The organism is Phreatobacter stygius, from assembly GCF_005144885.1.
Taxonomy (GTDB): domain Bacteria; phylum Pseudomonadota; class Alphaproteobacteria; order Rhizobiales; family Phreatobacteraceae; genus Phreatobacter; species Phreatobacter stygius.
Genome location: NZ_CP039690.1, coordinates 1,014,821 through 1,127,425, shown reverse-complemented (window position 1 = coordinate 1,127,425; position 112,605 = coordinate 1,014,821). Strand labels below are relative to the sequence as shown.

Sequence of the window (112,605 nt, the reverse complement as noted above, 5' to 3'; positions counted from 1 at the left end):
CGGATTGATCCCGCCGAGCAGGCCGGTGCAGGTGAAATAGGTGCCGCGCACGCCGCAGGCTTCGAGCAGGCCGGCGCCGACCTCATGCGCGGAGGCCGGAAAGTCGTCGAAGGTGAACGATACGATCGGCCGTTCATTGCGCAGAGGGACGGATCTGACCGGCAGGCGTTTGGCGAGCGCATGGTCGAGCCGCGCACCGAAGCGATCGATGATCGCGTCGCCATTGCTGTTGGCGGCCGGACCGGCAGACGGCGAGCACTGGCAAGCCACCGGTCGGGCCATCGGCGTCGGCGAAGCATTACCGCTGTCGCTCATCAATGCCTCCTCGATCGCGTGCCATGATCTCAGCCTCGGTCCGATACGCGGTCGGCCGCGCCATGCTATGCGTCCCACGCCGGGATGGGTCGCCGGTGTTCGTGCCGTTCATCCAAATGTAAGCAAGCGCAAGGCCACGGCTTCAGTCTTGCTCTCGTCTTGTCCTGCCGGCCGTCGCGCCGCATTCTTGACCTAGAACGAGACCCCGACCATGGATTTGTCCCCGGGCGAGACGATGTCGAAGCCTCTAGTTGCATCGAGTCGGGAACTCGCGTCGAGCCGAGCTCTGGACCGACTAGCGATGCGTGCAGTGATTGTCGTCCCGACGTTCCGCAGGCCAGCCATGCTGGCGGCAACCCTTGCCTCGCTCCGCCTGCAGACGGCGTCGGTGCCTTTTGCCGTCGTGGTGGTCGAGAATGACGCGACCGGCCTCGCCGGCGCGGCAGTCGCGCGGGCCGCGCTCGAGACGGGCGATATTCACGGGCTCTGCGTCGTCGAACGCTCGCAGGGCAATGTCCACGCGATCAATGCCGGCTTTGCAACCGCGCTCGAGGCTTTCCCGCAGGCCGAATATGTCCTGATGATCGATGACGACGAGGTGGCGTCGCCCGGATGGCTCGACGCCATGGTGGCGACGGCCGAACGTGAGAATGCCGATGTCGTCGGCGGGCCGGTCGTGCCGCGCTTCGCAGCGGCTGCACCGGCCCTGATGGCGCGCCATCCGGTGTTCTGGCCGGCCTATGACACCAGCGGTCCGGTCGACATGATCTATGGCAGCGGCAATTGCCTGATGCGGCGTCGGGTGTTCGACCGGCTCGGCCGCCCGGCCTTCGATCCCCGCTTCAATTTCCTCGGCGGCGGCGACATGGATTTCTTCACGCGCTGCCGCAAAGCCGGCTTCAAATCCTATTGGGCGGCGGAGGCCGAGATCACCGAGACGGTTCCGGCCCAGCGCGCCAAGGTCGGCTGGATCCTCAAGAGAGGCCTCAGGATCGGAGCGATCAACCGGGCCGTCGACCGCAAGAACGCGCCGGGCGCCGGCGGCCTGCTGCGCATCCTGGCCAAGGATCTGGCCATTCTGCCTTTGGCCCTCGGGCGTGCCGTCGGCGCCTTCGTCAAGACCGGCAATCCGCTGATCGCGGTCCATCCGCTGGCCGTCGCCGCCGGCCGGATCGGCGGGATATTCGGCCAGGAGCCGGAGCCCTATCGCGCTGAAAGCATGCCGTCGCCATGATCGAGGCCTCCCGGCTGCGCCTGCTGGTGCTCACGTCCGACACCACGACGCTCTGCGGCGTCGAAGCCTTTGCCCGTCGCCTGGCGGCGACCGCTGGCGATCGCGCCACGACGCATGTGCTCGACCGTGGCATCGCCGGGCTGAGGCAGGCGCTCGAAGCGGCGGACGCGCTGGTGCTCAATCTGCCGGTGGTGGCCTGGAAGGCCAAACTGGCCGAGCCGGTGCTTGCCGCCACCGTGGCGCGTGCCATGCGGCGCGACGTGGTGGTGATCCTGCACGAATGGGCCGATCTCGATTGGAAACGGCGGGCGAGCTATGCGCCGCTTTTGCCACTGGCGACCACGGTGCTGTTCTCATCGCCTGAGGTCTCCAGGCAATTTGCCGCAAGCCCGCTGTCGCGGCTTACCACCGGACGGCGCGCCATCGTGCCGATCCCGCCCAATCTCGTGCGGCCGGCCGCGACGGCATCGACGCCTGCGTCGTCGCACCCGACGGCGTTGGCGCTCGTCGGAGAGCGGGCGCGGGGCCGGCTGATCCTCGGCCATTTCGGCTCGATCTACCCAAAGAAACAGTCGACCCTGGTGCTCGATGTCGCCGCGCGCTTGAAGGCCCGGGGCGAAGAGCCGTTTGTCGGCTTCATCGGCTCGTTCGTGAAGGGCGCCGACCGTGTCGAGGAAGACTTCTTCGCCCGGGTCCAGGCCCTCGGTCTCACCGACCGCGTTGTCGTCAGCGGCTATGTCGCCGATGACGCCGAGCTGTTCGCCCTGTTCGATCAGGTCGATGTCTTCCTTTATGTCTTCGCCGAAGGATTGACCTCGCGGCGCGCCAGCGTTCTGGCGGCGGCGGCCTCCGGCCGGCCCGTGGTGGTCAATGCGCCACGCGCGGCTGGGGCGTTCGATCACCATCCGACCTATCTGCGCCTGCTCGACGACGGGCGCCTTCGGCTGGTGCCGACCGACGCCTCGATCGACGTGGTGGCCGAGGCCGTGGTGGCGGCGCGCGATGCGCGCCTGTCCGCCGGAACGGTCGACGAGGAGGCCGCCTGGCGTGACGCGCTTGATGCGGTCGATGGCGGCTTGCGCCGCGGCAAGGCGAACTAACGCGGGTTCGGCTTGTGGGCCAGGGATGCGCGCGCCCATTTGGCAAAGTCGGATTGGTGCCAGGCCGCGCAGGTCCTGCGGAGACGCTTGGCCGCGAAATAGAGATGGCCCCGCCAGGTCACGCGGGCCGCATGGTCGAGCAGCGGCAGGCGGCGGGTCGCCCAGACGTCCTTGTAGGGCTGGTCGCTCTCGCCGAGATCGAATGTCGCATGCCTGAGCGCGAATGACCGGCGGATCAGCCCGATCAGCAGCCGCGCGCCGCTGGAGAAGCGGCCGTAGCTGTCGAGCTCATAGGCGGTCAGGGCGAAACGGTAATGGCCGGGCTCGATGAAGCCGAGAACGGCCGCGGTCACAGTATCGCCGCAGCGTTCGACGGCGATGTTGGTGAGCCGGCTCAGCCGGCCTTCGGCGATCGCGCCGCGATAGAAGGCAAAGTGGCCACCCGTCTCGAATCGGTCATGGCCATGGCTGCGCAGGATCTGCCGTCGCCGGAGGCCAACCAGCGCCTCCAACATGCCGGTGGCTTCGCCGGCCGTGCCGGCGATGGCGAAAGACACCGGGCCGAGGCGTGCCATCTGTCGGCGCCGGCTCTCGACCTTGCCGATCTCGCCGCGCCGCGCCTTGGTCGCCGCATAGTCGTCGAAGGATTGGCCGGCAATGTCGATCAGGTTGCCGGCTGCACCGTGGTCGGCGCAGCCGAGCTCGATGAGTGGATTGCGCCGGTCCTTCACATGGCCGGCGATCCTGGTGAAATCGACCGCGTCGACCGGCGGCAGCGCGGCGATAATCCGGGGCCACAGCACGGCCAGCGCGCCCGGCACGAGATCGATATCCTTCGCCAGGATCGGTGCATTCATGCCGGCCACGCCGCCATCCATGAAGCGCAGCACGTGCAAGCCAAGGCGTGTTTCGACGGCAAGCGGCAGATAGAGCACCGGCGCGCCGTCGGTGAGCGTGACGGCCACCCCGAAACCGCGGGCGCCGCGGCGGGCACCGATCGTCTCGCACCACAGCGTCACGAATTCGAGCGACTGGAAAACGGTGCCGATCGTCTCGTTCGACAGGTTGGACGGCCAGTTGAGGGATGAGAGATCGGCTGCCGGCACGACGCTGATGGCACAGGCCGCCGCCTCGACCGTGCGAGCGGCCGAGGCGAGGGGTCGGGCGGGCGCGTCCGGGCGCGTCGCGCTCGCCATGTCAGAAGGCGTTGTCATAAGCCTTCCGCGAGAACACGGTCCGCGCCATGATTTCGAGGTCGAGCAGCACCGACCAGTTGTCGATGTAGTAGAGATCGTGCTCGACCCTGGCCTGCATTTTCTCGACCGTGTCGGTCTCGCCGCGCAGCCCGTGGACCTGTGCCCAGCCGGTAATGCCCGGCTTGACGTTGTGGCGCCGGGCATAGAGCGCGATGCGGCCGTCATCATATTGGCGGTCGTGGGCGATGGCATGCGGACGCGGGCCGACCAGCGACATCTGGCCACCCAGCACATTGATGAGCTGCGGCAGTTCGTCGAGATTCCAGCGCCGCAGGAACCGGCCGATGCGGGTGATGCGCTGGTCGCCGCGGGTCGCCTGGCGCACGGCGTCGCCGTCGTCCTCGACCGTCATGGTGCGGAACTTGACGATGGAAAAGGCGCGCTGGTTGAAGCCGAGACGGCGCTGCCGGAACAGCGCCGGGCCGGGGCTGTCGATCTTGATCGCGAGCGCGATCAGCAGCAGCACGGGCGTGAACAGGAACAGGGCGAAAGAGGCCAGCCCGACATCCAGCATGCGCTTCATCATGATCTCGCCGGCGGACAGCGGCGGACGGCCGAGCTGCAGGCTGGCGATGCCGCCGGTCTTGGCGATCTTGATCTCGTCGAACCGGTCGAAGATGCGTTCCGGGCCGAGGTGGATGGTCACCGGCATGCGCATGAAGGCGTCGATGACGCTGTCGATCGTGGCGGTCTCGGACCAGGGCACGATGATCAGCACGTCGTCGAGATACATCTGGCGGGCCTGAGCGACGATGCGTGCGATATCGCCGCGGCCGGATCCGGCGCGTCCCTCATCGGCCAACAGACCGGTGCCGGCGATGTGCATGCCGGCGTTCCAGGGCTGATAGCGCATGGCGAAGGCGGTGACGTCATTCTCGCGGCCGACCAGCATGACGCGTCGCGCGGGAATCATGCCGATCTTCGAGCCGAGCGTCATCAGGCGGCCGGCCGCCCGCCGGGCCAGCAGCAGCAGCGGGAAGCCGGTGACGAAGGTGGCGATGACCGCGACGCGCGAGAAGCCGTCACTGGTCTTGGTGGCGAAGGCGAAGGCCATCAAGGTAACGAAGGTCGCGCCCCACAGCGTCAAGGCTGTGCCAATCCGGTGATTGGGCGCGATATAGTTGCTGAATTGGTATTGCCCGCGCACGACGTTCAGCATGACGAACAGGCTGGAGACCAGCAGGGCCAGGTCGACCTGAGCCTTGATCGTCCACCAATCGCCGCTGTTGAAACGGTTATAGACCAGCGACACCATGTAGGAGGTGCCGGCTATGACCATCCAGTCGATCGCCGCGGTCGCGATCATCAAGGTCAGGCGCGTCCAGGCATATCCGCCGCGAGCGCGTCGTGCCACGACGCCCATGGGCAGGTCCAGGTCCTTCAATGTCATGGTCGAGACTCTTCAGCTTGCGCATTCGTCAGCTGTCCCTGCCCGGTGGCGGCGCGCTGGGCGCCGTCCCGGATCGGGACGTCTATTGAGGCTGACGTAACGCTAAGCAGAAGCCGTGCCGTTGCTCCGCCGGCCGGACCTGGCCGGCGGGCGATGTCTTCCACGTCCCGGCCGCAGCAAGGGTGTGGACGAAAAGCGCGTCCCTGGCGGCCTCGGGGGTCAGATCGTGGTCGGTATTGGCAATGTAGTTCAGACGGACCCTGGGCATGCGGGTCAGCCATCGGCCACGCGAGCCGAAATGGCGCGCCAGTTCTTCCAGGCCGGCATCGTCTTCGCTGAAGACGATCTCGACCGGCACATCCTGCCGATGGAGCTTGTCCATCAGCGCCCTGGCGGCACGGGTTTCCGGCGAGGGAATGAAGCCCCGTGCCCGGGCGGCCAGCCGCTTGGTCAGCTCGAGCGCCAGCGGCAGCAAGGGCCTCTCGCCGGTCAGCACCTTGGTCCAGGCGCGCCGGTCCCACAGCTTGGACACATAGCTGGACGCAACCGCATAGCTGGAGGCGATCGCCTGCTCGACGGTTTCGCCCCGGCGCCAGACGAACCGCTGGATATTGACCAGGACCACGCCGCCAATGCGGGCGTCGGCCGCCGCGGCCTGCAGCGCCAGATGCGCGCCGCTGCAGGCACCCATCACGGCGATGGACCGGTAGCCGCCGGCGTCGAGCAGATCGACCGCCGCTTCGACCTCCGGCGTGAGCGCGGGATTGTAGAGCACGGCGTCGATGGTATCGGCTGTGCCGGGCCGCTCGGCGCCGTCGCCGACACCACCGAGATCCATGCGGAACGAGGCGATACCCTGGGCCGCCAGACGGCGGGCAATGGTGACGCCGGTCCGGGCCCAGCCAACATGGGAATTGCGACCGGCATTGAGGATGAGCAGGATCGGGCCGGTGGCCTCGCTCGCCGTGGGCTGGCAAATGACGCCGAACAGCCGCCTGTCGGGGCCGAACGTTGCCGCTTCCTCGACAAAGTCCGGTCCCGTAAGCATGGCGGGCGCCGGCGCGACGGCCGGGACCGTCCCACGCTTGGACAGGCCGTCGATCCAGGCGACCGCACGGTCGAATGCGGCGCGCGGCGTGACGGCCATGGTCGGACTGAGCGCGATGCCGTCGAGGCCGGAGGCCTCTTCCCGGATGACCGGGCTTGCCGGCCAGGCCGTGGCAAGGGGCGCCGCATCCTGCGCGCCCTTGCGGTGCAGGACGAGGACCGGCGCTGCCGGCTCGGGCAGCTTGGCGATGTCGAGCCCGCGCAGCGCCTCGAGCGTGGCCGTGCTGGTCAGAAGCCCGCCGATCAGCACGCCGGCCGGCGTCGAAGTCGCGTCCGGATCGAGCCGTGCACCTTCCGCGACCGCACGCGCGGTCACCGTCAGCTCCCGGGCATAGGTGCGGCCGCGGGTGATCGGGTCGAGCAAGACGAGGCCGGCAAGGTTGTCGATATCAGGCGCCGCGCGCGCCGCCAGCAGCGCACCCAGGCGCAAGCCGAGCACGACTGTTCCGGTGACGCCAGTATGGGTCGACAGGACCTGCGCCGCCGAAACGATGCTGCGGGTCCAGGCCTCGATGCGGTCGGCATCGGCGTCGGTACCGAGCGAATCGCCGGTGCCCGGCAGGTCGAGGCGCAAGCAGGCATGGCCCTTGGCGGCGAGAGCGTCGGCGAGCAGGCGCAGGCTCTTGGTCGCGGCGAGTGCCTCGACGCCGTGCGGCGGGACGATCACGACGCCAAGACCGGACGTGTGATCGCCTCGGGCCGGGTGAATCTTGGCCATGACGCCGTCGAAAGTCACGGGGATCATGAAACGTCCCCATAGGCGACGGAATGGCCGTTCAGGGCCTGAATGCGGCCTCGCGGCACAGGCTTTGCGGTCTTGGCGGTCAGCGGGATCAGCCGGCTTTCGCCGGGTGTCAGGCAGAACCCCTGGTCGCCGGCCTCAAAATGATCGTCGTCAATGGTGACGAAGCGGGCGAAGCGATCGGTCGACACCCTGAGCGCGGCGCCGCCGTCCCGCATTTCGACCTGGGCTTGCAAGCCGATGTCGCGGGGAGCCGCGGCGCGGCCGGGCAGCACATGGACGGCTTCGGCGACAACCGCGCCATCCGGGTCGACGAGGCGGGCGACCGTCGCATCATGGGCTGGCGGACCGAAACGATAGGCATGGGTGATGTCGAAGAAGCGGCCGATCAGCGCGTCGCTGGACAGGCTGGTCGCGCTGCGGGGCGCGAGCGTCAGCGCCGTCTCGGTTTTCACCAGCGGATGAGGTGTTTCGCCATAGCAGGCCAGAACCAGGGTCAGGTCGCGCGTATCCGTGGTTTCGTTGACCAGATGAATGCCGAAGCCGTTCAAGCCCTCATCGGTCAGGCCGACATGAACCGGTCGGAAGGCCCGCTTCAGCGCGAAATAGGTCGATTTCGGCTCGCCGGCCGCGTCGATGACGCCCCAGCCGGCGCCGGGCGCGAGATCGTTGAGGAACCAGACCAGTCCACCGGCGCATGACGAGCCCGGGCGCCGCCACTCGGCAAACACCGCCTCCATCACTTCGGCCGGCGCGGCGCGGCCGAGTGCGAGATAGCGTTCGGGATCGTCGATGCGCAGCGCCGCCGGGTCGAGGCCGGAGAGCAGGCCGACATAATGATCGCGGGTGTCCTCGAAATCCCAGCCGGCGCCGGCATCGCGTGGCACACCGGCCTTCCAGTCGATGTCGTTGGGATCGCGCACCGTCGATGCCCTGAGCCGCGCCGGGCTCGGCACATTGGCGAAGGCGAGGCATTCGGAAGCAAAACGCACCTGCGCGCGACGGACATCCTCGATCGGCCGGCAATAGGCGCCGACGCCGAAATAATGGGTCACCCCTTGATTGGCGGCGAAAGGCAGCGGGCCGCCCCATGGCGTGTGCGGCAGATAGATCGCCTGGCCGGCATGCTCGGCGGTGAGCCTTGGAAACAGGTCATCGAACAGCGGATTGGCTGTCTGCGCGGGAGTGAGGCCAAGCATGACCGCCTGCTGGGCGATCTCGCTGCCGCCGCAAACGATCGCCGCGGACGGCGAGGCCTGCAGGCGGTCGAGCAACTGGCACGCCTCGGCTTCGACCAGGCCGGCGAAGGCCGGATCGGCGGCGGGATAATCGAAATTGGCAAATGGCAAGTCCTGCCAGACCAGGATGCCGAGCGCGTCGCAGGCGTCGTGAAAGACCTGCGAGGCCGGCGCGGTGGTGCCGGAAATGCGCAGCATGTTCATGCCGGCATCGCGCGCCAGCGCCAGCAGCGGCAGGGGATCGCCGGAGCCGAGCGCCACCGGGTCCGGCGGCATCCATGAGGCGCCGCGACAGAACACCGGTTGGCCATTGACGATCAGCCCAAAGCCCGTTCCATCGCCGCCGCGGTCGAGTTCGAGCCTGCGGAAGCCGACGCGGCCAAGGTCGATGGTGGTTTCGCCGGCACGGATGGCGGCGGCGTGCAGGGCCGGCTCGCCATGGGTATGCGGCCACCATGGCGCGATGCCGTCGAGAACGAGGCGGCCGGCGAAGCGGTCCGGGGCGATCCGGTCGAGCGCGATGCCGGCGCCGGCACAGGCAAGCTCCACCGGCGTCGCGACGGCGCGATCGAAGCGGATGTCGGCATCGAGGATGCCGGTCTGGCCGTCGAGCCGGGGCAGCAGGCTGAGCGCCGCGACCCTCAACGGGGCGCGCCGCGTGGTGCAGGTGATGGCGCGCCATGGACCGACGGTGGCGACCGGCGGCGACCAGCCGGGCATATGGCCGAGCGGCGTGGTGCGGATCAGGCGCAGGCTTCCCGGCGTGATCATCATCGGCCGCCAGCGCGGGCGCGGGCCCTTGGCCGAGGCCAGAGCCGGGTTCAGGGCCTTGAACCGGATCGCCAGGGCGTGCCGGCCGGTGCCGGTGAAGTCGACCTCATGGCACAGGAACATCGAGTGCGACACCAGCACCGGCTCGCCGTCGAGAAACACCTCGGCAAGCGTTGCGAGGCCCTCGAGGCGCAGGGTCTGCGGGCCGGTCGCGGCAAAGCGAAGGCGATACCAGGCATCCTGGTCGTGCAAATCCCCGGGCTGACCGAGCGACCAGCGCCCGGCCGCACGCAGCGCCTGCGCGACGGTGCCCGGAACGGGCGCGGGCAGCCAGCCGGTCAAGGCTTCCGCCTCGGCTGGCGTCGTCGCCGCGTCGGGTGCGCAAAGGGCGAGCGTCCAGCCAGTCTCCAGCGCGGCGATCTCGTCGCCCGATATGCCGCGAACAAGAGCCATGTCGACCCTAGGATGCCGCTCGAACCTGAGGACGCGCCTCGGGCGACGCGCCGAAGCGGAATGCGGTGGACACGTCGTCGACCAGCTGGTCGTAGTCGCGGGCGACCGCTTCGAGCGCCGGGTCGAGCGCGTCGAAACGCTTGCGGGCGAGCGCGCGCGCCAGCAGGAACTGGAAGGTCTTGGCGGCGGTGGTCATGCGGTCGCAAAGGCCGACGGCCCCGGCAAGGCCGCCAATGCCCTGGCTGCCGAGCCAGGCCAGGTGAGCGCCGGCGAGCGCGATATTGGCACCGAACTGGCGGGCCGTGTTGAAGGCATAGGGGTGGAACGAACAGGGCGGCTCGGCCACCAGCCAATCGAGATGGGCCGGCAGCGCGGCCCGGTAGGCGTCGATCGGGTTGGTCCGGGGCCGCCGGGCCCAGTGGCCGGCGAGGCGCTCGATGGCGGCGTCGAGCAAGGCCTGGCCGGTCAGCCCCGGTCCGATCACCTTGACGAATTCGACATAGGGCGGCAGCACCGGCTGGGGCGCCGAGCCGAAACCGAACATCGCCTCGACATCGGCACCTTCGGCTTCGAAATAGCCGGCATTGTGGAAGTAGCCGAGGCGGGCCGGGGAGCGCTCGAACCGGTTCACCGCGATGGTCGTCTTGGAATGGCCGGTCTTGTAGGTGACGCCGCGGGTGTCGGCGAGATAATGCGCATCGACCTCGATCAGGGTCAGCCGGCCACGCGTCAGCTGCGCGTCGATATGGTCGGCCAGCGGCCGGTAGATCGACAGTTCCTGGACGTCGAGGCCGAACAGGGTTTCAAGATCGGCCGCCGCCATCTTGAAGAAAGTGAACTGGTCGCCCTCGAAATCCTGCGCCAGGGTCATGCCGAGGCCGGCCGCCGGCTCGCGCCCCAGCGTGTGCAGGATCTCGATGAACAGATCGGTATGGCAATTGGTTTCCGGCCAATGATTGGCCGGATCGTGCAGCGGATGCCGCACATAGGCTGCCGCGTCGAGCTCGACGAAGACCGGCGCCATGGTCAGCCCCAGAGCGCTTTGCGCACGGCGGCCGGCCAGGCCTTGACGTCGGTGCCGTGATGCTTGAGCAGCGCCAGGATGACCCGCTCGTGGCCGAAGCCGACGCAGGCGGTGTGGGCGGTTTCCGGACCGGCGGTTTCCAGGCCGAAGGTCTTGCCGAAATGGTCCTGGTGATAGTTGAAGCTGAGGCAGGCGGTCGGGCTGGCCTCGCTTTCGATCGGAATCAGCAGTTCGAATTTCAGCCGCTGGTCGCGCTGGTTGACCGCCAGCATCTTGCCGGTGCGGCCGAAGAACGGATCGTTGGCGACATCGACCGAGAAGGGCAGGCCGATCTCGGCAATCAGCTTCTGGCCGCGATCGAGCCAGTCGGCCCGGAACGCGGTCACCTGGTCGGGCGTGCCCATGCGGACGAATTCACGCATGCGGAACATTTGCTGGCGCGCCGGGTCGCGCGATGGCTCGTGCCGGAAACAATAGGACAAGAGGTCGTAAAGCCGGCCCTCGGCCGGAAGCGGGCCGCGTTTGGCCGCCGTCGGATAAAGCGGGTAGCAGGCGGCCGGCGTCAGCACGACCTCGCTCGCCGTCTGGCCCTTGGTCCAGTCGCCATTGGCCTCGATGGTCTGCATCAGGTCGAGATGGGCCGCGCCATCGCCATGGAAGCAATGAATGGTGCCGGCGAGCTGCGGGAAGCTCTTCATGTAGCCGGAGCGTTCGAACACCGCCCGGCTCATCGCCGGGGGAAAGCGAACCACCTCGGCATTGTCCGTGCCGGCATAACGGGTGACCAGGTTCTGAAACCCGTCGCCGATCTCCTCGAACAGGCCCGAGCGGCCATAGATGCCGTCGACGCCTGTCTCGATCAGCAGGCCCTTGTCGAACAGTTCATCCAGAAATCCGGTCGTGGCCAGCATCTTCAGCCCTCCAGGTCGGCATCGAGCCGTGACATCAGCAACATGGTCGAGGTGTTCGCCATGATCCGATCATTGGCGATCATCAGGGGCGCGGAGAGAATGTCGCGCAAATGGCGGCCGACCGCGAACGGCGTGTCGTTCTTGTAGCCCTGGATGCCAACGACGATCAGGGCCTGCTGGACGATGCCGACGGCCTTTTCGGAGGCCTGTACCTTGACCGCGTTCATGGCGATGGCGAAGGCCATCGAATTCAGTTCGTCGTCGTGGCGGCGCGCGCGTTCGAAACGGGCGATGCCGTCGCGCACCAGGGCTTTCAGGCTGGCGAGCTCGGCGGCGGCGGCGGCGAGCCTGGTGGCGCCGGGGGGCGCGACGGTCGGCGCCTTGCGGGCGGCGGCACGGACGAAGGCCTGGGCCTTCGACAGGGCACCGGCGGCGATGCCGAACCAGAGGCCGGACCAGAACAGATGCGAGCTTGCCAACATGCTTTGCGCGGCGATCTCGGCAAACGGCTTGGGAAAGACCTGGGCGGCGGGAACGCGCGCCGTCAGCTTGAAGCCATGCGAGGTGGTGCCGCGCATGCCAAGCGTATCCCAGGTCGAGGTCTGCACGAGGTCGGCCTGGGCACGCTCGATGACCAGCAGGACCTGATCGGAGGAGGCGGCTTCCGGCGCGCGCCGGGCGGTCGCCAGAATGGCGTCGGCATCAAGCGCGTAGGAAATGACGATGGCGTCCTTCTCCAGCGTGACGTGGTCGCCATCGGGCACGACCGAGCAGACCGAATTGCGCAGGTCGCCGCCAATGCCGGCTTCCGAGGTCGACGAGGCCAGCAGCAACTGGTCGCGCGCCAGGCGGGTCATGAAGTCGCGGTGCCAGACGCTGGCGCCGCCGTGGTGGACGAGGCTCGCGGTCTTGATCTGGTGCATGGCGAAGACCATGCCGGCAGCGGCGCAGGACGCGCCGAGAATGGCGCAGAGCTCGGCGATCTCGCCGAAACCGACGCCTTCGCCGCCATGTTCGCGCGGCACCATGATGCCGAGCAGGCGCTGCTGGCGCAGCGCATCCGCCGCCTCGCGGGGAAACCGCGCATCGCGATCGACCTGATCGGCGGCCTCGGCTGCGACAGCCGCGACGGCCTTCATGCGGGCAGCCAGCGTCGTGGCGCCCTGGGCGCCGTCGGAGCCGATCGCGTCGAGCATGGTCAACCCTCTGCCCGTTCGGCGACAAGCTCGTTCAGGGCGGCACTGATGGAGGTTACGGAGGAGAACAATTTGCGGTTCAGCATCCGCTCGGGAAACTCGACGTCGAAGGCTTCCTCGAGCGCCAGCATGAGCTGCACGGAACCGAATGATGTCATGCCGGCCTCATAGAGGTCGGACGTATCGGTCAGGCTGTCGACGCCCGCAGGCAGTTCGACGGTCCTGGCGATGATGCTGCGAATCTCTGTCGTCATGTCGGACGGTCCCCTTCGAGCCCATCCCCGTTCCTGAGGGGGATGAATAGGCGCAATTTTAGCAATCATGCAATTGCCGATTGCCAGTATGGTTATCTAGCTGACCCACAGGCAGCCTGCGAGTCCACTTGGATGCACCCGACAGCCTTGTGATCGCGCTCGCAGTAGCGACTTTACCCGCAAATATATACCTGTTTCTTTATGTGGGTTGCGCAGGGGAGGCGCAGATCAGGGGGACCGCCGATGACGCGAAAGCCCGGAGGTCGTCGATGCTGGTACCGATGCGCGCGCGCACCGCCAGCGTATCGAAAATGGCGCCGCCGAGCCGGGCGCGCGCCACGGGCGACGGCTCGGGGCTGAGTTCGCCTGCCTCGACCGCGTTGGCGAAGGCGCGCTCGAGCGCCTTTTCATTGCCGGCGATAAAGGCCGCAGCGGCCTTGGCGATGTCCGGATGGGTCGGCGCTTCCACCGAGGCCGTGCCGATGATCATGCAACCCTGCGGTCGCGGCGGCGCCGTGTAGAGGCTGATGGCGGTGCGATAGAGCTTGGTCAGCCGCTGTTCGATCGAGCCTTCGCCCGCCATGATCTGATCGATGCCGGCAACGCTTTGCGTGCCGTGACGGGCGATCACGGCGAGGTAGAGCTGTTCCTTATTGCCGAAGGCGGCGTAAAGGCTCGGCCGGTTCAGCCCGGCCGCCTTGGCGAGGTCGTCGACCGAGGCCGCCGAGAAACCCTTTTCCAGAAACACCCGCCTGACCCGCTCCAGCACCTCGGCTTCCGAGAACGAGCGTGGACGTCCGGGGGTGCGCCTCGGCTTTTTTGTACCGTCTTGCATAAAATCAGTTGACATGGTTGCAGCGGACCATTCTTAATTATGTACCGTATCGCATAAAACAATGGAGGACGCCATGCACCTTTACGCTTCGCCGATGGCCTGTTCGCTCGCCTCGCACATCACCATACTGGAAGCCGGACTGCCGGTGACGGTCCATTATATCGACAACCGGACCAAGGTGACCGACGAGGGCGAGGACTATTGGAGCATTTCGCCCAATGGCTATGTGCCGGCGCTGCGTCTTGCGTCCGGCGAGGTGCTGAACGAGGGCCCTTCCGTCCTGCAGTTCCTGGCCGACCAGAAGCCCGAGGCGAAACTGGCTCCCGCCTGGGGCACGACCGAACGCTATCAGCTCATCGACGCGCTGAACTATCTGTCGACGGAGGTGCACAAACGCATCTTCAGCACGCTGCTCACCGCCAAGGCGCCAGAGGATGCCAAGGCGCGGGCGAAGTCATTGCTGGCGCCGACGCTGGACGCGATCGCCCGCCGGCTGGGTGACCGCGACCATCTGGTCGGTGATCATTTCAGCGTTGCCGACGCCTATCTGGTGGTGCTGCTCAACTGGTGCCGCCATGTCGGCACGGACCTCAGGCAATGGCCCACGATTGCCGCCTATCACAAGCGGCAGCTGGCACGGCCAGCGGTCGCCGCGGCGGTCGCCCAGGAGACGGCAGAATATCAGCGCCGCGCGGCGTGAGCGGCTGCGCCCGGCCGGGTCACGGGAGCCGTCCTCGATTGGGGGCGGCTCTTGGGCTTTCGAGGGGGCGAACCCGGCACGCGCGGCCAGGTCGTCGCGACTGGAAGGGCTGCAAAAACAATACAACCTCATTGGTTGCGATGACGCGGCGGCGGCGATCGATTGCCTAGCATCCGGCATCGCCGACCTAGGAGGTTGTCATGCTGCCTGCCCTTGCCCGTGTCCCTGCCGATGCGCCACCGCTCGCTGTCGAACGAGACGGTGAGCCACAATCTGTCGCGCGATCAGTCCAGGACCGCCTTGATGTCTCCGAATGTGATACGCTGCGTCACAATCTGCGCGGGACAGCGGCTGTAGCGGGCCATCGCGACGCCCCCCTGCGGGTCACGCCCGAGCTCATCGCCTTCTACAAGAAGCGCGCGCACGAGTTGCGGGCGGAGACGATCCGGGGCGTGGGAAGCGCATTGTGGTCCCTGCTGACAAGGACGATCCAGCCGCGCTGACGGCAATCAGGCCGACGCCCCGCGTACATTCCAATAGCGATCGAAAGGATTTCTTCGGTGATCCCGACCCGCGCCAAATACCAGCCGCCGACGGTCGAGATCCGCGGCAGGCTGTCGGCGCTGCTCGGCCGGGCCATGCCACCGAATGGCCCCACCCCTGCAAACACCCGAAGTGTTGTTGCAGAGCTGGTAGCGGGAGGCAGAGTCGAACTGCCGACCTCAGGGTTATGAATCCTGCGCTCTCACCAACTGAGCTACCCCGCCCCAAAAGAGGCTCCCCGAACCGCCGAAGCAGCCTGGAGAGCGCGGATATAGTGCCCCATCCGAAGGGGTGTCAAGGCGGACCGGTGAAGCTCAGCGCGGCCTGCCGCCAATGCTGCGGTCGATCGCCACCAGCACGAGGCCAAGGCCGAGAAAGGCGGCGGTCAGGATGACCGCGTTGATCATCACCGCCTGATAGCCGAGCGCATCGGCATTCAGGAACGGATAGGCCCACCAGCCGGATGTGGCGCCACGGATCAGCGCGAAGATGAAATAGCCCAGCGGATACACCAGCCAGAGCAGTGGATCGCGCCAGGCGAGCCGGCCCTTCGGGGCAAAAGCGGCCCAGAAGGCGACGCCGAGCAGCGGGGTCAGGTCGTGCAGCGCCATGTCGGCGACCTTCTGCCAGCCCTGCGGGTTCCAGGTGGCGCGCAAGGCGAGCGAATAGACGATGCCGACAATCGCGATGAACAGGGTGACCGCCCCGATGAGGGAAGCGCCGACGCAGCGCCCGAACGCCAGGGCGGTCAGCACGGCGGCCATCAACAGGTTGGTCAGGATGGTGAAATAGCTGACGAAGACGAAGACGCCGCCCAGCGTCGTGCCGCCATTGCTCCTGACCAGAGTGACGGTCAGCCAGACCTGAAGGGCCAGCGCCAACCAGGCCATGAGCGCGATGACCGCCGCCGCCGTCCGGCCGGCACGGCCGATGTCACCCTGGCTCCCGGCGGCGATCTCGCTCATCCCTCGACCTCTGAAGAAAAGGCCTTAGCCGGTCGCCGTCGCCGCGACTGCCGCGTCCTGGCCTGCCTTTTTGAAGCGGACGAGCGTGAACAGGCCGCCAAAGCCGGCCGAGCGCTTTTCGACGACGGTCAGTTCGGCTTCGCCGGTGACCCGCGAGAACGGGAAGTCGGGATGCCAGCCGAGCTTGTCGCCGAAGGGCGCCGCGGCCTTCTCGATCAGGGCGCGGACGCCGCCTTCGGCGGCGAAATGATTGACCAGGATGACCTCGCCACCCGGCTTGCAGACGCGGTTGAGCTCGCGCATCACGCCTTCCGGATCCGGCACCACGGTGATCAGATACATCGCGACGACGCAATCGAAGGAGGCGTCGGCGAAGGCGAGGCGGCCGGCATCCATCTGCAGGATACCCTCGACATGGGGCAGGCCGTCATCGACCCGCTTGCGGGCGATCTTCAGCATGTCGAAGGACAGGTCGAAGCCAATGACACGGCAGTTGCGGCCGTAGTCGGGCAGGGCAATGCCGGTGCCGACGCCGACCTCCAGGATGCGGCCACCGACCTCAGTCGCCGCGGCAACCGCCGCCTTTCGCCCGGTGATGGTGATCGAACCGAACAGCGTGTCATAGATCGGTGCCCAGCGGGCATAAGCCTTCTGGATCGACTGGGTATCGAGCTCGGCTGCGGCCATGCGGGCTCCGTCAGAGCGCGGCGTGAAGGGGGGCGGAGGCGACGGCCCGGGAGGCCGTCTCGGGCCGCTTGATGAAGCCGCCGCCCAGCACGCGGGAGGCGCCGTCGGCGGCATCATAGAGCACGCAGGCCTGGCCGGGCGCTACCCCTTCCTCGCCGTCGAGCAGCTCGATTTCGATGCCGGTCGTGGTGGCGCGCAGGATCGCGGCCTTGGGTGGCCGGGTCGAACGGACCTTGGCAAAGCAGTCGACCGTCTCGCCCGGCTCGAGCGGCCGGTCGCCGAGCCAATTGACGTCGCGCAGGCCTATGGCGCGGGTGGCGAGCGCCTCCTTCGGCCCGACCAGGACGCGCCGGCCGGGGGCATCGAGGCCAACCACGTAAAGCGGCTCGCGGGCGGCGATGCCGAGGCCGCGGCGCTGGCCGACGGTGAAGCGCATGATGCCGTCATGGCGACCAACCACCCGGCCATCGATATGGACGATGTCGCCGGGCTCGGCGGCCTCCGGCTTCAGCCGCTCGACAATGGCGGTATATTTGCCCGAGGGGACAAAGCAGATGTCCTGGCTGTCGGCCTTGTCGGCGACCGACAGGCCGAAACGGCGGGCATGCTCGCGCGTCTCCGGCTTGGTCATCATGCCCAAGGGGAAGCGCAGCAGGTCGAGCTGAGCCGGCGTCGTGGCGAACAGGAAATAGCTCTGGTCGCGGTCGGCATCGACAGGCCGGTAGAGGCCGCGCCGGCCATCGGGCAGGCGGCGGCTCGAGACATAGTGGCCGGTCGCCAGCGCATCGGCGCCAAGGTCGCGGGCGGTGTCGAGCAGATCGGTGAACTTCACATGGCGGTTGCAGTCGACGCAGGGGATCGGCGTCTCGCCGGCGGCATAAGACTGGGCGAAGCGGTCGATCACTGCCGCCTTGAAGCGCTCCTCATAGTCGAGCACATAATGCGGAATGCCGAGGCGTTCGGCCACCCGGCGGGCGTCGTTGATGTCTTGGCCCGCGCAGCAGGCGCCCTTGCGGTGGATCGCGGCGCCATGATCGTAAAGCTGCAGCGTCACGCCGACCACGTCATAGCCCTGTTCGGCCATCAGCGCGGCGACGACGGAGGAATCCACGCCGCCGGACATGGCGACGACCACTCGGGTCGCATGCGCGGGCTTGGCGATGTCGAGGCTGTTGAACATGGGCGCCGGTTTCGGAACGATTGGACCGCTATATAGAGCCGAGCGGCCATCAGCGCAAAGTCCCCATCGGCTGATGAAACAGATGGCGGTGCCTCCGGCAACCAATGGAAACAGCGGCACGGCAGAAGCAGGCGGCATGACGGGGCAGGGAAGGTCGGCGGATGACTGCGACATGGATATCGGTTCTGGCGCTGGTCGCAGGCCTCGTCGGCCTTGCCTCGGACGCGCGAGCCCAGGGCTGCCCGGCGAGCCTGGCATTGGCCGAACGGCAGGCCTGCCTCGCCCGGGCCGTACCGGAGGCGGATGCGGCCCTGGTGGTCGCCCGCGCCGATGCCACCAAGGCGATCGCGGATTGGCACGGCAACCTCAGTCCGGAGGAGCGCGCGCAATGGCGGGCTCAATTCGACAAGAACCTGGATCTGTGGGCGCTGTTCCGCGACCGGGTTTGCGCCGCGCCGCTGATCGGCTTCGAGCAAAGGCTCAATGCCGAGCGCGCAGCGATCGCGAGCAGCGCCTGCCGGCTGGTCATCACCCAGGTGATGTCAGGCGACCTGACCAATCGTTTCGGCGAGGCCGTCTCGGACAAGGCACGTGGCCATCTCGCCGGCTCGCAGCGCGGCCCGAACCGGCGCGGGCTGATCGCGGCGGAAGGACGCCAGCCGCTGTGCCGCCACCCCGGCCGGGGCGGTGACTATGCGCCGCTGACCGCCTGCTACGAGCGCCAGGCGGCGCGGGTCGACGCCGAACTCAATGCGGTCTGGGCGAGGGTGCTGGCGACCATCCGGGCACGGCACGACGTTTCGGAGGCCGATCGAGCGGCCTGGAGCGAGGCGCTGCGCGCCGCGCAACGCAGCTGGGCCGAGCTGCGCGACCTGACCTGCCGTCTCGAAGCTTATGAGACGCCGAACCGCTCGGCCAATTCGGTCTATTCCGGGCTGGTCGGCCCTTGCCTGATCGTCGAGACCGAGGAGCGGATGCGCGCCCTGCAGATCACCTACGGCTTGCGCCGAACCGAACGATGAGCCGGCGACAGAGGTCTTGAGCCTGTCATTCCATCCGGCTAAGGGCTCAAGGCATGACCGTCCGCTATGCTCTCTATGCCGCTCCCGCGCCCGACGACCCGCTCTGGAACTTCGGCTCCGCCACGATCGGCTACGATGCCGCGGCGGCTCGTGACCTGCCGTTTCCATCGGGCACGCCATGGGATGACCCGGATTGGGCCGAACTCACCGAGGATCCGCGCCGCTACGGCTTTCACGGCACGCTGAAGGCGCCGTTCGAACTGGCCCAAGGAGCGAGCGAAGCCGATCTGCTCGAAGCCGTCATGGTCTTCGCCGATCGCCGGCCAGCGGTCGAGGTGCCCCGGCTCGCGGTTGCCACCCTCGGTTCTTTCGTGGCCCTGGTGCCGGCTGAGCGCTCCGACGAACTCCTGGCGCTGGCCGGCGACTGCGTCCGGGTGTTTGACGAATTCCGCGCGCCGATGAGCCAGGCCGACCGGGCGCGGCGGCTGAAAAGCCCGCTGACCGAACGGCAGATCGGCCATCTCGACAACTGGGGCTATCCTTACGTCTTCGAGGATTTCCGCTATCACATGACGCTGACCGGTTCGCTATCCGCCGACCGGTGCGAGCCGGTGCGCGCCGCCCTGGCGGAACGCTACCAGCCGATCGCCGAACCGTTCCGGCTCGACGCCCTGCTGGTGTTCCGGCAGGCCGCGCGCGACCAACGTTTCACCATTCTCGGCCGGTTCGCCTGCGGGGGCTGAGGGCGGCCGGGTTTGCCGGCCAGACCGGCAGGCCGACGTCGATCCGGCCATCGGCCGATCCGGCAGCCTTTTCGTCTTGTTTCCATCTCTCCTCGTCCCTTATCGACGAGCCCATGCTCGCCATGATCGAGGCGGTGGATGATGTCGGCGATCCATCCAAGAAATGCGCCGCCTGCCTTTCGGCGTCGCGGGTGCATTGAATTATCCTTGCGAGATGAGGCCGGACCTGCTGGCCAAGTTCAGACAGAGAGCAATTCACGCGACTGCGATGGAACAATCGCCCGCCGAGTTGCTGTTCGAGCCGTCGGATTGCGTTGCTGAGCGACGGCTGCGAAATGCCGCAGCGCTTGGCGGCACGGGTAAAATTTCTTTCGTCGCAAACAGCCAGGAAATATCGAACCTGCTGCAATTCCATTGACCCACCCCGTTCATCGAAGTGATCCGGCAATGCGCGGCCGAGCGAATCGACGGTCGCTGCGTCAGCTACGCTTGCGCGCAGCCTTGTCTCCCGATCGCCAATCCACCGCGAGCGATGGCTGAAGGAGGTGCGAACGCGGCGTCTCGAACAGCCGCGCGGCAAGACGGCACATCATGGTCACTGCAGGCGCGCGGATGCGACGGGCCCGAGATTGAGAAGAACGCTCTCGTAGAGCGCGAGCGCCTCGCCGACGCGGCCGTCGGAGCACGCCATGCGGGCGTCCAGCATCCTCAACCCGGCCTTGCCCAATTGATCCGCGGGCAGGTCGTCGGTGATCCCATGATCCTCGATTGCGGTAATGACCATGATTTCCTGCAGCGCACACTCCCGAGCGAGATATTTCGCCGGTCCTTGCGCCATCGCACCGATCGTCATCGCCAGGATTGCGACGAGGGCGAGCGCTGGCGACGCGCGGCGTTCAACAAACCTCAGGCAGGCAAAGGTCTCAACAGCCATCGATCTTTTCCTCGCCGTGGGTCCATGCGGCGACGCCCACTTGGCAAAATGAGGCCGCGTCTCCGGTCCAATTCGGACCGACGCGCGATGGTAGGCCGTCAACCGCAGACGCCGCGTCATCGGAACCAATGATGCGGCTGCCGCTGCCGCTGCTCTGCCTCGCGGTCGGGCCGATCGGGCTTGTCGGTCATGGCCACGCGACGGGCCCGGCCATGGCCAGGCGCCGACAATGAGGATGACGGCAAATGGGCGCGGGCAGTCGAAATCGGCCCCTGGCCGGATCGCAATCGGCCGGTCGCATCTGGAAAGGGGCGTCGCCAACCCAATGCGGATCGGCGTCAACGCGGCGTTCACTCCCGCGGCGCGCGTGGCGGAGATCCTTAGCGAAAGGCCGCTTCGCGAATTGCGGATGAGGCGCTGTGGGCCCGGATCGGAGGCGTCGAGTTGCGCAACAGAAGCAGGAGCTCGGTCTGCCGGAGCGTGCCGGTCTTGGAGAAGATGTGCTGCAAGTGGGTGCGCACGGTTGGCTCGCTGATGCCGAGCATGTCGGCGGCCTCCATGCCGCCCAACCCCTGGGCAAGCGCCAACAGCACGCGAAGTTCGCCGCCGGTCAGCCCATAAAGCCTGGCAAAAGCTTCACCCGGCATGAGCGGCGCCCGAACAGGATCCTGCATGAACACGGCGCAGGACGCTGCAAATGGCGCGACGGCGCTGCGGCGCTGGCCACTGTCGACCGGAAGGAAGGTTGCGACATAGCCGGTGCCCACGGCATCCGGGATCGCCAGGGAATGCGCGGTCATATCCATGTCCAAGCCGTCGCGCGTTGCCTGATCAATGGCCTTGGACAGGGCCGCACGCGCCGCCGAATCGGTGGGGTGAAGCCGGTTGTTCACGATGCGGATCGCGTCGCCGGTCCTGATCTGGCGTTCGGCGGCGGCGTTCATATAGACGACGCGGCCATCCCGTGCGGTCAGGTAGACACCGGCGACAAGCGCATCGAGCGTCCGTTCCAGCATCTCCGACCTCAGCGCCCGGATGTCGAGTGCATCGGAGATGGCGAGTGCGCGGCAGACATGCGGAGAGAGCAGCTTGAACAGGCTGATCTCACGCTTCTGGTAATGTGGCACCGTCTCGCCCCTGGAGGCATGCATGGAGGCCATACGGCCACCGGTCCTGAGCGCGGGAAACCAGATGATGTCCACCAGCCCGAACGGCTCGAGCACATCGCGAAAGAACCGGGTTTCCGACAATTCGGAGCTGTCCATGGAGAGCGCACTGACGTCGCCGATATTCGAGACGACATCCGCGACGGCCATTGGACTTGCCGCGTAGTTCTGTCCCAGCCTCTCCAGGAACTCCGGCTGATATCCGAAAACGAACAGCTGGTCGTTTTGCACGTGCCGCATATCGTGAACGCATATTCCACCCGCTGTGCTTTCACACAGAGCGGCAATCTTCCGGCAAGTGGCGGACCACAGCTGCGGATCGAGCGCGCAGTCATAGATCGCGCCGATCGTGTCGGATAACGCCTGGGCGGAGACACCATCCAAATCAATCACGTCTAGTCCTCCCCATCCGAGGGACGCCGCATGTCGACCGGAAAGTCATCGTTCGAGGACATCCCCATATCGACGCGACCACGTCGGCCACAATCAACCGGCATTCGCGATGAAAATTCCGGCTTTCCTGTTGTTCCGGACTGTTGATGGCGGCACCTGTGCCAAAGCTGCGGATGATTTTCGTGATCTGGCTAAGAAATGTGCAGCGTGCCTTTCGGCATCGCGGATGTATTGATTGATCTTTGCCATGTCGGGGACGTGTGGGATGGCGATTTCGACGGCTTTCGCCGCTTTCTCGCAAAATCTGTCCACACACTGCCGAATGTGTATACTCCGCGTGGGAGCGGTGGATTGCCGCCGCCGGTCCACGCCAGCGACGGTGACGCCAAGACGCGGACGGTGGAACGGAACATGGTGACATGCCGATGACCGCGCCTGCGATCGACCCCGCCCGCCTGGCAACGTTCAATGTCGTCCGGGCAAGCGATCCCGGCGGGGTGGATGGTACGTCGCGCGTGAGCGAGCGCGTGGCAAAATCGAGCCGTATCTACAGATACCAACTGCAGAATAGCGCCTTATGGCGCATGCAGTTCGACCGGCCGATCTTCACCCTCGCGACCCGCGGTGCCGGCTCGATCATAGCAAGTTATGCCGACAGCCGTTTCGCAACGGAGGTCTCCATCGACGGTGACGAAGGTGGTCTCTTCTGCTTCACGACGCTGCTGCACGGCCACACGACATTGATCCATAACGGTGATTCCACGACCGCCACGGAAGGTGGCGGTCTCGCCTTGCGACCCGGCCCCGGCACCCGGCTCCTGACCAGCGACGACAACGTGCGCACGAACGTTTTCTTCAAGGTCGCGGAGGTCGAGGATGCGTTGGAGCACATGCTCGATGAGCGGCTGCGCGGGCCACTCGAATTCAGGCCCAATCTCGATTGGAGCAGCGGGCTTGCAGCCAGCCTGAAGTGCCAGCTTGATCTCGTGATGCACGAGTTCGCGCGACCGGACGGAGTGGCCAGCAACCCCGCCGCACTCGCGTCGATGACCGATCTGCTGATCTCGCTGGTGCTGCGTGGCGCGCCGCACAACTATGCCGATCGGTTGGACAGGGGCCCTGCCGGCGCGGTTCCGGCCTACATTCGGCGCGCGGAGGATTTCATGCGGGCAAACTGCACGGAGCCGGTCCGCATGGCGCATGTCGCCGCGGCCGCTGGATGCAGCGTGCGCACCTTGGGTGCGGTGTTCAGGCAGTTCCGCGGCAAGACGCCGCTGGGCGCGCTGCACGCGATCCGGCTGGAGCAGGCGCACGCCGTGCTGAGCCTTGGCGCAGCCGATGCCTCGGTCGCCACGGTCGCGCGCCGCTACGGCTTCACCAACGCCGCGCGGTTCACCAGCGCCTTTCGCCGCCGTTTCGGCAAGACGCCGTCGGAAGCCGTGCAGCGCGCATCGCTGGCCTCGTCCTGACGAAGCGCCCCGGTCGCACTGATGTTCGGCCGATGGAGCGGAGCCGCCGCTCCCCGACCGCCTCGCCAGCGAAGGCTGAGCCGGCCGGGGGGTGCCGACCCCTCGAGCGAGGGGCCGGTTGCCGCGTTCAGATCGGCTGGCCGACGTCGATGCGGTTGCCGTCGGGATCGGCGAAGACGAAGGCCCTCAGGCCATAGTCCTGGTCGCGCAGGCCCTTGACGATCCTGACGCCGTGGCGCTGGCAGACCGCGTAGAGCCCGTCGACATCCTCGACCATCAGGTGGATGACGTTATAGGTCGGTGCCCGATAGCGCGGGTCGAGGGTCAGATGCAGCTCGGCCTTGTCGCGTTTCAGGATCATGAAACCGACCGGATCGCCGTTCTCGAAGGTTTTCGTGAAGCCCAGGATATCCGTATAAAAGGCCCGGGCCTTGCCGATGTCGCGCACCGGCAACATCGCGGCGATCCGTCCGAAACGGATGCCGTGGTCAGCATTCTCGGTCATGGCATGAACTCGATTGGGAAGCGCTGGTCGTGCCGGACGGTGCCGGTCTAACGCCAGTGCCCCTGGTTTCGGTCATGAGGCGGTGCCCACATGTCGCTCCATAACATTGTCGGGCGAGCCGGAAAACCGGCCGGGGCGCAAAGTTGGCCTCCGCCGACCCGCCATTCTTGGTTGAATGCCGGCGGCCCCTTATCGATCGGATCATCTCCGCTATAATCATCCGCAAGCCCGGCTCAGGCCGGCCCAAGGACGCGTCAGCAAAATTCTCCAGGGAGGAATACCAATGTCGATCATTCTCAACCGCCGTTCGGCGCTGCTGGCCGGAGCCGGCAGCGCACTGGTGCTCGGCGCACCCGCGCTCGCCCAGTCGCGCCGACGGCTGACGGTCGCCACCGGCGGTACCGGCGGCGTCTATTTCGTCTATGGCGGCGGCCTCGCGCGTGTGCTGTCCGAGAAAGTGCCGAACACGCAAGTGACGGCGCAGGTCACCGGCGGATCGGTCGACAATATCAACCTCGTCTCCGCCGGCGATGCCGATGTCGGCTTCTCGACGCTCGATTCGGTGGTCGATGCGCTCGCCGGCACCGCCGCTTATGCCCAGGGGGGCAAGCGTGAGGTCAGCGTGCTCGCCGTGCTTTACGACAACGTCCTGCATGTGGTCGCCAACCCGTCATTGAACTCGATCGCCGACATGAAGGGCAAACGCATTGGCGTCGGCTCCGCGGGGTCGTCGACCGAGGGCTGGGCGGATCGCACGCTGGAAGCCGCCGGTCTCAATCCGCGCACCGACATCACGCGCGACAATCTTGGCGTGGCGGAATCGGCCAATGCCCTGTCCGACGGTAAGATCGCCGGCTTCTTCTGGGGTGGCGGTGTGCCGACGGCCGCGGTTCGAGATCTCGCGCAGGGCGGCCGAACCCCGATGAAGCTCCTCGATTCATCGAAAGAACTTGTCGCAATCGACAAGAAATATCCCGGGCTCTACCGGCTCTACACGATGCAGCCGAATTCTTATGCCGGCCAGACGGCGGCGGTCCCGTGCATCGGCGTCGCCAACGTCATGGTGGTCAATTCCAAGGCTCCGAACGCCCTGGTGACCACCATATTGGAGGGTATTTTCAACAACCTGACCGATGTCGCGGGCATCCATCCGGAGGCGCGGCGTCTCACCTTGCAGAGCGCCGCCACCAAGACGGCGGTCGCGTTTCATCCGGCGGCCGAAGCCTTCTACAAGGCCAAGGGTGTGGCCATGTAAGCTGCAACCGGCAGGCGCAAAGCGCCGGTTCACTTCAAAAAACAGCCGGGATGGTCGTGCCATCCCGGCTTTTTTTGTCGCGCCAACCGGTTATGGTCGCGCCGACCAAGGGGACAGGGCCGCGCTGAACGGACCGCCCCCGGGGATGCGAGGGGACTTGAGGAATGGCGGCAAGCGTAGCGGGAGCTCCGGCGGGAGTTCAGTCCGAGGAGCGGCAGCTCACCGCCGAGGAGATCGAGAAGCTCTCGTCGGATTCGGAAGGCGGGCCGGCACGGCGGTTGTCGGGCTGGCTCGGCTGGCTGACCGGGGCGACCTGTTTCCTGATCGGGGCCTATGCGCTCTACTGGACCCAGTTTGCGATCAATACGACGATCTATCGCTCGTCCTTCCTGGTGCTCTGCCTGGCGCTGACCTTCATCCTTTATCCGCTGGCGAGGGCAGGCCGGGACGGCCGGCCGGAAACGCGCCGGCCGACCATTGAGGAGCTTGTCTTCGCGCTGACCGCGGTCGCGCTGATGCTCTACCTGCTGCACAATCCGAACCCTGTCTTCGCGGTGTTCGGGCGCTCGACCTTCGCTTATGGGCTCGGGCTCCTGGTCGCGCTGTGCTTCCTGAGCTACCCGTTGCTGGTCAGCAACAAGGCGCTGGCGCGCTACCAGCCGGTCGACTGGATCTTCGCGGCGATCGGCTTTTACGCGGCGGTCTACCTGGCGTTCAATATCGAGGAATACAAAGTCCGCGCCATGCGCCCGGCGCCCGAAGAAATGGTGCTGGGGCTGACCCTCATCCTGCTGGTCCTCGAGGCGACGCGGCGCACGGTCGGCTGGATCCTGCCGGCGATCGCCGTGGTCTTCCTGGTCTATTGTTATGTCGGTTCGGGCTGGCTGATCCCGGATGTATTCGAGCATCGCGGCTTTTCGCTGAACCGCATCATCGGCCAGAACTACCTGACGCTCGAAGGCATCTTCACCACGCCGCTCGACGTCGCAGCGACCTTCATCATCCTGTTCACCATCTATGGCGCGGTGCTCGATCGCGGCGGCGCCGGCAAGTTTTTCATCGAATGGGCCTTCGCCCTGTTCGGCAAGAAGGCCTCGCCCTCGGCGCCCGGTCGCGCGGTCGTCGCCTCGGGTTTCCTGCTCGGCACGGTGTCGGGCTCGGGTGTCGCCACCACGGTGACCGTGTCGTCGCTTGCCTGGCCGATGCTGAAGCGTTCCGGCTATTCGCCCGAGGTCGCCGGCGGCATGTTGTCGGCGGCCGGCATTGGCGCGACGCTGTCGCCGCCGACGCTGGGCGCGGCGGCCTTCATCATCGCCGAATTCCTCGATGTCGATTATCTGCAAATCCTGATCTACGCGACCATCCCGACCATTCTCTATTACGTCTCCTGCTGGCTGATGACCGAAGCCGACAGCCGGCGGATGAACGTCAGGGCGGTGCGCACCTCGGACGCCTCGCTCTGGGAGCTGACCCGGGCCGGCGGCTACCACTTCCTGTCGCTCGGCGCGATCGCGGTCTTCCTGGTGCTCGGTTATTCCAGTTTCATGGCGGTCTACTGGTCGATCGTGGTGGCCTTCGTGCTGTCGATGATCCGGCCGGAAAGCCAGCTCGTGACGCGCGCAGCCTTTGCCATCGGCTGCGTCGCGGCGGTTGCGGCCTTCCTGTTCGGCAGTTCCGACCTGCCGCGCGCGGTCGGGCTGCACGAGCTGTTTGACGCGCGCGTCTCGGTTGCCAGTTTCTGGGGCATCGCCGCCGCCGTCGTGGCATCGGGCGCACAGAGCCTGGTTGCCGCGCACGCGGGCCGGCCGGTCCCCGCCGGCGGTACCGGCATGATCGACGCGCTGATCGACGGCACGCGCTCGACGCTCGGCATCGTCGCGACCTGCGCCTGCGCCGGCATCATCGTTTCGGTGGTCAACCTCACCGGTCTCGGCCTGACCATTTCCGGCATCATCATTTCGGCGGGCGGCTCGAACGTCTTCCTGATCCTGCTGATGGCGGCGCTGGCCATGTGGGTCCTCGGCCTCTCCGTGCCGGTGACCGCAAGCTACATCATCGCGGCGGTCATGCTGGTGCCGGCGCTGATCAAGGTCGGCGTGGCGCCTGCCGCGGCCCATATGTTCATGTTCTACTATGCGGTGCTCGCCGACGTGTCGCCGCCGACCGCGCTCGCCCCCTTCGCGGCTTCCGCCATTACCGGCGGCGATCCGTTCCGCACCACCATGCAGGCGTGGAAATACACCCTGCCGGCCTTCATCGTGCCGTTCATGTTCTGCCTGACGCCCGAGGGCGCGCAGCTCCTGATGCTGGTGCCCGCAGGGGTGAATGCCGCCGGCGTCCCCATCTATGCTGCGCCGAGCGGTATCCTGGCCTGGCTCTCGGTCATCGGCGCGACAGTCACCGGCTGCCTGGCGCTGGTTGGCCTCTGCGTCATGTTTACCGGCTATGCGATCGGCCAGGCGACCTGGCCGGAGCGGCTCCTGTGCCTGGTCGGCGGCGCTCTTCTGCTCGCCACCAACACCTATGCGGACCTCGCCGGTCTCGTCTTCCTCGGCGCGGGCTTGGCCTGGCACTGGATGCGGGTGAAGAATGCCAAAGCCATTCCGACCTGACAGGACAGACCATGACGCATCGCCTCGACGCCGGCGCCGAGACCGCCCATTGGGGCTATTTCGAAGCGGCCCTCGCCCCCCGGCTGACCATCAATTCGGGCGAGCGGGTGACCATTTCGACAGTGTCCGGCGGCGCCGACGTGCTGCCGGATCCAAGCTGGGGCATTCCGCCCGGTCTGACCGCGATCCATCAGCGTTTCGGCGGCCCGGCCTTGCCCGGCCATATCTGCACCGGCCCGGTGGCGGTGAAGGGTGCGAGGCCCGGACAGGTCCTGCAGGTCGATATCGAGGCGATCGACCTGCATTACGACTGGGGTTACACCTTTGTGGCGCCGCTGGTCGGCGCGCTGCCGGATGACGTCAAGGCGCGCCGGCTGTTTCATTCGCGCATCGACCGGCAGGCCAAACTCGCCCGCATGCCCTGGGGCCATGAGATCCCGCTCGACCGGCCGTTCTTCGGCGTCATGGCGGTGGCGCCGCCGGCCGAATGGGGCCGGATCAATACGCTGCCGCCGCGCCGCAACGGCGGCAATCTCGACAATAAGGAACTGGTGGCCGGCACCACGCTCTACCTGCCTGTCCATGTCGAGGGCGCCAATTTCTCGGTCGGCGACGGGCATGGCGCGCAGGGCGACGGCGAGGTCTGCATCACCGCCATCGAGACCGGGCTGATCGGCACGTTCACGCTGACGCTGCGCGCCGACATGAGCCTTACCTGGCCAATGGCGGAGACACCGACCCATGCCATCACCATGGCCTTCGATCCCGACCTCGATGCCGCAGTTCAGATCGCCTTGCGCAGCATGATCGATCTGGTCAGCGCGCGCTCGGGGCTCGATCGCGACGAGGCCTTCGCGCTGCTGTCCCTGGTCGCCGATGTCAGGGTGACCCAGGTGGTCAACGGCAACAAGGGCATCCACGTGATGATCGACAAGAAGTGGCTGGCAAAGGTGAGGTGAGGGCAGGCGCGGCTGTCGGAAAATACTCGACGTCATCCCCGGCCGAGCGCAGCGAGGGGAAGGGGATCCAGGAGTCGACGGGCCGCGTTTTCAGCACATGAGTTCGTACGGCATCCATTGGAATGCGCTGATTTCTCAAGCGGCACGGCTTCTGCTCCGTAACCCCTGGATGCCCTTCCCTTCCTTGCGCTTCGCTCAGTCAGCCGGGGATGCCGTACTGGCCGCGCCGGCAATTGTCAGGCCCTCTCGCCGTGCTCACGCCCAGGGCGTGCCCTTGACGATGACATCGGCCAAGGCATCGACGGCGGCGGCCTGCAGCTTCTCGCCCTTGGCGCGGGACGACCTGCGGGCGTCGCCGATCACACCCGATGGCGCGAAGCTCTTGAACGAGCGCCAGCGCTGCACCGGTGGCGCCAGAACCGCGCGCGGGTCGGCGAATTGCGGGCCATGAGCATCGGCGAGCCTGTCCTCGCGCACCGCATCGGGGGCAGCCAGCATCATCATCGAGGTCTCGGCCTCGCAGGCATGCAGCACGCCATCCTGGTCGTCCAGCAGGGGTGCGAAGGCCGGCTGAGCCAGTTCGAAATAGGTGGTCGCCGCCACTTCGACACCGGTTTCGCGCGTGATGTCGGGCAGGAAGGCGTTGAGTGCCGAGGCATTGCCGCCATGGCCATTGACGATCAGCACGCGCCTGAAGCCGTGGCGCTGCAGCGAGGTGACGAGGCAGACCAGCACGGCCCGATAGGTCGGGATATCAAGGGTGAAGGTGCCGCCATGCGCCATGTGGTGCTCGGCCAGGCCAACCCACAGCGTCGGCGCCACCACGACCGGGCGCCGCTCCTGCGCCCGCTCGGCGGCCAGCCGGCACACCGTGCCGCACAGAATGGTGTCGACGCCGGTGCCGAGATGGGGGCCGTGCTGTTCGGTCGACGCAACCGGCAGGATAACCAGGGCATCGGCGGCGGCGAGCTGGTTCAGCTCGGGGGCGGTCAGCTTCACCCATTCGACCGGAGGCTGTGGCGGTTTCGACATGTCGCTCTCCCTTTGGGGGGCAGATTTCCATGCCGTGGGCCAGGGGTCGAGCGCTGTCGCACGGCAGACGCGCATCCCCCTCATTCACCAGAACGAGGTTGTTCTTGGCACGCCGATCGCTAGTGTCCCGGCCATGACAGTTTCCAGCACCATTCGCCTCGCCACCGACATCGGCGGCACCTTCACCGACATCGTCCTCGAAAAGGGCGACGAACGCTTCACCACCAAGGTGCTGACAACGCCCCACGCGCCCGAAGAGGCCGTGGTCGAGGGCACCCGGCTGGTGTTGAAACAGGCCGGCATCGGTTTCGCCGATCTGACCGTGTTCGTCCATGGCACGACGCTCGCCACCAATGCGGTGATCGAGCGCAAGGGGGCCAGGACCGCACTGATCGCCACCGACGGTTTTCGCGACGTCATCGAGATCGCCGACGAAGGCCGCTACGACCAATACGACATCTTCATCGACAAGCCCCGCCAGCTGGTCGAGCGCAAGCTGCGCTACACGGTGCCGGAGCGCATCGACGTGATGGGCAAGGTCTGGGTGCCGCTGGATGAAGCGGCGCTGCGCAAGGTGGCGAAAGAGCTGAAGAAGCAGAAGGTCGAGGCGGTCGCCGTCGCCTTCATCCACTCCTATGCCAATGGCGCCCACGAGACGCGCGCCGGCGAGATCCTGGCCGAGGAACTGCCCGGCATCGAGGTGACGCTGTCGTCCGAGGTCTGCCCGGAAATGCGCGAATATGAGCGCACCTCCACGGCGATCGCCAATGCCTATGTCCAGCCGCTGATGGCGGGTTATCTCGGCCGGCTCAAATCACGCTTCGCGGCCGAGGGCTATTCCAGGCCGATCCACCTGATGACCTCGGGCGGGTCGCTGGCAACGCTGGAGACGGCCGCGCGCTTTCCCATTCGCCTGGTTGAATCGGGCCCGGCCGGCGGCGCCATCCTCGCCGCCTACATCGCCGCCGAGCGTGCCGAGGACAAGGTCCTGTCCTTCGACATGGGCGGCACCACCGCCAAGATCTGCCTGATCCATGACGCCACCCCCTACAAGGCGCGCACCTTCGAGGTCGACCGCCAGTCGCGCTTCATGAAGGGTTCGGGCCTGCCGGTGCGCATCCCGGTGATCGAGATGGTCGAGATCGGCGCCGGCGGCGGTTCGATCGCCCGGGTCGACGGCCTGAAGCGCATCACGGTCGGGCCGGATTCGGCCGCTTCGGTGCCCGGTCCCGCCTGTTATGGGCGCGGCGGTGCCGACCCGACGGTTACCGACGCCGACGTGGCGCTCGGCCGGATCGACCCGAGCCGCTTTGCCGGCGGTGCGATCACGCTTTATCCCGACAAGTCGAATGCCGCGCTCGATGCCGCAGTCGGCAAGCCCCTGTCGCTCAAGACTTCGATGGCCGCCCATGGCGTTGCCGAGATCGTCGACGAGAACATGGCGAACGCCGCCCGTGTCCATTCGGTGGAGCGCGGCGTGGTGGTGGGCGACCATACCATGGTGGCCTTCGGCGGCGCGGCGCCGCTGCATGCGGCGCGGCTCGCCGAAAAGCTCGGCATTTCGCGGATCATCATTCCAGCCGATGCCGGTGTCGGCTCGGCCATCGGTTTCCTGCGCGCGCCGGCGGCCTATGAGCTGGTCCATTCCAAATTCATGCGGCTCGACCGGTTCGACGTGAAGGAAGCGACAGAGCTGCTTAGCCATATGAGCAAGGAGGCGACGGGCCTTGCCAAGGCGGCCGCCGGTGGCCGCAAGCTGCACGAAACCCGCACCGCCTTCATGCGCTATACCGGCCAGGGCCACGAAATCGCCGTGGCGCTGCCGAATCGCGCGCTGACGCAAAAGGATATCGCGCTGATGCGCGAGCATTTCGAGACCGGCTATCGCCGGCTGTTCGCCCGCCACATTCCGGGCGCGGCCATCGAGGTGTTGTCCTGGGCCCTGCTGGTAACCACCGATACGGCTAAACCCGAGGTGCTGAAGAAGCCGCGCCGCAAGGACGGGCCGAAGCCGATCGGGTCACGGCCGGTGTTCGACGCCAAGAGCGGCAAGACCATCAACGTGCCGATGATCGACCGCACCACGATGACACCCGGCGCGGTGATCTCGGGGCCCGCGATCATTGTCGAAGCCGGCACTTCGACCTTTGTCAGCGCGACGTTCGACGCTCAGCTCGATGCCGGCCATGGCCTGGTCCTGACCGCTAAAACCGTGGCGACCAAGGCGGCCGCGACCAAGCCCGCCGCGGCAAAAGGACATTGACCGTCATGACCAAGCTCTCCGACATCGATCTGCAGGTCATGTGGAACCGCCTGATCGCGGTGGTGGAAGAACAGGCCCAGGTGCTGCTGCGCACGGCCTTTTCGGCGATCGTGCGCGAGGCGGGCGATCTCTCCGCCGGCGTGTTCGACCGTGACGGCAACATGCTGGCCCAGGCGGTCACCGGCACGCCGGGCCACGTCAATTCCATGGCCGAGAGCGTCAAGCACTTCATCCGCACCTTCCCGGTGGAGACGATGCGCGAAGGCGACATCTACATCACCAACGACCCGTGGATGGGCACCGGCCATCTCAATGACTTCGTGCTGACCACGCCGGCCTTCCACAAGGGCAAGCTGGTCGCGCTGTTCTCCTGCACCAGCCACCTGATGGATATCGGGGGCATCGGCTTCGGGCCGGATGCCACCGACGTGTTCATGGAAGGCCTCTATATCCCGCTGTTGAAGCTCGCCGACAATGGCAAGCTGAACGAGACGCTGATGGCGATGATCCGGGCCAATACCCGGTTGCCGATCGATACCGAAGGCGACGTCTATTCGCTCGCCGCCTGCAACGATGTCGGCTGCGAACGGCTGTCCGCGATGATGACCGAGTTCGGCCTGGACGATCTCGACGTGCTGTCCAAGCACATCCTGAGCCGCTCGCGCGCCGCCGTGCTGGACGCCATCGCCGCCATGCCGCAGGGCTCCTGGTCGAACACCATGACGGTCGACGGCTATGACGAGCCAGTGGTCCTGGCCGCCACCGTCACGGTGTCGAAGACCGGCATCCATGTCGACTTTGCCGGCACGGGCCCGGCCTCGCGCCGCGGCATCAACGTGCCGCTGGCCTATACCACCGCCTATACGGTGTTCGGTCTTGCCTGCATCGTCGGCAAGGATATCCCGAACAATGCCGGTTCGCTGGCGCCGCTGACCGTGTCGGCGCCGGAGGATTCGATCGTCAACGCGCTGAAGCCGAAGCCGGTCGCCTCACGCCACGTGATCGGCCAGATGTTGCCGGATGTGGTGTTCGGCGCGTTGCGCCAGGCGATCCCCGAGCGCGTGCCGGCCGAGGGCACGTCCTGCCTGTGGAACCTCAATGTCCGCGGCCAGACCGAAGATGCCGGGCTCGGCAATTACGGGTTCACCATGGCGGTAACCTCCAATGGCGGCACCGGCGCCAGGCCGCTGAAGGACGGGCTGTCGGCGACCGCCTATCCCTCCGGCGTCAAGGGCACGCCGGTCGAGATCGCCGAATCGATCACCCCGCTGATCTTCTGGCGCAAGGAGTTCCGCACGGATTCCGGCGGTGCCGGCAAGACCCGCGGTGGCCTCGGCCAGGTGATCGAGGTCGGCAGCCGCATCGGCAAGCCGTTCGATCTGCTGGCGGCCTATGACCGTATCGATCATCCCCCGCGCGGCCGTGACGGCGGCAAGGATGGAGCCGCTGGTGCGGTCGCGCTGAAGTCGGGCGTGAAGCTCAAGGGCAAAGGCTTCCAGTTGATCCCGCCGGATGACCGCCTGGTGGTGATGACCCCTGGCGGCGGCGGCATCGGGGCTCCGACGGCCCGCGACAAGGCGGCGGTCGAGAAGGACCTGTCCGAGGGGCTGATCAGCAAGGCCGGCGCCAAGGTCTATGGCGGCTGAGCGCGAGCCCGGCCGCCCGACCGGTCACGCCGTGACGGCTGCCAGTTGATGGGTGTCGGCCAGGTGGCGGAATTTCGCCACTTGGCCATCGGCGCCGAAGGTCCAGAGATGGGCCTCGAGGTCCTTGAAGCCCTTGCCGGTGGCCTTGACGCGCAATTCGAGGCGGACCAGCGAGACGACCATGCCGTCGTCTTCCAGGAAGGCGAAGGGCTCGAATTTCAGGAAATCGAAGTCGTCGAGCGTCTGGAAGAAGCCGGCAACATTGTCGCGACCGCGGCGCGAGACATACCAGCGCAATTGCGCGCCACCCCAATCGTGTTCCCATTCCACGTCATCGGCGAGCTTGTCGAGAATGGCGGCAATGTCGCCACGGCCAAACGCCTCGTATGCTGCCTTGACGGTGTCCGTATTGCGGCTCATGGCATTGCTCCTGTCGCAGCATCCCAGCCCTGTCGAAGATACGAACACCGGATCACGCCAAGTGGATGCGCCTGCGACGCGCTTCGCCGGTTCACAGGCTCGCGGCTGACCGGGTTGCCTGATCATAGAGGCCGGAGAGCGCCCGCATCTCGGCGGCGATCCGGCTGAGTTCGACAGCGTCGGTGCCGAAAGCCTTGACCCCCTTGATCAGCAGGGCCTCGCGAATCTCGCGATAGCGCAGACAGAAATCGGCGCCCTTGGCGCTGGTTCCGATGGCCTTTTCCTTGCCGACCTTCTCGCCCTTCACCAGCCCTGCCGCTTCCAGCTTCTTGACGGCATAGGTGACGAGGTGAGTGTCCTCGACGTTCAGCACCAGCGCGATATCGGCCATGCGCTTCGGCCGCCCACGGTGATTGACGGTATGGACGATCAGCACTTCGAGCGGTGACAGGCCGGGCACGCCGGCGGCTGCGGCGCAGCGGGTCATCCAGCGGTCGAAAGCATGGCCGACCAGGATCAGTCCGAACTCGAACTCGGAGAGCGCCGGCATGGCTCCCGAGGCGAGGTGCGCCGAGGAGACGATCGGGCCGAGCGTTGCGGTTGGAGACGTCACTGCTGAAGGCGTCGGCGTTGAGGGCATCGGCGATTCTCTCGCAAGCGGAGGACGACATCGGAACCAGTCGATTTATGGTGGTCATCTTATCGAAATCAAATCAAGAAAACGACGATAAATTATCAACGATATGTTGACACGGACTTTTTGTTGCGCGATCGTCGGGTCTGAGAGTGGTTTCATGTCGCAAGCCGGGGGGCGACGCGCCGGAATTCGCGCGTTCCAGTGTGCACCGCAATGCATACAGACCCCTTGTCTTGTGGGTGAAACAGCGATCCAATCGATATTCAAGGGCAAGCAGCCTCGACCGCCTGTCAAAGGCGGGACCATCCAGAGATCAGGGACTTCAGGAGTTTCTCCCATGTTCGACCGCCGTCAGATTCTCGCCGGCATGGCCGGCGCGACCACGCTTGCCGCGCCTACCGTGCTGCGCGCCCAGACCGCCTGGGACATGCCGGTGCCCTATACCGACGGCACCTATCACACCCAGAATGTCCGCTGGTGGGTGGAGGAGATCGCCAAGGCGACCGGCGGGTCGATGAAGATCCAGGTCCACTCGAACAATTCGCTGATCCGCCTGCCGGAAATCCTGCGCGCGGTGTCGACCGGCCAGGTCGCCGCCGGCGAGATCCTGATCAGCCAGTTCGGCAACGAGGATCCGTTCTACGAACTCGACTCGATCCCCTTCCTGGCCCAGGGCCTCGATCAGGCCACCAAGCTCTATGAGGCCTCCAAGGCGGCGCTCCAGGCTTCGTTGCAGAAGCGCGGCATCCGCATGCTCTATTCCGTCGCCTGGCCGAGCCAGGCCTTCTATTCGAAGACGCCGATCAATTCGGCGGCGGACATGCGCGGCATGAAATTCCGCACGGTGAGCCCGATCACCTCGCGCATGGCCGAACTGCTCGGTGCCGTGCCGACCGCGGTTCAGGCCTCCGAAGTGCCGCAGGCCTTCGCCACCAACATCGTCACCGGCATGATCACGTCTGGGGCCACCGGCGTGCAGTCGCGCGCCTGGGAGTTCGCCAGTCAGTTCGTCAATCTGCGCGCCTCCATGCCGAAAAACGCCGTGCTGGTGAACGAACGCGCCTGGCTGCGTCTGCCGGAGCCGGTCAGGCAAGCCATGCTGGCCGCCTCGGCGCAGGCCGAACCGCGCGGCTGGAAGCTCGCAGCCGAAGTCGAGATCGCCTCGGTCGAGGAATTGCGCAAGAACGGCATGACCATCGTCGATCCGACCCCGCAGCTTCTCACCGAAGTCAAGGCGGTCGGCGCCAAGCTCACCGAGGAATGGATCGGCAAGACCGGCGACGCCGGCAAGGCCGTCATCGAGAACTTCAACTCACGCATTCGCGCCTGACCGGCGAAAACCCTGGCCTCCCCACCGCATCAAGGACCGGCGCTGCAAGCGCCGGTTCCATGCGGTGTCGTGCGTGCCGCCGGCCCGGGTCTTGCTTCTTGCGGGCTGATGATATTCCGATCCCCGTCCACTCCCGATATCTCGCTCGTCGACGCCGCAACCCGCAGGGATCGCGCCGGTAAACCACAGGTTGGTCATGCGAAAATTTCTCGATAGTCTTTATCTCGGGGCGGCCTGGCTCGGCGCCTTTGCCGTCTTCGCCATCTGCGCCATCATGATGGCGCAGGCCGCGCTGCGGCTGAACGGCACATTGCTGCGCGGTGCCGACGACGTCACCGCCTGGGTCTGCGCCGCGGCCGCCTTCCTGCCGCTGGCCGCGACCTTCAAGCGCGGCGAACTGGTGCGCATGGGCATCATCGTCGAGCGCTTTTCCGACCGGACCGCCCGCTGGATCGAGCTTGTCGCGCTGGCGCTCTGCACGGCCTTCGGCGCCTACCTCGCCTATTGGCTGTGCAACATGGTCTATGAGAGCTTCATCTTCGACGAACGCGGCCAGGGCTTGCTGCCGATCCCGATCTGGATCCCGCAGGTGCCGGTGGCGATCGGTGCCATCGTGCTCGCCATCGCAGTGGTCGACGAATTTTTCCGCGTCGCCTCGGGGCTCGTGCCGACCTATGTCCAGCAGGTGCGCGACCGCCATGCGGCCGGCGACTATTCGGGCGAGGTCTGAGCTATGGGCGCGCTCACCATCGGCACCATCCTGCTCGTCGTCATGTTCGCCACCCTGTCGGTCGGCGCATGGATCGGCTTTTCGCTGGCCATCACCGGCTGGGTCGGCATGGCCTTCTTCACCAATTCCTCGCCCGGGCTCAATCTCGCAACCGCGGTCTGGCAGTCGGTCGCCTCCTGGGAACTGGCCGCGCTGCCGCTGTTCGTCTGGATGGGCGAGATCCTGTTCCGCACCAATCTGGCGAACCAGATGTTCGCCGGGCTCGCGCCGTGGCTGCGGCGGATGCCCGGGCGGCTTCTGCACGTCAATGTGCTGGCCTGCGGCATTTTCGGCTCGGTGTCCGGTTCGTCGGCGGCGACCGCCGTCACCATCGGCAAGATGACCGTTCCGGAACTGAAGCGGCGCGGCTATCCCGATTCCATCTCGCTCGGCTCGCTTGCCGGTTCCGGCACGCTCGGCATCCTCATTCCGCCGTCGATCATCATGGTGGTCTATGCGGTGGCCGCCGAGGTTTCGATCATCCAGATCTTCCTCGCCGGCTTCCTGCCCGGCCTGCTCGTGATGGTGCTGTTCTCCGGCTATATCGTGGTCTGGGCCTTGCTGCACCCGGACCAGGTTCCGGCCGACGATCTCGGCGAGATGAGCTTCAAGCAGAAGCTCATTGCGTCGAAAGAACTCATCCCCTGCATGCTGCTGATCGTGATGGTCATCTGGGTGATCGTCGCGGGTTATGCGACGGCGACCGAGGCCGCCGCCTTCGGCGTGGTCGGTTCGCTGGCGCTGGCCTGGTGGGGCAATTCGCTGACCTGGGAGCATTTCCAGGAGAGCCTGCTCGCGGCGACCCGGCTGTCCGCCATGATCATGTTCATCCTGGCGGGTGCGGCCTATCTGACGATCGCCATGGGTTTCACCGGCATCCCGCGCGCGCTTGCCGAGTTCGTCGGCTGGCTGAACCCGTCCAAGTTCCAGCTGATCGCCGTGCTCACGATCATGTACATCATCCTCGGCACGGCGCTCGACGGCGTCTCGATGATCGTTTTGACCACGACCATCGTGCTGCCGATGATCCAAAAGGTCGGCATCGATCCGATCTGGTTCGGCATCTTCATCGTACTGCTGGTCGAGATCGCCGAGGTGACGCCGCCGGTCGGGTTCGTGCTGTTCGTGCTGCAATCGATGAGCGGCCGCGACTCGTGGTTCGTCGCCTATGCTTCGTTGCCGTTCTTCCTCATGCTGGTCGTCGCCATCGTCATCATCAGCGTCTTCCCCGACATCGTGACGGTGCTGCCCCGCATGTTCGTGGAGGCGACGCAGGCCGGCGGTCCACGCTAGGATCGCCTCAGCCGTTGATGATCCCAACTGTCCCCAGCTCATGAGGTCCGCGATGGGCGCGCCCATCCAGCCGCGCTTTCTTGCCTGCGGCGACACCGCCGTCACGGTGGAGTTCGGCACCGAGATCGACGACGAGGTCAATGCGCTGTGCCTCGCCTTCGATGAGGCGCTGGCGGCCGCAGCCATTCCAGGCGTCGTCGAAACCTTGCCGACCTATCGCTCGGTGCTCGTGCATCTCGATCCGCTGACCATCGACACGGCCGGGTTCGAGGCCCGCGTGCTCGGCGTGCTCGGCGGCCTGAAACGCTCGACCGCCCAGCCGAAGCGCTGGAAGGTGCCGGTGGTCTATGGCGGTGAATTCGGCATCGACCTGGAGGATGTGGCGGCGAGGCACGGGATCACAGCCAATGAGGTGATCCGGCGCCATTCGGACCGGATCTACCGGGTGGCCATGCTCGGCTTCCTGCCGGGCTTCTGCTACCTCTCCGGCGCCGACCAGAGCATTGCCTTGCCCCGGCGCACCGATCCGCGGGTCAAGACCCCGGCCGGCACGGTGTCGATCGGCGGCGTCCAGGCGCTGTTCGCCTCCGTCGAGGCGCCGTCCGGCTGGCACCTGCTCGGCCGCACGCCGGTGCGCAATTTCATGCCCGACCGCGACCCGGTCTTCCTGGTCGGGGCCGGCGAGGAGGTGGTGTTCGAGCCGGTCGATGCGTCGCGCTGGGACGAGCTCGACCGGGCGGCCGCGGCCGGCGAACCGGTGGCCGAGGAGATCGCGGCATGACGCGTCTCCTGGTGAGGGATTGCGGCGCCGGGACCAGCATCCAGGATGCCGGCCGGTTCGGCTATCAGCGTTATGGCGTCGGGCCGGCCGGCGCCATGGACCGGGTCGCGCTGGCCGTCGCCAACCGGCTGGTCGGCAATGAGCCGGGCACCGGCGCGATCGAATTCACCCTGTTCGGCGGTTCGTTCGAGGTCGAGGGTGGTGAGGTTCGTGTTGCCCTTGCCGGAGCCATGGCCGATCTGAAGCTCGACGGCGAGCCGGTTCCGGCCTTGTCGAGCGTCACGGCACGCGCCGGCCAGGTCATCAGCGTCGGCCCGGCCAGGCTCGGCGTCTTCATGATGCTCGCGGTATCCGGCGGTTTCGACCTGCAACCGGATCTCGGCAGTCAGTCATTCCATCTGCGCGCCGGTCTCGGCGGCGTCGGCCGCGAGCCGGTGAAGCCGGGCCAGCGGCTGCCGGTTGCCGGCGCGCCCGGCGGGCCGGAGCTGACCGTGACGGTGCCGCCACGGGTCAATGCCGGCGCTTACCGCGTCGTGCTCGGTCCGCAGGACGACTATTTCTCCGCAGCCGGCCTGCGCGCGCTGACGAGCGAGGCCTATGTCATCTCGGCCCAGGCCGACCGCATGGGCTATCGCCTGTCCGGGCCGAAGATCGAACATTCCAAGGGATTCAACATCGTCTCGGACGGCATCGCAACCGGCTCGATCCAGGTGCCCGGCTCCGGCGAGCCGATCGTGCTGCTCGCCGATGGAGGCACCACCGGCGGCTATCCGAAGATCGCCACCATCATCTCCGCCGACCTGCCGCGCTTCGTGCAGCAGCGCCCCGGCAGCGAGGTGCGCTTCACCGCCATCAGCCGCGACCAGGCGATCGCCGCCGCGCGCGACCAGGCGGCCATGCTCGCCGCGGTCGCCGCCGGCCTGCAGCCGGTCGGAGGCGGACTCGACGCCGAGCGGCTGCTGTCGCTCAATCTCGTCGACGGCTGGGTCGACGCACACGAAACGGCGTCCATGCAGCACGACATCCAAACGTGAAGGAGAACGATGATGGCTTCTGTCGATCTCAATTCGGATATGGGCGAGGGCTTCGGACCCTGGAAGATGGGCGATGACGCAGCCATGCTCGACATCGTCACGTCGGCCAATGTGGCCTGCGGCTGGCATGCCGGCGATCCGATCATCATGCACCGCACCGCGGAGATCGCCAAAGCCAAGGGCGTGTCGATCGGCGCCCATCCGGGCTTCGGCGACCTCTGGGGTTTCGGCCGGCGGGTGATCCGCGGCGACAGCATGGCCGATCTGGAAAAGCAGGTGGCCTATCAGATCGGTGCGATGCAGGCCTGCGCGGCGCTCGCCGGTCACAAGGTGACCCATGTGAAGGCGCATGGCGCGCTCGGCAACATGATCAATGACGACGAGGACATGGCGCTGGCGATCGGCCGCGCCATCAAGGCGATCGATCCGGGCCTCGTCTATATCGTGATGCCGGGACTGCCGACCGAGCGGGTCGCCGAGCGCCTCGGCCTGCCGATGGCGCGCGAAGTGTTCGCCGACCGCACCTATGACGACAGCGGCAACCTGACCAGCCGCAAGACGGACGGCGCGGTGATCCATGACGCGGCGCTTGCCGCCGAACGGGTGCTGCGCATGGTCGAGGACCAGCAGGTGATCACGGTCACCGGCAAGGTGCTGAAGGTCAAGATCGACACGATCTGCGTGCATGGCGACAACCCGGCGGCGGTTGCCATGGCACGCGGGGTGCGCGACCGGCTGGAGGCGGCCGGGATCGCGGTCAAGCCGTTCAAGGCAGCCTGATCAGCGCCGGCGGATAAGCTCGCGCAGCGCGCCGGCGAACGGTTCGAACGAGAAGCGCACCGTCGCCTTGCCGGCCGGTACCTCGACGGCGCGCACCAATCCGAAGGCGCGCCTGAGCGGCGCCTCCCGGCCGTCGATGCGGGCGACCCACCAGGGGTGCCAGGCGTCGGCCAGGACCAGGATGCCGCCATCGCGGGTTTCGGTTTCCACCACCACCTCGGTATTGGCATAGCCGAGCATGCGTGCGGTGCCGCCGCCAGTCCGGCGGGGCGGCACCGGCCCTTCGATCAGAACGGTGTCGCGCGGGTCGAGATCGGGTCGAAAGCCGGTTTCGGCCAGTCGTTCGGGCGTGGCCTCGGCCGCCGGCGCGACCCAGACCCGCGGCAGGGCGCGCGGGTTTTCATAGACATAGGCATCGCTGGTCCGCCCCACGAGCGTCAGACCGTCGGCCGGCAGAGCCTTGTCGACCTCGGCAATCGGCACGCCCGACACGATGAAGCGCAGGCCCAGAATGTCCGACAGCGTCGAGCGGTAGGATGGAAAGGCCGGCGGGAAGCGCCGCTGGTTCGGCAACGATGCGATATCTTCGGCGCCGACCAGGGCGGCATAGGCGGCCGAGCGAACCGGGTTGAAGCCGAGCGTGTCCTCGAAACCATGGACCATGGCGGCGTTCTGCCAGAAATAGCCGAGACCGATCAGTTCGACGCGGTCGCGACGCGTGGCGTCGCGCACCTGGCTCGTCTGCAAGAGCGCCACCGTCGCATTGCCGGTGTCGGGCCGCAGCACGTCATAGGTCGCGGGCGGCAGCGCCGTGGATTCGCTCGGCGCATTGGTGATGGCGAGGTCCTGGACCAGGACGACCGCGAGCGCCAGGGCCAGTAGGACCGGCCTGATCTTCGGCGCCGCGGTCAGGACGGCCAGCGAGAGCACCAGCGTGACGACGCCGATCAGCAGTTGCGGCCAGGCGCTGAGCGGCGCGGCCTTGGTGATGATCAGCAGGATGGCGATGATGGTGAACAGGAAGGCGAGGCCGGTCTGGGCCATCCAGTCGGTCTTGAGCCGGCCGGTCAGCAGGAGATGCGCGCCGTAGCCGGCGAGCACCGCATAGAGGCCGCCGAAGACGAAGACGGCATCGGCTGGCCGGCGGAACAGGTTGACACCCGGCACATGCCAGAACAGTTGAAAGGCCGGTGTGTACCAGCCGAGCGCGAAGACCAGCGTCACGATCAGCGCGATCGCGACATAGCGGATCTCGGCGGCAAATGCCGCGCCGGTGCCATAGACCGCAAAGACCAGAAAGAACGGCAGCGCGCCGGCATAAAGCACGCCCATGTTGCGCGCCAGAAACAGGCCGGTCTCGCCCCAGGTCGGGCTCGGCGGCCCCCAGTAGTCGACCAGCGGTCCCGCCGCGCCGTAGATGTTGCCGATCGCCAGGCTCAGCAGAAAGGCCGGGTGGAGCGAGCCGCGGCCGGCGCCTTCCAGGTCGATCGCGACACGGTTCGACTGTTCGCCCCAGAGTGCCGCCAGGACCACGGGAATCGCGACGATCAGGAGGCCCGCGACGGCACCGGCGGTGAGCGGCGCGAGGCTGGCCGCAAGGCGCCTGAGGCGGCCGTGGCCGACGAACCAGTGGGCCGCGACCTGGCCGACGAGCAGATAGGTCAGGATGAGCGCCACCTGATCGCGCCCGACGACCATCAGGCCGGCGGCGATGCCGGCAGCGATGCCATAGGCGATCGACGAGCGGTCCAGCGCGCGGGTGAGCAGCCACCAGGCGACCGGCCACCAGCACAGCGAGAAGACCTGGTTGACATGCTGGATGCGCCAGCTCGCCGCCGCCCCGAAGGCAAAGGCGATGGCGGCCACCAGGGCGCCGCCCCAATGCCAGCCGCGGTCGCGAAAGACCAGGATCACCGCGATGCCGCCGACCAGCAGCATGGCGAAGACGGTGCGGTCCATGGCGGCGAGCGAGGGCGCCGGATCGAGCGCCGCCAAGAGCATCAGCGGCGCCGAAAAGAGCACCGATTGCGGATCGGCGATTTCGGGCGAGCCGGTGAAGATATCGGGGGTCCAGAATGCCGCCCCGCCGCCATGAAGGGCGCGGGCGACGAAGCCGAGATGCGGATACCAATGGGCCTTGGCGTCCCAGGGAATGGTGACGGCGCCAACCAGCCAGGGGGACGCCAGGACGGCCCAGGCCAGGATGAACAGTCCTAATGTGGCGGGCAGGCTGAACGGCGCGCGGGCGGGCACTTGCATTGACGGGTCCGGGCTCAAGACCTGGTCTTGATAGCGCACCTGCGATTGCGGCGCGATCGATCACAAGGCTCGTATGCCGGCCGGCGCGTTAAGATCCAATTGAGCGCATTTTTTTCACGATCCGCCGGCGGGCCCTCGCCCCGCCGCAGGCGCTGGCCGCCCGACCTCACTCGCCGGCATTGAGCCTGGCGAACAGCGCGTCGGTATCGATGAAATGGCCGGCACGCTCGCGCTTGGAGGCGAGATAGCGGACATTCTCATCGGTCGGCCGGCCGATGACGCGGCGCTCGGAGACGACGTGCAGCCCGGCCTCGCGCAGCGCCGTCACCTTGACCGGATTGTTGGTCATGATGTCGACCTCGGCGACGCCGAGCTTTTTCAGCATTTCGGCGGCGAAGTCGAAATGACGCTGGTCCAGGTCGAAGCCGAGCACCTCGTCGGCATCATAGGTGTCGAAGCCGAGCGACTGCAGCTTGTAGGCGCGCATCTTGTTGGCGATGCCGTTGCCGCGGCCCTCCTGGTCGAGATAGAGCAGAACGCCGCCGCCATTCTTGGCCATCCACTCGACCGCGCCGCGCAACTGGTCGCCGCAATCGCATTTGAGCGAACCGAACAGGTCGCCGGTGAGGCAGGCGGAATGCAGCCGGACCGGCACCGGCTTGGTCAGGTCGGGCTTGCCGACAACGATGGCGACCTGGTCGCGCAAGCCTTCGCCACCGCGGAACACGACGAATTCGGTCTCCGGCGCACCTTCCAGCGGCACCGGGGCGCGGCCGACGATGCGCAGGCGCCGAACTTCGTTGCGGCGGAAATTCTTCACCGCTTCGACGCTGACCCGCTCGACATTGCTGTCGTCGAGCCGGGCCGGATCGACCGGTACGGCCACGACGACAGGCACGGTCAAAGCCAGCCGGGCCAGTTCGAGCGCGGTCTCGTCGAGGCCGTCGACCGGCGCCACCGGGGCATCGGTCTTGGCATCGATGACCAGCGCCAGCTGTTCGATCCGCTTCAGGTCGATGCTCGGCAGCGCGACGCGGCCGGGCAACGTCCGCTCAAGCCCGAGGCGCCGAAGCCGTGCCGCGGGCAGCACCAGCCGCGGCGTGCCGAGGGCGAGCTTGGCCAGGGCCTCGGCGAGCGGCTGCTCGAGACCTTCGACACCACACACGAGCACCGCTTCCGTCTCGCCTGTTATCAAAACCGGGCGCGCGGCGCGAAACTCGGCCAGCGCACGCTCGACACGGGTTTGATCCAAGTCGGCGCGAGAGCCTAGAATCCCATTCCCATCCGTCATAGAACTGCCTTCAGGCCCTTGCCGTGCATGCCGACGCGTATTGTGCGCCCGGATGTCTCCGACCGCATGTAGGAGTTTCGACATGCCAATCAAGCGCGATCGGCGCCGGAATCCCAGTCTGGGAGGCTCCCTTGTCGAATGACGCTATCGTCGCGGAGCCACCCGTGTTTCTACACGCTGACCATTCCGGATGCGAGCGGAGATCGAATCTCGAGCTGGAAGGGCCATTTGCCGGCTTCGACACGGCCTCGACGCTGCGCCCCTTCGTGGTGGCCCAGCTCGGTCAATCGCTTGATGGCCGCATCGCGACGCTGACCGGCCATTCCAAATATATCAACCGGTCGGCAGCGCTCGACCACCTGCATCGGCTGCGTGCCCATGTCGACGCGGTGGTGGTCGGGGTCGGCACGGTGATCGCCGACGACCCGTTGCTGACGGTCCGCCGGGTGCCGGGCCGAAGCCCGGCGCGCGTGGTGATCGATGCCGGCGGCCGGTTGCCGCCGGACGCCAAATGCCTCGTCGACGACGGCGTCAGGCGGATCGTGCTGCGGGCCGAGCCGCAGGCCGTGCCCGACGGCGTCGAACAATTGCTGGTCAAGCGGCTGAGCCCGACGGCGCTGTCGCCGCATTCGATCGTCGAGACGCTGTTCGATGCTGGCCTGAAGCGGATCCTGATCGAAGGGGGCGCCAGGACCGTGTCGATCTTTCTGGAACATCGCGCCGTCGATCGCTTGCATGTTCTGGTCGCCCCGATGATCATTGGCTCGGGAGTGCCTGGGATCGAATTGCCACCCATCTCGGTCGTGGATGATGCCTTGCGCCCGGTGACCCGGGTGCATCAGCTTCCCGACGGGGATGTCCTGTTCGACTGCGATCTCAGGCTTGCAGCGAGCGAGGACAATGCGGATGCAGCAGCCTGACGCCTTTTCGACCGTTCAGACCGTCTATTCGGCGCCGCAGCGCGCGGTTCACTGGATCATGGCCATCCTGGTCTTCTGCATGGTGCCGCTTGGCGTGGTCATGACCAACATTCCCTGGGAGCCGGCGCCGGGCGCCAATCCCGTCCTGAAAGGGCGGCTCTACGAGCTGCACAAATCCATCGGCCTGATCATTTTCATGCTGGCCGTGCTGCGCGTCCTGCTCAGGATCTTCAAGGGCGCGCCGCCGCCCGAGGCGTCGCTGACGCCGTTCGAGCGGGTCGCCTCGACCACGCTGCACCATCTGCTCTACGTGCTGATCTTCGTCGTGCCGCTCTCCGGCTGGATCGCCACCTCGATGTGCTGCGCACCGGTCAACCTGTTCTGGACCATTCCGATGACCTTGCCGATCTCCGGCACGATGGAAAGTTCGCAACCGGTCTATCTCGTGCATTTCACCGCGGTGGCCCTGCTCAGCGTCCTGGTGGTCGGCCATGTCGGCGCGGCCTTGATGCATCTGGTCATCAAGAAGGACGGTGTGTTCAGGCGCATGTGGCCGTCAAAGGCTTAGGTCTTCGTACCCTTCTTAAAAAACGAGACCGCCGGCGCCATGGGCGGCCGGCGGTCCGTTGATCGGCTCGACCGCGCCGTGCGCGGTCATGATCCGGTGGAATCTCCTTCAGTGAACACTCCGTACACCGGCTTTCAGCCGCGTGATTTCATCTTTCAAAAGCAATTTGCGTCGTTTGATATCGACGATTTTTTCGTCGGAAGACGACGGACTGGCGACAATATCTGCGAGTTCTCGATCAAGCGCCTGATGGCGCCGTTCCAATTCCGACAAGTGCGACTGCAGACTCATCCATGTCTCCTTTTGAGAATGGGGCGTGCCGACAGCATCTCGGACGGGGTCCGCTACGCGTCGGACGACCGATGTTTTACCCCTTCTCCGGCAAAGTAAAATCACGGAATGTTACGGGTGCCGGGTGCCGCTGCGTCGCCCCCCAGGGCCTTATCGCGTCCGGACCCCTGCCGGCTGCCTTGCCCTCGGCCGCGGTGAGCGCGATAGTCGCGGCCGGCGCTTCCCGAGCGAAGCGCCTCCGATTCCCTTGACCGGTGCGGCAATGCCATTGACCGAGGACGAAGAGCGCGACATTTCGCTCGAACTGGAGCGGTTGAGGCAGGAACATCGCGACCTCGACACGGCGATCGATGCGCTGGCCGCCCTGGTGGTGGCCGACCGGCTGCAATTGCAGCGGCTGAAGAAGCGCAAGCTCGCGCTGCGTGACCGGATTTCCTATCTCGAGGACATGCGGACGCCCGACATCATTGCCTGAAACGCACCGTAATCGTGGTTAAGGCAAGGTGAACGTCAGGCCGGGCCGCTTGTGGCCTTGCCGCTGGCCGTGGCTCTGCCTATGCTCTGGCGCTTCTTTCGCGAGGCCGTCCGGGCCGCTGGGGAGCAGTTTTATGTCGGGAAATGCCGCGAGCGGGGTGCCGCCCGTCGCCATCATCATGGGGTCCCAGTCCGATTGGGCGACCATGAGACATACCGCCGAGACGCTGGATGCGGTCGGTGTGGCGCATGAGCCGCTGATCGTCTCCGCCCATCGTACACCCGACCGGCTCTACGCGTTCGCCAAAGGCGCCAAGGCCAAGGGCTACAAGATCATCATCGCCGGTGCCGGAGGTGCGGCGCACCTGCCCGGCATGACCGCGGCCCTCACCATGCTGCCGGTGTTCGGCGTGCCGGTGGAGAGCAAGGCGCTGTCCGGCATCGACAGCCTGCATTCGATCGTTCAGATGCCCGGCGGCATCCCGGTCGGCACGCTGGCGATCGGCAAGCCGGGGGCGATCAATGCGGCGCTGCTCGCCGCCGCCTGCCTGGCGCTCCATGACGAGGCGCTGGCGGCGCGGCTCGAGGCCTATCGCGCCAAACAGACGGCAAGCATCGCGGAGCGGCCTCGTGACGACCACTGAACGGTCGGTCGGCCCCGATCAGATCATCGGTATTCTGGGTGGCGGCCAGCTCGGCCGCATGCTGGCGCTGGCCGGCGCCAAGCTCGGCCTGCGCTGCCAGGTGCTGGCGCCCGAGCCGGAGAGCCCGGCTTTCGACGTGGTCCGGCGCATCACCGAGGCCGACTATTCCGACGAGGTCGCGCTCGCCCGCTTCGCCGAGGATGTCGACATCGTCACCTACGAGTTCGAGAACGTGCCCGACAAGGCGGCGCGCTTCCTGTCGAGCCGGTTGACGGTCAGGCCCGGCCCGCGCGCGCTGACCGTGTCGCAGGACCGGGTGGTGGAAAAGACCTTCGCACGCGATTGCGGGCTGGGCGTGCCGGATTTCGAGCCGGTCGACGACGAGGCCGATCTGGATCGCGCGCTGGCCCGGCTCGGCCGGCCGGCGGTGCTGAAGACCCGCCGCTTCGGTTATGACGGCAAGGGTCAGGCGGTGATCCGCGACGGCGACGATGCCGCGGCGGCCTTTTCATCGATTGGCCGCCAGCCGGCGATCCTGGAAGCCTTCGTGCCGTTCATACGCGAGATTTCGGTGATCGTGGTGCGTGGCGCCGATGGCGAGATCCGGCATTATGATCCGGTCGAGAACGTCCATCGCGACGGCATCCTCAGAACCTCGACGGTGCCGGCGCGGATGACGCCGGAACAGGCCAACGAGGCGGCGCGGATGGGCGAGGTGCTGGCCGAGAAGCTCGACTATGTCGGCGTTCTCGCGGTCGAGCTGTTCGTCACGGCGGACGGTGGACTGGTGGTCAATGAAATGGCGCCGCGCGTGCACAATTCCGGCCACTGGACCGAGGCGGCCTGCCACTGTTCGCAGTTCGAGAACCACATGCGCGCGGTGGCCGGCCTGCCGCTCGGCTCGACCGCACGCCACTCGGACGCGGTGATGGAGAACCTCATCGGCGCCGATGTCGAAGCCTGGCGTGCGATCGCCGCGGAGAGCGGCGCGGTGCTGCATCTCTACGGCAAACGCGACCAGCGCGACGGCCGCAAGATGGGCCATGTGACACGGCTGACGCAGCTGACTTAGGGGCGAATGGTGAGTGGCGAGTGGCGAATAGGGCCTGCGGTGACTCGGATACCGGTCGAGTCTCACCAATTGCCCATCGGTTCATCCACTCCGTCACTCCCTTCCCTTGCTTCGCTCGCCCGAGGATGACGTAGAGATCGCCAGCGCTTCCGGCTGGTCTGGCTCGCCCGATATCCCGGTCACCGCGCGCCCGATTTCGCCACTCGCCATTCGCTACTCGCCCTTATCACCCCAGCGTCAGCAGCAGGCCGACGCCGATGACGATCAGCGCGATGCCCAGTCCGTCGCGCGGGCTGGTCGCCTGCTTGATGATGGCGCCGGAGACCAGGCCGGCAAAAATCACCTCGATGAGCGCCAGCGTGCGGACCTTGGCGACCGTCTCGAGGGCGAAGGCGAGAAACCAGAACTGTGAGGCGAACGAGCCGAGAAAGCCGGCGAAGACCGACGGGCGCCAGCTCTTGAAGATGGCGATCAGTCCGGGCCGATCGAAGATCGCGAGGTAGGTGGTCAAGAGAACGGTCTGGATGGCCAGGCCGCAGACCAGCGTCGTGGTTGCGGCCAGCACGAAACTGTCGGCTTCGAGCGAGCGGATGGCGCCGCGAAAGCCAATGGCGGAGACGCCGAACAGGGCCGCCGAGGCGACGCCGAGCAAGGCTGGCCGAAGGGCGTTCTCCGTACCCGGCCGCCAGGACATGGACAGGATCCCGGAGGTCGCGACGACGATCGCGACCCAGGCCCAGAGGCTGAGGTGATCGCCCAGGATGACGACGCCGAACAAGGCCACCAGGACCGGTTCCAGCTTGGTATAGGCGGTGGTCACCACGAAGGAGCGTTCCTGCATGGCGGCCAGCATCAGCGCGGTCGCGGCGATCTGCGCGACGGCGCCGACCACCACCCAGGCGAAGAAGGTGGCATGCAAGGGAAAGCCGGCGCTCGGGACGGCCAGCTTCACCAGGCCGAGGAAGATCAGCGAGAACGGAAAGCCATAGAGGAAGCGAACATGGGTGGCGCCAATGGTGCCGAGCGTGCTGGTCAGGCTGCGCTGCATGGCATTGCGGGCGGTCTGGGCGGCGGCGGCGACAACCGTGAAGACGGCCCAGAGCCAGGGCAAGGCAAGCATAGCGTGATCTCCTGATGGCCTGGACCATCACGAGCGGCCTCGACGCGGTCAATCCGGCGCCATCGCAGGGGTGATGTGCGACCCGCCGGTCAGCGCGCGCCGGTACCAATGATCGCTGTGCGGCAATCCGGCGTGAGGCGGGTCTGGTTGGCGCGCAGACAGGCTTCGATCTTGGCGCCGTCGGTGCCGGCGTCGGGGCAGTGCTGATTGAGATCCGCCCGGCAGGCCCGATAGATCGACAGCTTCTGGCTGAACGACAGGTTGCTTTCGGCGACGGCCTGGCCGGCCACCGGCATCGGGGCGAGGGCCAGCGTGGCAAGGATCGTGGCGCGTTTCATCGGGCGGCTCCGTTAGGGATCAGCAGGAAAGGCGTCGCCCCAGCCGGTCTTGCGCGTGCGCCGGGCGAGGTCGCGGTCGCGCCCGGCGACGGTCCTGTCCTGCAGGCCGTCGGCGGTGCAAAGGCGGAAGAGGGTGGCGGGTTTGGTGGCTTTCGGCGGCCGCAGGACACGGGCCGCCGCTGGCCGGATCACCATGCCGGGTTTGGCAATGGCGACATAAGAATAGCGTTCGTCTTCGAACGGGACGTCGGCGCCCTTGGCGGCCTTATGGGCCTTGAGGCGCGGCAGGCGCGCGGAGAAATGGCACCAGTCCGGCGTCTGGAGCGGGCAGGGGCCGGCATGTGGGCAGGGCGCGACGACCTGGCCACCGGCGGCGATCAAGGCGGCGCGCGCGCGGTCGATAACCGCGAAACCCTGCGGCGTGCCCGGCTCGACGATGACCACCAGTCCGGTCGCGGCGGCGTAGAACTGCCGGGCGATGCCCGCCACCTCGTCGGGCGGAATTTCGTTCAGCGCGTAGCCGGCAACCACCAGGTCGGTCTTGGCGGCTTCGGCCAGGTGCCGCGCCATCGGTGCTGTGATCCAGGTGGCGCCGGCAAGGGCGCGCGGGCCCGCCTCGGCGAGCTTGCGCCCGAGGCCGATCATGCCGGAATGGGCGTCGACCAGGGTTGCCGTGGCGATGCCGGGAAAGGCATCGGCGACAGCCCAGGCGGCGGTGCCGGGGCCGCAACCGATATCGGTGACGCTGACGGGTTGGATGTCGACGCGCGCCGCGACCTCGTCGAGCACGGCGCGAAAGGCGGCATAGGTCGCCGGCATGCGGGCCACCGCATAGGCAGCGAGATCGACGGCCGCGTCGAGCCTGGTGCCGTGGCCGCCGCGATAATGGCTGGTGAGCCGGCTGCTCGCCTCGCCGAGCGCCCGGCCAGGGTGGGCGGCGGCCAGCGCCTCCAGGCCGGCGCGCAGCGACGCAGGCAGCTCGCCGCTCAATCCTTCACCGGAACCGTATAGTTGAGCCCGATGCGGCCGCCATCGGCATAGATGGTCTGGCCCGTGATGTAGCTCGAACCGTCGGAGGCCAGGAACACCGCCACCTTGGCGATTTCGTCGGGCTCACCGATGCGGCGGAGCGGCGTGCGCGACAGCAGGCGATGGCGCGCGGCGGCGTCGTTGTTGACGTTCTTCAGCATGTCGGTGGCGATCGAGCCGGGACCGATGGCATTGACCCGGATGCCATATTCGGCAAGGCCCAGCGCCATCACGTTGGTAAGCTGGCGGACACCGCCCTTGGAGACGCAATAGGGGGTCTGGTTCAGGATGCCGAGCACGGCATTGACCGAGCTCATGTTGACGATGGCGCCCGGCGCCTTGCCGGCCTTGACCTGCGCGACCATGCATCTGGCGACCGCCTGGCCGACCAGGAAGGAGCCCTTCAGATTGACCCTCAGCACGCGATCGAAATCGGCCTCGGCCAGATCGAGGAAATCGTCATTGTGCGAGATGCCGGCATTGTTGACGAGGATGTCGATATCGCCGGTGAAGGCGGCGCGGGCCGCTTTCACCAGGGCGTCGACGGAGGCCTTGTCGCCGACGTCGCAGGCGACGAACACCGCCTTACCATTGCCGCCGAGCTCGACCGCGGTGGTTTCGCCGACATCCGCCATGATGTCGGCGATGACGACCTTGGCGCCCTCGGAGACGAAGCGCTCCGCGATGGCGCGGCCGATGCCGCGCGCCGCGCCGGTGATGACTGCAACCTTGCCGTCGAGAACGCCCATGCCCTGCTCCTGATGCGAGAATATCAAGCTTTCTAAACGGAAAACTCAAGGCACGGCAGAGCTCCGATCTCAGGTCAGACCGTCAATACGATCTTGCCGATATGAGCATTGGTCTCCATGCGGGCATGCGCCTTGGCCGCGTCGATCAGGGGGTAGGTCGAATCCATCACGACCTTCACCTTGCCTGATGCCAGCAGCGGCCAGACCTTGGCCTGGAGTGAATCGGCGAGTGCTGCCTTGAAGGCGATGTCGCGGACGCGCAGCGTCGAGCCGGTGAAGGTGATGCGCTTCAGCATGAGCCAGCGCAGGTCGAGCTTCACCTCGGAACCGTGCAGGAAGGCGATCTGGACGATCCGGCCATCGGCCGCGACGCAGTTCAGATTGCGCTCGACATAGTCGCCGCCGACCATGTCGAGGATCAGGTTGACGCCCTTCTTGGCGGTGATCTCGCTGACCGCCTGGACGAAATCCTGGCTGCGGTAGTTGATCGCGTGATCGGCTCCGAGCGCCTTGGCCGCGGCGCATTTGTCATCGGATCCGGCCGTCGTCAGCACGGTCGCGCCAAAGGCCTTGGCGAGCTGAATGGCGGTGACGCCGATGCCGGATGTGCCGCCGTGGACCAGGACGGTCTCGCCCGACTTGAGCCCGCCACGGTCGAAGACGTTCGACCAGACGGTGAAGAAGGTCTCGGGAATGCCGGCCGCTTCGACCAGCGAGAGGCCGGCGGGGACAGCCAGCGCGTTGGTCTCGTGCACCACGCAATATTCGGCATAACCACCACCGGCGACCAGCCCACAGACCTTGTCGCCGAGCTTGAAGCGGCTGGCGCCGACGCCAAGGGCTGCAACTTCGCCTGATATTTCCAGGCCCGGAATGTCGGAGGCGCCCTTCGGCGGCGGATAGCCGCCGGCCCGCTGCAGCACGTCCGGCCGGTTGACGCCGGCGGCGGCGACCTTGACCAGGATCTCCTGCGGGCCGGGCGTCGGCACCGGGCGGGTCTCCGGCACCAGGGCTTCCGGCCCGCCGGGGACCGGAATTGCGATGGCGGTCATGGTTGCGGGCAGCGCTGCGGTCGAGCCAGTCATGAGCCTTGTCCATTTCGACAGGGAAGGGTTGATGGTGATAACCTCTGGCCAAGCGCCACGCCAGCCGGCGTATCGGAGGTTCACCATGGAAGAAGAACAGAGGCCTCGCCCGAAACCACCAGCCCATGAGGTCGGCAGCGATCTGGCGACCCTGTCCATTCACGAACTGGCCGAACGGGTCGATCTTCTGAAAGCGGAGATCCGGCGGCTCGAGACCGCCATCGCGGCAAAGACGTCGAGCAAGAGTGCGGCCGACAGCGTCTTCAAATTCTGAGCAGTCGTAGCCTGCGTCCCGCATCCGGAACGAATCGCCGCCTGCAACGGCGGGGGTTAACCAGGGGTTAACCTTTCCAGTTTATAACCGAAATCGTTCAGTTCGCTGGACGCGAGTGGCTCCTGTCCACTCTGTTTGACGCCTCCCTGTTAATTACTTTCGGGCCGCCCTCGGGCGGCCTTTTTTTGCAGAGCATCCTGCTGCAGCATAGCATCCGATTCGTCCCAAGGCGGGACAAGGACCCTGGCATCGTGCTTGCTCGTTCAAGGCCAGAGCCCCGTTTACCTTCGCTTAAGCATGTTCTGGACAGCGGAGGGCAACGACGGCAAGGACGATGCCTGTGGGAGTTGATGCGTCATGTCGAATGAGTTCGCACCTGAGATCCGGCCAACTGTCGCCTTCGCCGCGCGGCTGGCGAGCTCGCCGGCATTCAAGGATCTGTTCCGCGATGGGATGGGCCTGGTCGAGGAAACCGCCACCTATCTCGATGGATCGGGCCGGCTCGAAAGCAAGGCCCTGGATCGCAGTGCGGCGCTTGCTTATGCGACCGAGAGCATGCGGCTGACCACCCGGCTGATGCAATTGGCCTCCTGGCTCCTGCTGCAGCGCGCCGTCAACGAGGGCGAGCTCACCCAGGAACAGGCCGCCCAGGAGAAGTCCAAGGTGCGGCTGTCCTCGGTCGGTGCGGCAACCCCCGATGCGACCCTTGTCGACCTGCCCGAGGCGCTGCGCGAACTGATCGGCAAGGCCATGCGCCTGCAGGAGCGGGTGATGCATATGGACAAGCTGCTCTATTCCGGGGCCGAGCCGGCCGCGCCGAACCCGCGCAACATGGTCGCCGGACAGATCGACCGGCTGGCCGCCGCCTTTGGCATGAAGCGCTGAGCCGGCGTCTGGATTTCGGCTGAACCCGCGCCTATAAGACCCGCCAAATCACCGCCGGCCTGACGCGGTGCGCCCATGCGCCCTGCTGGCCGGTGAACGTGCGCCACAGGGGCGGGGTCGAGAGGGTCACGATGGCCGGGCATTCCCAGTTCAAGAACATCATGCATCGCAAGGGCCGCCAGGATGCGGTCCGCTCGAAGCTTTTCGGCAAGCTCGCGCGCGAGATCACGGTCGCGGCCAAGATGGGCATGCCCGATCCCAACATGAACCCGCGCCTGCGTCTGGCGATCCTGGCGGCGCGCGCGGAAAACATGCCGAAGGACAATATCGAGCGCGCCATCAAGAAGGCGGCCGGGGGCGACACCGAGACCTATGACGAGATCCGCTACGAGGGGTATGGCCCGGGTGGCGTCGCGGTCATCGTCGAGGCGCTGACCGACAATCGCAACCGGACGGCTTCGGAAGTGCGCTCCTATTTCACCAAGAGCGGCGGCAATCTGGGTGAAACCGGGTCGGTGTCGTTCATGTTCGATCGGGTCGGCGTGGTCGAGTTCGAGGCCGCCAAGGCTTCGGCCGACGACATGCTGGAGGCGGCGATCGAGGCCGGCGCCGAGGATGTCGTCTCCTCCGAGACCGGCCACGAGATCACCACCACGATCGAGAGCCTGGTCGAGGTGACCAAGACGCTGGAAGCGAAATTTGGCGAACCGCGCAAATCGGCGATGACCTGGAAACCGCAGAACACCATCGCGGTGGATGACGAGACCGGCGAGAAGCTTCTGCGCCTGATGGATGTGCTGGACGAGAACGACGACGTCCAGAATGTCTATGCCAATTTCGAACTGTCGGACGCGCTGGTCGCCAAGATGGGCGGCTGATGCTGGACGGTCGATTGATGCGGGGCGGCTCGGGCCGCCCGGCCGGGACTATCTGAGCCAGGCGTCCAGCACCGGCAGGCTGGTCAGCGCGGCCGCCGCGATCACCGCGAAGGCCACCGGCCGGAACAGCCGCGCGTCGGCATGGCTGAACAGCAGCGAGCCGAGCCCGATGCCGACGCCATAGGGCAGGATCGCCCAGGCGGCGATGCGCAGGACTTCCAGGTTGAAGATGCCGGCAATGGCCAGCAGCGCGCCCGACAGCAGCGAGGCCGGCACGAAGAAGGCGACGGAGGAGCCCCTGACCGCCTCGTTGCGGCTCGGGCCAGCCAGCCAGAACAGCGACAGCACCATGCCGCCGAGACTGGCGATACCCGAAATGAGCCCCGATGCGGCGCCGGTCGCCACCGTTGCCGGCAGGCCCGGCGAGGTTTCGACACGCTTGGCGGTCAAGAGCATGGCGAGTGCGACGACGATGGAAATCGAGGTGACCCAGCGGATCGGCCCGGGATCGAAGGTCATCAGCACATAGACGCCGAGCGGCAGGCCGACGACATAGCCCATGAACAGGGGGCCGATCTCGCTCCAGCGCGCATGTTTCCAGGTCGAGCGCACCATGGCGAGCTGCAAGGTGCCGTCGATGATCCACATGATGCCGATGGCGGTCTTCGGGCCGAGATAGGCGCCGGCGACCGGCATGAAGATCATCGCCGAGCCGAACCCGGTATAGCCGCGCACGGTACCGGCCACGAGCGCCGCGACGAGGACGAGCAAGGGCGGCGAATCGCCGAGACGGGCAAGAAAATCCATGATGCCTGTCGATTAGAGCGGATCGATCTCCGGCGGAACGGCGGAAGTCGCCGGATCTGCCTTGCTCAATTGGCGTGCGGCTCGTTCGGCAACGCGCGTCAGGTGAACGACGAGGTCGACCTTGGTGATCTCGTAGCCGTCGGGCGGCAAGGGCAGGCGATCGAGCGCGACGGCCCCGGCCGGGATGTTCAGGATCCGGTCCTCGGCGTCGATATAGAAGTGATGGTGATCGCCGACGTCGGTGTCGAAATAGCTGCGCTCGCCATTGATCGAGATGCGGCGCAGCAAACCGGCATCGGCAAACTGGTTGAGCGTGTTGTAGACCGTCGCCAGCGACAGCGGGCTTCCGGCATCAAGCGCGTCGCCATGCAGGTCGGCCGCGGTGACATGGCGATGCCGGTTGCCGAACAGCAGGCGGCCGAGCGCGATACGCTGTCGCGTTGGCCGCAACCCGGCGGCTCGGAGGGCGGCTTGAACCTGGACCGCGGACAGCCAGGCGTCGTCGTGCGCGGCACGCAGCTGGTCTCGGAATTCATCGGGAACAAGGAGCATCGGGGTGCCGGTTCTCTTTCAGATGCAAATGAGTTGCAATTGCATTCTGTCAAAAACGCGGCCGCCGTCAATTCAGGCGATGCCTGTTCCGCGCAGACACGCATGGTTCGAAATCCGTGAATGCCTTGCCCGCTCGCTGCGAGGCTTTGCCGTGACGCGGTAAATTTAGCGATGAAGGCGCGTGTCGGCGGCCTTCTCGGATAAGTTGGCGGTCATGTCCGACATGATTCGCATTCTCGGCATCGACCCTGGGCTCCGCCGCACCGGCTGGGGTATTATCGACGTGACCGGCAACCGGCTGATCTTCGTTGCCTGCGGCACGGTGACATCGGACGCCGAAACGACTCTGGCCGAGCGCCTGGCGCAGCTCTATCGCGGTGTGGAAGATGTGGTGCGACGCTTCGAACCGAACGAAGCGGCGGTCGAAAACACCTTCGTCAACAAGGATGCGACCGCCACCTTGAAGCTCGGCCAGGCGCGTGGCATCGCCATGGTGGTGCCCTCGCTCGCCGGCCTGCCGGTGTCCGAATACGAGCCGAACAAGGTCAAGAAATCGATCGTCGGCGCGGGCCATGCCGACAAGAAGCAGGTCGAGATGATGATCGGCATCCTGTTGCCCAAGGCCGATCCGAAGACCATGGATGCGGTCGACGCACTCGCTATCGCCATCACCCATGCCCATCATCGCGGGCCGGCGCGCCTGCACGCCTGACCGGCGTTGACCTCAGCCGCATCGTCGCGGGATGCTCGGCGACATCAAGGCTTGCCCGGAGACCCCCAGGTGATCGCATTCGACAAGATCCAGGCGCGCGCCGAGACCCGCAAGGGCGGCCCGGCCGCGCTCAAGGCGCTGTTGCCGCCGGTGATGGCGAAGGCCGAGCTCGCGGCGCTGCCCGACGACCGGGTGCTGGCGGAAATGACCCGGCGCATCTTCTGCGCCGGTTTCGTCTGGCGGGTGATCGACAACAAGTGGCCGGGGTTTGAAGAAGCCTTTCTCGGTTTCCAGCCGAAGCCTTTGTTGTTCCAGCCGGACGAGTTCTGGCACGACCGGGCGCGCGACCCGCGCATCGTCAAGAATCCGCTGAAGATCAAGAGTGTGCGCGAGAACGCCGCTTTCGTCGCCGATGTCGCGGCCGAGCGCGGCTCCTTCGGCAAGTTCCTGGCGGCCTGGCCGGCCGACGATCAGATCGGGCTGTTGGATTTCATGGCCAAGCGCGGTTCGCGGCTTGGCGCCCGCACCGGCCAGTATTTCCTCCGCTTCATCGGTTTTGACGGCTTCGTCACCGCGCGCGACACGGTGGCGGCACTGCGCGACGCCGGTCTCGATATTGCGGCCGAGCCGACCTCCAAGGGCGACCTGAAGAAGATCCAGGCCGTGTTCAACGCATGGGCGCGCGAGACCGGCCTGCCGCGCGTGCACCTGTCGCGCACCTGCTCGATGTCGATCGGCGAAAATTACGACGCGGCGACGCTGATGCGTTATGGCGGGGGCGAAGAGTGAACAAACCGTCCGTCCGGCCAGCGAATCCCCTATAAGGGGCGCAGGATGCAGGGACGGATATCGCCATGATCGGCAAGTTGAAGGGCACGATCGACTCCTATGGGCCCGATTGGGTGATCGTCGACGTGCACGGCGTCGGTTACGTCGTGCACTGTTCGTCGCGCACGCTGCAGGCCCTGCCGGCGGCGGGCGAAGCGGCGGTGTTGTCGATCGAAACCATGGTCCGCGAGGACATGATCCGGCTCTACGGTTTCGCCAATGACCTGGAGCGCGAGTGGTTTCGCCTGCTGCTCGCCGTGCAAGGTGTCGGCGCCAAGGTGGCGCTGTCGGTGCTGTCGACGCTGAAGGCGAGTGATCTCGCCACCGCCATCGCCATGCGCGACAAGGCGGCGATCGGCCGGGCCAATGGCGTCGGGCCGAAGGTCGCCGAGCGCATCATCACGGAGTTGAAGGACAAGGCGCCGGGCTTCACCGATATCGATCCGACGCTTGCCAAGCTGGTCGGCGACGTCGACGACAAACGCGCGCCCGGCCCGATCCGCGACGCCATCTCGGCCTTGACCAATCTCGGCTACGGCCAGCCGCAGGCCGCCGCGGCCATTGCCGCCGCCGCCGGCAAGGCGGGCGAAGAAGCCAATACCCAGACGCTGATCCGGATGGGGCTGAAGGAACTGAGTTCTTGAACAGGCCATCGTCGACCTGAGCCAAGCTGTCGCGAAACGAGACGATCGTGTAACCAGCCGGAATGACCGAAGCCCGCCGCATCTTGAACCCCGAACACCGCGACGACGATGCGGATGTGCATCTGCGTCCGCAGCGGCTGACCGAATTCATTGGCCAGGCGCAGGCGCGGTCGAACCTCGAAGTGTTCATTTCGGCCGCCAAGATGCGCGGCGAGGCGCTCGACCACGTGCTGTTCGTCGGTCCGCCTGGGCTCGGCAAGACGACACTGGCACAGATCCTGGCGAAGGAGCTCGGCGTCAATTTCCGCTCGACCTCGGGACCGGTCATCGCCAAGGCGGGTGATCTCGCGGCGCAATTGACCAATCTCGAAGACCGCGACGTGCTGTTCATCGACGAGATCCACCGGCTCAATCCGGCGGTGGAGGAAATCCTCTATCCGGCGATGGAGGATTTCCAGCTCGACCTGATCATCGGCGAGGGGCCGGCGGCGCGCTCGGTGAAGATCGACCTCGCCAAGTTCACCCTGGTCGGCGCGACCACGCGTGCCGGCCTGCTGACGACGCCGCTGCGCGACCGTTTCGGCATCCCGATCCGGCTGCAGTTCTATACCGTCGAGGAGCTCGAATATATCGTCACCCGTGGCGCCCGCGTGCTGGGTGTCGGCATGGCCGCGGATGGCGCCAACGAGATCGCCCGGCGGGCGCGCGGCACGCCGCGCATCGCCGGCCGGCTGCTCCGGCGGGTGCGCGACTTCGCCATCTACCGGGATTCCGACACGATCACCCGGACCATCGCGGATGAGGCGCTGACCCGGCTCGAGGTCGACGCCGCTGGCCTCGACGCGATGGACCGGCGTTACCTCCAGGGCATCGCGCTCAACTATGGCGGTGGGCCGGTGGGCATCGAGACCATGGCGGCGGCGCTGTCCGAACCGCGCGACGCGATCGAGGAGATCATCGAGCCGTTCCTGATCCAGCAGGGCTTCCTGCAGCGCACGCCGCGCGGCCGGCTGTTGACCAGCCATGCCTTCAGGCATCTCGGCCTGGCGGAACCAGCCCGCGACGCCACCCAGTTCCAGCTGTTCAAGGGCGACGAGGACGACGCCTGAGCCGCGTCTTGCCGATTGAGCGCTGGTCCGATCGAAGGTTTGGCCGCGTTCAGGCCTCGCTTTCGCCAGATCAAGCCCCTATGCGGCGCGGCAAAATCCGTTGAGATCGTTCACCCGAAGGTTGACCGCATGATCAAGTCCCCGGCGCTTGCCGGCCATATCGAAGACGAAACCCACCATCTCTCGGTCCGCGTCTATTACGAGGATACGGATTTCTCGGGCGTCGTCTATCACGCGAGCTATTTGCGCTTCATGGAACGCGGGCGGACCGATTTTCTGAGACTGCTCGGCGTGGCGCAGGGCGACCTGTTCGACAAGGCGAAGGAAGAGGCCGGCGCCGGCTTCGCCTTCGTCGTGCGCGCCATGGGCATCGAGTTCCTGCGCCCGGCCAAGATCGACGACGTGCTGACCATCGAGACCCGCACGGTCGAGGTCAAGGGCGCGACCATGAACCTTGCCCAGCGCGTGCTGCGCGGCGAGGCGGTGCTGGTGGAAGCGACCGTGCGGGTCGCCTTCGTCGCCGGCGGCCGGCCAATGCGCATCCCTGACGCGCTGAGAAGGATCATGACGCCAAGGGCGTGATGTGCGAGTGAGAGCGTCCCTTTTTGGCGTCGTTACAGCAGATTTAGTCTCTTCATGTCGCTTCTCGGCTTCGGGCCGGCCGAACTCGCCGCCATCACCGCCATCATGGCGGTCGCCACCGTCATCCAGATGGCGGTTGGCGTCGGGCTGTCGCTGGTGATGATCCCGCTCCTGGCCATCATTTCGCCGAGCCTGGTGCCGGGTCCGGCGATCGCCTCGGCTTTCGTGGTGATGCTGGCGATGGTGCGCGGCAACAGCCACCTGATCGACCGCGCCGAGATCGGCTGGGGGGCTGGCGGCCTGCTGATCGGCACGGCCATCGGCGTGCTGGCGCTGCTGGCGATCGACCCGACCCATCTGCCGCGGCTGTTCGGCGGGCTGATCCTGCTGGCGGTGGGCCTGTCGCTGAGCGGGCTGCATCTGGCGCTCAGCGCCCGCAATATCGCGATCACCAGCGTCATATCAGGCTTCATGGGCGGCATGTCGGGCATCCACGGACCGTTGATCGGCGTGGTCTATGCCGGCCAGAACCCGGCCAAGGTGCGCGCCACGCTCGGGCTCTACTGGATCGTCGCTTATGCCATGCTGATTGCCATGCATGTCGCGGCCGGCCGGTTCGGGTTCGCCGATCTCGGCCGCGCGGCGCTGCTGGTTCCCGGCATTTTGATCGGCACCTGGCTGGCGCCGTCGGCGGTCGCGCTGATGGACCGTGAAAGGATGCGTATCGGCCTGCTGGCCATCGCCGTGGTCGGCGCGCTGGTGCTGCTGGTCCGGGGGTGAACGACCAAGTCTTCGCTGACGCATTCGCGCATAGCAGTCGCGCGACCACCTTTTTGTGACAATTACCGACGGCAATAAGCTGTTGCAGTGCGGCAATAACCCAGTCTTAACCTTATCGATGGCTTGGTAGTTTACCACGCGGATGTACAGACCGCGTCACGGTCAAGACACATTCGAGGGTCATTTCGCCCTCCAGGGACGGGAAAAAGCGCGAAAACTGCACAGGCGCTGGCCGTTCCGGGTTCTCAAACCGTGGCGTGGGCTGTTCTGCGACCTCGAAGCCGGACCTGTCGCGAAAAGGATCGCCGCCTATGAATCCCGCCGATGTCGCCCAGACCGCCGTCGCCGCATCCCACGACGTGTCGCTCTGGGGTCTGTTCATTACCGCCCATTGGGTGGTCAAGCTCGTCATGCTCGGCCTCGTCTCGGCCTCGATCTGGGTCTGGGCGATCATTGTCGAGAAGATCATCCTGTTCCGCCGCACGCGCAGCCAGATGGACCGCTTCGAGCAGGTTTTCTGGTCCGGCCAGTCGCTGGAGGAACTCTATCGCAGCCTGGCGCAGCGGCCGACCACCGCCATGGCGGCGCTGTTCGTTGCCGCCATGCGCGAGTGGAAGCGGTCGCACGAAACCGCGTCGCGCTCCTTCGCCGGCCTGCAACAGCGCATCGACCGGGTGATGAACGTCACCATCCAGCGCGAGGTCGAGCGTCTCGAGGCTCGCCTGATGGTTCTGGCGACCGTTGCATCCGCCGGCCCGTTCATTGGCCTGTTCGGCACGGTCTGGGGCATCATGACCGCCTTCCAGGCGATCGCGATCTCGAAGAACACCTCGCTCGCGGTGGTCGCGCCCGGCATTGCCGAGGCCCTGTTCGCCACCGCCATCGGCCTTGTCGCCGCAATTCCGGCAACCATTGCCTATAACAAGCTTGCCGGTGAGGTGAACAAGATCGCCAACCGGCTCGAAGGCTTCGCCGACGAGTTCGCCGCCATCCTGTCGCGTCAGATCGATCAGCAGGGTGGGCCGACCACCTACGACCAGCGCGCGGCCTGAGGAGACGACCATGGGAGCTCATGTCGCAAGCGGTGGTGGCGGCCGCGGCAATAACGGCCGCCGGCGCCGCCGCGCCTTCGTGATGAACGAGATCAACATCACGCCGATGGTCGACGTGATGCTGGTGCTGATGATCATCTTCATGGTGGCGGCACCGCTGATGACGGTCTCCGTGCCGCTGGACCTGCCGCAGGCGTCCGCCCGCGCGATCCAGCAGGACAAGCCGCCGATCACCGTTTCGGTGCGTCAGAACGGCGATATCTATCTCGGCGACAACAAGGTCGAACAGGCCCAGTTGATCGAGCAGCTGAAGGCCATGGCGCAGAACGGCGGCGAGGAGCGCATCTTCGTGCGCGGCGACGCCGCGGTGAATTACCAGGCCATCATGGACGTGCTGTCGCAGATCAAGGGCGGCGGCTTCACCAAGGTCGCGCTGGTCGCGACCGAACGCGCGTCGCGCTGAAAGCTGGCCGAGGTTTGAAGAGCGTGGCGCTGCACCCGCAAAAAGTCGGATATGGGGTCTCGGTGGGCGGGCATGTGCTCCTGCTTGCCGCGGCCCTGGTCGGCTTTCTGAGCGCGCCGCAGAAGCCGGACGAGGGCGAGAGCGTGCCGGTCGAGATCGTCTCCGACGAGCCGGCGCAGTCGACCCGCGGCGATCGTCGCGGCGAGCGCACGCCAACGCCGCAGCGTGTCGTCGACCGCCAGACCCCCGAAGAGCGCCAGACCCCGGACGAGGCTTCCGTGCCGGTCGCCCGCGAGCGGGTGCAGAACATACAATTGCCGCCGCCGCCGACCCCGCGTCCGCCGATGCCACAGCCGCCGCAGCCCGAACAGGCCGAGGCGCCGCCGCCGCCGGCCGCCCGCCCGGCGCAGGTCGCGGCCGTCCAGCCGCCGCAGCCGGCGCCGCGCCCGACGCCTGCCGTTGCGCCCGAGCAGCGCGAGGACCTCGAAGCCAAGCTCGCCGAGATCCAGGCGCAGCAGAGGCGCGAAGACGAGCAGCGCCGCCAGGAGCAGCGCCAGGCCGAGCAGCGCCGGCGCGAGGAAGAACAACGTCAGGCCGTCGCCCAGCAGCAGCGCGAGACGCGCGAGCGCGAACAGCGTGAAGCCCGCGAAAAAGCCCAGCGCGAGGCCCGTGAGCGGGCGCAGCGCGAGGCCCGCGAACGGGCTCAGCGGGAGGCGCGCGAGCGGGCCGAGCGCGAGCGCCAGGAGCGGGCCAATGCCCGGCAGTTCGATCCGAACTCGATCGCTGCCCGGCTGAACACCAGCCCGACCCAGGAGAATGACCGCCGTCAGGCCGCCCGCACCGAGGCGACCGGTGCCAGCGCGCCGGTGCGCACCGCCTCGCTCGGCACCGCGACGGGCGCCGCCGCGCGCATCTCGGGCCGCGAGATCGATGCGATCCGCGCCTGGGCCGAGCGCTGCTGGGAAATCCCGATTTCGGCACGCGAGGGCAATAGCCAGGCCGTGCGGCTGAGGGTGTCGTTCAATCCCGACGGCACCGTCACCGGTCGCCCCGAGGTGCAGAACCCGCGTGGCGATTCCAATTTCCAGGTGCTCGCGAATTCCGCCGTGCGCGCTGTCATGCGCTGCTCGGCCGAGGGCGGCGTGAGGCTGCCGCGCGAGCGTTATGAAACCTGGCGCGAAGTCGTGCTCAACTTTGACCCGAAGGAAATGATGCGCTGAGCGCCCACCGTCACCGTCGTGACCCAGGGCGTCGCTAAGCTCAGCGACTGATCGAGACTCATGATGACCTTGCTCCTGAACCGCCGCAATCTCCTGTCCGCCGGTGCCGCCCTCGGCGCTTCCGGCCTGGTATCGCCTTACGCTCGAGCGCAGCAGAGCCAGCCGCCGGTGATCGACATCCGGCGCGGCCAGGTGCAGCCCTTTCCGATCGCCGTGCCGAATTTCGGCGGCGAGGGCGATATCGGCCGCAATATTTCCGGGGTGATCGAGAACAACCTCCGGCGCTCCGGCTTCTTCCGGATCATCGACCGCCAGGCCTATGCCAATGTCCAGGTCGATCCCGACCAGGCGCCGAACTTCCAGCGCTTCCAGGCGACCGGTGCCGCCGGTCTCGTCACCGGCCGGGCCGGCCGCGGCGCCGACGGGCGTTCACGGGTCGAATTCCGGCTCTGGGACGTCGCCCAGGGCAGCCAGCTGCACGGCCAGCAATTCGCCACCCAGGAGGCCAATTGGCGGCGCATCGCCCATATCATTTCGGACCAGATCTTCGAGCGGGTGACCGGCGAGAAGGGCCATTTCGACACCCGCGTGGTGTTCGTCGACGAGACCGGCCCGAAGGACCGCCGCCAGAAGCGGCTGGCCATCATGGACCAGGACGGCGCCAATGTGCGCTACCTGACCCGGGGCGGCGACCTGGTGCTGACGCCGCGCTTCTCGCCGTCGAGCCAGGACATCACCTACATGGCTTATAATTCCGGCGAGCCGCGCGTCTTCCTGCTCAATATCGAGAGCGGCCAGCGCGAGCAGGTCGGCAATTTTCCGGGCATGAGCTTCTCGCCGCGGTTCTCGCCCGATGGCCAGCGCATCGTGCTGTCGTTGCAGCAGGGCGCGGGATCGTCGATCTACTCGATGGACCTGAGGTCGAAGAACGCGGTACGGCTGACCGACGGTTCGGCCATCGATACCGGCCCGTCGTTCTCGCCGGATGGACGGCAGATCGTGTTCGAAAGCGATCGCGGCGGCACCCAGCAGCTCTATGTGATGAGCTCGGGCGGCGGCGCCGCCAACCGCATCTCGTTCGGCGAGGGCCGTTATTCGACGCCGGTCTGGTCGCCGCGCGGCGACCTGATCGCCTTCACCCGCCAGGGCGGCGGCCAGTTCTCCATTGGCGTGATGAAGCCCGACGGCTCGGGCGAGCGCATCTTGACCTCGGGCTACCACAACGAAGGCCCGACCTTCGCGCCGAACGGCCTGTTCGTCATGTTCTTTCGCGACCAGGGTGCCGGGCCGCAACTGTTCCAGTCGGACATTTTTGCCCGCGCCGAGAACCGCGTGCCGACGCCGAGCTTCGGCTCCGATCCGGCCTGGGGCCCGACGCTGAGCTGAGCGTCAGCGCGGCTCGAAACGGTAGACCGGTTCCTGCAACGGCGCCGGCGGCGACATCAGTCTGGCGCAGCGCTGGTCGAGGGCCAGCAGCATGGCATGGGCGCCAATGCGTCCGGCCTCGCGATCGGCGACGTGGCGCCAGGCGAGCAGCGCTTCGGGATAGCGTCCGGCCGCTTCCAGAAGTTCGGCGGCGATTGGCTGGCTGCCATCCGGTACCGGGGTGCCCGCGCGCAGGATCTGGGCGGTCCTGGACCAGCTTTCCCAATCGAAGTCGGGCGACAGCGGCAGCGGACGCTCCGGCAAGGCCGGCCGGTTGCCGGTGAGATAGGGACGCAGCGCCTGGCGGGCGACGGTTCGCTCCAGCCGTATCAAGGTGGTCTGGTCCGGCGCCGATCCGATGCTGGAACGGAAGCTCATCAGTTGCGCCGAGGCCTGGGCGCGGCCGAGCACCCGGTCGAGGCCGCTGAAAATCAGGATCTGCACGGCATCGTCGTCCTGGGCGGGATCGAGCCGGCCGGCCTGGATGTCCTCGACCAGTGGCTGCGCCACCTCGCTGCCGAGCCGCACCGAGCCGGTCTGGTTGAGCACAGTCATCAGGAATTGCGCACGCGGGGCGAGGCGCACCAGAGTGTTGACGTGGTCGATGCTGGTCGTCTCCGGCATGCGGCGCGCCTCCAGCTGCTCGGCAGCGGCGCGCAACTCCACAGGCAAGGCATCGCGCTGATAAGCCTGCGGGTTGAGTGTCGCGTAGCCGCGCCAGAGCGGGGCGAACAGCTCGGCAAGCCGGGCCGCGTCGGGCGGGGCGAACGGCGAACGCTTCAAGGTGGCGAGCCAGGCCGATGGATCAGACTTGGCCGCCAAGACTTCGAGGCTGAACCGCCAGAAGCCGGCGGCCTCGGCACGCCTGGCGACACGGTCCTTGGTGGCGTCGTCGAGATCAGCGAGGCCGCGGGCCAGCTGCACCTGCAGCGCGTCCGCCAGGATCGGGGTCTGCTGCGGCGAGGCCCGGCGTATTAAAGCCTTGAACAGACGCTCGCCGTCGTCATCGAGGATGGCGGCGCGGAAGGCTGAAGCGCTCAGCACCGGACCTGTCGCGCTGTCGATCGGGCCATCCAGCACGGTCGCGCGATCGGCGGGCCGGGCATGGGCGAGCCGCAATTCCTCGATCCGCTGCGGCGGCGGCCGGCGCTGGCGGAGCTCGTCGATCAGCCGGAGGCCGTCGGCATGGCTCAAGCCGGCATAGCGGATCTTGAGAAAAGCCGCGTCATCACTGGCGCGGTCGCGCCAGAAACGGCGCTCGATCCTGGGCTCGGTGAGCAGGAAGTCGGCGGCCGCTACAATGTCGGCGTTGAAACGGCAGGCGGGAACCGGCTGGCTCCACGCGCCCGAGCTTCCCCACAGAACCAGGCCGAGCGCGACAAGAGGAAGGCGAGTGGCCGTGCATGGCATGGCAAGCCTGTTCCGTGACCGGGCGTCTCGCCGTGCAGCCTAAGTCCGAGGCCCTGTCCGGCACAAGGCTGGCATGCATCGGGACAAATAGCTGCATATGCAGATTGTCAGTACCTGCATATGCAGCTATTTCTCGCCCATGAGCGATGGTTCTCTTGGTTCCGCTGCGACCACCCCGCCCTCGGCCTGTACCGGCGTGCGGATCCGCAAGGTCGCGCGCCTCGTTTCCCACATCTTCGACCAGCATCTCGAACCGCACGGCTTGACCGTCACCCAGTTTGGCCTGCTCGGTCAGCTCAAGTCCGATGACGGCGTCGGTATCGGCATGCTCGCCGAACGGATGGTCATGGACCCGACCAGCCTGACCCGCACGCTCAGGCCGCTGGAGCGCCAGGGCTTCGTCCGGCTGGCACATGACCCGCGTGATCGCCGGCATCGGCGCCTGCACCTCACGCCGGAAGGCCGTGCGGTCTACGAAGCGGCCCGGCCGGCCTGGCTCGCCGGCCAGCGCCAGATCGACCAGGCGCTCGGCGGCACCGACGCGACCACCCTCAATGCCCTGCTCGACCGGACCATTGAACGGCTGGCCCGCTGATGCCCGGCCATCGTTCGCCGTTCCGCCAACTATCTGCATATACAGCTAAATTTGTCGCTTCGGCCCCGCCATCCGCGCAAGATCGAGACGTGCCATGACCATGACCGCCGCAGCGACCGTCAACCCAATCGTCAGCGCGCCGGTGCTCGCGACGATCATCCGGCTGAGCCTGCCGAACATGCTGGCCATGGTGGCGACCGCCGCGGTGGCGATCGCCGAGACCGTTTATGTCGGGCTGCTCGGCACGGGGGCGCTCGCCGGCATGGCGCTGGTCTTCCCGATCATCATGCTGCAGCAGATGATGTCGGCCGGCGCCATGGGCGGCGGCGTGTCGTCGGCGATCAGCCGGGCCATCGGCGCCAATGACGACGCGCGCGCCCGCTCGCTCGCCTACCACACCGTGCTGATCGCGCTTGGCCTGGGGCTCGCCATCACCCTTGTCATGTTCGTCTTCGGCCGGCCGATCTACAGCGCGCTCGGCGGCCATGGCGAGGCGCTCGAACAGGCGCTGATCTATTCCAATGTCGTGTTTCTCGGCGCGCTGACGATCTGGCTGTGCAACCTGCTCGCCTCGATCATCCGGGGCGCCGGCAACATGACCGTGCCGTCCTCGACCCTGCTGGCGGTCGCCATTCTCCAGGTGGTGATCGGCGGCGGTCTCGGCCTCGGGCTCGGGCCGGTGCCGCGTCTCGGCATGTTCGGCATCGCGCTCGGCCAGGTCATCGCTTATGGCATCGGCGCGCTCATCATGTTCCGCTTCCTGCGCTCGGGCGCCTGCCGCATCGTGCTGCCGGTCTCCGGGGTCAGGCTGCGCGGCGAACATTTCGCCGACATCCTGAAGGTTGGCGCGCTCGCCTGCGTGTCGTCGTTCCAGTCGGTGCTGACCGTGCTGATCCTGACCGCGCTGGTGGCCCGTTTCGGCCACGAGGCGCTGGCCGGCTATGGCATCGGCTCGCGGCTCGAATTCATGCTGATCCCCTTCACCTTCGCGGTCGGCGTCTCCATGGTGCCGATGGTCGGCATGGCGATCGGCGCCGGCCAGCCGGAGCGGGCGAGGCGCGCGGCCTGGACCGGCGGCATGCTCGCCTTCGCCATCACCACGACCATTGGCCTTCTTGGCTGGCTCATGCCGTCGGCCTGGGCCGGCATGTTCACCGACAACCCGCAGGTGCTGGCCGCGGCCCGCTCCTATCTCATCTGGGCCGGACCGAGCTTCGGCTTTTATGGTCTCGGCCTCTGCCTCTATTTCGCCGCCCAGGGCGCCGGCCGGGTGCTGGGTCCGGTGCTCGCTGGCACGGCGCGCCTGGTGTCGGTGATCCTCGGCGGCTGGTGGCTGGTGGCGACCGACCAGCCGCAATGGATGCTGTTCGCGCTCGTCGGCCTGTCCATGGTGGTCTACGGCCTGACCACGGCCTATGCGATCCACATCACCCGCTGGGGGCCGAAGCGCGCCTGAGGCATCACGGCCCGAGGCGAATGCCTTCGGTCTCGGCGCGCCCGACCAGCCGGGCGGCATCGTCGGGCAGCAGGTAGCGTGCGGCGACCAGACGCTCGGCCGCTGCCTTGACGGTCGCCGCATAGGCCGCGGGGGTTGGGTAGCGCTCCTCGATCGAAAGGCGCGGATCGCCGGTATCGAGCCGCTCCTGGCGGGTCCGCGCGAAGGGAATGAACGAGCCGGCGAGCGAGCAGAAGCCGTCCTCGAAGCGGTCCTTGCGTCCGAGGTTCCAGCCGGTATAGGTGCCGATCGGCGCCTGCAGGAACAAGGAGCGCAGGCCACCGACATCATTGCCGTCGCCGTCGACCTGCGGCACCAGCAGGCCGTAACCGGCAGTGCTCTGGCGTGGCGGCTCGACCGTGATGACACCGCTGGTATCGGCGGCGACATAGCCGGGGCCGTAATCGAGCTGGAACAGCGGATTGGTCACCCGCAGCATCCTGACCTGCGGGCGCCGGACATTGCCATAGGCATTGGCCGGGATCGGCGGGAAACGCACCTGGTCCGGCGCCACCAGGGTGCCGTCGGCGATGCGCGGGATGGCGCTATCGGGCGGCGCCTTGTCCGACACCACCCAATCGGTCAGCCCGGTGATGAGCGCGCGCAGCGTCCAGATATGCGGATTGGGGTTCTGCTGCTGCTGGCAGACGCCGAACGGCTCGGCTGCCGGCAGCGGCAGGTTGGCCGGCCCATGCTGGGTCGAGGCCATGATATAGGTGCGGACATTGGCGGGATCGGTGACGTCGCGCCGGCCCATGGGGTCGGTCAGGCCGAGCGATTGGCGGCCCTCCCACATTTCCAGCGCGGTCGCGACATGGAAGATGCGCGGGCAGGTGCCGTTCGCCCGGCAGCGATCGAGCAGGCCCTGGTTGCGGCCGGTGAGCGGGTCGCGCTGGCGGCCATAGGTGAAGGGGAAGTCATAGGCCGGGTAGAGATGGTCGACCTGTTCGCCCCAGGCGCGGCCGGCTTGCGAGAACCGGACATTGAGCGGCATCAGCCCGCCGCCGATATGCGGCAGCGCGCCCTCGAAGGCGGTGCGGCCCTGTTCGTCGCGGTTGAAGCCGAGGTGAATGAACGAGCGGATCATCCGTCCGGACTGCGAGGTGCCCATGATGATCGCCCGCTGGCCGCGCCGGAACACCGGGTTGGCCGTGCCGGCCAGGTCCTTGTCGCGCCGCTTGAGGAAAGCCGCGAGGTCGCGGGTGGCGGCGAAACCGAGGCCGGTCACCAGCGGATCTTTGGCGCGATAGATCAGCTCGTAAAGCCGGCCCGGCTGGAAGCCCGCGGGCAGGCAGATCTGCCGGTCGCCTGAGGTGACGCCGTCGGCGTCATTGCAGGCGCCGAAGCTCCAGTCGCCGTTCGGGATCGCGACACGCGGCTCCTGCTGCCTGGCACGTACCGTCAAGGTCGGCAGGAAGCCGTCGGCAAAGGCGGTGCGATTGTCGGCCGAGGCGGTCGGGTAGCTCGCATGGGTCAGGCCGGTGAACCAGCCGCTCGACAGGTTCAGCGTCTTCGCCGGGGTCGCGGTGGTCAGTTCGGCGCGCACGAGGCCGGTGAGCGGCGAGCCGTCCGGGTTGCGCGCGGCCGGCACCGTCAGGGTCAGGCGGCCGTCGCCCGGCGCCACGTCGGCCTGCCAGCCGTACCAGACAAGGGTGTAGCCGGCCGCCATCAGGAAGCCGTCGCCGGCATCGGTCAGGTTGTTGTAGTCGGCCTGGTTGCCGGCGAGGCCGTCGTTGAAGTTGCGCAGCATCAGCTTGCGGCCGCGATTATGCACTTCGAACAGCAGGATGTTGTTGCCCCGGTCCGGATCGGCCGGCCGCAGGATGTCGATGTCGGTGACATATTCGACCATGCCGCGGGCATTGCGCGGCGCCAGGCGGATATCCTGGATGATGGCGTTCTGCGGCAGGTTCGGATCGACCTCGCCATGGGCCTTGCCGGAAAGCCGGACATAGCCGCCGACCTGGCCGAAGTTGCGGCCGCCGAAAGCCGGTTCCTGCCTGGTGATGTCGAGCCTGACGATGCGTGCGTCGGCCGGGCTCGAAAGACCTGCCGCGATCACTCCCAAGCCGATCCATGCGGACAGAATCCGCCCGATCTTCCGCAATGTCATGCCAGTCCTCCCAAACTTCTTGTTTGGGAGAGGCTAGAGGACGGTCGGCATCAGATGCAATCGGCCCGGCTGGACCGGCAGTCCTGCTCGCAGGACAGGCGTCTATCCTTGGCGCAGGTCGAGGATGATCTCGGCAACCTCGCGTGAATGGGTGTCGGTCATGCCGTGGCTGGCGCCGGCGATCGCCACGACCCGCGCGGCCGGCGCGAGCAGCCCGAGCGCCTGGGCAATGGCTACGGCGACCGGCGCGCTGGCGGTTCCATGGGCGACCGCCAACGGCCTGTCGAAACGCGCGAGGCTGGCTCCGCTCAGCGTTTCCGCGAAGGATGCGATGACATCCCCGGCGTTCTTTGCGGCGGAAGCGCGCAGGAACCCCTGCACCGGCGGCGGCAGACGGTTGAACGCCGAGGCGCCGAACCAGTAGTCGATCATGTCGGCAATGGCGTCTTTCTCTTCGGCTGCGGCGCGCGTCGCGTAGGAAGCAAAGAAGCGGCCGGCTTCATTCAGGGCCGCCTGATCGCCATTCAGCTCCAGAGCGCGAAAAAACACCGGCTCGAACAGCGCCAGGCCGCGGATCCGGTCAGGCGAGGCCGCCATGACATGCAACGCGACATTGCCACCGTAGGAATGACCCGCCAGGAAAACCGGTTCGCCGAGGCTGGCGACGAGTTCGCCGACGTCAGCCGCCATGGCGGCGGTTCCGCCGCCGGCCTCGGGCAGGGGGGCGGAACCGCCATAGCCGGGCAGATCCGGCGTCAGCACGCGAAACTGCCGATCCAGCAGCGGCACGACCCGGTTCCAGGCCCGGCCTTCGCCAGGCGAACCGTGGATCAGCAGCAAAGGCGGGCCGTCGCCCGTTTCCGAAAAGCACAGATTGCGCCCATCGGACAAAACGAATGTGGCCATGGCAGCTTCGCTCCGGACGACAGGACGGCAGGGATCAATGAATGCCAGGCAGGACCAGGATCGTCGAGCTGCCATGGGCGAGCACCTTGCCGTCCGCCGCGGTCAACCGCGCTTCGGCCGAGATCACCTGGCGTCCCTGGGCGACCACGCGCGCCTCGGCGCGGACCCGGCCGGTCGCCTGGCTGATCGGTCGCGACAGATTGCCCTTGGTCTCGATCGTCGTGTAGCCGCTGCCGGCGGGCAGCAGCGAATGGCCGGCGCAGGCGGCCACGCTGTCGATCAGGGTCAGCGCCCAGCCACCATGCACCCCGCCCATCGGATTGAGCAGATGGGCCCCGGGCTCGCCTTCGAAGGCGGCGAAACCGTCGCCGACCTCGATCAGCCAGAACGACAGGGTTTCAGAGATCGGTGCCTGTGGCAGCACGCCGTCGATGATGGCTTGAAGGACCTCCCGGCCGGTCTTGCCGGCAATGTCGGCCGGGCTGGCGAGGCCGTAACGTATCGCGGTTGCGGCAGGCGGCATGATCTGGCTCGGCATGTCTGGCTCCCCGTGCCATTTCGATTTGCATGTAGATACAACTAGTGTAGATACATAGACCTATGAACAAGGCACGGCAAGCTTCGAAATCACTCCGGTCGGATGCCAGTGCGGCGCTGGACGCCTGCGCCGGCTGGAACAGCCGGCTGGCGGCGCGCCGGATCAGCCAGTTCCTTGAGCGGCGCATGGCGGCTTCGGCGATGTCGCTGCCGCAGTTCTGGCTGATGGCGCAGATCGCCAGCACGCCGGACGACAGGCTCGGCGCGCTGGCCGAGCGCATGGGCCTCGATCCGTCCAGCCTGTCGCGTAATCTCAGGGTTCTGGAGCGTCTCGGCTGGATCGAGATCGCGCTGGTCGACCAGGATCAGCGTCGGCGGATGGTCTGGTTGACCGAGGCCGGGGCACATGCGCTGGAGGCTGCGATGCCGGTCTGGCGGCAGGCGCATGAGGCGCTCGGCCCCGCGCTCCCGCCCGACTTTGCCGGCCAGCTGTCAGGTCTCGCGGCGGCCTTGCCGGACGAGGACCGAGCGCAATCTGACGTTGCGCGGCAGGGCGCGGCCTGATCGACCGCCGGAGAGGCTGCATCGAGGCCTGTGGCAATCTTGCAACAGGCGGGGCAAAGCCATGGCCCGAGCGGGTTTATCACCTCGGCGACACCCCCTTGCCACAGTCTGGTCACGCTGCGCCGCGATCCCGGTCCCGTCACGTCGCCGCACCAGCCGGCTCAAGTGATCGGGCAGGTCTTCCATTAACCGATGGTTGACCATCCCGGCGAATGGTCGAGCAGTGCGGCGTACCTGCCTCACTGCTCGGCCATCCGTAAAAAACAAACGTCATTTCAGGATGTTAAAGAGCCGCTCCGAAACCATGAGCGAAGCCTTTGTTGCCCGTTTCGGGCGAGGCTTCAAGGTCGCAGGAAGGTTCGATTAACCCCCATCCTGGTAAAGGAACGGCTACGTTTTTCGTTAAGGAGATACCCATGCTGACCATGGCTCTCGGGCGCAACATGAAGTTTGCAGCCCTCATGGCAATGGGCCTGGCGCTTGGCGCCTGCGCTCAAAATCCCACCAACGGCGCTGGCGCCGGCGGGGCCGGCGGCGTGGGCGCCGCAAGCCCCGGCAGCCCGCAGGACTTCGTCGTCAATGTCGGCGACCGCGTGTTCTTCGAGACCGATTCATCCGAGCTGACCACCCAGGCCCGCTCGACCCTCGACAAGCAGGCGACCTGGCTGCAGCAGTACAACCGCTATTCCTTCACCGTCGAAGGTCATGCCGACGAGCGCGGCACGCGTGAATACAATATCGCCCTTGGCGCCCGCCGCGCCCAGACCGTGCGCGACTATCTCGGCGCCCGCGGCATTTCGTCGGCGCGCATCCGCACGATTTCTTACGGCAAGGAGCGGCCGGTCGCGGTTTGCGACAATATTTCCTGCTGGTCGCAGAACCGTCGCTCGGTGACCGTGCTGAGCGGTGGTGCCGGCTCCTGACGCTGAGTCACGGCCGGGCTGGCCAGATCAGGCCCGGCCAGCAAGGGTTTTGCCTTGGTGGTTTGCCCTGAGACTTGCCGGCAACGCCCGAAGAAATAAAGCGGCGCTCGTCTGACGAGCGCCGTTTTTGCTTGAATGGGGCCGAAATCTGGCCCAATTCGCACCTGCGAATAGTGTGGCTTGCGCGACTTGCGCAAAATCCATGGAGAGAGAACGACGATGACAGTCGGTCGGGCAGTCAGGGGCTGGCTCCGGTTCGAGATGTGGGCGGGGCTTGCCTTGGCGGCAGCTCTTGTCGTCGCCGCGAATGGCGGGGCGCAGGCACAGTCGGGGGCCGATCTCCTGGATCGGATCCAGCGGCTGGAGGCGCAGATCCGTTCGCTCAACGGCCAGCTCGAGCAGTCGCAATTCCGTATCCGGCAAATGGAAGATCAGGCGCGCCGCAGCCAGGCCGATCTGGAATTCCGGCTGAACGAACTGGAATCCCAGCGCGGCGGTGCTCGCCCGAGCCAGCCGCGGCAACAACCACAGCAGCCGGCGCAGCCGCAACGCCAGCAGCGGGGCGACGCCTTCGACCCGAACGCCCAGCAGGGCGCGGTCGGCACGCCGCGTGATCTCGGCGCCGTGCCGCCCGGCGGCAATGCCGCCCAGCCGCGCGTCGGCAGTATCGGACCGGGCGGGGCGACCGCCTCCACCGGCGGTGGTGTGCCGATGGGGCCGGCGGGGGGTGGCGGCAGCGACGGCGGCGCCCAGCCGCTCGACCTCGGGCAGATGTCCGGCCAGGCGGCGAACGACCCGACGCTTGACCCGCGTGACCCGCGCATGGCCGCGCGGCCGCCGGGCACCGGCACGCAGCAGATCATCGCGGCCTCGCCGCGCGACGAATATGATCAGGCGGTGGCGCTGGTCCAGCGGCGCGAATTCGAACAGGCCGAGATGGCGCTGCGCGGCTTTATTCAGAGCCATCCGCGCGACCGGCTGGTGGGCGATGCCACGCATCAGCTCGGCGAAACCATGTATCAGCGCCGGCAATATCGCGAAGCCGCCGAACAGTTCCTGAAGGTCTCCACCGATTATCCGCGCATCGGCCGCGCCCAGTCGAGCCTTTTGCGCCTCGGCCAGTCCCTGAACGCGCTCGGCGAGCGTGAGGCCGCCTGTGCCGCTTATGCCGAATTCAACCGCAAATACCCCAATGCCCGCCCGCAGACCAAGACCGCGGTCGCCAACGAGCAGCGCCGTGCAAGCTGCTGAGGTCGCCTCGGCCCGGCCTTTCGACAGCTCCGACCTCGCCGAACTCTTCGACCGTTTCGCCGATCATCCGGCCCTGCTGCTCGCCGTGTCGGGCGGCCCGGATTCGATGGGCCTGCTGGCCGCTGTCGCGCGCTGGCGCCAGGCGCGGCCCGACGGCCCGGCTTTGCATGTGGCGACCGTCGACCATGCGATCCGGCCGGAATCCGCCGATGAATGCGCGGTTGTCGAAGCGGCCGCGCGACATTTCGATCTTCCCGCCGCCACATTGGTCTGGCACGGCGTGAAACCGAAAGCCGGACTGCAGCGCGAGGCGCGGGCCGCCCGCTACCGGCTGCTGGCGGCCGAGGCCAAACGTGTCGGCGCCGGCGCGATCGTCACCGCCCACACCATTTCCGATCAGGCCGAGACGGTGCTGATGCGCTTCCTGCGCGGTTCCGGCCCGCTCGGCCTCAAGGCCATGGCGGAGATCACCGAGCGCGACGGCGTGGCAATCATCCGGCCATTCCTCTGGGAAACCGGCGACCGGCTCAAGGCCACGGCGCTGGCGGCAGGGCTGACCCCGGTCCAGGACCCCTCGAACATCGACGACCGGTTCACCCGCGTGCGACTGCGCAAGCTGATCGCCGCCATGGCCGGCGAGGGCCTCGACATCGAGCGCCTGGCGACCTTTGCCGGCCGCATGCGGCTGCTCGACGAAGCGCTGCGCCATCAGGCCGCCAAACTCGCGCAGGCGAGCCTCAAGCCGACGATCGTTCCGGGAACCCAGGTGTTCGAGGCGCAAAGCTGGCTCGCCGAGCCGCTGGCAACGGTGCAGATGCTGCTGTCACGGGCGATCGAGGAGGTCGGCGACAGTGAGGTTGCCGAGCGGCTTGCCGCGATCGAGGAGCTCTCGGTGCAGGTGCTGATGGCGCTCGCCGAGGGGCGGGCCGCCAAGACGACCCTGCGCGGCGCCGTGGTCGCGGTGACCGCCGAGGGGCGTGTCATCGTGTCGCGTGAACCAATGCGGCGCGCGGCGCGTGAATAGGCTAGTCGTCTGCCGACGTGCCGTGCAGCAAGACAAGATTGACCGGATTGCCATGTCGTTCGAACAGAACGGCTCGGATGCGCCGACCGCTCCTTGGCAAGGCCCGCCGCTGAACCTACATTACGTATTCGAACGGGCTGGGCCACAGACAGTCGCAGAGACGCGCCGCATTGGCGCAGGTGCGTGGCCAGGCCCTGGGGAAGGACCGCGATGAACTCGAATTTCCGCAACCTCGCCCTCTGGGTGATCATCGTCCTGCTTTTGCTGGCGTTGTTCACGCTGTTCCAGAGCCCGCAGCAACGGCAAGGTTCGTCCGATATGCCGTTCACGCAGTTCCTCTCCGAGGTTGACGGCGGACGCGTGCGCGATGTCACGATCCAGGGGCCCGAGGTCACCGGCCACTTCACCGATGGCCGGACCTTCCAGACCTATGCGCCGCCCTATCCGGGCTTGACGCAGAAGCTGTTCGAGAAGGGCGTGCAGGTGCAGGCCCGTCCGCCGGGCGAGCAGGTGCCGTGGTTCGTGGCGCTCCTCGCCCAGTGGTTCCCGGTCCTTCTGTTGATCGGCCTGTGGATCTTCATGTCGCGCCAGATCCAGGGCGCCGGCGGCAAGGCCATGGGTTTCGGCAAGTCCAAGGCCAAGCTTTTGACCGAGGCGCACGGCCGGGTCACCTTCGACGACGTCGCCGGCATCGACGAAGCCAAGCAGGACCTGCAGGAGATCGTCGAATTCCTGCGCGATCCGCAGAAGTTCCAGCGGCTCGGTGGCCGCATCCCGCGTGGCGTGCTGTTGGTCGGCCCGCCCGGCACGGGTAAGACGCTGACCGCCAAGGCGGTGGCCGGCGAAGCCAATGTGCCGTTCTTCACCATTTCCGGTTCGGATTTCGTCGAGATGTTCGTCGGCGTCGGCGCCAGCCGTGTCCGCGACATGTTCGAACAGGCCAAGAAGAATGCGCCCTGCATCATCTTCATCGACGAAATCGACGCGGTCGGCCGCCATCGCGGCGCCGGCCTCGGCGGCGGCAATGACGAGCGCGAGCAGACGCTGAACCAGTTGCTGGTCGAGATGGATGGCTTCGAGCCGAACGAGGGCATCATCATCATCGCGGCGACCAACCGTCCCGATGTTCTCGATCCGGCGCTGCTGCGTCCCGGCCGTTTCGATCGCCAGATCGTGGTGCCGAACCCGGATGTCAACGGCCGCGAGAAGATCTTGAAGGTTCATGCCCGCAAGGTGCCGCTGGCGCCCGACGTGGACCTGAAGATCATTGCCCGCGGCACGCCCGGCTTCTCCGGCGCCGACCTGATGAACCTGGTCAACGAGGCGGCTCTGCTGGCGGCCCGGCGCTCCAAGCGCATGGTCACCATGGCCGATCTCGAGGATGCCAAGGACAAGGTCATGATGGGCGCCGAGCGTCGGTCGATGGCAATGTCCGAGGAAGAAAAGAAGCTGACCGCCTATCACGAGGCCGGTCACGCGGTTGTCGGCATGAACGTCGAGGCCGGCCTGCCGGTGCACAAGGCGACGATCATCCCGCGCGGCCGTGCGCTCGGCATGGTCAAGTTCTTGCCCGAGGGCGACCGCTATTCCATGAAGTACAAGGAATATACGTCGCATCTGGCGGTCGCCATGGGCGGTCGCGTGGCGGAAGAGCTGACCTTCGGCAAGGAGAACGTCACCTCCGGCGCCGTCGGCGACATCGATCAGGCGACCAAGATGGCGCGCGCCATGGTCACCCGCATGGGCTTCTCCGAGGAGCTTGGCCTGGTCGCTTATGGCGACAATCAGGAAGAGGTGTTCCTCGGCATGTCGATGGGCCGGCAGCAGAGCATCTCGGAATCAACCGCGCAGAAGATCGACACCGAGGTCAAGCGGCTGGTCCAGGAAGGCTATATCGAAGCCAAGCGGATCCTGACCGAGAAGCACGACGAGTTCATCCGGGTTGCCGAGGCGCTGCTCGAATATGAAACGCTGTCGGGCGACGAGATCAAGGATCTGATCGCCGGCAAGCCGCCGGTGCGCGACACCGAGCCGGACAAGAATGCCGGCCGCTCCTCGGCGGTACCGACCGCCGGCAAGGGCCGCCGCCCGGCCAATGACGACGGCCTGGAGCCGCAACCTTCGGCTTGACGCCGGTTGCCATGACCTGAGAACACTCGAGCGGCGGGACACAGTGCCCGCCGCTTTTGTTTGTCAGGCCCGGAGCCGCGGATGACCATCGCCAAAGTCGAACCGTTCATCCTGCATGTCCCGGTGACCGGCTCGAGCATTTCCGACAGCACCCATACGCTGTCCCATTGGGGCGTGGTCGGCGTGCGGATCACCACCAGCGACGGTTTCGTCGGCACCGGCTTTACCGGCACCCATGCCGATCTCGCCGGCGACCGGTTGATCACGACCTGCATCGCCTCCTGTTATGCCGAGCTGCTGATCGGCGAAGACGAGGCCGATATCACCCGGCTCTGGCAGAAGATCGCCCGGCATCCGCCGATGCAGTGGATCGGCCGCGCCGGCATCAGCCATATCGCGCTCGGCGCCGTCGACATCGCGCTCTGGGACATCAAGGCGCAACGTGCCGAACAGCCGCTGTGGAAGCTGCTGGGCGGCGCGACCTGCGAGCGGCTGATGGCCTATAATACCGATATCGGCTGGCTCTCGATCCCTGACGATCAACTGATCGCCGGGGCGCGGCGGGCGGTTGGCGACGAGGGCTTCCGCGGCATCAAGATCAAGGTCGGCTCGCCCGATATGGCGCGCGACCTGAGGCGTTTGCAGGCGGTGCGGCGGGCCATCGGGCCAGGCATCATGCTGGCGGTCGACGGCAATGGCCGCTGGGACCTGCCGACCGCCATGCGCTTCTGCCGCGAGGCCGACGGGCTCGACATCTTCTGGTTCGAGGAGCCGCTCTGGTACGACGACATAGCAGGCCATGCCGCGCTCGCCCGGACCAGCTGCATTCCCGTGGCGCTCGGCGAGCAGCTCTATACGGCAGAAGCCTTTTCGGAGTTCATCGGGCGCGGCGCGGGGAAGTGTCAGGAATTTCGTGTGCGGGCGAGCGGTTGAACATGCTCAGGCCATGGCCCGTGTGAAGCGCTCGCCGAACAGGACGGCGAACTGGGCCTTGGCCATGTGCCACTCACGCGCCGGCATGGTCCACTCTTTCTCGGAGCGGTTCAAGACCAGGAACAGCAGCTTCATCGCGGCCTCGTCGGTCGGGAAGTGGCCCCTGGCGCGGATGGCCCGGCGCAGCTTGGAATTCAGCGCTTCGATGGCATTGGTCGTGTACAAGATGCGGCGGACGTCGTTGGGGAACGCGTAGAACGGGATGACCTCGCCCCAGGCCCGTCGCCAGCTCTGGCCGATCGCGGGATATTTGCGGCCCCACGGGCCATCCTCGAAGGCGCCGAGCGCGGCCTCGCCGGCGGCGGCATCGACTGCCCGGTAGATGTCCTTCATCGCGGCGGCCACCGGTTTGCGGTCCTTCCAGGAGACGAAATCCAGGCTCAGCCTGAGCAGATGAACGATGCAGGTCTGAACCGTGGCCTCGGGAAAAACGGCGACGATCGCGTCCGGGAAGCCCTTCAGGCCGTCGACGACGGCGAGCAGGATGTCTTCGACGCCGCGGTTCCTGAGCTCGTTCATGACCCGGAGCCAGAACTTCGCGCCCTCGTTCTGCTCGAGCCAGAGGCCGAGGATCTCTTTGGTCCCGTCGGCGCGCACGCCGAGCGCGACATGAACGGCCTTGTTCCGGACGATGCCTTCGTCGCGGATCTTCACCCGCAAGGCGTCGAAGAACACGATCGGATAGACCGGTTCCAGCGGCCGGCCCTGCCAGGCGGCGATCTCGTCCAGCACGGCATCGGTCACCACGCTGATCAGATCCGGCGAGACGTCGATGCCATAGAGCTCGCGCAGATGGCCGACGATCTCGCGGGTGCTCATGCCCCTGGCGTACATCGAGATGATCTTGTCGTCGAAGCCGGGAAAGCGGCGCTGATACTTGGCGATCAGTTGCGGGTCGAAGCTCGCCTGCCGGTCTCGCGGCACCTCCAACGACAGCATGCCGCTGTCGGTGACCACAGTCTTCCGGCCGTAGCCATTGCGGCTGTTGCCGCCCTCGTCTGCGCCGTCCAGATGGTGATCCATCTCGGCATTCAGCGCCCGCTCGGCCAGCGCCTTCTTCAACTCATCGAGCAGCCCATTGGGGTCGAACGCCGTCTTGGCGTCGGCGCCAGCCAAGAGCTGGTCCAGCAGCGCATCAGGAATTATCGGTGCCTTCCGTCGAGCCATGGGAAATCTCCTTTGGTCCCATCATGCTCGCCCGCACACGAAATTCCTGACACTTCCCGGCGCGGTGCATTTCGTCCAGCCCGACGTGACCCGGCTCGCCGGCATCACCGAATATATCCGGGTCGCCGATATCGCCCACGGCGCACGCCTGCCGGTGGTTGCCCATGCCGGGGACATGAGCCAGGTCCATGTTCACCTGGCCTATTGGCATCCGGCGAGTGCGATGCTGGAATATATTCCCTGGATCAAGGACTGTTTCGAAGAGCCGATTGCCGTTGTCGATGGTGATTTCCTGCGCCCTGGACGGCCAGGCGCCGGCACGGCGGTGAAGCACGAGGCCTTCGCGGGTTTCGCCCAAGCGTTGGCGTGATCGGGCCCGGGGGATCCTCGGCGCAATCCTTGACGTATTCCTTGGATGGGCTGCGCAATTTCGGCCGGCGACCTTGCTTCGGCCCGACAAGGCCGGCTAAGTCTTTGTCAATGCAAATGCCATGCGCCGCATTGGCGCCACAACCGAGGCCCATGGCGTGACGCCCGTCCCTTCCTTCGTCCTGACCTCGGCGACCGTGCGCACGCTTTCTTCCGTTTTCCGCTATTTCACTCTCTGTCTTGTCCTGGCGTCCGGAATGACGATGGCCGGCCCGCGCGCCGCGCTGGCGCTCGATCCCGTTGCGGTGACGCTCGACCGTCCGGCGATCAATCTCGGCCGCGCCATCGAGTTCGTTCAGGGCGAGGGCGACCGCGTCAGCGTGCCGACCGCGCCGGGTGCCGACGGCATCACGCGGCGCATGGAGATCCGCCAGACCCAGACGACCTCGAGCCTGACCTGGGGCGTGTTCGCGCTGTCGAACGCCACCGACGAACAGGTCGACCGGCTGATCGTCGTGCCGCACTACCGGCTGATCCGCTCCGGCCTGATCTGGCCCGATCTCGGCTCGCAGCGCATCGTCGCGCTCACCCCCAGCCAGGGCTTCCGGCCCGAGCGCCAGTCGGCGGTCGACCAGGACGTCTTCCTGGTGACGCTCGATCCCGGCACCACGGTGACCTTCGTCGCCGAGCTGCGCGACCCGCGCCTGCCGCAGATCACGCTCTGGCAACCCGACGCATTCAAGGACCGCGAAAATTCCTTCACGCTCTATCGCGGCATCGTGCTCGGCATTGCCGGCCTGCTGGCCTTGTTCCTGACCATCCTGTTCGTGGTCAAGGGTTCGCTGATGTTCCCGGCCGCAGCCCTGCTCGCCTGGGCCGTGCTCGGCACGCTGGCACTCGATTTCGGCTTCTGGACCAGGGTGATGGAGCTCGGACCGGAGGCGGTCCGGTTCTGGCGAGCGACGGCGGAGGCGATTCTCTCCGCCACCTTGATGATCTTCCTGTTCGCCTATCTCGACCTCAACCGATGGCACGTGCGCTATACCGTGCTGACCGCCATCTGGCTCGCCTTTGCCGGTGGCCTCGTCACCGTTGCCTGGTTCGACCCCTCGATCGCCGCCGGCATCGCCCGGCTCGGCATCGGCATCGTCACCATTCTCGGCACGGTGATCCTCGTCTACCTCGCCTTCCTGCGTTACGACCGGGCGATCAACCTGGTGCCGACCTGGATCCTGTTCATGATCTGGGGCGGCGCGGCCTTGTTGATGGTCACCGGCCGGCTGAACAACGAGATCGCTTCGCCCGCCCTGCTCGGCGCGCTGGTGCTGCTGGTCATGCTGATCGGCTTCACGGTGATGCAGCATGCCTTTGCCGGCGGCGGCGTGCCGCAGGCGCTGGTCTCCGACAGCGAGCGCAAGGCGCTGGCGCTGACCGGCTCCGGCGACATCATTTTCGACTGGGACGTGAGCGCCAACCGGATCTGGGTGAGCCCGGAGGCCGAACAGCATCTGGGCCTCCGGCGCGGCGCGCTGGAAGGCGCTGCGACCAAATTTGTCGAGGCGATCCATCCGGGCGACCGCGACCGGGTGCGCTCGACGCTCGACACGGTGGTCGAGCACCGGCGCGGCCGGCTGTTCGAGGAATTCCGCATGCGCGCGGCCGACAATCATTTCGCCTGGTTCGCCTTGCGCGCCCGGCCGGTGGTCGGCTCCGACGGCGAGGTGGTGCGCCTCGTCGGCACGCTCACCGACGTCACCGAATACAAGACGGCCGAAGAGCGCCTGCTGCACGACGCGGTGCATGACAATCTCACCGGCCTGCCCAATCGCGAACTGTTCCTCGACCGGCTCGATGCGGCGCTGACCCAGTCGCGCACCGACGATCAGCGCCGGCCGACCGTGCTGGTCTTCGACATCGACCGGTTCAAGCAGGTCAACGATTCCGTCGGCATGGCGGTGGGCGATTCCATCCTGCTCACCGTGTCGCGCCGGCTCGCCCGCCTGCTCAAACCGCAGGATACGCTGGCCCGGCTCAACGGCGACCAGTTCGGCATGATCCTGGTGTCGGAACGGGCGCCGGAGCGGATCACCGCCTTTGCCGAGACCATCCGCAAGACGCTGCGCGCGCCGATCGCTTTTGGCGACCGCGAAATCTTCCTCACCGGCTCGCTCGGCATCGCGCTCGCCGACGGCACCCAGCGCGGCCGTGAAGACCTTTTGAAGGATGCCGAACTTGCCGCCTATCACGGCAAGCGGCTCGGCGGCGACCGGATCGAGGTGTTCAAGCCGGCGCTGCGTGCCCAGAAAACCGACCGGCTGGCGCTGGAAAGCGACCTGCGCCGGGCGCTGGAGCGCTCCGAGATCGCCATCGTCTATCAGCCGGTGGTGCGGCTCGCCGACCGGACGCTCGCCGGTTTCGAGGCGCTGGTGCGCTGGGACCATCCGCGTCTCGGCCGCTTGCCGCCGGGCGAATTCATCGCCATTGCCGAAGAGACCGGGCTGATCGTCGAACTCGGCCTGTTCGTGCTCGACCGCACGGCGCGGCAATTGTTCCAGTGGCAGCAATTGATGCCGCTCGACCCGCCGCTATTCGCCGCGGTCAATGTCTCGAGCCGGCAATTGCTGCGCCACGACCTGCTGCAGGACGTCAAGGGCGTGCTGGCCCGTGCGCCGGTCGCGCGCGGCTCGTTGAAGCTCGAGCTCACCGAGAGCCTGGTGATGGAAAATCCGGAATATGCCGCGCAGATCCTGCAGCGCATCCGCGATCTCGGCGCCGGCCTTTCGCTCGACGATTTCGGCACCGGCTATTCGTCGTTGTCCTACCTGCAGCGTTTCCCGTTCGACACGATCAAGATCGACAAGAGCTTCGTGCGCGCCGACGGCCGCGGCATCCGGCCGGTCATGCTGCGCTCGATCATCGCGCTCGGCCACGATCTCGGCATGGACGTGGTGGCCGAGGGCGCCGAGGTCGATGCCGACGCGGTGGAGCTCTACCAGCTCGGCTGCGACTTCGCGCAAGGTTATGCCTTCGGCGAGCCGATGACCGCCGAGCAGGCGACCCGCCTGCTGAAAGACGCGACGGTGCAGGCGGCGTAGCAGCGAATAGTGAGTAGCGAATAGCGAGTGGGGGCGCTCTGCCTGATGAAGAGCAGCGCGCGAACCCTCGCCCGCTTGCCGGAGAGGGTGGCGCCGTCAGGCGCCGGGTGAGGGTCTAAATCGGTGGCCACCGCGCGTTTCGCGTCGCTATGGCGGGCAGGGTGGGGACGTTCAGACCCTCACCCGGGCTTCGCCCACCCTCTCCCACGAAGACGCGGGAGAGGGTTGCGCGCACGACGCGTTTCGCTTCACCCTCATTTCCCAATCGCCATTCGCTATCAGTCATTCGCCACTCGCTCAGCCAGGACCGCCTCATGGACACCCGCAATCTCGGCCGTTCGGGCCTGAAAGTTTCGTCGCTCTGCCTGGGCACCATGATGTTCGGCGGGCCGACCGAGGAGAAGGACGCCGACCGGATCATCGGTCGGGCCAAGGACGCGGGGGTCAATTTCATCGACACCGCCAATGTCTATACCGAGGGCCGTTCCGAGGAGATCACCGGCCGCGCCATCAAGAAGGACCGGGACCGCTGGGTGCTGGCAACCAAGCTCGGCAATCCCACGGGGCCCGGCGCCAATGATCGCGGCCTGTCGCGGCTGCACATGTTCCAGGCGGTCGAGGCCAGCCTGAAGCGGCTCGGCACGGATGTCATCGACATCTATTACGTCCACAAGGAAGACCACGCGACACCGCTCGACGAGACGGTCCGGACGCTCGGCGACCTGATCCGCCAGGGCAAGATCCGCCATTACGGCGTGTCCAATCACCGTTCCTGGCGCATTGCCGAGATCTGCAATCTGGCTGACCGGCTGGGCATCGACCGTCCCGTGGTCAGCCAGCCCTATTACAACGCCATGAACCGCATGCCCGAGGTGGAACATCTGCCGGCCTGCGGTTTCTACGGCCTTGGCGTGGTGCCCTATTCGCCGCTGGCGCGCGGCATCCTGAGCGGCAAATACGACCCCAAGGCGCCGCCGCCGGAAGGCTCGCGCGCCGGACGCTCGGATGCCCGCATGCTGCAGACCGAGTGGCGCAAGGAGTCGCTGGTCATCGCCCAGAAGCTGAAGAACCACGCCGAGAAGCGTGGCATCACGCCGGGCCAGTTCGCCACCGCCTGGGTGCTGAACAACCGCTTCGTGACGGCGACGATCGCCGGTCCGCGCACGTTGGCGCAGTTCGAGGACTATCTCGGCGCTCCCGCCTACAGCTTCACCAAGGCCGACGAGGACCTGGTCAACCGGCTGGTGCCGGCGGGCCACCCCTCGACCCCCGGTTATACCGATCCCGCCTATCCGCTGGAGGGCCGGGTTCCAAGAAGCGGCTGAGACCGGGAGGGATTGCGGTTACCCCCGGTCACTCCATTGCGATCGGATGCGCGGTCATCCAGGCCCGGAAGGCCGCGATATCAGGGTCGCCGGCGCGGCTTTCGGGTGAGACCAGCCAATAGCCGGTGCTGCCCGCTATGGCGGGTTCCCACAGGGTGACCAGGGTGCCAACGGCAAGCTCGGCATCGACAAGCGGGCGGCGGCCGATCGCCACGCCGAGCCCGCGGGCGGCGGCGTCATAGGCCATCAGCACCGTGTCGAAGCGCAGGCCCCGTTCCGGATCCGGCAGCCGGCGGCCGGTGGCACGGGCCCAGTGGGCCCAGTCCTCGGACACGGTGGTGACATGGATGAGCGGAACGCCCGCCAGGTCCACCGCATCGCGAATGCCAGCCTCGAGTTCAGGCGCGCAGACCGGAACGAGGCTTTCACGCAGCAATTCCTGGGCGATGACACCTTGCCAGCCGCCGCGCCCCATGCGGATCGCCAGGTCGATGCCGTCGGCGAAATCCACCCGTTCGCGCGTGGTGTCGATCACCACGCTGATGTCGGGATGCTCGGCGCGGAAGCCGGCAAGCCGCGGCATGAGCAATCGGCTCGCGAAGGTCGGCGCGACGCTGATGGTCAGATGGCGGCGGCCATGCCGGGCGGCAACCTCGCCGCTGCCGGCCGCGATCATGGCAAGCGCCGATTGCACGGTCGGATAATAGCTGGCGCCGGCTTCCGTCAGCACGATGCCGCGGGCAGTGCGGACGAACAGCGGCGCTCCCAGCCATTGCTCGAGCGATTGAATGCCGTGGCTGACCGCGCTCGGCGTAACCAGCAGTTCTTCCGCCGCATTCTTGAAGCTGAGCAGCCGCGCCGCAGCCTCGAACAGGCGCAGCGCATTCAGCGGAGGCAGGCGTTGACGCATGGTTGCTCGCCTGTGGCCGGCGTCGGGACCGGATGAGCTCCGTTCAACGCTCGCGCAGGATTAGTCGTTTGTCCAGCAAGCGCGGGGAGGGGAGGATCGCCCGGCAGCCAACAGGATGAACACCGATGCCGACCACCCTGCCCGCCGATGTCGTGCTGATGGACGTTCGCGGATCGATCGCCACGATCACGCTCAACCGTCCGGATAAGCTCAATGCGCTCGATGCGCCGCTGATCGACCGTCTGCAGGACCTGCTCGACCTCGTCGAGGCGGAGGCGGCGATCAGGGCGGTGATCCTGACCGGGGCGGGCGAGCGCGCCTTCAGCGCCGGCGCCGACATCGCGGAATTGCAGCGCACGCTTGCCGGCGGCGTCGACCGCGTGATGCGCGATTTCGTCCGACGCGGGCAGAGGCTGACCCGCCGGATCGAAGCCTTCCCGAAGCCGGTCATTGCCGCGGTCAACGGCCTCGCCTTCGGCGGCGGCTGCGAGGTGACCGAAGCCTGCCCGCTGGCGATCGCGGCGGAACATTCCCGTTTCGCCAAGCCGGAAATCCGGCTCGGTTTCGCGCCGCCTTTCGGCGGGTCGCAACGCTTGCCGCGGCTGGTCGGCCGCAAGCGCGCCCTGAAGATGATCCTGACCGGCGAGGCGATCGACGCCGGCGAGGCCAAACGCATCGGTCTCATCAATGATGTGGTCCCGGCGGCCGAACTGCTGCCGGCGGCCGTCGCATTGGCTGAACGGATCATGGCCCATACGCCGCGGGCCGTCGCCGCCTGCCTCGCCAGCGTGACGCGCGGCATCAATCTCAGCATCGATGAGGGCCTGGCGGTGGAGGCTGGCCATTTCGAACGAATGGCCGATACACCCGACGTGGCGCGCGGCATCAGCGAGTTCCTGGAACGGCCGCGGTCGCGCTCGACATCAGTTGACGCGCGCCCGTGACGGACGCGCGCCGCAGTCTCGTGTTTTCGACGGAAAACGTGGCCTTGAGCTCATCTGGCGGCTCGGCCTGAGCCGGGCCGCGGCACCTCATGAGGTTTGGATGACGATCAATAGACCATGCGCCGGCAAACGCGCTCGCCCCAGCGATTGATCCAGCAGCGGCGATAACCGCCCCAGCCACCACCCCAGCCGCCGCCCCAGCCACGGCGGCGCCAGCCATAACCATAACCGCGACCGCCCCAGCCGCCGCCACGGCGGCCCCAGCCACCGCCACGGCCGCCGCCCCAGCCGCCGCCGCGACGGCCCCAACCGCCGCCTCGGCCGCCGCCTCGACCACCGCCGCGACCACCGCCCCGGCCGCCGCCTCGACCACCGCCCCCGCCGCCGCGCCGCATCTCCTGCGGGTCGCCAGCCGGCGTCAGGGCCGCGCGAACGGCGTCAAGGGTGATTGCTTCGGGCGCCATCGGCGCCGCCTCGGCCGCGGACAAACCAAAGGGGGAAGCGGCCGCCAGCCCACCGGCCAGTGCAATCAGAAATGATCTGCGATGCATGGTCGAGTCTCCTCAAGTCTTTGTCGCCCCCCGATACTGATCAACGTCAGCATCATAGCACGGTTCCCTTTGGTCAGCATGCCGGCGCGGAGCCGCGTCGGCCAGCGCATTGCGGAGCGAAAACGCGAACATCATTGGCACGGGCGCCGTCAGGGGCTATCTGTCCGCGCATCACCCCCTGTTCCGCCTGGACCGATCCGATGACCGATACCCCTCCCGACCGCCTGTCGACCAATCCGGCCAGCCCCTATTACGACGAGGCCATGCTGGAGCGGGATGTCGGCATCCGCTTCAAGGGTGTCGAGAAGACCAATGTCGAGGAATATTGCGTCAGCGAGGGCTGGGTGCGGGTGTCGGCCGGCACCGCCAAGGATCGTCGGGGCAATCCGATCACCATCAAGCTCAGCGGCGCGGTCGAGCCCTATTTCCGCAAGGGCGAATAAGCCCGGCTGGCCGGCGCCGTGCGGGGCATGGCTTGACCCCGGCGCACGGGAACCGCATCAAGCCCGTCATGACTTTCATGCGACATCTGCGCTGGTCGACGCTCCGGCATCTGATCAAGAACGAACTCGGCCTGGTCCTGACGCTGGCGGTGGCCGCCGGTGGACTGCTGATCTTTCTCAGGCTCGCCGACGAGGTCGTCGAAGGCGAAACCGCGGCTTTCGACCGCGCGGTGCTTTTGGCCTTTCGCCATGGCGGCGACCCGTCGATTCCGATCGGGCCTACCTGGCTGCCGACCGTGATGCGCGACATCACCGCGCTCGGCGGCGTTGCCGTGCTCAGCCTCATCGTGCTGTTCGCCTTCAGCTATCTCATGCTGGTGCGCAAGCGTGGCGCCGCGGTGTTTCTGGTGGCGTCGGTGCTTGGCGGGCTCGGGCTCAGCCAGGGGCTCAAGATCCTGTTCGGCCGGGTCCGGCCGGATCTGGTGCCGAACGCGCCGATCGAATTGTCGGCAAGCTTTCCGAGCGGCCACTCCATGCTGTCGGCGGTGACCTATCTCACGCTCGGCGCGCTGCTGACGCGGGTCGAGCCCAACCGGCGGGCGCGCAGCTTCTTTCCGGTCGTGGCGGTGATCCTGACCGTGCTGGTCGGGGTGAGTCGGGTCTATATCGGGGTTCACTGGCCAACCGATGTGCTGGCCGGCTGGTCGCTCGGCGCGGCCTGGGCGATGCTCTGCTGGATGGTGGTGCTGTGGCTGCAGCGGCGCGGCCGGATCGAGCGGCGGGCCAATATCGAGGGCTGAGGACGGACATCGCGCCCGATCTGTCACAGTTACTCACCAAGATTGAACCGGCCGATTTCGACAACCATGGGCCACACCGCCTATAAGGATGGGCGATCGCGCGATTGAGCCGGTCGACCCGCATGTGATTCAGACGAACCGCCACAAGAGATTTTCAAAGCCATGGCCCGCAAATATTTCGGCACTGACGGCATTCGAGGCCGCGCCAATGCCTTTCCGGTCACCCCCGAATTCGCCATGAAGATCGGCCAGGCCGCGGGCATCGCTTTCCAGCGCGGCGATCATCGCCACCGTGTCATGATCGGCAAGGACACGCGGCTGTCCGGCTACATGATCGAATATGCGCTGGTTGCCGGCTTCACCTCGGTTGGCATGGACGTGCTGCTGGTCGGCCCGATGCCGACCCCGGCGGTCGCCATGCTGACGCGCTCGATGCGCGCCGATCTCGGCGTGATGATCTCGGCCTCGCACAATCCGTTCGACGACAATGGCATCAAGCTGTTCGCGCCCGATGGCTACAAGCTGTCCGACGAGGTCGAACATGCGATCGAGGATCTGCTTGACGAGGACCTGACGCGCCGGCTCGCCGCCTCGCGCATGCTCGGCCGGGCCAAGCGCATCGACGACGCGCAGGCACGCTATATCGAATTCGCCAAGCGGACGCTGCCGCGCAACATGGAACTCGGCGGCCTGCGCATCGTCGTCGATTGCGCCAATGGCGCCAGCTACAAGGTCGCGCCGGCGGCGCTTTGGGAGCTCGGCGCCGATGTCGTGACCATCGGCAACGAGCCGGATGGCTTCAACATCAACGACGAATGCGGCTCGACCCACCCGGCGGCGCTGGTCGCCAAGGTCAAGGAAGTGCGCGCCGATATCGGCATTGCGCTCGACGGCGATGCCGACCGCGTGCTGATCGTCGACGAAAAAGGCCAGATCGTCGACGGCGACCAGCTGATGGCGGTGGTCGCCCAGTCCTGGCTGGAGGACGGCCGGCTGTCGGCGCCGGGCATCGTCGCCACCATCATGTCCAATCTCGGCCTCGAGCGCTTCCTTGCCGGGCTGGGGCTCAGCCTCGCCCGCACGCCGGTCGGCGACCGCTATGTGCTGGAGCATATGCGCGAGCACGGCTTCAATGTCGGCGGCGAGCAGTCCGGCCACATCATCCTGTCGGATTATTCCACCACCGGCGACGGCCTGGTGGCGGCGCTGCAAGTGCTGGCGGTGGTCAAGAAGATGGGCCGTTCGGTCTCCGAGGTCTGCCATCTGTTCGAGCCGCTGCCGCAAATCCTCAAGAACGTCCGCTTCAAGGGTGGCAAGCCCCTGGAGAATTCCTCGGTGGTCACGGCGATCGACGACGCCAAGGCCCGGCTCGGCAGCAATGGCCGGCTGGTCATCCGCCCGTCCGGTACCGAGCCGGTGATCCGGGTCATGGCTGAAGGTGACGATCGCGCCCTGGTCGAAACCGTCGTCGACGAGATCGTCGCGGCAGTGACCAAGGCGGCCGCTTGAGCCCATCCAGCGGTGCGCCGGGTCGGGGCCTTGTTGCCCTGAAGGCACGGGGCCCGATCCGCTGTTCAATTTTCGTTAGGCTTAAGCTTTAGGGTTAAGCCAGATTTAAGTGTTTCCTGCGCATTTTCCGCATGTTGGTCATCCGGCAGGCGCCCTCATGGGCGGGCGCGCCGTATCCTCAGGGAACCGCCATGCGCATCCTCGCATCCATCGCGCTCGCCGGCGCCGTCCTGTCCGCCGCCGGCGCGCAGGCCGCCGATATGGCACCGGTCTATGTCGCGCCGCCGATCGGCGTGGCGGCGGTCGATAATGGCGGCTGGTATCTGCGCGGCGATATCGGGGTTGGCGCCACCTCGGCGCGGCGCTGGCAATACAACAACAATCCGTTCTGGGGCATCACCGGCGGCACTTACGAGCATTCGACCTCGTCGGCCTTCTTTTTCGGGGCCGGCATCGGTCATGCCTTCAACTCGTGGCTGCGCGCCGACATCACCGCCGAGTATCGGGTCGGCGGCAAGTTCCGCGGCCGTGACGACCTGATCGCCGGGCCGCCGAACCCGCCCGAGGTGGTCGGCTACCAGAACAATCTGCGCGCCAACATGTCGTCCTTCGTCACCATGGTGAACGGCTATATCGACCTTGGCACCTGGTCGAACGTCACGCCCTTCGTCGGCGCCGGCGTCGGCGTCGCCTACAACATGCTCGGCGTCACCCAGGACACCGGCCTGCAACTGTTCAACAATGCCCCGCCATCGGCGACGGCAGGCACGATTTCCGGGGCCTCGCGCAGCAATTTCGCCTGGGCGCTGATGGCCGGCGTCGCCTGGAACATCTCGTCCCAGGTGAAGATCGAGCTCGGCTATCGCTACATGAATCTCGGCTCGTTCCAGTCGGGTGCGCCATGCCCGGTCACCTGCGGCACGGCGATCCGCAATTACGAAATCCGCCAGGTCACCTCGCATGATGTCCGGCTTGGCCTGCGTTACGCCTTCGGCGCCACGCCGATCGCGGCCGAGCCGATCGTCGCGCGCTACTGAACCGATCCGGCTTTCCGGCACGAACGGCGCGGGCCATCAGCCCGCGCCGGTTTCGTTTGGCCTCGCCAGCAAGACGGCTCAGGTGGCGACGGGTCAGGTCGGTTTGGGCAGCGGCGGCGCCCGATGGTCGCCTTCGCGATCTCCGGGCAGAATGACATCCGGTTCGGCCGAGGGAGGCGGTGTCGGCAGGACAACGTCATTGTCGATCGGCAGGTGCTTTTTCGGCGGGCGGTCGATGATCCGGTCGGGACCCGGATCCGGCAGGTCGGTCGGCATGGCAAGCTCCTAGCGGTTTCCGTAGGCGCCTGGACGGGGCGGCGCCCGTGACATCTCGTCGTTGACCGGGTCGGTTGGTTCCGGCGCATCCGCGCCGCGCTCGGCGCGCCCTGCCGACGCCTGGTCGGGTGGGGTGCGGCCGTCGCCGGCAACCGGATTTCCGCTGTGGGGAAGGTCGTGCCGGTTGTCGGGCTCCTGGCGCGGAAAGGCTGTGCCATCCATCGCGACAGCGAAATCGATGCCGGCGGGAAGATTGAGCCCGCGTTGATCCATGACCGCCATCGTCGCCTCCTGTGCTCAGGATGCAACGGCGGGGAACGGCAAGGGTTCCGTCTGGATCACCGGACGGGCTGGATCACCGGGTCGGCTGCGCCGCCGGCGTTCAGCTTTCGGTAACGTTAAAGGCTCCTTAACTCGGCTTTGCCAAGCTCGTCGGCGATATCGCGTCGGCCCGCAGCGAATGGGCCACATCCGGTCGCATCGCGTGCAAGGGTTGTCCGACATGAAACGCCTGGCCCTGGCCTTGATTGCCGTGAGCCTCGTCGCCACGGCAGGCGGAAGCGCAGAGGCGGCGGATCTCGGCGGCCGCATGCCGGCGGCGCCCTTGGCTCCGCCCGTGCTCGCCGAGGATTTCGCCTCCGGCTGGTATGTCCGCGGCGACCTGTCGGCGAGCCTGTTCCGCCGGGCCTCGCTCGGCGCCGGCAATACCAGCTATTTCGCACCTGGCCAGTGGGCCGACCTCAACGCCACGCGCGCCGGCTCGGCCTTTGGCGGCGGGCTCGGCGTCGGCTTCAAATATAAGTGGTTCCGGCTCGACGCGACCCTCGACATCCGCTCGGCGGCGCGCTTTTCCGGCATGGCGCCGCCCAATGGCGACTGGCTTTATGCCGGACCGCTACCGGTGCCCGCGCGCAACGAGCGCTTCAGCGTCACCAGCCAGACGGCGCTGATCAATGCCTATGTCGATCTCGGCGGCTGGGGCGGCGTAACGCCTTATGTCGGCGCAGGCCTTGGCGTGGCGCGGCTCAGCGCGTCGAGCTACAGCTCCACCCCGGTTCCGGCGGCGGCCGCGCTCGGCGAGATCGCGGTGACGCCGGCGCTGACCGGCACGACCAAATGGAACCTGGCCGCCGCCGCCATGGCCGGCGTGACCTTCGACATCACGCCGCAGGCCCGGCTCGATATCGGCTATCGCTACCTGCACATGGGCTCGCTGCGCTTCGCCGACACGGCCGGCGGCAGCTATCGCGCCGGCCCGGTCGCGGCGCATGAAATCCGCATCGGCCTGCGTTACATGTTCGGCGACGGGCTCGGGCCGGCGGGGCAGTAGCGCTCCCACGCGGCGCCGGGTGATTGCCTGGCCAAGGGCACGGCGTTATGGTCGGCCCCGCAAGTCATCGTCGACACGTCGTCATCGAGAGGAGGGCTGCGTGATTACGTTTTTTCGTCACCATCGTCAGCGCGGCCCTGTCCACGCCCTGCGGGTTTTCCTGCAGGGCTGACCAGAGACGGTCTCTGATCCCCTCGTCTTCCTGGTCTGCCTGCAGTGGTCATGCAGCGCCCGAGCTCTCTTGAGCTTGAGCGTCCTGCGCATTTTCCACTCACCGAGTTGAACTGGCCTGGCGGCGTCTCCTGGCGCGGCTTCGGTCCCCCATCCGTTGCGCTGGCCGGAAAGGCCTTGCGAAGCGATGTGGTCGGTCGCTCGGGCGGACCAGAGCTCTAAGACAATGGCATTGATCAACCTGCGCAATCTGGGCGTCACCTTGGGTGCGCCGCTCTTTTCGAACCTCAACCTTGCACTCGAAACCGGCGACCGGATCGGCGTGGTCGCCGCCAATGGCCGTGGCAAATCCACGCTGCTGCGGTCCATTGCCGGCACAGTCGAGCCGACCGCCGGCGACATCATGCGGGGGCGCGGCCTTCGCATTGGCCATGTCGCACAGGACATTCCCGCCGGCCTCATGGGAACGCCGTTTCGCGAGGCGGTCTGCCAGGCCCTGTCCGTGGCCGAGATCGAGGCCGAAGCCTGGCGGGCGGATGTCGTGCTCGATTCCCTCGATGTGCCGCAGGCGCTGCGTGTCCTGCCGCTCGGCCGGCTGAGCGGCGGCTGGCAAAGGCTCGCCATGCTGGCGCGCGCCTGGGTTGCCGATCCGGATGTCCTGCTTCTGGACGAGCCGACCAATCACCTCGATCTCGCCCGGATCAGCCAGCTGGAAGACTGGCTGAACAGCCTGCCGCGCAACGCTGCCGTTGTCATCGCGAGCCATGACCGGGCTTTCCTCGATGCCACGACCAATCGGACCTTGTTCCTCAGGCCGATCGCCTCGGAGGTCTTCTCGCTGCCCTACGCCCGCGCGCGGGTGGCGCTGGACGAAATCGACGCCTCGCAGGAGCGCCGCTATCAGCGCGACATGAAGATGGCCCAGCAACTGCGCCGGCAGGCCGCCAAGCTCAACAATATCGCCGTCAATTCGGGCAGCGACCTGCTGACCGTGAAAACCAAGCAGCTGAAGCAGAAGGCCGGTCGCCTGGAGGATGGCGCGCGGCCGGCGCATCAGGAACGCTCGGCCGGGGCCATCAAGCTCGCCAATCGCGGCACCCATGCCAAGGTCCTGGTGTCGTTCGACGACGCCCAAGTCGAAACGCCTGACGGAAAGCTCCTGTTCCGCACCGGCAAGCGCTGGATCTGCCAGGGCGACCGCATCGTCCTGCTTGGACGAAACGGCGCCGGAAAGTCGCGCTTCGTCAGCTTGCTCAAGGAGACGATCGCGCGGCCCGAGGCCGCAACCGAGGCGATCAAGGTCACGCCGTCGCTGGTGCTCGGGCATAGCGACCAGGGCCTTGCCGAACTCGCCGACGGCGACACGCCGGCCGGCACGATCAGCCGGCGCTTCGAGGTTGGCGACCAGCGGGCGCGCGCCTTGCTCGCCGGCGCCGGTCTCGACATCGACCTGCAGAATCGCGCGGTCGGCAATCTGTCGGGCGGCCAGAAGGCGCGGCTGGCCATGCTTGTCCTGCGGCTGACCAATCCCAATTTCTACCTTCTGGACGAACCGACCAATCATCTCGACATCGACGGGCAGGAGGCGCTCGAGGGCGAACTCGCCGACCAGCAGGCCAGCTGCCTGCTGGTCTCGCATGACCGCAGTTTCGTCAGGGCGGTGGGCAACCGGTTCTGGCTGATCGAGGGGCGGCGCCTGATCGAGCTCGAAAGCGCCGAGCCGTTCTTCGCCTCGGTCGCCGGAGGCCGGACATGACGGGGCTTGCGGCCAGCACGAAGGGGTGGGGAGACCGCTCCACCCTCTGCCGCGCCCGGACCCGCGGCCATGTCTTGTGGCCTAAGCAGAAACCCTCCCGGGCTCGGCCGAAGCTCTTCGCCGCTTGACCTGACCCATCGCCGGTCCTATTGCCACAGGTGGGACATCCCTCCCCAACGAGGGACGTCCATCTGTGAGGATGGAGATCCAGAATGGCGACCACCGCCCCTACCGCGCGTCCGCGCGTGCCTAACTTTTCGTCCGGCCCCTGCGCCAAGCGCCCCGGCTGGTCCCTCAAAGCTCTCGGCGACGCATCGCTCGGTCGCTCGCACCGCGCCAAGGTCGGCAAGGCCAAGCTCAAGCTTGCCATCGACCTGACCCGTGAGGTGTTGCAGGTGCCGGCGGATTACCGCATCGGCATCGTGCCGGCCTCCGATACCGGCGCCGTCGAGATGGCGCTCTGGTCGATGCTCGGCGCCCGCGGTGTCGACATGGTGTCCTGGGAAAGCTTCGGTGACGGTTGGGTCACCGATGTGGTCAAGCAGCTGAAGCTGGCCGACGTCCGCACCATCACCGCCGGTTATGGCGAGCTGCCGAACCTCAACAAGATCGACACCAAGACGCGCGACGTGGTGTTCACCTGGAACGGCACGACCTCCGGCGTGCGCGTGCCGAACGGCGACTGGATCGCCGCCGACCGCGAAGGCCTGACCATTTGCGACGCGACCTCGGCGGCCTTCGCGCAGCGGCTCGACTGGCCGAAGCTCGATGTCGTCACCTTCTCCTGGCAGAAGGTGCTGGGCGGCGAAGCGGCACACGGCATGCTGATCCTCAGCCCGCGTGCGGTCGAGCGCCTGGAGACCTACAAGCCGTCCTGGCCCTTGCCCAAGATCTTCCGCATGACCAAGGGCGGCAAGCTGATCGAAGGCATTTTCGAAGGCGAGACGATCAACACGCCGTCCATGCTCTGCGTCGAGGATTATATCGACGCGCTGAAATGGGGCCAGAAGGTCGGTGGTCTCGACGGGCTGGTGAAGCGTGCCGACGGCAATGCCCGGGTCATCGCCAAATTTGTCAAGGCGAATGACTGGATCGACTTCCTGGCGGTCAAGCCGAAGACCCGGTCGAACACTTCCGTGTGCCTGAAGTTCACCGATCCGGCGGTCACCGCATTGCCGGCCGAGGCCCAGGCGGCGTTTGCCAAGGGTGTCGTCTCGACGCTCGAAAAGGAAGGCGTCGGCCTCGATCTCGGCCACTATCGCGACGCCCCTCCGGGCCTGCGCATCTGGTGCGGCGCCACCGTCCAGTCGCGCGATCTGAAGGCGCTGATGCCGTGGATCGAATGGGCTTTCGAGGCCGAGAAGGCCAAGCTCAAGAAGGCGGCCTGAGGCCAGCCTTCTCAGCCCTCTCGCGCGATCGGGCGAGAGGGCCTCATTCCCTTAATTCACCGCTGACCGGAGCCCATCACCATGGCCCCTCGCGTTCTCATTTCCGATGCTCTCTCGCCCGCCGCCGTCCAGATCTTCAGGGATCGCGGCATCGATGTGGATTTCCAGCCGGCGCTCGGCAAGGACAAGGACAAGCTCGCCGCGATCATCGGCGACTATGACGGCCTGGCGATCCGCTCGGCCTCCAAGGTGACCCCGGCGATTCTCGCCAACGGCACCAAGCTGAAGGTGATCGGCCGCGCCGGCATCGGCGTCGACAATGTCGACATCCCCGCTGCCACCGCCAAGGGCATCATCGTGATGAACACGCCCTTCGGCAATTCGATCACGACCGCCGAACACGCGGTCGCGATGATGTTTTCCATTGCTCGCCAGATCCCCGATGCCGACCGCACCACCCAGGCCGGCAAATGGGAGAAGAACAAATATATGGGGGTCGAGCTGACCTCCAAGACGCTCGGCATCATCGGCTGCGGCAATATCGGTTCGATCGTCGCCGACCGCGCGCTCGGCCTGAAGATGAAGGTCATCGCCTTCGACCCCTATCTGTCGCCCGAGCGCGCCATTTCGATCGGTGTCGAGAAGGTCGACCTCGAGGACCTGCTGAGGCGTGCCGATTTCATCACGCTGCATGTGCCGATGACCGCGCAGACCCGCAACGTCCTGTCGCGCGAAGCGATCGCCAAGACCAAGAAGGGCGTGCGCATCATCAATTGCGCGCGTGGCGGCCTGGTCGACGAGGTGGCGCTGCGCGAGGCGCTCGATTCAGGCCATGTCGCGGGCGCCGCCTTCGACGTGTTCTCGGAAGAGCCGGCCACCACCAATCCGCTGTTCGGCCATCCCAATGTGATCTGCACGCCGCATCTGGGGGCTGCCACCACCGAGGCGCAGGAAAACGTCGCGCTGCAGGTGGCCGAGCAGATGTCCGACTATCTCCTGACCGGCGCGATCACCAATGCGGTGAATTTCCCGTCGATCTCGGCGGAAGAGGCACCGAAGCTCAGGCCCTTCGTGGCGCTCGCCGAAAAGCTCGGTTCGTTCCTCGGCCAGCTCACCGAGGCGCCGATCAAGGGCATCCGGATCGAGTTCGAAGGTGCGGTTGCCGATCTCAACGTCCGGCCGCTGACCGCCGCCGCGGTGACCGGCGTGCTCCGGCCGTTCCTCTCCGACATCAACATGGTCAATGCGGTCGGCATCGCGACCGAAAAGGGCATCACCGTCGACGAGGTGAAGCGCGAGGCGCCGGGCAATCTGGAAAGCCGCATCCTGATCACTGTCGATGCCGAGGACATGCCGCGCCATGCCGCCGGCACGGTGCTGGCCGACGGCAAGCCGCGCATCGTCGAGATCCGTCATATCGCCATGGACGCGGAATTCGCGCCGCACATGCTTTATGTCCGCAACGACGACAAGCCGGGGTTCATTGGCCAGTTCGGCATGCTGCTCGGCAATGCCGGGGTCAATATCGCGACCTTCAATCTCGGCCGCGACAAGCCCGGCGGGGATGCCATCTGTTTCGTCGCGGTGGACGAAAAGGTGTCCGACGAGCTGCTCGCCAAGATCCACGAGATCAGCCATGTGAAGCGGGCGCGCCGCCTGGTGTTCTGAGCCGGCGCCGGTTTGTCTGGCGCCTGGGCCATGACCGAGATCATTGCGGCCGGTTCGCTCAAAGCGGGCCGGCCGCAATCCTCGCCTCGTGACACCATCCATTATGAGTACACGACCTAGACTGGCGACTCGCTTTCCTGGGGTGATCCATGTCCGCGCTTCCGCGTCTCGCGCTCGGCTTCGTTGCCGGCGCCTTGTCCATTCTCATCTTCGACCAGGCGACGAGTTTTGCCCTGAACCAGCTGGGGCTGGCGCAGATTCCGGTCTATTCGCTGCGCCCGGCGTCGCCGCTCGGCATTCCGCAGATCGCCAACCAGTGCCTCTGGGGCGGGCTCTGGGGCATCCTCTTCGTGATCCTGTGGGACCGGTCGAGCTTCCAGGCGAGCGGCCATGCCCTGGCGATCGTCTTCGGCATTTTCGCCGGCGCCCTGGTCTGGGGCGCGACCTCGCTCGCCTTCGGTGATTTCCGGGCGATCGCGGTCGGTGTCTTGTTCGGCGCCCTCATCGCCGGACTGATTGCGTTGTTCGGCGCCGGCGTCCTGTTCGGCCTGCTGTTCGGGGTGATGGGACCGGCCATGGTCAATTGGGTGGTCCTGCCGGTCGTCCGGGGGCAGGCGCTGTTCGGCGGTTCCGGGCGGATCGCCGTCACGGCCGTCATCGGCGCCATGTTCGGGCTCGGCATGGCGGTGCTGCTGTCATTGACGGCGCGGCTGGCGGGTGGCGGACGAGGCTAGCGCTTGCCGCTTTCGGCGACCGCGATGCCGCCGAGCACCAGCACCAGCGCCACCGCATGGTACCAGGCGAAGAGTTCGCCAAGGATCAGCGGTCCGAGGATCGCCGCCCAGACCGGCACGAGATTGACCCAGAGACCGGCCCGGCCGGGGCCGATCAGTTCGACCCCGCGCATGAACAGAAGCTGGGCGACGAAGCCCGGCAGCACCGCCACATAGGCAATGATCGCAAGCGCCTTCCAGTCCGGCCAGAGCGCGGTTCCGGTGGCGAATTCCGCCGCGACCAGCGGCAGCGACGAGATCAGCGCCACCGCCGACAGGCCAAGGAAGAATGGCTGCGGCGAAATCTTCGGCCGGTCGCGCAGCGCCACCGTATAGGCGGCATAACCGAGGCAGCCGACCAGCATGAGCAGGTCGCCGAGATTGAAGGCGAGCCCGAGCAATTGTTCCAGATGGCCCCGGGTCGCCAGCGTCACGATGCCGACGAGGGTCACCACGATGCCGATCATCTGCAGGCCGGTGATCCGGGTGCGATGGGCGAGAAAGGCGCCGATCAGCACCATGACCGGGATGGAGCCCTGGATGATGCCCATGTTCACCGCGGTGGTATATTGCGCCGCCAGGTAGAACAGGGCGTTGAAGCCGGTGAAGCCAACCACGCCCATGATGGCGATCCACCAGGCATTGGCCTTGATCGCGGGCCATTCCTGCCGGAAGGCCGGGCCGGCCACCGCGACCATGATCGCGAGCGTGCCGACCCAGCGCAAAGTGGTCAGCATCATCGGCGAGACATGGCCGACCGCCATGCGGCTCGCGACCGCGTTGCCGGCCCAGATCAAGGTGGTGGCAGCCAGGACAAGGTAGGGGTTGTCGTTGAGGCGCATGCGCTGCCGGGTTCCCGCGGGGCGCGCACTATAGACGGCCGGCATGACGACTGTCAGGCGCAGCCGGCGCATTCGAGCGATGCGGCGCGCAAGCGCTGTCATGCCGATCGGGGCTCGGACCCGCCATTTTCTGAAACGCCGTGGTAATGCATTGGTAAATATGGAAAATACATTTCATCGTTTCGTCATCCGAGAGTCATAGAAGGAGACGCGACGGCCGATCCCTCGCCGTCGCCCCCGGACTTTCGGTTGCGCCGCCCGAAACCCCCGCAAGCCAGGAGAGGCTCGTGACATCAGTTGCCCTGATCTCCTGGGCGGTCCTGGCGGTCGGCGGCACGCTGATGGTCGCCACGCCGGCCGGGGCACAGAGCCGCGACCGGATCCAGGTCACCGGTTCGTCGACGGTTTTCCCCTTCACCGCGGCGGTGGCCGAACGGTTCGGCCAGAAGCACGGCAAGGCGCCGATTGTCGAGGCGACCGGCACGGGCGGTGGCATGCGCCTGTTCTGCGGCGGGGTCGGCAGCCACACCCCCGATGTCGTCAATGCCTCGCGCCGGATGACGCCGTCGGAGTTCGACGCCTGCCGGCGCAACGGCGTGACGCCGATCGAGGTGAGGGTTGGCTTCGATGGCATCGTCATCGCCAATTCCCGCGCCACGGGTGGCATGCAGATCACGCTCGAGCAGCTCTACATGGCGCTCGCCGCGGAGGTGCCGAATGCCCAGGGCCAGCTTGTCGCCAATCCGCACCGCTCCTGGTCGGACATCTCACCGAACCTGCCGGCGCAGAAGATCGAGGTGCTCGGTCCGCCGCCGACCTCGGGCACGCGCGACGCGCTGAACGAGCGCGGCCTGCTCGAAGGCTGCAAGGAGGCCCAGCGGCGCCTGGACGTTCGGATCGATGCGCGCGCCTGCCAGCAGGTGCGCGCCGACGGCGCCTATGTCGAGGCCGGCGAGAACGACAACATCATCGTCCAGCGCTTGCAGGCCAATACCGGCGCGTTCGGGATTTTCGGCTACTCCTTCATGGAAGAGAACCAGGACAAGATCCAGAGCGCGCGCATCGACGGCGTCGAGGGCACGGTGGACACGATCGCCTCCGGCCGCTACCCGCTGGCCCGCTCATTGTTCATCTATGTGAAGAGGGACCATATCGGCGTGATCCCGGGCCTGCAGGCATTTGTCGACGAATATGTCTCCGAGGCGGCCATGGGCGAGGACGGCTATCTCGAGCGCAAGGGTCTGGTGCCGCTGCAGCGGGCCGAGCGCGAGGCGGTTGCGCGCGCCGCGCGTAGTGCGACCGGCATGACCGGTCTTTGACGGGTTTCGCGGGCGATACCGATGTTCCCAATCCTGTCCGGCCTTCTCGTCGCGATCGCCATCATCTGCCTGCCGCTCGGGCGCAGGCGGTCGGCCGTGCTGGCGGGCCCGGATTTTGCGGCGATGCATTCCAGGCCGGGCTATCATGGCTGGTGGCTCGCGCTGATGACCGCCGGCCCGGCATTCGCCGTGCTGGCGTTGTGGTCGCTGGTCGCGCCACGCCTCGTGCGGGCCTCGCTGTTCGCTGAATTCTCGGCCGAGACGGCTGGCTTCAGCCGCGCCCAGCGCGACGGCTTCTGGCGCGACGTGCAGGCCATTGCCGGAGGTGATGTCGCGGCCTTGCGCGACGGCTTGCGCGAACAGGCGGCACTTGCCTTCGCCAGGCTGGATGAGATCTCGGTCGCCGCCATGATCGCCGTCATGGTGGTGGTCGGTGCCGTGGGCTTCGTGATCGCCTGGCGGGCGATTTCGCCAGGCTTTCGTGCCCGCGACCGGGTGGAAGGCGCGGTCCGGCTGTTCCTGATGGCATCGGCGGGGCTCGCCGTCCTGACCACCATCGGCATCGTGCTGTCGCTGATCGTGGAATCGCTGCGGTTCTTTTCGATGATCAATCCGATCGATTTCCTGTTCGGACTGACCTGGACACCGCAGCAGATGGCGTTCCGGGCCGATCAGGTCGGCGGCACCGCGGCTTTCGGTTTCGTGCCCCTGCTCGCCGGCACATTGCTGATCACGACGATCGCAATTGCGGTCGCCGCGCCCATCGGCATTCTTGCGGCCATCTACCTCTCCGACTATGCCTCGGCGCCCGTGCGCGCGGTCGGCAAGCCGATGCTGGAGATTCTCGCCGGCATTCCGACCGTGGTCTATGGCTTCTTCGCGGCCCTGACGGTCGCGCCGCTCGTCCGCAATGGCGGCCAGGGCCTCGGTTTCGACGTCTCCTCGGAAAGCGCGCTGGCCGCCGGGGTGGTCATGGGCATCATGATCGTGCCCTTCGTGTCGTCGCTCTCCGACGACGTCATCAATGCGGTGCCGCAGTCGTTGCGCGACGGTTCGATGGGGCTCGGCGCGACCAGATCCGAAACCATCAGGAAGGTCGTGCTGCCAGCGGCCTTGCCGGGCATCGTCTCGGCCCTGGTCCTGGCGATCTCGCGCGCCATTGGCGAAACCATGATCGTGGTCATGGCCGCCGGCATGGCGGCCAACCTGACGCTCAATCCGCTCGAGGCGGTCACCACGGTCACCGTCCAGATCGGCACGCTTCTGACCGGCGATCAGGAGTTCGACAGCCCGAAGACACTTGCCGCCTTCGCGCTGGGGCTGGCTTTGTTCGCGATCACGCTCGCGCTCAATCTGGTGGCGCTGCGCGTCGTCAAGACCTACCGGGAACAGTATGACTGACATCCCGTCGTCCCGGATCGCCACCGAACTGCATACCGACGCTGCCGCGGTGAAGCGGCTGAAGGCGCGTTATCGCCGTGAATTCGCCTTCCAGGCCTTGGGCCTCGGCGCGCTGCTGCTGGCCGCCGGCTTCCTGGTGGTGTTTCTCGCAACCATCATCGTCCAGGCGATACCGGCCTTCACCCAGTCCTATGTGAAGCTCGACGTGGTCCTGAGGCAGGACGACCTCAATCCGCAGAATGCCTCGGGCGAAGAGCTCGCCCGGGCGATCAATGCCGGCAATTTCGATGCTCTGGTTGCCGGCGCGCTGCGCGCCCATTTCCCCGATGTGACCGAGCGGGCCGAGCGCCGTGCGCTCAACCATATCGTATCGTCGGGCGCGGCCACGATCCTGCGCCGCCAGGTCCTGGCCGATCTCCTGGCCGATCCGACGCTGATCGGCACGCGGCAGCAGGTGCTGCTGCCGCTCGACGACATGGCCGATCTCTATCTGAAGGGCCAGATCACCGCGCTCCAGGTGGTCAAGGGGGAGGGCGAGCTTCGCCTTTCCGGCGATCGCGGTCTGGTCCAGGTCGCGACGGCTGTGGCGAACTTTCAGGCCACGCTGGCCGCGATCAAGGCCGAACTGATCGTCGCCGTCGACCGGCTCAGGCGCGAACTCGACGGTCAGGAGCGGGTGGCCGCCGGCCTTGAACAGCAACTGGCCCGGCTCGATGCCGGGCTCGCCGATGCGCAGGCCGCGGCCCACGCCAGGCTCCAGGGCCGGATCGCCGAGGAAGGCCGCCAACTCGCCGCGACCCGTGCCGCCATTGCCGGCCTGCGCGAGCGCCTGGCCGCGCTCCAGGCCAAGGCTGCTGCGGCCGAGACCCGCGGGACGCTGGACAGCGGCGTCTCGAGCTTCCTGGTCCGGGCGAATGGCGGTCTGGTCAAGCTCGGCGAGGTCGAGCGCGCCAGCGCCTCCGGCCAGGTCCTCCTGCCGCCGCGCTCGCTCGAAACCGTGCCGAGCGGCCAGTGGGACATCGTCCGGATCGTCGTGCCGGAAGCCAGCCGGCGGATCGGCGACCGCGAGATCGCCTATCTCGAAGCGCTCAAGCAGCGCGGGCTGGTCGAGCGGCGCATCGCCTATGAATTCTTCACCGGCGGCGCCTCGCGCGAGCCGGAACTGGCGGGCGTCTGGGTGGCGATCGTCGGTTCGTTCCTGACGCTCTTGGTCACCCTTGCGCTGTGCTTTCCGGTCGGCGTCGCAGCCGCGATCTATCTCGAGGAATTCGCGCCACGGAACCGGGCAACCGAGATCATCGAGGTCAATATCAACAATCTGGCCGCGGTGCCGTCGATCATCTATGGCCTGCTCGGGCTGGCGGTCTTCCTCAACGTCTTCGAAATGCCGCGCTCGGCGCCGGTGGTCGGCGGGCTGGTGCTGGCGCTGATGACCCTGCCGATCATCATCATCGCCGCGCGCGCCGCCATCCGCGCCGTGCCGCCTTCGGTGAAGGAAGCCGCGCTCGGGGTTGGCGCCTCGCATCAGCAGGCGGTGTTCCATCATGTCCTGCCGCTGGCCATGCCCGGCATCCTCACCGGCACCATTCTCGGCATGGCGCATGCGCTGGGCGAGACCGCGCCGCTCTTGATGATCGGCATGGTGGCCTTCGTCGTGGATCTGCCCGGCGGCTTCGCGGATGCGGCGACGCTGCTGCCGGTGCAGATCTTCATGTGGGCGGACTTTCCCGAACAGGCGTTCCGGCACAAGACGGCGGCCGCCATCCTGGTGCTGCTCCTGTTCCTCATTGCCATGAATGCGCTGGCGGTGTTTCTGCGCAGGACATTCGAGCGTCGCTGGTAACCAGCGCAAAGCCGCCGAAAAGGTGAAGTCGATGAGTTCGGTTCGCAATCTCGAGATCGCGGTTTCGGCCGCCGGCAAGGCGCCGGCGCAGCCTGGCCGGCCGAAGCTCACCGGCCGGAACGTCAACGTCTTCTATGGCGACAAGCAGGCCATCAAGGACGTCAATGTCGATATTCCCGAGCGCTCGGTCATGGCTTTCATCGGCCCCTCGGGCTGCGGCAAGTCGACCTTCCTGCGCTGCTTCAACCGGATGAACGACACCATCCCGATCTGCCGGGTGACCGGCGACATCCGGATCGATACCCAGGACATCAACGACAAGGCGCTCGACGTGGTGCAATTGCGCGCCCGCGTCGGCATGGTGTTCCAGAAGCCGAACCCTTTCCCCAAGTCGATCTATGAGAACGTCGCCTATGGGCCGCGCATCCATGGCCTGGTCAGGACCCGTCTCGGCCTCGACCAGGTGGTCGAGACCTCGCTGAAGAAGGCCGGCCTGTGGAACGAGGTGAAGGACCGGCTCAATGATTCAGGCACCGGCCTGTCCGGCGGCCAGCAGCAACGCCTGTGCATTGCCCGGGCGATCGCTGTCAGCCCGGAGGTGATCCTGATGGACGAGCCGTGCTCGGCGCTGGATCCGATCGCCACCGCCCGTATCGAGGAACTGATCGACGAGCTGAAGCAGAACTTCACCATCGTCATCGTCACCCATTCGATGCAGCAGGCCGCCCGCGTGTCGGAGCGCACCGCCTTCTTCCATCTCGGCGTGTTGGTCGAGGAGGGCGCGACCGATCAGATCTTCACCAATCCGCGCGACAAGCGCACCCGCGACTATATTACAGGCCGCTTCGGCTGATCTGTCCGGTTGGCCTCGTCGGTTGACCTGGCGCGGCAGCTTCGTTGTTGAAATATAAGCGTATTTTCTTTGATGTTGGGCTGGAGGCCGCCGTGCTTCCGCCGCCAGTCGGTCATATTCCTTTGGGTAATTGAGCCGATTCAACGCGAGGAGCGCCCCATGTTGCCGCAACGCATCGTTGCCTTGTCCGTGCTGTTCCTGTTGCCGACGGCGGTGGCAAGCGCCGCCGAGTTCGACCTGCCGTCGCGCGTCGAGGCGGTCACGGTTTTCCCCGACGGCGCCAGCATCACCCGCCGCTTTTCGGTCGAGGTGCCGGCCGGCGAACATGTCCTGGTGCTCGGCGACCTGCCGCCCAGCGCCGATCCGGGCTCGCTCCGGGTCGCCGGCGCCGGCGAGGGCCGGCTGGTCATCGGTTCGGTCGATGCCCGCCAGCCGCGCGCCTTCGAGCGGACCGATCCGGCGCGGGTGCAGCAGCTCGAAGCATTGCGCGACGAGCGTCTGTCGCTGGACGACCGGATCGGTGCCGAGCGCCTGCGCAAGCGCGCCGCCGAAGCCCTGGTCGCCGGCTCGACGCTGGCCGGTGGCGAGCGTGGCTTGAATGTCGGCGAAGCGCGCCAGGCCTTTGCCGCGGCGGTGGAGGAGACCAATGCCGCCGATCGTGCCATCCGCCAGGCCGAGCAGCGCCAGCGCGTGCTCGACCGCGAGATCGCAACCATCGAGGCGGCGCTGCGCCAGCAGCCGCCGCAACGCCTCGAAGCGCGCATCGCGGTGGAGGCCGGAGCTGCGTTCCGTGGCGACCTGACCGTGACCTATGCCGTGCGCGGCGCGCGCTGGTCGCCGGTCTATGACGCCAGGCTCACGACATCGGGCGCAAAGCCGGCGCTCGAACTGGTCCGGCGGGCCGAGATCCGCCAGGAAACCGGCGAGGACTGGCCAAACGTCGCGATGACCGTTTCGACCGTCAGGATCGCGCGCGGCGGCGCCGCGCCGCAACTGGCCTCGATGATCATCCGCTTCAGCGAACCACGCCGGTCGGCGGTCGACGCCATCGGCGCCGGCTCGCCGCGGGGCTATGCCGCAGCTCCGGCGCCCACGACCCCGGCGATAACCGCCGGTGATGACACGCGAAGGCTGGAGCGTGGCCGGGTCGACGAGGCCGAGGCGGTTGTCGAGGCGGCTGGCTTCCAGGCCGCTTTCGTGCTTCCCGGCCGCACCACCATCACCTCCGGTGACGGCGCCAGGGCCTTGCGGATCGCGTCGACGGCGATCGAGCCGCAGCTGATTTCGCGGGCGACGCCGAGCGTCGATCCGACCGCCTTCCTCGAAGCGCAGTTCAAATATGCCGGCGAGGTGCCGCTGATGCCCGGCCGGGTGTCGCTCTACCGCGACGGCGTCTTCGCCGGCCGCACCCAGATCGCCGCCGCGACCCGCGACGATGTCGTCAATCTCGGCTTCGGCCCGGATGATCTGGTCCGGCTCGAATATCAGGTGGTCCGGCGCACCGACGGTTCGGCCGGCATCATCACTTCGTCGCGGACCGAGGAGCGCGAGTTCAAGATCATCGCGCGCAATGGCGCGCAGAGCCCGCGCCAGCTGGTCATCGAGGATCGCCTGCCGGTGACCGAGGTCCAGGACATCACGGTCGAAGCGCTGCCCGGAGCGACCGCGCCGACGGCGCGCGACGTCAAGGGACGGCGTGGAATCGTCGAATGGGCCTTCGATCTGGCGCCCGGCGCGTCGCGTGAGATTCGCCACGGGTGGCGGCTGCGCTGGCCGGCCGACAAGGTGCTCGCCCCGGTCCAGGGACGTTCCTGAGCCCCAAAACCATCGAAACAGGTGCAAAGGAGCCCCTGCGTCAAGCGGACTTGCCACCCCCGTCATGATCCTTTATCCGCACAGTGCAAGGACCCCGGCCATCGCGATGAGCGCGCGGTCGGGGTTTGCCTTGCCACGAACAGGTCAGGATAGAGACCATGGCAAACGTGGTGGTCGTCGGTTCGCAGTGGGGCGACGAGGGCAAGGGCAAGATCGTCGACTGGCTGTCGAGCCAGGCCGACGTGGTGGTACGCTTTCAGGGCGGCCACAATGCCGGGCATACGCTGGTCATTGACGGCGTCACTTATAAACTGTCGCTTCTGCCCTCGGGCATCGTCCGGCCCGGCAAGCTGTCGGTGATCGGCAATGGCGTGGTCATCGACCCGCATGCCTTGATCGCGGAGATCGAACGGGTCTCGGCACAGGGCGTGACGATCACGCCGGAAACGCTCAGGGTGGCGGAGAACGCCTGCCTGATCCTGTCGCTGCACCGCGAACTCGATCTGCATCGGGAATCGGCCAATACCGCCGGCACCAAGATCGGCACCACCGGCCGCGGCATCGGCCCGGCCTACGAGGACAAGGTTGGCCGGCGCGCCATCCGGATGACCGATCTCGTCGACCTCACCGCGTTGATGCCGAAGATCGAGCGGCTCTTGACCCATCACAACGCGCTGCGCCGCGGGCTCCGGCTCGCCGAGATCGATCCGCAGGCGATCTATGATGAACTCGCCGCTGTCGCCCCGAAGGTGCTTCCTTATGTCGAGCCGGTGTTCGACCTGCTCTACAACGAGAAGCGGGCGGGCAAGCGCATCCTGTTCGAAGGCGCGCAGGGCACGCTGCTCGACATCGATCACGGCACCTATCCCTTCGTCACCTCGTCCAACACGGTGGCCGGCCAGGCCGCCGCTGGTTCGGGCATGGGCCCGGGCGCGGTCAATTACGTCCTCGGCATCACCAAGGCCTATACCACGCGGGTCGGCGGCGGCCCGTTCCCGACCGAACTCGATGACGACAACGGTCGGATCATGGGCGAACGCGGCCGCGAATTCGGCGTCGTCACCGGACGCAAGCGCCGTTGCGGCTGGTTCGATGCGGTTCTGGTGCGCCAGGCGGTCAAGACCAGCGGCATTGACGGCATCGCGCTGACCAAGCTCGATATTCTCGATGTGTTCGAAGAGATCCAGGTTTGTGTCGCCTACGAACTTGACGGCAAGCGCATCGATTTGTTGCCGGCCAGCCAGGAGGCGCAGGCCCGCGTGAAACCGATCTATGAGACAATCGAGGGTTGGCCCTCGGGCACGGCGGGCGCCCGCTCCTGGGGCGAGCTGCCGGCCCAGGCGATCAAATACGTGCGTCGCATCGAGGAATTGATCGGCTGCCCGGTTGCCCTACTATCGACCAGTCCGGAGCGCGACGACACGATTCTCGTGCGCAACCCGTTCGAGTAGAATGTCAGGGGGCCAGTCCCCCTAAGGGAGGCGACAGAGCATAACGCAATGGCCGATTACACGCCCTTGATCTCCCGGGCCGTCACGGCTTTGACGGAGAACACTGGCGAGGCACGCCGCGCGGTCTATGACCGCGCGCGAGCGGCCTTGGTTGCACAATTGCGCGGCATGGATCCGCCGCTTGCCGAAGAGCACATCACGCGCGAGCGGCTGTCGCTGGAAGACGCGATCCGCAAGGTCGAGGCCGACAGCACGGCCGAGAGCCTCGATGCCATGATGGAGCGCGAGCTCGCCGGTATCGCCGCCGCGGTGGCGACCGTCAGGCCCGAGGCGGTTTCGGTCGACGGCGCCAAGGCGGTCAGCGATGCGGCCCATGAGGCCGAGGCGCTCGGCGATGCCGCGGCCAATGCGAGGCGCGTCGCGCAGGATCAGCTGGTCGCCTCGGAGCCGGCCGAGCCGGTGTCTCAGCGGGTCGAGCCGAATGTCGATTTCGGTCAAGGCAGCGCGACGGCAGAAGCGGCAACCGCTGCGCCATCCCTCGATGAGGGCGCACGCCAGTCGTCGCTGGCGCCGATCCGGCCGCGGGTTTCCGTGCTGGGCGCCGACGATGAGGTCGAAACCGCCCGCAAGGGGCGCGGTGGCCTGATCGCCGCGGGACTGGTCGTCTTGATTCTGGGCGCGGCCGCGGCGGTGGGTTGGTATTTTGCCACGCAGCCCGTGCGCCCGCCGTCGCCGGTCACCGCCCAGCGCCCGCCGGTACCGGCCCCACCCGTGCCGCCTGCGCCGGATGGCGAGCGGCCGAAGATCACCGACCGTGTCGGTGGCGAGACGCCGGCACCGGTCGCGCCGCGGCCAGCGCCGGCCGATCCGGTCCAGCCGCCGGCTCCGGCTCCGGCTTCGACACCGCCGACCGCTGCGACACCCGAGCCGGCGCCGCCTCCGGTCGCAACACCGGTGCCGCCGCCGCCCGCCGCAGCGCCTGCGCCGGCCGCAGCGCCTGCGCCGGCCGCGCCGCCGGTTCCCGAGGCCAGCCCCACGGCACCGGCCGCCACCGCCCCGCCGCCTGGTTCCCTTGTGGTGGCGCAGCGGGCTGCCCTGTTCGAGGAGACACCGGGCAATCAGGCCGGCACGCTGATGCAGGGTTCGGTCATCTGGCGGACACAGACCGTCAGCGTCGGCCGCGGTCAGCCGCCGGATCTGGTGCTGGTGGGCGAGGTGACCATCCCCGAACGCCGCATGACGGTGACGGTGACGATCCGGCGCAATCTCGACGAGACCTTGCCGGCCACCCATACGATCGAGATCGTCTTCGCCCTGCCGCGCGACTTCGAGTTCCGTGGCGTCGCCGAAGTGCCGGGCGTGCTGATGAAGCCGTCCGAACAGGCCCGTGGCGTGCCGCTGGTCGGCCAGGCGGTGCGCGTGACCAACGGGTTCTTCTTCGTTGGCCTGTCGGCGGCGCTCGATTCCGACAAGGTCGGCAATATCGAGGCGCTCAGGTCGCGCGCCTTCATCGACATCCCCATGCGTTACGATACCGGTCGGCGCGCCATTCTGACCATCGAGAAGGGCGTCGCCGGCGATCGCGCCTTCGAAGAGGCTCTGTCGGCCTGGGGCCAATAAGGCAGGCCGGGCGGCCGCGCCCCGGGGCCAGCGAAGTTCGAGCAGTTCAGACGAAAAAGGGGAGGTCTGTCGGACCTCCCCTTGGCATTTCCGGGCAGCCGGCCGAAGTCGGCTGGATCAAGGAGCGGCGAGCGCCGACGGCGCGCCTTCCAGCGCCCGCATCGACTTCACCACCGCATCCTGCACCTTCTCGAAGGCGCGCACCTCGATCTGGCGGACGCGCTCGCGCGACACGCCGAAACGTTCGGCCAGCTCTTCCAGGGTGATCGGATCGTCCTTCAGGCGGCGTTCCTCGAAGATGATGCGCTCGCGCTCGTTGAGCACGGTCAGCGCCTTCATCAGCGCGGAGCGCCGGTTGTCGGCCTCCTCGGACTCGGCCAGCACGTTTTCCTGGCTGTCGCTGTCGTCGGCCAGCCAGTCCTGCCACTCGCCGTCGCCGTCCTCGCGCAGCGGCGCGTTGAGCGAGGCGTCACCGCCGAGCCGGCGGTTCATGTCGATGACGTCCTGCTCCTCGACACCCAGCTTGGTGGCGATGATCTTGACCTGGTCGGGGCGAAGGTCGCCGTCTTCCAGAGCCGAGATCGAGCTCTTCGCCTTGCGCAGGTTGAAGAACAGCTTCTTCTGGTTCGCGGTCGTGCCCATTTTCACGAGCGACCACGAGCGCAGGATATACTCTTGAATCGAGGCCTTTATCCACCACATGGCGTAGGTGGCGAGACGGAAGCCCTTGTCGGGCTCGAACCGCTTCACCGCCTGCATGAGACCGACATTGCCCTCGGACACGACCTCACCGATCGGCAGGCCGTAGCCGCGATAGCCCATCGCGATCTTGGCGACGAGACGAAGGTGGGAGGTGACGAGCCTGTGCGCCGCCTTGCTGTCGCCGTGTTCGCGCCAGCTCTTGGCGAGCATGTATTCCTCTTGCGGCTGCAACATCGGAAACTTGCGGATCTCGTCGAGATAACGCGACAGACCCGCTTCCGCGGAGAGGATTGGAAGAGAAGCAGCATAAGCCATAAAGCTCTCCTTATTCTCGGCCCCCGGACCATCCGGCGAACCCGGATCGCCTGCCCCAAGGCCCAGGCAACCCGTAGAGCACGGCTGCGAAACGCCAGCCGTGACACCCTCATATATGCACTCAACATGATGGCGGAAGGGTGACTTTCGGACCCTTTTGGGCGCCATATTCGGCAATGCTTCCTTGCATGGATGCATGGGAAGCCGCCCGAACTCCGCGATTATACGCTGCAAGTGCGAAATCGGATGATCACATCGCCGCACGTTCCCGTGAGCGCCGCCGACCCCAAGCAAACCATGCTGCCAGCCGGTTTGTGATCTTACACGGGAGCGCCGAGCGCGTCGACCAGGTGCTGCATGTCGGCCGGCAGGAGGCTCTCGAAATGCAAGACCTTGCCGGTCGTCGGGTGTTCGAAGCCGAGGACCGCGGCGTGCAGGGCCTGGCGTCCGAGCGCCTCGAGCGCCAGGCGGGCGGCATCCGGTAATTTGCTCGTCTTGGTCTTGAAACCCTTGGCATAGGTCTCGTCGCCGAGGAGGGGATGGCCGCGATGGGCCATGTGGACGCGGATCTGATGGGTGCGTCCGGTCTCCAGGCGACAGGACACCTCGGCCACCAGCCCGTCGAGGAAGGCGGTCTCGACGCCGACATGGGTGATCGCCTCGCGGCCACCCTTGCGCACCGCGATCCGTTCGCGATTGCGCGGATCGCGGTCGAGCGGCTCGTCGACGGTGAAGTGGTCGGGCTTCGGCCGGCCCCAGACCAGCGCCACATAGGCGCGCTCCAGCGGGCCGGAGCGGCCGTGGTCGGCGAATTGGCGGCTCAAGGCCACATGCGCCCGATCGGTCTTGGCGACGACCATCAGGCCGGTGGTGTCCTTGTCCAGGCGATGGACGATGCCCGGCCGCCGGATGCCGCCAATGCCGGACAGGCTGGCGCCGCAATGGGCGATCAGCGCATTGACCAGGGTGCCGGTCCAATGGCCGGCGGCGGGATGCACCACCAGGCCCGCGGGCTTGTCGATGACGATCAGCTCATCGTCCTCGAAGACGACGGTGAGCGGGATCGCTTCGCCCAGCGGCGTCGGGTCCTCCGGTTCCGGCACGGCGAGCCGCACCTGGTCGCCTTGATTGACCCTTTGGCCGGCATCCGTCATGGTCCGGCCGCTCAGCGTGACGTGTCCCGCCTCGATCAGCGCCTTCAGGCGCGACCGGCTCAGCGAAGGTACGTGGCGCGCCAGAAGCCGGTCGATCCGCTCGCGCGCCTCGTCCGCCCCCACCACGAAATCCTGCATTTCGTCCGCCACGCCCAAAACTCCATCAGATTGCGCGATGAACAACACTTCCTCCGATCCCGATGTCAACGACCCCGCGAGCGAAGCCGTCGTCGCCAAGATCCGCCGCATCTCGATCGTCTCCTCGATCATCATGATTGCCGGCGTCGGCACGGTGCTGGCGGTGATCGCCTATCGGTTGATGGGCGCGCAGGGGCCGTCCGGCCCGGTGAAGCTCGGCGCCATCGATCCGCAGGGCGGCAAGGTGGTGTCGGCGCTCGCCGCCGACGGCCAGCTGACCGTGACCTATGACCAGAGCGGCGTGCCGGTCATCGTCATCTACGACCTGAAATCGCTGAAGGAAGTGCACCGGATCACGGTGGGCGGCCCGCAGGTGCCACGGCCCTGACCGGCCGCGCGGCGAATTGCCTGATATCGCGCGACAGCGTTCTTGACCGGCCCGGCCCTTTCCGCTTATGAAGCGCGCTCCGCAGCGAATGCGGCCGCGCTCCCTTCGTCTAGCGGTCTAGGACGTCGCCCTCTCACGGCGAAAACAGGGGTTCGAGTCCCCTAGGGAGCGCCAAATCTAAATCATTGAAAATATTTGGAATTTTTTGCCCTGAGTTTGAGCGCTCGGAGATCTTCCCACATAGAACTCCCACAGGGCCGACGTACGACGCGCTAGTTGCGCCGAGTTGCGTTCGCTCGCGCTGCTTCGTGTGCAT

General features: G+C 66.8%; 106 protein-coding genes, 2 tRNA genes and 3 pseudogenes (1 of these 111 running past the window's edge). 68 read left to right on the top strand and 43 right to left on the bottom strand.

Going from position 1 to position 112,605, the window contains the following annotated elements; genetic code table 11:
• On the bottom strand, positions 1-315 hold the 5' portion of the coding sequence (locus E8M01_RS05255) for a polysaccharide deacetylase family protein (RefSeq protein WP_136959155.1). The gene continues 534 nt to the left of window position 1, outside the view; 315 of the gene's 849 nt are visible here — the first part of the coding sequence; its start codon is at positions 313-315; the stop codon falls past the left edge of the window.
• Between the two features lie 301 nt (positions 316-616).
• Here E8M01_RS05255 and E8M01_RS05250 point away from each other — a divergent pair, with 301 nt between their 5' ends.
• Positions 617-1,549: a glycosyltransferase family 2 protein gene (locus E8M01_RS05250; RefSeq protein WP_246088603.1), complete on the top strand. Its 933-nt coding sequence runs from the start codon at positions 617-619 to the stop codon at positions 1,547-1,549.
• Positions 1,546-2,649 (top strand): glycosyltransferase, encoded by a 1,104-nt coding sequence (locus E8M01_RS05245; RefSeq protein ID WP_136959153.1) that lies wholly within the window; start codon positions 1,546-1,548, stop codon positions 2,647-2,649. The genes E8M01_RS05250 and E8M01_RS05245 overlap by 4 nt, the downstream gene beginning before the upstream one ends.
• Here the strand turns inward: E8M01_RS05245 and E8M01_RS05240 are convergent.
• The 9 genes from E8M01_RS05240 to E8M01_RS05200 all read right to left on the bottom strand — a co-directional run bounded on the left by E8M01_RS05240 (position 2,646) and on the right by E8M01_RS05200 (position 13,826).
• Entirely contained in the window at positions 2,646-3,863 is a 1,218-nt protein-coding gene (locus E8M01_RS05240; protein ID WP_136959152.1) for a GNAT family N-acetyltransferase, read from the bottom strand. The genes E8M01_RS05245 and E8M01_RS05240 overlap by 4 nt on opposite strands.
• The gene (locus E8M01_RS05235) at positions 3,847-5,295 is read right to left on the bottom strand and encodes an undecaprenyl-phosphate glucose phosphotransferase (protein WP_136959151.1); all 1,449 of its coding nucleotides are present in this window, start codon (positions 5,293-5,295) and stop codon (positions 3,847-3,849) included. The genes E8M01_RS05240 and E8M01_RS05235 overlap by 17 nt, the downstream gene beginning before the upstream one ends.
• Positions 5,296-5,377: 82 nt before the next feature.
• Positions 5,378-7,147, bottom strand: a complete 1,770-nt coding sequence (locus E8M01_RS05230; RefSeq protein WP_136959150.1) for a serine aminopeptidase domain-containing protein — start codon at positions 7,145-7,147, stop codon at positions 5,378-5,380.
• Complete coding sequence (locus E8M01_RS05225) at positions 7,144-9,606, bottom strand: glycosyl hydrolase 2 galactose-binding domain-containing protein (RefSeq protein ID WP_136959149.1); 2,463 nt, start codon at positions 9,604-9,606, stop codon at positions 7,144-7,146. The genes E8M01_RS05230 and E8M01_RS05225 overlap by 4 nt, the downstream gene beginning before the upstream one ends.
• A gap of 7 nt (positions 9,607-9,613) precedes the next feature.
• Positions 9,614-10,630: a DUF1839 family protein gene (locus tag E8M01_RS05220; protein ID WP_136959148.1), complete on the bottom strand. Its 1,017-nt coding sequence runs from the start codon at positions 10,628-10,630 to the stop codon at positions 9,614-9,616.
• Between the two features lie 2 nt (positions 10,631-10,632).
• Entirely contained in the window at positions 10,633-11,541 is a 909-nt protein-coding gene (locus tag E8M01_RS05215; RefSeq protein ID WP_136959147.1) for an amino acid--[acyl-carrier-protein] ligase, read from the bottom strand.
• 2 nt (positions 11,542-11,543) lie between these two features.
• On the bottom strand, positions 11,544-12,737 hold the full coding sequence (locus E8M01_RS05210) for an acyl-CoA dehydrogenase family protein (protein WP_136959146.1): 1,194 nt from the start codon (positions 12,735-12,737) through the stop codon (positions 11,544-11,546).
• Between the two features lie 2 nt (positions 12,738-12,739).
• Positions 12,740-12,991 (bottom strand): acyl carrier protein, encoded by a 252-nt coding sequence (locus E8M01_RS05205; RefSeq protein WP_136959145.1) that lies wholly within the window; start codon positions 12,989-12,991, stop codon positions 12,740-12,742.
• A 199-nt stretch (positions 12,992-13,190) separates the two neighbouring features.
• The gene (locus E8M01_RS05200) at positions 13,191-13,826 is read right to left on the bottom strand and encodes a TetR/AcrR family transcriptional regulator (RefSeq protein WP_170181795.1); all 636 of its coding nucleotides are present in this window, start codon (positions 13,824-13,826) and stop codon (positions 13,191-13,193) included.
• 73 nt (positions 13,827-13,899) lie between these two features.
• On the opposite strand from E8M01_RS05200, the gene E8M01_RS05195 reads away from it, so the two are divergent.
• Positions 13,900-14,526, top strand: coding sequence for a glutathione S-transferase C-terminal domain-containing protein (locus E8M01_RS05195; RefSeq protein WP_170181794.1), 627 nt, complete (start codon positions 13,900-13,902; stop codon positions 14,524-14,526).
• A gap of 200 nt (positions 14,527-14,726) precedes the next feature.
• Positions 14,727-15,029 (top strand): hypothetical protein, encoded by a 303-nt coding sequence (locus E8M01_RS05190; protein WP_136959142.1) that lies wholly within the window; start codon positions 14,727-14,729, stop codon positions 15,027-15,029.
• Between the two features lie 187 nt (positions 15,030-15,216).
• Here E8M01_RS05190 and E8M01_RS05185 read toward each other — a convergent pair.
• The 4 genes from E8M01_RS05185 to mnmA all read right to left on the bottom strand — a co-directional run bounded on the left by E8M01_RS05185 (position 15,217) and on the right by mnmA (position 17,901).
• Positions 15,217-15,293: transfer RNA gene (locus E8M01_RS05185), tRNA-Met, on the bottom strand.
• 90 nt (positions 15,294-15,383) lie between these two features.
• Positions 15,384-16,034: a Pr6Pr family membrane protein gene (locus E8M01_RS05180; protein WP_136959141.1), complete on the bottom strand. Its 651-nt coding sequence runs from the start codon at positions 16,032-16,034 to the stop codon at positions 15,384-15,386.
• A 24-nt stretch (positions 16,035-16,058) separates the two neighbouring features.
• Complete coding sequence (locus E8M01_RS05175) at positions 16,059-16,721, bottom strand: class I SAM-dependent methyltransferase (protein WP_136959140.1); 663 nt, start codon at positions 16,719-16,721, stop codon at positions 16,059-16,061.
• A 10-nt stretch (positions 16,722-16,731) separates the two neighbouring features.
• Complete coding sequence (gene mnmA / locus E8M01_RS05170; RefSeq protein WP_136959139.1) at positions 16,732-17,901, bottom strand: tRNA 2-thiouridine(34) synthase MnmA; 1,170 nt, start codon at positions 17,899-17,901, stop codon at positions 16,732-16,734.
• A gap of 161 nt (positions 17,902-18,062) precedes the next feature.
• Between mnmA and E8M01_RS05165 the strand changes: the two genes are divergently transcribed.
• Both E8M01_RS05165 and E8M01_RS05160 read left to right on the top strand, forming a co-directional pair.
• Positions 18,063-18,923 carry a lysozyme inhibitor LprI family protein gene (locus tag E8M01_RS05165; RefSeq protein ID WP_136959138.1) on the top strand — a complete coding sequence of 287 codons (861 nt, stop codon included), beginning with the start codon at positions 18,063-18,065 and terminating at the stop codon, positions 18,921-18,923.
• A gap of 53 nt (positions 18,924-18,976) precedes the next feature.
• A complete protein-coding gene (locus E8M01_RS05160; protein ID WP_136959137.1) occupies positions 18,977-19,666 on the top strand; it encodes a DUF1045 domain-containing protein in 690 nt (229 codons plus the stop codon).
• Here E8M01_RS05160 and E8M01_RS35745 read toward each other — a convergent pair.
• From E8M01_RS35745 to E8M01_RS05145, 3 genes are all read right to left on the bottom strand, one after another.
• Positions 19,632-20,081 carry a LysR family transcriptional regulator gene (locus tag E8M01_RS35745; RefSeq protein WP_136959136.1) on the bottom strand — a complete coding sequence of 150 codons (450 nt, stop codon included), beginning with the start codon at positions 20,079-20,081 and terminating at the stop codon, positions 19,632-19,634. The two genes, E8M01_RS05160 and E8M01_RS35745, sit on opposite strands and share 35 nt — an antisense overlap.
• A 180-nt stretch (positions 20,082-20,261) precedes the next feature.
• Positions 20,262-20,600 (bottom strand): hypothetical protein, encoded by a 339-nt coding sequence (locus E8M01_RS05150; RefSeq protein ID WP_136959135.1) that lies wholly within the window; start codon positions 20,598-20,600, stop codon positions 20,262-20,264.
• Positions 20,601-20,980: 380 nt separating this feature from the next.
• Positions 20,981-22,159, bottom strand: coding sequence for a helix-turn-helix transcriptional regulator (locus E8M01_RS05145; protein ID WP_136959134.1), 1,179 nt, complete (start codon positions 22,157-22,159; stop codon positions 20,981-20,983).
• Between the two features lie 419 nt (positions 22,160-22,578).
• Here E8M01_RS05145 and E8M01_RS05140 point away from each other — a divergent pair, with 419 nt between their 5' ends.
• Positions 22,579-23,628, top strand: coding sequence for an AraC family transcriptional regulator (locus E8M01_RS05140; RefSeq protein WP_136959133.1), 1,050 nt, complete (start codon positions 22,579-22,581; stop codon positions 23,626-23,628).
• 127 nt (positions 23,629-23,755) lie between these two features.
• Here E8M01_RS05140 and E8M01_RS05135 read toward each other — a convergent pair whose 3' ends face one another.
• Positions 23,756-24,133: a glyoxalase superfamily protein gene (locus E8M01_RS05135; protein ID WP_136959132.1), complete on the bottom strand. Its 378-nt coding sequence runs from the start codon at positions 24,131-24,133 to the stop codon at positions 23,756-23,758.
• Positions 24,134-24,416: 283 nt separating this feature from the next.
• Here E8M01_RS05135 and E8M01_RS05130 point away from each other — a divergent pair, with 283 nt between their 5' ends.
• The 3 genes from E8M01_RS05130 to E8M01_RS05120 all read left to right on the top strand — a co-directional run bounded on the left by E8M01_RS05130 (position 24,417) and on the right by E8M01_RS05120 (position 28,959).
• Positions 24,417-25,388, top strand: coding sequence for a TAXI family TRAP transporter solute-binding subunit (locus E8M01_RS05130; protein WP_170181793.1), 972 nt, complete (start codon positions 24,417-24,419; stop codon positions 25,386-25,388).
• Positions 25,389-25,552: 164 nt separating this feature from the next.
• The gene (locus tag E8M01_RS05125) at positions 25,553-28,000 is read left to right on the top strand and encodes a TRAP transporter permease (protein WP_136959130.1); all 2,448 of its coding nucleotides are present in this window, start codon (positions 25,553-25,555) and stop codon (positions 27,998-28,000) included.
• 11 nt (positions 28,001-28,011) lie between these two features.
• On the top strand, positions 28,012-28,959 hold the full coding sequence (locus tag E8M01_RS05120; RefSeq protein ID WP_136959129.1) for an acetamidase/formamidase family protein: 948 nt from the start codon (positions 28,012-28,014) through the stop codon (positions 28,957-28,959).
• Between the two features lie 255 nt (positions 28,960-29,214).
• Here E8M01_RS05120 and E8M01_RS05115 read toward each other — a convergent pair whose 3' ends face one another.
• Entirely contained in the window at positions 29,215-29,991 is a 777-nt protein-coding gene (locus E8M01_RS05115) for a creatininase family protein (RefSeq protein WP_136959128.1), read from the bottom strand.
• A gap of 133 nt (positions 29,992-30,124) precedes the next feature.
• Between E8M01_RS05115 and E8M01_RS05110 the strand changes: the two genes are divergently transcribed.
• Entirely contained in the window at positions 30,125-32,254 is a 2,130-nt protein-coding gene (locus E8M01_RS05110) for a hydantoinase/oxoprolinase family protein (RefSeq protein ID WP_136959127.1), read from the top strand.
• Between the two features lie 5 nt (positions 32,255-32,259).
• Positions 32,260-33,900, top strand: a complete 1,641-nt coding sequence (locus tag E8M01_RS05105; RefSeq protein WP_136959126.1) for a hydantoinase B/oxoprolinase family protein — start codon at positions 32,260-32,262, stop codon at positions 33,898-33,900.
• A 24-nt stretch (positions 33,901-33,924) separates the two neighbouring features.
• Here E8M01_RS05105 and E8M01_RS05100 read toward each other — a convergent pair whose 3' ends face one another.
• Together E8M01_RS05100 and E8M01_RS05095 are read right to left on the bottom strand one after the other, a co-directional pair.
• The gene (locus E8M01_RS05100) at positions 33,925-34,320 is read right to left on the bottom strand and encodes a nuclear transport factor 2 family protein (protein WP_170181792.1); all 396 of its coding nucleotides are present in this window, start codon (positions 34,318-34,320) and stop codon (positions 33,925-33,927) included.
• Between the two features lie 91 nt (positions 34,321-34,411).
• Positions 34,412-34,960 (bottom strand): winged helix DNA-binding protein, encoded by a 549-nt coding sequence (locus E8M01_RS05095; protein WP_136959124.1) that lies wholly within the window; start codon positions 34,958-34,960, stop codon positions 34,412-34,414.
• Positions 34,961-35,294: 334 nt separating this feature from the next.
• On the opposite strand from E8M01_RS05095, the gene E8M01_RS05090 reads away from it, so the two are divergent.
• The 6 genes from E8M01_RS05090 to E8M01_RS05065 all read left to right on the top strand — a co-directional run bounded on the left by E8M01_RS05090 (position 35,295) and on the right by E8M01_RS05065 (position 40,944).
• The gene (locus tag E8M01_RS05090; RefSeq protein ID WP_215908857.1) at positions 35,295-36,287 is read left to right on the top strand and encodes a TRAP transporter substrate-binding protein; all 993 of its coding nucleotides are present in this window, start codon (positions 35,295-35,297) and stop codon (positions 36,285-36,287) included.
• A gap of 196 nt (positions 36,288-36,483) precedes the next feature.
• Positions 36,484-37,017 carry a TRAP transporter small permease gene (locus E8M01_RS05085; RefSeq protein WP_136959123.1) on the top strand — a complete coding sequence of 178 codons (534 nt, stop codon included), beginning with the start codon at positions 36,484-36,486 and terminating at the stop codon, positions 37,015-37,017.
• 3 nt (positions 37,018-37,020) lie between these two features.
• The gene (locus tag E8M01_RS05080; RefSeq protein ID WP_136959122.1) at positions 37,021-38,349 is read left to right on the top strand and encodes a TRAP transporter large permease; all 1,329 of its coding nucleotides are present in this window, start codon (positions 37,021-37,023) and stop codon (positions 38,347-38,349) included.
• Positions 38,350-38,401: 52 nt separating this feature from the next.
• On the top strand, positions 38,402-39,130 hold the full coding sequence (gene pxpB / locus E8M01_RS05075) for a 5-oxoprolinase subunit PxpB (RefSeq protein WP_136959121.1): 729 nt from the start codon (positions 38,402-38,404) through the stop codon (positions 39,128-39,130).
• The gene (locus E8M01_RS05070; protein ID WP_136959120.1) at positions 39,127-40,164 is read left to right on the top strand and encodes a 5-oxoprolinase subunit C family protein; all 1,038 of its coding nucleotides are present in this window, start codon (positions 39,127-39,129) and stop codon (positions 40,162-40,164) included. Before pxpB ends, E8M01_RS05070 begins: the two co-directional genes overlap by 4 nt.
• 12 nt (positions 40,165-40,176) lie before the next feature.
• Positions 40,177-40,944 carry a LamB/YcsF family protein gene (locus tag E8M01_RS05065; protein ID WP_136959119.1) on the top strand — a complete coding sequence of 256 codons (768 nt, stop codon included), beginning with the start codon at positions 40,177-40,179 and terminating at the stop codon, positions 40,942-40,944.
• On the opposite strand, the gene E8M01_RS05060 is transcribed toward E8M01_RS05065, so the two are convergent.
• Positions 40,945-43,203: a YfhO family protein gene (locus E8M01_RS05060; RefSeq protein ID WP_136959118.1), complete on the bottom strand. Its 2,259-nt coding sequence runs from the start codon at positions 43,201-43,203 to the stop codon at positions 40,945-40,947. It abuts the gene before it with no gap.
• A 166-nt stretch (positions 43,204-43,369) separates the two neighbouring features.
• On the bottom strand, positions 43,370-44,455 hold the full coding sequence (ribA, locus tag E8M01_RS05055; RefSeq protein ID WP_342778675.1) for a GTP cyclohydrolase II RibA: 1,086 nt from the start codon (positions 44,453-44,455) through the stop codon (positions 43,370-43,372).
• Positions 44,456-44,658: 203 nt separating this feature from the next.
• On the opposite strand from ribA, the gene E8M01_RS05050 reads away from it, so the two are divergent.
• Positions 44,659-45,414 (top strand): RibD family protein, encoded by a 756-nt coding sequence (locus E8M01_RS05050; RefSeq protein ID WP_136959116.1) that lies wholly within the window; start codon positions 44,659-44,661, stop codon positions 45,412-45,414.
• Positions 45,401-45,982: a cytochrome b gene (locus E8M01_RS05045; protein WP_170181791.1), complete on the top strand. Its 582-nt coding sequence runs from the start codon at positions 45,401-45,403 to the stop codon at positions 45,980-45,982. Before E8M01_RS05050 ends, E8M01_RS05045 begins: the two co-directional genes overlap by 14 nt.
• 108 nt (positions 45,983-46,090) lie before the next feature.
• Here the strand turns inward: E8M01_RS05045 and E8M01_RS05040 are convergent, their stop codons facing one another.
• Entirely contained in the window at positions 46,091-46,273 is a 183-nt protein-coding gene (locus E8M01_RS05040) for a YdcH family protein (RefSeq protein WP_136959114.1), read from the bottom strand.
• Positions 46,274-46,535: 262 nt separating this feature from the next.
• Between E8M01_RS05040 and E8M01_RS05035 the strand changes: the two genes are divergently transcribed.
• From E8M01_RS05035 to E8M01_RS05025, 3 genes are all read left to right on the top strand, one after another.
• Positions 46,536-46,748: a YdcH family protein gene (locus E8M01_RS05035; protein ID WP_211596699.1), complete on the top strand. Its 213-nt coding sequence runs from the start codon at positions 46,536-46,538 to the stop codon at positions 46,746-46,748.
• 133 nt (positions 46,749-46,881) lie between these two features.
• Entirely contained in the window at positions 46,882-47,391 is a 510-nt protein-coding gene (gene purE / locus E8M01_RS05030) for a 5-(carboxyamino)imidazole ribonucleotide mutase (RefSeq protein WP_136959112.1), read from the top strand.
• Entirely contained in the window at positions 47,378-48,463 is a 1,086-nt protein-coding gene (locus E8M01_RS05025; RefSeq protein WP_281287837.1) for a 5-(carboxyamino)imidazole ribonucleotide synthase, read from the top strand. The genes purE and E8M01_RS05025 overlap by 14 nt, the downstream gene beginning before the upstream one ends.
• 226 nt (positions 48,464-48,689) lie before the next feature.
• Here the strand turns inward: E8M01_RS05025 and E8M01_RS05020 are convergent, their stop codons facing one another.
• From E8M01_RS05020 to E8M01_RS05000, 5 genes are all read right to left on the bottom strand, one after another.
• The gene (locus E8M01_RS05020; RefSeq protein WP_136959110.1) at positions 48,690-49,583 is read right to left on the bottom strand and encodes a DMT family transporter; all 894 of its coding nucleotides are present in this window, start codon (positions 49,581-49,583) and stop codon (positions 48,690-48,692) included.
• Positions 49,584-49,672: 89 nt separating this feature from the next.
• Entirely contained in the window at positions 49,673-49,921 is a 249-nt protein-coding gene (locus tag E8M01_RS05015; protein WP_136959109.1) for a cysteine rich repeat-containing protein, read from the bottom strand.
• A 12-nt stretch (positions 49,922-49,933) separates the two neighbouring features.
• The gene (locus E8M01_RS05010) at positions 49,934-50,911 is read right to left on the bottom strand and encodes a small ribosomal subunit Rsm22 family protein (protein ID WP_136959108.1); all 978 of its coding nucleotides are present in this window, start codon (positions 50,909-50,911) and stop codon (positions 49,934-49,936) included.
• On the bottom strand, positions 50,908-51,699 hold the full coding sequence (locus E8M01_RS05005; RefSeq protein ID WP_136959107.1) for an SDR family NAD(P)-dependent oxidoreductase: 792 nt from the start codon (positions 51,697-51,699) through the stop codon (positions 50,908-50,910). The genes E8M01_RS05010 and E8M01_RS05005 overlap by 4 nt, the downstream gene beginning before the upstream one ends.
• Before the next feature lie 74 nt (positions 51,700-51,773).
• Complete coding sequence (locus tag E8M01_RS05000; protein WP_246088602.1) at positions 51,774-52,784, bottom strand: NAD(P)H-quinone oxidoreductase; 1,011 nt, start codon at positions 52,782-52,784, stop codon at positions 51,774-51,776.
• Between E8M01_RS05000 and E8M01_RS04995 the strand changes: the two genes are divergently transcribed.
• The 3 genes from E8M01_RS04995 (at position 52,783) to E8M01_RS04985 (ending at position 54,821) form a co-directional block, all read left to right on the top strand.
• Positions 52,783-53,058, top strand: a complete 276-nt coding sequence (locus tag E8M01_RS04995) for a DUF1192 domain-containing protein (protein ID WP_342778672.1) — start codon at positions 52,783-52,785, stop codon at positions 53,056-53,058. The two genes, E8M01_RS05000 and E8M01_RS04995, sit on opposite strands and share 2 nt — an antisense overlap.
• 357 nt (positions 53,059-53,415) lie before the next feature.
• On the top strand, positions 53,416-53,943 hold the full coding sequence (gene rcdA, locus E8M01_RS04990) for a protease adaptor protein RcdA (protein WP_136959106.1): 528 nt from the start codon (positions 53,416-53,418) through the stop codon (positions 53,941-53,943).
• A 131-nt stretch (positions 53,944-54,074) separates the two neighbouring features.
• Positions 54,075-54,821 carry a YebC/PmpR family DNA-binding transcriptional regulator gene (locus E8M01_RS04985; RefSeq protein ID WP_136959105.1) on the top strand — a complete coding sequence of 249 codons (747 nt, stop codon included), beginning with the start codon at positions 54,075-54,077 and terminating at the stop codon, positions 54,819-54,821.
• Between the two features lie 48 nt (positions 54,822-54,869).
• On the opposite strand, the gene E8M01_RS04980 is transcribed toward E8M01_RS04985, so the two are convergent.
• On the bottom strand, positions 54,870-55,628 hold the full coding sequence (locus E8M01_RS04980; RefSeq protein ID WP_136959104.1) for a sulfite exporter TauE/SafE family protein: 759 nt from the start codon (positions 55,626-55,628) through the stop codon (positions 54,870-54,872).
• 12 nt (positions 55,629-55,640) lie between these two features.
• A complete protein-coding gene (gene irrA, locus E8M01_RS04975) occupies positions 55,641-56,180 on the bottom strand; it encodes an iron response transcriptional regulator IrrA (protein WP_136959103.1) in 540 nt (179 codons plus the stop codon).
• On the opposite strand from irrA, the gene E8M01_RS34970 reads away from it, so the two are divergent.
• The 11 genes from E8M01_RS34970 to tolB all read left to right on the top strand — a co-directional run bounded on the left by E8M01_RS34970 (position 56,100) and on the right by tolB (position 64,956).
• Positions 56,100-56,300 carry a hypothetical protein gene (locus E8M01_RS34970; protein WP_170181689.1) on the top strand — a complete coding sequence of 67 codons (201 nt, stop codon included), beginning with the start codon at positions 56,100-56,102 and terminating at the stop codon, positions 56,298-56,300. The genes irrA and E8M01_RS34970 overlap by 81 nt on opposite strands.
• Before the next feature lie 94 nt (positions 56,301-56,394).
• A complete protein-coding gene (ruvC, locus tag E8M01_RS04970) occupies positions 56,395-56,892 on the top strand; it encodes a crossover junction endodeoxyribonuclease RuvC (RefSeq protein WP_136959102.1) in 498 nt (165 codons plus the stop codon).
• Positions 56,893-56,961: 69 nt separating this feature from the next.
• The gene (locus tag E8M01_RS04965; protein ID WP_136959101.1) at positions 56,962-57,681 is read left to right on the top strand and encodes a DNA-3-methyladenine glycosylase I; all 720 of its coding nucleotides are present in this window, start codon (positions 56,962-56,964) and stop codon (positions 57,679-57,681) included.
• A 65-nt stretch (positions 57,682-57,746) separates the two neighbouring features.
• Positions 57,747-58,364: a Holliday junction branch migration protein RuvA gene (gene ruvA, locus E8M01_RS04960; protein ID WP_136959100.1), complete on the top strand. Its 618-nt coding sequence runs from the start codon at positions 57,747-57,749 to the stop codon at positions 58,362-58,364.
• Between the two features lie 62 nt (positions 58,365-58,426).
• Positions 58,427-59,473 (top strand): Holliday junction branch migration DNA helicase RuvB, encoded by a 1,047-nt coding sequence (ruvB, locus tag E8M01_RS04955; RefSeq protein WP_136959099.1) that lies wholly within the window; start codon positions 58,427-58,429, stop codon positions 59,471-59,473.
• A gap of 129 nt (positions 59,474-59,602) precedes the next feature.
• Complete coding sequence (gene ybgC, locus E8M01_RS04950; RefSeq protein WP_136959098.1) at positions 59,603-60,055, top strand: tol-pal system-associated acyl-CoA thioesterase; 453 nt, start codon at positions 59,603-59,605, stop codon at positions 60,053-60,055.
• A gap of 54 nt (positions 60,056-60,109) precedes the next feature.
• A complete protein-coding gene (locus tag E8M01_RS04945) occupies positions 60,110-60,835 on the top strand; it encodes a sulfite exporter TauE/SafE family protein (protein ID WP_136959097.1) in 726 nt (241 codons plus the stop codon).
• A gap of 311 nt (positions 60,836-61,146) precedes the next feature.
• Positions 61,147-61,887 carry a protein TolQ gene (gene tolQ, locus E8M01_RS04940; protein ID WP_136959096.1) on the top strand — a complete coding sequence of 247 codons (741 nt, stop codon included), beginning with the start codon at positions 61,147-61,149 and terminating at the stop codon, positions 61,885-61,887.
• Positions 61,888-61,897: 10 nt separating this feature from the next.
• The gene (tolR, locus tag E8M01_RS04935; RefSeq protein ID WP_136959095.1) at positions 61,898-62,350 is read left to right on the top strand and encodes a protein TolR; all 453 of its coding nucleotides are present in this window, start codon (positions 61,898-61,900) and stop codon (positions 62,348-62,350) included.
• A gap of 62 nt (positions 62,351-62,412) precedes the next feature.
• On the top strand, positions 62,413-63,570 hold the full coding sequence (gene tolA, locus E8M01_RS04930; protein WP_170181790.1) for a cell envelope integrity protein TolA: 1,158 nt from the start codon (positions 62,413-62,415) through the stop codon (positions 63,568-63,570).
• A 63-nt stretch (positions 63,571-63,633) separates the two neighbouring features.
• Positions 63,634-64,956: a Tol-Pal system beta propeller repeat protein TolB gene (gene tolB, locus E8M01_RS04925; RefSeq protein WP_246088601.1), complete on the top strand. Its 1,323-nt coding sequence runs from the start codon at positions 63,634-63,636 to the stop codon at positions 64,954-64,956.
• 3 nt (positions 64,957-64,959) lie between these two features.
• On the opposite strand, the gene E8M01_RS04920 is transcribed toward tolB, so the two are convergent.
• Positions 64,960-66,405 carry a hypothetical protein gene (locus E8M01_RS04920; protein WP_136959092.1) on the bottom strand — a complete coding sequence of 482 codons (1,446 nt, stop codon included), beginning with the start codon at positions 66,403-66,405 and terminating at the stop codon, positions 64,960-64,962.
• A gap of 139 nt (positions 66,406-66,544) precedes the next feature.
• Here E8M01_RS04920 and E8M01_RS04915 point away from each other — a divergent pair, with 139 nt between their 5' ends.
• Both E8M01_RS04915 and E8M01_RS04910 read left to right on the top strand, forming a co-directional pair.
• Positions 66,545-67,000, top strand: coding sequence for a MarR family winged helix-turn-helix transcriptional regulator (locus E8M01_RS04915; RefSeq protein ID WP_170181789.1), 456 nt, complete (start codon positions 66,545-66,547; stop codon positions 66,998-67,000).
• Positions 67,001-67,094: 94 nt separating this feature from the next.
• Entirely contained in the window at positions 67,095-68,456 is a 1,362-nt protein-coding gene (locus E8M01_RS04910) for an MATE family efflux transporter (RefSeq protein ID WP_136959090.1), read from the top strand.
• 4 nt (positions 68,457-68,460) lie between these two features.
• Here E8M01_RS04910 and E8M01_RS04905 read toward each other — a convergent pair whose 3' ends face one another.
• The 3 genes from E8M01_RS04905 to E8M01_RS04895 form a co-directional block, all read right to left on the bottom strand.
• Positions 68,461-70,608 carry an alpha/beta hydrolase domain-containing protein gene (locus tag E8M01_RS04905; protein WP_136959089.1) on the bottom strand — a complete coding sequence of 716 codons (2,148 nt, stop codon included), beginning with the start codon at positions 70,606-70,608 and terminating at the stop codon, positions 68,461-68,463.
• A gap of 102 nt (positions 70,609-70,710) precedes the next feature.
• The gene (locus E8M01_RS04900) at positions 70,711-71,514 is read right to left on the bottom strand and encodes an alpha/beta fold hydrolase (protein ID WP_170181788.1); all 804 of its coding nucleotides are present in this window, start codon (positions 71,512-71,514) and stop codon (positions 70,711-70,713) included.
• Between the two features lie 34 nt (positions 71,515-71,548).
• A complete protein-coding gene (locus E8M01_RS04895; protein WP_246088600.1) occupies positions 71,549-72,052 on the bottom strand; it encodes a PaaI family thioesterase in 504 nt (167 codons plus the stop codon).
• A gap of 62 nt (positions 72,053-72,114) precedes the next feature.
• Between E8M01_RS04895 and E8M01_RS04890 the strand changes: the two genes are divergently transcribed.
• The 6 genes from E8M01_RS04890 to E8M01_RS04865 all read left to right on the top strand — a co-directional run bounded on the left by E8M01_RS04890 (position 72,115) and on the right by E8M01_RS04865 (position 78,876).
• Positions 72,115-72,615, top strand: a complete 501-nt coding sequence (locus E8M01_RS04890; RefSeq protein WP_136959087.1) for a MarR family winged helix-turn-helix transcriptional regulator — start codon at positions 72,115-72,117, stop codon at positions 72,613-72,615.
• A 416-nt stretch (positions 72,616-73,031) separates the two neighbouring features.
• Complete coding sequence (gene pal / locus E8M01_RS04885; protein WP_136959086.1) at positions 73,032-73,538, top strand: peptidoglycan-associated lipoprotein Pal; 507 nt, start codon at positions 73,032-73,034, stop codon at positions 73,536-73,538.
• A 219-nt stretch (positions 73,539-73,757) separates the two neighbouring features.
• Positions 73,758-74,789: a tetratricopeptide repeat protein gene (locus E8M01_RS04880; protein ID WP_246088599.1), complete on the top strand. Its 1,032-nt coding sequence runs from the start codon at positions 73,758-73,760 to the stop codon at positions 74,787-74,789.
• Positions 74,776-75,813 carry a tRNA lysidine(34) synthetase TilS gene (gene tilS, locus E8M01_RS04875; protein WP_170181787.1) on the top strand — a complete coding sequence of 346 codons (1,038 nt, stop codon included), beginning with the start codon at positions 74,776-74,778 and terminating at the stop codon, positions 75,811-75,813. The genes E8M01_RS04880 and tilS overlap by 14 nt, the downstream gene beginning before the upstream one ends.
• 210 nt (positions 75,814-76,023) lie before the next feature.
• On the top strand, positions 76,024-77,943 hold the full coding sequence (ftsH, locus tag E8M01_RS04870) for an ATP-dependent zinc metalloprotease FtsH (RefSeq protein ID WP_136964454.1): 1,920 nt from the start codon (positions 76,024-76,026) through the stop codon (positions 77,941-77,943).
• 81 nt (positions 77,944-78,024) lie between these two features.
• Positions 78,025-78,876: a mandelate racemase/muconate lactonizing enzyme family protein gene (locus E8M01_RS04865; RefSeq protein WP_136959084.1), complete on the top strand. Its 852-nt coding sequence runs from the start codon at positions 78,025-78,027 to the stop codon at positions 78,874-78,876.
• A gap of 6 nt (positions 78,877-78,882) precedes the next feature.
• Here the strand turns inward: E8M01_RS04865 and E8M01_RS04860 are convergent, their stop codons facing one another.
• Positions 78,883-80,103: an IS256 family transposase gene (locus E8M01_RS04860; protein WP_136959083.1), complete on the bottom strand. Its 1,221-nt coding sequence runs from the start codon at positions 80,101-80,103 to the stop codon at positions 78,883-78,885.
• 58 nt (positions 80,104-80,161) lie between these two features.
• On the opposite strand from E8M01_RS04860, the pseudogene E8M01_RS04855 reads away from it, so the two are divergent.
• The 3 genes and pseudogenes from E8M01_RS04855 to E8M01_RS04845 all read left to right on the top strand — a co-directional run.
• Positions 80,162-80,473, top strand: a pseudogene (locus tag E8M01_RS04855) (enolase C-terminal domain-like protein); the annotation flags it as partial.
• Positions 80,474-80,729: 256 nt separating this feature from the next.
• On the top strand, positions 80,730-83,567 hold the full coding sequence (locus E8M01_RS04850; RefSeq protein ID WP_136964453.1) for an EAL domain-containing protein: 2,838 nt from the start codon (positions 80,730-80,732) through the stop codon (positions 83,565-83,567).
• Positions 83,568-83,881: 314 nt separating this feature from the next.
• Positions 83,882-84,892, top strand: coding sequence for an aldo/keto reductase (locus E8M01_RS04845; protein ID WP_136959081.1), 1,011 nt, complete (start codon positions 83,882-83,884; stop codon positions 84,890-84,892).
• A gap of 28 nt (positions 84,893-84,920) precedes the next feature.
• Here E8M01_RS04845 and gcvA read toward each other — a convergent pair whose 3' ends face one another.
• A complete protein-coding gene (gene gcvA, locus E8M01_RS04840) occupies positions 84,921-85,802 on the bottom strand; it encodes a transcriptional regulator GcvA (protein ID WP_136959080.1) in 882 nt (293 codons plus the stop codon).
• 125 nt (positions 85,803-85,927) lie between these two features.
• Here gcvA and E8M01_RS04835 point away from each other — a divergent pair, with 125 nt between their 5' ends.
• Complete coding sequence (locus E8M01_RS04835; RefSeq protein ID WP_136959079.1) at positions 85,928-86,746, top strand: crotonase/enoyl-CoA hydratase family protein; 819 nt, start codon at positions 85,928-85,930, stop codon at positions 86,744-86,746.
• A 107-nt stretch (positions 86,747-86,853) separates the two neighbouring features.
• Here E8M01_RS04835 and E8M01_RS04830 read toward each other — a convergent pair whose 3' ends face one another.
• Positions 86,854-87,210, bottom strand: coding sequence for a hypothetical protein (locus E8M01_RS04830; RefSeq protein WP_211596698.1), 357 nt, complete (start codon positions 87,208-87,210; stop codon positions 86,854-86,856).
• Positions 87,211-87,497: 287 nt separating this feature from the next.
• Between E8M01_RS04830 and E8M01_RS04825 the strand changes: the two genes are divergently transcribed.
• The 4 genes from E8M01_RS04825 (at position 87,498) to E8M01_RS04810 (ending at position 91,086) form a co-directional block, all read left to right on the top strand.
• Positions 87,498-87,740: a DUF3297 family protein gene (locus tag E8M01_RS04825; RefSeq protein WP_136959078.1), complete on the top strand. Its 243-nt coding sequence runs from the start codon at positions 87,498-87,500 to the stop codon at positions 87,738-87,740.
• 68 nt (positions 87,741-87,808) lie between these two features.
• Entirely contained in the window at positions 87,809-88,540 is a 732-nt protein-coding gene (locus tag E8M01_RS04820) for a phosphatase PAP2 family protein (RefSeq protein ID WP_136959077.1), read from the top strand.
• Positions 88,541-88,702: 162 nt separating this feature from the next.
• The gene (gene glmM / locus E8M01_RS04815) at positions 88,703-90,049 is read left to right on the top strand and encodes a phosphoglucosamine mutase (protein WP_170181786.1); all 1,347 of its coding nucleotides are present in this window, start codon (positions 88,703-88,705) and stop codon (positions 90,047-90,049) included.
• A gap of 191 nt (positions 90,050-90,240) precedes the next feature.
• Complete coding sequence (locus E8M01_RS04810) at positions 90,241-91,086, top strand: outer membrane protein (protein WP_170181785.1); 846 nt, start codon at positions 90,241-90,243, stop codon at positions 91,084-91,086.
• Positions 91,087-91,179: 93 nt separating this feature from the next.
• Here E8M01_RS04810 and E8M01_RS04805 read toward each other — a convergent pair whose 3' ends face one another.
• On the bottom strand, positions 91,180-91,362 hold the full coding sequence (locus E8M01_RS04805; RefSeq protein ID WP_136959074.1) for a hypothetical protein: 183 nt from the start codon (positions 91,360-91,362) through the stop codon (positions 91,180-91,182).
• A gap of 9 nt (positions 91,363-91,371) precedes the next feature.
• Complete coding sequence (locus E8M01_RS04800) at positions 91,372-91,644, bottom strand: hypothetical protein (RefSeq protein ID WP_136959073.1); 273 nt, start codon at positions 91,642-91,644, stop codon at positions 91,372-91,374.
• Between the two features lie 220 nt (positions 91,645-91,864).
• Between E8M01_RS04800 and E8M01_RS04795 the strand changes: the two genes are divergently transcribed.
• From E8M01_RS04795 to E8M01_RS04775, 5 genes are all read left to right on the top strand, one after another.
• Positions 91,865-92,692 carry an outer membrane protein gene (locus tag E8M01_RS04795; protein WP_170181784.1) on the top strand — a complete coding sequence of 276 codons (828 nt, stop codon included), beginning with the start codon at positions 91,865-91,867 and terminating at the stop codon, positions 92,690-92,692.
• A 397-nt stretch (positions 92,693-93,089) separates the two neighbouring features.
• On the top strand, positions 93,090-94,619 hold the full coding sequence (locus E8M01_RS04790; protein ID WP_136959071.1) for an ABC-F family ATP-binding cassette domain-containing protein: 1,530 nt from the start codon (positions 93,090-93,092) through the stop codon (positions 94,617-94,619).
• A gap of 212 nt (positions 94,620-94,831) precedes the next feature.
• Positions 94,832-96,007, top strand: a complete 1,176-nt coding sequence (locus tag E8M01_RS04785; protein ID WP_136959070.1) for a phosphoserine transaminase — start codon at positions 94,832-94,834, stop codon at positions 96,005-96,007.
• An 81-nt stretch (positions 96,008-96,088) separates the two neighbouring features.
• On the top strand, positions 96,089-97,675 hold the full coding sequence (serA, locus tag E8M01_RS04780; RefSeq protein WP_136959069.1) for a phosphoglycerate dehydrogenase: 1,587 nt from the start codon (positions 96,089-96,091) through the stop codon (positions 97,673-97,675).
• 149 nt (positions 97,676-97,824) lie between these two features.
• The gene (locus E8M01_RS04775; protein ID WP_136959068.1) at positions 97,825-98,409 is read left to right on the top strand and encodes a hypothetical protein; all 585 of its coding nucleotides are present in this window, start codon (positions 97,825-97,827) and stop codon (positions 98,407-98,409) included.
• Here E8M01_RS04775 and E8M01_RS04770 read toward each other — a convergent pair.
• Positions 98,406-99,290, bottom strand: a complete 885-nt coding sequence (locus E8M01_RS04770) for a DMT family transporter (protein ID WP_136959067.1) — start codon at positions 99,288-99,290, stop codon at positions 98,406-98,408. The genes E8M01_RS04775 and E8M01_RS04770 overlap by 4 nt on opposite strands.
• 287 nt (positions 99,291-99,577) lie before the next feature.
• Between E8M01_RS04770 and E8M01_RS04765 the strand changes: the two genes are divergently transcribed.
• From E8M01_RS04765 to E8M01_RS34965, 8 genes and pseudogenes are all read left to right on the top strand, one after another.
• Entirely contained in the window at positions 99,578-100,609 is a 1,032-nt protein-coding gene (locus E8M01_RS04765; protein ID WP_246088598.1) for a substrate-binding domain-containing protein, read from the top strand.
• 21 nt (positions 100,610-100,630) lie between these two features.
• Entirely contained in the window at positions 100,631-102,010 is a 1,380-nt protein-coding gene (gene pstC / locus E8M01_RS04760; protein ID WP_136959066.1) for a phosphate ABC transporter permease subunit PstC, read from the top strand.
• A pseudogene (locus E8M01_RS35460) lies at positions 102,003-102,506 on the top strand (DUF3333 domain-containing protein); the annotation flags it as partial. The gene pstC and the pseudogene E8M01_RS35460, both read left to right, overlap by 8 nt.
• A gap of 474 nt (positions 102,507-102,980) precedes the next feature.
• Positions 102,981-103,853 (top strand): annotated as a pseudogene (pstA, locus tag E8M01_RS35455) (phosphate ABC transporter permease PstA); the annotation flags it as partial.
• Positions 103,854-103,884: 31 nt separating this feature from the next.
• Positions 103,885-104,706, top strand: coding sequence for a phosphate ABC transporter ATP-binding protein PstB (gene pstB, locus E8M01_RS04750; protein ID WP_136959064.1), 822 nt, complete (start codon positions 103,885-103,887; stop codon positions 104,704-104,706).
• A gap of 159 nt (positions 104,707-104,865) precedes the next feature.
• Complete coding sequence (locus tag E8M01_RS04745; RefSeq protein ID WP_170181783.1) at positions 104,866-106,521, top strand: mucoidy inhibitor MuiA family protein; 1,656 nt, start codon at positions 104,866-104,868, stop codon at positions 106,519-106,521.
• Positions 106,522-106,679: 158 nt separating this feature from the next.
• Entirely contained in the window at positions 106,680-107,972 is a 1,293-nt protein-coding gene (locus tag E8M01_RS04740) for an adenylosuccinate synthase (RefSeq protein WP_136959062.1), read from the top strand.
• Between the two features lie 48 nt (positions 107,973-108,020).
• Entirely contained in the window at positions 108,021-109,592 is a 1,572-nt protein-coding gene (locus E8M01_RS34965; protein WP_170181782.1) for a hypothetical protein, read from the top strand.
• 117 nt (positions 109,593-109,709) lie between these two features.
• Here E8M01_RS34965 and rpoH read toward each other — a convergent pair whose 3' ends face one another.
• Together rpoH and E8M01_RS04715 are read right to left on the bottom strand one after the other, a co-directional pair.
• A complete protein-coding gene (rpoH, locus tag E8M01_RS04720) occupies positions 109,710-110,609 on the bottom strand; it encodes an RNA polymerase sigma factor RpoH (RefSeq protein ID WP_136964451.1) in 900 nt (299 codons plus the stop codon).
• A gap of 320 nt (positions 110,610-110,929) precedes the next feature.
• Positions 110,930-111,901: an RluA family pseudouridine synthase gene (locus E8M01_RS04715; RefSeq protein ID WP_246088773.1), complete on the bottom strand. Its 972-nt coding sequence runs from the start codon at positions 111,899-111,901 to the stop codon at positions 110,930-110,932.
• A 37-nt stretch (positions 111,902-111,938) separates the two neighbouring features.
• On the opposite strand from E8M01_RS04715, the gene E8M01_RS04710 reads away from it, so the two are divergent.
• Together E8M01_RS04710 and E8M01_RS04705 are read left to right on the top strand one after the other, a co-directional pair.
• Positions 111,939-112,289: a hypothetical protein gene (locus E8M01_RS04710; RefSeq protein ID WP_170181688.1), complete on the top strand. Its 351-nt coding sequence runs from the start codon at positions 111,939-111,941 to the stop codon at positions 112,287-112,289.
• A 98-nt stretch (positions 112,290-112,387) separates the two neighbouring features.
• Positions 112,388-112,463: transfer RNA gene (locus E8M01_RS04705), tRNA-Glu, on the top strand.
• Positions 112,464-112,605: the final 142 nt, after the last annotated feature.

Coding starts and splice junctions, on each gene's coding strand:
- E8M01_RS05250 (WP_246088603.1), top strand. CDS start 617: ATGCGTGCAGTGATTGTCGTCCCGACGTTCCGCAGGCCAGCCATGCTG.
- E8M01_RS05245 (WP_136959153.1), top strand. CDS start 1,546: ATGATCGAGGCCTCCCGGCTGCGCCTGCTGGTGCTCACGTCCGACACC.
- E8M01_RS05240 (WP_136959152.1), bottom strand. CDS start 3,863: ATGACAACGCCTTCTGACATGGCGAGCGCGACGCGCCCGGACGCGCCC.
- E8M01_RS05235 (WP_136959151.1), bottom strand. CDS start 5,295: ATGACATTGAAGGACCTGGACCTGCCCATGGGCGTCGTGGCACGACGC.
- E8M01_RS05230 (WP_136959150.1), bottom strand. CDS start 7,147: ATGATCCCCGTGACTTTCGACGGCGTCATGGCCAAGATTCACCCGGCC.
- E8M01_RS05225 (WP_136959149.1), bottom strand. CDS start 9,606: ATGGCTCTTGTTCGCGGCATATCGGGCGACGAGATCGCCGCGCTGGAG.
- E8M01_RS05220 (WP_136959148.1), bottom strand. CDS start 10,630: ATGGCGCCGGTCTTCGTCGAGCTCGACGCGGCAGCCTATGTGCGGCAT.
- E8M01_RS05215 (WP_136959147.1), bottom strand. CDS start 11,541: ATGCTGGCCACGACCGGATTTCTGGATGAACTGTTCGACAAGGGCCTG.
- E8M01_RS05210 (WP_136959146.1), bottom strand. CDS start 12,737: ATGCTCGACGCGATCGGCTCCGACGGCGCCCAGGGCGCCACGACGCTG.
- E8M01_RS05205 (WP_136959145.1), bottom strand. CDS start 12,991: ATGACGACAGAGATTCGCAGCATCATCGCCAGGACCGTCGAACTGCCT.
- E8M01_RS05200 (WP_170181795.1), bottom strand. CDS start 13,826: ATGCAAGACGGTACAAAAAAGCCGAGGCGCACCCCCGGACGTCCACGC.
- E8M01_RS05195 (WP_170181794.1), top strand. CDS start 13,900: ATGCACCTTTACGCTTCGCCGATGGCCTGTTCGCTCGCCTCGCACATC.
- E8M01_RS05190 (WP_136959142.1), top strand. CDS start 14,727: ATGCTGCCTGCCCTTGCCCGTGTCCCTGCCGATGCGCCACCGCTCGCT.
- E8M01_RS05180 (WP_136959141.1), bottom strand. CDS start 16,034: ATGAGCGAGATCGCCGCCGGGAGCCAGGGTGACATCGGCCGTGCCGGC.
- E8M01_RS05175 (WP_136959140.1), bottom strand. CDS start 16,721: ATGGCCGCAGCCGAGCTCGATACCCAGTCGATCCAGAAGGCTTATGCC.
- mnmA (WP_136959139.1), bottom strand. CDS start 17,901: ATGTTCAACAGCCTCGACATCGCCAAGCCCGCGCATGCGACCCGAGTG.
- E8M01_RS05165 (WP_136959138.1), top strand. CDS start 18,063: ATGACTGCGACATGGATATCGGTTCTGGCGCTGGTCGCAGGCCTCGTC.
- E8M01_RS05160 (WP_136959137.1), top strand. CDS start 18,977: ATGACCGTCCGCTATGCTCTCTATGCCGCTCCCGCGCCCGACGACCCG.
- E8M01_RS35745 (WP_136959136.1), bottom strand. CDS start 20,081: ATGGAATTGCAGCAGGTTCGATATTTCCTGGCTGTTTGCGACGAAAGA.
- E8M01_RS05150 (WP_136959135.1), bottom strand. CDS start 20,600: ATGGCTGTTGAGACCTTTGCCTGCCTGAGGTTTGTTGAACGCCGCGCG.
- E8M01_RS05140 (WP_136959133.1), top strand. CDS start 22,579: ATGCCGATGACCGCGCCTGCGATCGACCCCGCCCGCCTGGCAACGTTC.
- E8M01_RS05135 (WP_136959132.1), bottom strand. CDS start 24,133: ATGACCGAGAATGCTGACCACGGCATCCGTTTCGGACGGATCGCCGCG.
- E8M01_RS05130 (WP_170181793.1), top strand. CDS start 24,417: ATGTCGATCATTCTCAACCGCCGTTCGGCGCTGCTGGCCGGAGCCGGC.
- E8M01_RS05125 (WP_136959130.1), top strand. CDS start 25,553: ATGGCGGCAAGCGTAGCGGGAGCTCCGGCGGGAGTTCAGTCCGAGGAG.
- E8M01_RS05120 (WP_136959129.1), top strand. CDS start 28,012: ATGACGCATCGCCTCGACGCCGGCGCCGAGACCGCCCATTGGGGCTAT.
- E8M01_RS05115 (WP_136959128.1), bottom strand. CDS start 29,991: ATGTCGAAACCGCCACAGCCTCCGGTCGAATGGGTGAAGCTGACCGCC.
- E8M01_RS05110 (WP_136959127.1), top strand. CDS start 30,125: ATGACAGTTTCCAGCACCATTCGCCTCGCCACCGACATCGGCGGCACC.
- E8M01_RS05105 (WP_136959126.1), top strand. CDS start 32,260: ATGACCAAGCTCTCCGACATCGATCTGCAGGTCATGTGGAACCGCCTG.
- E8M01_RS05100 (WP_170181792.1), bottom strand. CDS start 34,320: ATGAGCCGCAATACGGACACCGTCAAGGCAGCATACGAGGCGTTTGGC.
- E8M01_RS05095 (WP_136959124.1), bottom strand. CDS start 34,960: ATGCCCTCAACGCCGACGCCTTCAGCAGTGACGTCTCCAACCGCAACG.
- E8M01_RS05090 (WP_215908857.1), top strand. CDS start 35,295: ATGTTCGACCGCCGTCAGATTCTCGCCGGCATGGCCGGCGCGACCACG.
- E8M01_RS05085 (WP_136959123.1), top strand. CDS start 36,484: ATGCGAAAATTTCTCGATAGTCTTTATCTCGGGGCGGCCTGGCTCGGC.
- E8M01_RS05080 (WP_136959122.1), top strand. CDS start 37,021: ATGGGCGCGCTCACCATCGGCACCATCCTGCTCGTCGTCATGTTCGCC.
- pxpB (WP_136959121.1), top strand. CDS start 38,402: ATGGGCGCGCCCATCCAGCCGCGCTTTCTTGCCTGCGGCGACACCGCC.
- E8M01_RS05070 (WP_136959120.1), top strand. CDS start 39,127: ATGACGCGTCTCCTGGTGAGGGATTGCGGCGCCGGGACCAGCATCCAG.
- E8M01_RS05065 (WP_136959119.1), top strand. CDS start 40,177: ATGGCTTCTGTCGATCTCAATTCGGATATGGGCGAGGGCTTCGGACCC.
- E8M01_RS05060 (WP_136959118.1), bottom strand. CDS start 43,203: ATGCAAGTGCCCGCCCGCGCGCCGTTCAGCCTGCCCGCCACATTAGGA.
- E8M01_RS05045 (WP_170181791.1), top strand. CDS start 45,401: ATGCAGCAGCCTGACGCCTTTTCGACCGTTCAGACCGTCTATTCGGCG.
- E8M01_RS05040 (WP_136959114.1), bottom strand. CDS start 46,273: ATGAGTCTGCAGTCGCACTTGTCGGAATTGGAACGGCGCCATCAGGCG.
- E8M01_RS05035 (WP_211596699.1), top strand. CDS start 46,536: ATGCCATTGACCGAGGACGAAGAGCGCGACATTTCGCTCGAACTGGAG.
- purE (WP_136959112.1), top strand. CDS start 46,882: ATGTCGGGAAATGCCGCGAGCGGGGTGCCGCCCGTCGCCATCATCATG.
- E8M01_RS05020 (WP_136959110.1), bottom strand. CDS start 49,583: ATGCTTGCCTTGCCCTGGCTCTGGGCCGTCTTCACGGTTGTCGCCGCC.
- E8M01_RS05015 (WP_136959109.1), bottom strand. CDS start 49,921: ATGAAACGCGCCACGATCCTTGCCACGCTGGCCCTCGCCCCGATGCCG.
- E8M01_RS05005 (WP_136959107.1), bottom strand. CDS start 51,699: ATGGGCGTTCTCGACGGCAAGGTTGCAGTCATCACCGGCGCGGCGCGC.
- E8M01_RS04995 (WP_342778672.1), top strand. CDS start 52,783: ATGAGCCTTGTCCATTTCGACAGGGAAGGGTTGATGGTGATAACCTCT.
- E8M01_RS05000 (WP_246088602.1), bottom strand. CDS start 52,784: ATGACTGGCTCGACCGCAGCGCTGCCCGCAACCATGACCGCCATCGCA.
- rcdA (WP_136959106.1), top strand. CDS start 53,416: ATGTCGAATGAGTTCGCACCTGAGATCCGGCCAACTGTCGCCTTCGCC.
- E8M01_RS04985 (WP_136959105.1), top strand. CDS start 54,075: ATGGCCGGGCATTCCCAGTTCAAGAACATCATGCATCGCAAGGGCCGC.
- E8M01_RS04980 (WP_136959104.1), bottom strand. CDS start 55,628: ATGGATTTTCTTGCCCGTCTCGGCGATTCGCCGCCCTTGCTCGTCCTC.
- irrA (WP_136959103.1), bottom strand. CDS start 56,180: ATGCTCCTTGTTCCCGATGAATTCCGAGACCAGCTGCGTGCCGCGCAC.
- ruvC (WP_136959102.1), top strand. CDS start 56,395: ATGTCCGACATGATTCGCATTCTCGGCATCGACCCTGGGCTCCGCCGC.
- ruvA (WP_136959100.1), top strand. CDS start 57,747: ATGATCGGCAAGTTGAAGGGCACGATCGACTCCTATGGGCCCGATTGG.
- ruvB (WP_136959099.1), top strand. CDS start 58,427: ATGACCGAAGCCCGCCGCATCTTGAACCCCGAACACCGCGACGACGAT.
- ybgC (WP_136959098.1), top strand. CDS start 59,603: ATGATCAAGTCCCCGGCGCTTGCCGGCCATATCGAAGACGAAACCCAC.
- E8M01_RS04945 (WP_136959097.1), top strand. CDS start 60,110: ATGTCGCTTCTCGGCTTCGGGCCGGCCGAACTCGCCGCCATCACCGCC.
- tolQ (WP_136959096.1), top strand. CDS start 61,147: ATGAATCCCGCCGATGTCGCCCAGACCGCCGTCGCCGCATCCCACGAC.
- tolR (WP_136959095.1), top strand. CDS start 61,898: ATGGGAGCTCATGTCGCAAGCGGTGGTGGCGGCCGCGGCAATAACGGC.
- tolB (WP_246088601.1), top strand. CDS start 63,634: ATGACCTTGCTCCTGAACCGCCGCAATCTCCTGTCCGCCGGTGCCGCC.
- E8M01_RS04920 (WP_136959092.1), bottom strand. CDS start 66,405: ATGCCATGCACGGCCACTCGCCTTCCTCTTGTCGCGCTCGGCCTGGTT.
- E8M01_RS04915 (WP_170181789.1), top strand. CDS start 66,545: ATGAGCGATGGTTCTCTTGGTTCCGCTGCGACCACCCCGCCCTCGGCC.
- E8M01_RS04910 (WP_136959090.1), top strand. CDS start 67,095: ATGACCATGACCGCCGCAGCGACCGTCAACCCAATCGTCAGCGCGCCG.
- E8M01_RS04905 (WP_136959089.1), bottom strand. CDS start 70,608: ATGACATTGCGGAAGATCGGGCGGATTCTGTCCGCATGGATCGGCTTG.
- E8M01_RS04900 (WP_170181788.1), bottom strand. CDS start 71,514: ATGGCCACATTCGTTTTGTCCGATGGGCGCAATCTGTGCTTTTCGGAA.
- E8M01_RS04895 (WP_246088600.1), bottom strand. CDS start 72,052: ATGCCGAGCCAGATCATGCCGCCTGCCGCAACCGCGATACGTTACGGC.
- E8M01_RS04890 (WP_136959087.1), top strand. CDS start 72,115: ATGAACAAGGCACGGCAAGCTTCGAAATCACTCCGGTCGGATGCCAGT.
- pal (WP_136959086.1), top strand. CDS start 73,032: ATGCTGACCATGGCTCTCGGGCGCAACATGAAGTTTGCAGCCCTCATG.
- E8M01_RS04880 (WP_246088599.1), top strand. CDS start 73,758: ATGACAGTCGGTCGGGCAGTCAGGGGCTGGCTCCGGTTCGAGATGTGG.
- ftsH (WP_136964454.1), top strand. CDS start 76,024: ATGAACTCGAATTTCCGCAACCTCGCCCTCTGGGTGATCATCGTCCTG.
- E8M01_RS04865 (WP_136959084.1), top strand. CDS start 78,025: ATGACCATCGCCAAAGTCGAACCGTTCATCCTGCATGTCCCGGTGACC.
- E8M01_RS04860 (WP_136959083.1), bottom strand. CDS start 80,103: ATGGCTCGACGGAAGGCACCGATAATTCCTGATGCGCTGCTGGACCAG.
- E8M01_RS04850 (WP_136964453.1), top strand. CDS start 80,730: ATGACGATGGCCGGCCCGCGCGCCGCGCTGGCGCTCGATCCCGTTGCG.
- E8M01_RS04845 (WP_136959081.1), top strand. CDS start 83,882: ATGGACACCCGCAATCTCGGCCGTTCGGGCCTGAAAGTTTCGTCGCTC.
- gcvA (WP_136959080.1), bottom strand. CDS start 85,802: ATGCGTCAACGCCTGCCTCCGCTGAATGCGCTGCGCCTGTTCGAGGCT.
- E8M01_RS04835 (WP_136959079.1), top strand. CDS start 85,928: ATGCCGACCACCCTGCCCGCCGATGTCGTGCTGATGGACGTTCGCGGA.
- E8M01_RS04830 (WP_211596698.1), bottom strand. CDS start 87,210: ATGGCGCCCGAAGCAATCACCCTTGACGCCGTTCGCGCGGCCCTGACG.
- E8M01_RS04825 (WP_136959078.1), top strand. CDS start 87,498: ATGACCGATACCCCTCCCGACCGCCTGTCGACCAATCCGGCCAGCCCC.
- E8M01_RS04820 (WP_136959077.1), top strand. CDS start 87,809: ATGACTTTCATGCGACATCTGCGCTGGTCGACGCTCCGGCATCTGATC.
- glmM (WP_170181786.1), top strand. CDS start 88,703: ATGGCCCGCAAATATTTCGGCACTGACGGCATTCGAGGCCGCGCCAAT.
- E8M01_RS04810 (WP_170181785.1), top strand. CDS start 90,241: ATGCGCATCCTCGCATCCATCGCGCTCGCCGGCGCCGTCCTGTCCGCC.
- E8M01_RS04805 (WP_136959074.1), bottom strand. CDS start 91,362: ATGCCGACCGACCTGCCGGATCCGGGTCCCGACCGGATCATCGACCGC.
- E8M01_RS04800 (WP_136959073.1), bottom strand. CDS start 91,644: ATGGCGGTCATGGATCAACGCGGGCTCAATCTTCCCGCCGGCATCGAT.
- E8M01_RS04795 (WP_170181784.1), top strand. CDS start 91,865: ATGAAACGCCTGGCCCTGGCCTTGATTGCCGTGAGCCTCGTCGCCACG.
- E8M01_RS04790 (WP_136959071.1), top strand. CDS start 93,090: ATGGCATTGATCAACCTGCGCAATCTGGGCGTCACCTTGGGTGCGCCG.
- E8M01_RS04785 (WP_136959070.1), top strand. CDS start 94,832: ATGGCGACCACCGCCCCTACCGCGCGTCCGCGCGTGCCTAACTTTTCG.
- serA (WP_136959069.1), top strand. CDS start 96,089: ATGGCCCCTCGCGTTCTCATTTCCGATGCTCTCTCGCCCGCCGCCGTC.
- E8M01_RS04775 (WP_136959068.1), top strand. CDS start 97,825: ATGTCCGCGCTTCCGCGTCTCGCGCTCGGCTTCGTTGCCGGCGCCTTG.
- E8M01_RS04770 (WP_136959067.1), bottom strand. CDS start 99,290: ATGCGCCTCAACGACAACCCCTACCTTGTCCTGGCTGCCACCACCTTG.
- pstC (WP_136959066.1), top strand. CDS start 100,631: ATGTTCCCAATCCTGTCCGGCCTTCTCGTCGCGATCGCCATCATCTGC.
- pstB (WP_136959064.1), top strand. CDS start 103,885: ATGAGTTCGGTTCGCAATCTCGAGATCGCGGTTTCGGCCGCCGGCAAG.
- E8M01_RS04745 (WP_170181783.1), top strand. CDS start 104,866: ATGTTGCCGCAACGCATCGTTGCCTTGTCCGTGCTGTTCCTGTTGCCG.
- E8M01_RS04740 (WP_136959062.1), top strand. CDS start 106,680: ATGGCAAACGTGGTGGTCGTCGGTTCGCAGTGGGGCGACGAGGGCAAG.
- E8M01_RS34965 (WP_170181782.1), top strand. CDS start 108,021: ATGGCCGATTACACGCCCTTGATCTCCCGGGCCGTCACGGCTTTGACG.
- rpoH (WP_136964451.1), bottom strand. CDS start 110,609: ATGGCTTATGCTGCTTCTCTTCCAATCCTCTCCGCGGAAGCGGGTCTG.
- E8M01_RS04715 (WP_246088773.1), bottom strand. CDS start 111,901: ATGCAGGATTTCGTGGTGGGGGCGGACGAGGCGCGCGAGCGGATCGAC.
- E8M01_RS04710 (WP_170181688.1), top strand. CDS start 111,939: ATGAACAACACTTCCTCCGATCCCGATGTCAACGACCCCGCGAGCGAA.